Raw genomic sequence first — 115,343 nt, 5'->3', positions numbered from 1 at the left:
TTGATTACCATGTCGCCAATGGAACCTCGGCGATCGTTTCGGTAGGGACTACCGGTGAATCTGCAACGCTGAGCCACGAAGAGCATGGCGATGTGGTTATGCTGACCCTGGAGCTGGCTGACGGACGTATTCCGGTCATCGCGGGGACAGGCGCTAATGCAACCGCAGAAGCGATCAGCCTGACCAAACGTTTTAATGACAGCGGCATCGTAGGCTGTCTGACGGTGACCCCTTATTACAACCGTCCTACCCAGGAAGGTTTGTTCCAGCACTTCAAAGCCATCGCTGAACATACTGACTTGCCACAAATTCTGTATAATGTGCCGTCCCGTACTGGCTGCGATATGCTGCCGGAAACCGTTGGTCGTCTCTCGGAAGTAAAAAATATTATCGGTATTAAAGAGGCGACAGGGAACTTAAGCCGCGTTCATCAGATCAAAGAGCTGGTTTCAGACGACTTTATCCTGTTGAGTGGTGATGATGCGACCGCGCTGGACTTTATGCAGCTCGGTGGTCATGGCGTGATCTCCGTAACGTCAAACGTTGCGGCGCGCGATATGGCTGAAATGTGCAAACTGGCCGCAGCCGGTCACTTTGATGAGGCACGCGTCATTAACCAGCGCCTGATGCCGCTGCACAATAAATTATTTGTCGAACCCAATCCGATCCCCGTGAAATGGGCGTGTAAGGAGTTGGGACTTGTAGCATCCGATACGCTGCGTTTGCCAATGACACCGATTACCGACCACGGTCGCGACATCGTCAGGGCAGCGCTGAAGCATGCCGGTTTGCTGTAAAGTTTAGGGAGATTTGATGGCTTATTCAGTACAGAAGTCGCGCCTGGCGAAGGTTGCGAGTGTTTCGCTTGTTATGCTGCTCGCTGCCTGTAGTTCAGACTCGCGCTACAAGCGCCAGGTGAGCGGTGATGAATCCTATCTGGATGCGACCCCGCTTGCTGAACTTCATGCACCGGCTGGTATGATCCTGCCGATTCAGAACGGCGATTATAATATCCCCGTCACCAATGGCAGTGGCCTGGTGGGTAAAGCGCTTGATATTCGTCCACCAGCTCAGCCTCTGGCGCTGGTCAGCGGAGCGCGTACCCAGTTCACCGGTGATACGGCGTCTCTGCTGGTTGAAAGCGCGCGCGGAAGCAATCTGTGGCCACAGGTGGTGAGCGTTATTCAGGCGAAGAACTACACCATTGATAAACGCGATGACGCCAGCCAGACCTTAACCACCGACTGGATCGAGTGGAACCGGCTGGATGAAGATCAGCAGTACCGTGGACGTTATCAAGTCTCCGTTAAACCACAGGGTTATCAGCAGGCGGTTAACGTTAAGCTGTTAAACCTGGAGCAGGCGGGCAAACCGGTTGCGGATGCCGCCTCCCTGCAGCGTTACAGCACTGAAATGCTGAACGTGATTGCCGCGGGTCTGGATAAGACTGCGACTGATGCCGCAAATGCGGCGCAGAGCCGTAACGGCGTCACCTTCGACGTTCAGAGCGGTGCGGACGATACCGGCCTGCCAATGTTGGTGGTGCGTGCACCGTTTAACCAGACCTGGCAGCGTCTGCCAGCGACGCTGGAAAAAGTGGGCATGAAAGTGACCGACAGCACCCGTTCAACCGGTAGCATGACGGCAACCTATAAGCCACTGTCCGACAGTGCATGGCTGGAGCTGGGCGCCAAAGATCCTCAGCTTGCCTCCGGTGATTACAAGATTCAGGTAGGCGACCTTGATAACCGCAGTAGTCTGCAGTTTATCGATCCAAAAGGTCACACGCTGACCCAGTCGCAGAACGATGCGCTGGTCGCTGTCTTCCAGGCAGCATTCAGCAAATAAATACGAGGGCGGGTTAATCCCGCCCTTTTTATTTTCGTGCTACGCAAACGTGTGCGTGGCATAATATGCCCAGTTTTGAACACAAATCATCACACCAGGAGTAATGAAGATGCAGAAGCAAGCTGAGTTGTATCGTGGCAAAGCGAAGACCGTATACAGCACGGAAAACCCGGATCTGTTGGTGCTCGAGTTCCGCAATGATACGTCAGCAGGGGATGGCGCGCGCATTGAGCAGTTCGATCGTAAAGGCATGGTGAACAACAAGTTCAACCACTTCATTATGACCAAACTGGCCGAAGCGGGTATCCCGACTCAGATGGAAGCGTTGCTGTCCGATACGGAATGTCTGGTGAAAAAACTGGATATGGTTCCGGTTGAGTGCGTTATTCGTAACCGTGCAGCGGGCTCCCTGGTGAAGCGTCTGGGTATTGAAGAAGGTATCGAACTGAATCCACCGCTGTTCGACCTGTTCCTGAAAAACGATGCCATGCACGATCCGATGGTCAATGATTCCTACTGCGAAACCTTCGGCTGGGTCAATAAAGAGAACCTGGCGCGCATGAAAGAGCTGACCTACAAAGCCAACGACGTGCTGAAAAAGCTGTTTGACGATGCGGGCCTGATCCTCGTCGACTTCAAGCTGGAGTTCGGTCTGTTCAAAGGCGAAGTGGTGCTGGGTGATGAGTTCTCCCCGGACGGTAGCCGCCTGTGGGACAAAGAAACCCTGGATAAAATGGACAAAGACCGTTTCCGTCAGAGCCTGGGTGGCCTGATTGAAGCCTATGAAGCGGTTGCTCACCGTTTAGGCGTTAAGCTCGACTAACTCCCTCACTTGCCAAAGGATGTTTGCATCCTTTGGCGTCTTACCTTTGTTTCCTATGGTAATCTTGCCGTTAACCGCCTACGATCATAGCTATTATTAATGGAATAGTTCGAGGTGGTTATGCGCTGGCAAGGGCGTCGTGAAAGTGACAATGTAGAAGACAGGCGCAGTGATGGCGGCGGCGGTCCTTCAATGGGGGGACCCGGCTTTCGGCTACCCAGCGGCAAGGGCGGTATCATCCTGCTGATTGTGGTGCTGGTCGCTGGCTATTACGGGGTCGACCTCACCGGTTTGATGACCGGTCAGCCGCTGCAACAGCAACCACAGTCTCCGCGCTCCATCAGCCCGAACGAAGATGAAGCGGCCAAATTTACCTCCGTTATTCTCGCGACCACTGAAGATACATGGGGTCAGCAGTTCGAGAAGATGGGGCGCACCTATCAGCAGCCGAAACTGGTGATGTACCGGGGCGCAACCCGTACCGGATGTGGTACCGGTCAAACTGTGATGGGGCCGTTCTACTGCCCGGCAGATGGCACCGTCTATATCGATCTCTCTTTTTACGATGACATGAAACGCAAGCTTGGCGCTGACGGTGATTTTGCCCAGGGCTACGTGATCGCGCATGAAGTCGGGCACCATGTGCAGAAGCTGCTGGGCATTGAGCCAAAAGTGCGTCAGCTACAGCAAAATGCGTCTCAGGCTGAAGTGAATCGTCTTTCCGTCAAGATGGAACTGCAGGCGGACTGCTTCGCAGGCGTCTGGGGGCACAGCATGCAGCAGCAGGGCGTACTGGAATCCGGCGATCTTGAAGAGGCATTAAACGCGGCGCAGGCCATCGGCGATGACCGTCTTCAGCAGCAAAGCCAGGGACGCGTCGTGCCGGACAGCTTCACTCACGGTACGTCGCAACAGCGTTACAGCTGGTTTAAACGCGGTTTTGACAGCGGTGATCCTGCCCAGTGTAATACCTTCGGCAAAGCCATGTGATGGTGTCGTTTGCACATCTGATACGCGAGCTTGAGCGAACCGGGCACCGCCGTCTGGTGGTGCTCACGGGCGATGAGCCGTGGACTCTGAGCCAGGCCACCGCCCTGCGTGATGCTTTACCGGGAGACTGGCTGTGGCTGAATGAAAACCCGTCTAAAGCCATCAGCGGACTGTTGGGACGCGAATACCTGCATGCTGTGTTTGACGCGCATGCCGGGTTTGACGTCTCCGCCTTCGCCGCACTCAGCGGAACGTTGCGCGCCGGGAGCCTCCTCGTACTGCGAGTACCACCGTTCTCTGGCTGGGCCGACAGGCCAGACAGCGATTCTGTGCGCTGGTGTGACAGCGCAGAGCCGATCGCTACCCCGCACTTTGTTCACCATTTTTGCCGGAAGCTTGCCGCCGATACGGATGCGATCGTCTGGCAACAGCATCATCCCCTGACGCTTCCCGCTGCGCCAGATTTACCCGCCTGGCAGCCCGCCAGCGGTGAGCCGCAGCGTGAGCAGGCGGCGATCCTCGACGCGCTTTTGGTCATGCCTGCGGGCATCGCTGCCGTGACGGCACCTCGCGGACGCGGAAAGTCAGCGCTGGCGGGGATGCTGCTGGGCAGCATCCAGGGGAGTGCGGTGGTGACGGCCCCGGCGAAAGGCGCAGCAGATGTCATCGCGCGTTTCGCGGGCGAGCGTTTTCACTTTATGGCACCCGATGCACTGCTGGACTCCACACTGCAGGCCGACTGGCTGATTGTCGATGAAGCGGCAGCCATCCCAGGCCCGCTGCTGGAGAAGCTGGTGACACGCTTTCCCCGCGTATTACTGACCACTACGGTTCAGGGTTACGAAGGGACGGGCAGGGGATTTCTGCTGAAGTTCTGCGCCCGGTTCAGTGGGCTGCAGCGTTATACCTTATCCCCCCCCATTCGCTGGGCGGCCGGATGTCCGCTTGAACGGATCGTGGCGAATACGCTGCTGTTTGACGATGCGCTTATCGACCACAAACCGGAAGGTGAGGTGTCTGTAAGGTCTCTGGAGCCACAAGAGTGGGAGAGCGACCCGGCACGAGTGGCAAGCGTTTATGAACTGCTCTGTGCTGCCCACTACCGGACCTCACCGCTCGATTTACGCCGGATGATGGACGCCCCCGGCCAGCACTTTGCGGTTGCGGGGTCTGATATTGCGGGCGCGCTCTGGCTGGTGGACGAGGGCGGATTGTCCCCCGAACTCAGCCGGGCGGTGTGGGCTGGCTCTCGTCGTCCACGCGGGAACCTTGTGGCGCAGTCGCTGGCGGCGCACGGCGGAACGCCTCTTGCGGCGACGCTGAAAGGCCGACGGATTAGCCGCATTGCGGTTCATCCCCGTCGTCAGCGGGAAGGCATTGGTCAGCGGCTGATCCTGAACGCCAGCGGTGAAGATTATCTCTCCGTGAGTTTTGGTTATACCGACGAGCTGTGGCGTTTCTGGCAGCGGTGCGGGTTTGTGCTGGTGCGAATGGGCAGCCATCGGGAAGCCAGCAGCGGGTGTTACACGGCGATGGCGCTGCTGCCGCAGAGCGAAGCCGGGCATCAACTGTGTACGCAGGCACATCGGCGTTTATGCCGCGATATGCGCGTCCTGTCGGCCTGGAATGGCGAAAAGATCCCGGTGACTGATGCCTGGGAAGCTACCCTTAATAGTGACGACTGGCTGGAGCTGGCGGGGTTTGCTTTTGCGCACCGGGCGTTTTCAACCTCGGTAGCCGCGCTGACGCGGTTGCTGTTAGCCACAGATATGTCGCTTCCGGCGCTGCGCGGGAAAATCGAGGGGAGAAGCGAAGCGGTCGGGCGAAAAGCGTTACTGGCAAAGCTTCGCGAAGAAACCGCGCAAGCGCTTGAGAACCTTGATTATTCGCGCTGCCAGCAGTTGAAAGCAGACATTTTGCAATGGCAATTTTTTCAATGACTTCTTCAGTAAAGTGGCATGGTCATTACCCCGCAGAGGCGTAAAATCCTGCTCATCAATTAAGGAGACCGCCATGAAACACGACCATTTTGTTGTTCAAAGCCCTGACAAACCGGCTAAACAGTTACTGCTTCTGTTTCATGGTGTTGGCGATAATGCCGTCAATATGGGGCAGATTGGTAGCTGGTTTGCGCCTGTTTTCCCTGAAGCATTGATTGTCAGCATCGGCGGCGTAGAACCGTGTGGTCCGAACGGACGACAGTGGTTCCCGGTTCAGGGCGTGACGGAGGAGAACCGTCAGGCGCGCATTGATGCCATCATGCCCACGTTTATCGACATCGTACGCTACTGGCAGCAGCAGAGCGGCGTGGGTGCTGACGCGACCGCGCTGATTGGCTTCTCGCAGGGATCTATCATGTCCCTGGAAAGTGTGAAAGCGCAGCCGGGTCTGGTTTCACGGGTGATCGCGTTTAACGGCCGCTTTGCGACGCTGCCGACGAGTGCGACCACGCAGACCACGATCCATCTGATCCACGGTGGTGAAGACCGGGTCATTGAGCTTTCACATGCGGTTGCCGCTCAGGAAGCATTGATTCGTGAAGGTGGGGATGTGACGCTGGATATCGTTGACGATCTGGGCCATGCGATTGACGACCGCAGCATGCAATTCGCGCTCGATCATCTGCGTTATACCGTACCGAAGCACTACTTTGATGAAGCGCTCAGCGGCGGCAAGCCGAATGACGATAATATTGTTGAGTTTATGTAGGCACTTTCCCCCTCATCCCAGCCCCTCTCCCCACAGGGGCGAGGGCGAGGGTTAGGGGGAGGGGTGAGATTAACAATTACTTCTTCTGGTCTTTCTTCGGCCAGTCGTCGTCATCGTCCCACTTGTCGTTAAAATCGCGGTGTGGCGGGAGATCCGGCTTGTTCGCAAGAAACTTTTTGTGGTCAACGCGCTTAAGGTCTTTAATCACGTTGAGCAGTACGCCGACCAGAAACACCAGCACCAGAATCCACCAGTACTTTGAAAGCCAATCCATTCGCTATTCCTCTCAGAGCATTCGTCAGGCGACGAGTTGCTCCATAATACGTTGATACATACGAGCCAGCAGTTGCAAATCTGCCGCATTAACACACTCATTTATTTTATGAATGGTTGCGTTTACCGGCCCCAGTTCGACAACCTGAGCTCCCATACGGGCAATAAAGCGTCCGTCTGAAGTGCCACCCGTCGTCAGCAGTTGTGGCTTAATTTCATTATAGTGCTCGATGGCGTTCACTACCGCATCAACCAGTTTGCCGCGCTGCGTCAGGAACGGCTGGCCGGAAAGCCACCAGTCCACGGTGTAGCGCAGGTGATATTTTTCCAGCAGCGCGACAACGCGCGCTTTGATCATCTCATCGGTCAGTTCGGTACTGAAGCGGAAGTTGAACTGGACGAAGAAGTCCCCCGGGATTACGTTGTTGCTGCCGGTCCCGGCCTTGACGTTAGCAATCTGCATGCTGGTCGGGGGGAAGAACTCGTTACCTTTATCCCACTCAATCGCCACCAGTTCGCTCAGCATTGGCGCAGCGCGATGAACGGGGTTATCGGCCAGATGTGGATAAGCAACGTGTCCCTGAACGCCGTGAATGGTCAGGTTACAGGTCAGTGAGCCACGGCGACCGTTTTTCACGACATCGCCCACCACTTCGGTACTGGACGGCTCGCCGACCAGACAGTAGTCGAGACGCTCGTTGCGCGCCATCAGCGCTTCAACCACCTTCACGGTACCGTTATGGGCACTGGCTTCTTCGTCGGAGGTGACCAAAAACGCGAGACGGTTTTTGTGGTTCGGATGCTGAGCCACAAAGCGTTCAGCCGCGACCACCATCGCCGCCAGCGAGCCTTTCATGTCTGCCGCGCCGCGGCCAAAGAGCATGCCATCGCGGATGGTCGGTTCAAACGGCGGGTTAATCCAGCGATCTGCGTCACCTGCGGGAACGACGTCAGTATGCCCGGCAAACGCCAGCGTTTCACCCTGGCCGCGCCACGCCCAGAAGTTCTGAGTATCGCCAAAATCCATGCGTTCAACGGTAAAACCGATGGCACGCAGGCGCTCAATCATTAATGCCTGACAACCTGCGTCGTCCGGGCTAAGGGAAGGACGGCGAATAAGCTGTTGAGTCAGCTCAATGACCGGGCATGACATACACTACACCTCAACGAAAAAGTCAGAATAAAGGGTTTCACTGAAACCCAGCAGCATAGGCTGACCTGGCTTGCAGAGCAATGGGCGTTTGATAATTGCCGGCATTTCACGCATCAGTTTTGCCGCGCTGTCGGCATCAACGATGCTGGCGCGCAGGGATTCGTCCAGTTTACGCCAGGTGGTACCGCGAGTGTTAAGTAGTGCCTCCCAGCCTAGTTCATTGATGGCGTTATGCAGAAAATCTGCATCAAGCCCATCGGCACGGTAATCGTGGAAGCGGTACTCGATGTGGTTCGCTTCCAGCCAGCGGCGGGCTTTTTTGATGGTGTCGCAATTTTTAATGCCGTACATCACAACCATGGTGAATCCTTTTGTCCTTATGACCATTAAATGTTCAATAAATTCGAAGATATATCCTTAAGCAGAATATAACACATTCAGGAATACTCTGGATTTACACGTCTGCTTAATTCAACGCACATCTGTACGCTGAATATTCTTTCATCATTTAAGCATAGATGTCCACCGGGTATAAATTGCTAACAAACTCAGCGGGTAAAATAAAGCTCACCCGTTCGTAGGGTTATTTCAAAATATTGCTGGCCGTCACACAAAATTTAAGATTCTCCATTCATATTTATCATAAATCCCCAACGGTGGCGGGGTACAATCACAGCAATTGGTTAAATAGTCTTCACAATGATGATACGTTTTCGTAGAATGCGCATAATAATAAGAGAGGTTGTTATGATTGAACGTGAACTGGGGAACTGGAAAGATTTTATCGAAGGCATGCTTCGTAAATGACATTCAGTAAGAATTGCAAGAGCACTTAAATAAGTAAAATAATCATAGTGTGAATTAATCACACAATAAAAAGGCGGCTGATAAAGCCGCCTTTTTTATGGCTGAATGTTATTCCTGCCGCTCTCTGAGCGGGAAGCGACGACGCACCAGCACAAAGAACAGCGGCACGAAATAAATGGCCAGGATGGTGGCCGAAATCATGCCCCCCATTACCCCGGTACCGACCGCGTGCTGGCTGCTGGAACCTGCACCCGTGCTGGTTGCCATTGGCAATACGCCAAAAATAAAGGCCAGCGAGGTCATCAGGATCGGGCGCAGTCGCTGACGGCAGGCATGTAGCGTGGCGGCCATCAGCTCGTGGCCTTTGGCATTCATCTCGTTGGCAAACTCAACGATCAGAATGGCGTTTTTCGCCGACAAGCCGATCACCGTCAGCAGCCCGACCTGGAAGTAAACATCGTTTTCCAGGCCGCGCATCCAGGTTGCCAGCAGCGCACCGATAACTCCAAGCGGCACCACCAGCATGACCGAGAACGGAACCGACCAGCTCTCATACAGCGCGGCAAGGCAGAGGAACACCACCAGTAGAGAAAGGGCATAAAGCGCGGGGGCCTGCGCGCCGGAGAGACGTTCCTGGTAAGACATGGCCGTCCATTCCAGACCAAAACCGGCGGGCAGCTGTTGCACCAGTTTTTCCATGGTGTCCATGGCCGTGCCGGTACTTACGCCCGGCGCGGCTTCCCCGACGATTTCCACCGCAGAGTAACCGTTATAGCGCTCCAGACGCGGCGAACCGCTCTCCCAGCGCGAGGTGGCAAACGCCGAGAAGGGAACCATCCCGCCGCTGTTATTGCGTACAAACCAGCGGTTAATATCATCCGGCAGCATGCGGTACGGCGCGGCGGACTGAACATACACTTTTTTCACGCGACCGCGATCCATAAAGTCGTTCACATAGCTCGAGCCCCACGCCGTTTGCAGGGTGTCGTTGATATCGTCGATGGAGACGCCCAGCGCCTGCGCCTTACGCTGGTCGATATCCACCTGAAGCTGCGGGCTGTCGTCCAGGCCGTTGTGGCGCACGCGGGTCAGGCCAGAATCATTACCTGCCAGCGCTAACAATTTGTCGCGTGCGGCCATCAGCGCATCGTGGCCCGCGCCGGCGTGATCCTGCAGCTCCATATCAAACCCGGCAGAACTCCCCAGGCCGCTGATCGCTGGCGGACTGCTCGCAAAGACGCGCGCCTCTTTAATACGGGAAAAGGCTTTAGTGGCACGTTCAATGATGGCAAATGAGGTTCCCGTTTGGGTGTCCCGTTCATTCCAGTCTTTCAGACGGACAAACATACGGGCGACGTTCTGCCCGTTCCCGCCCGGGCCGGAGCCAACGGTCGAGAAGACCGACACAACGTTATCTTTCTCGTGGGTGAAGAAGTACTGCTCTACGTTCTGGACCACTTTCAGCGTCTGCTGCTGCGTTGAGCCGCTCGGGAGCTGCACCGAGGTGATGAACATCCCCCGGTCTTCCATCGGCAGGAACGAGGTGGGCAAATGCAGAAACAGCCACACCATGCCGCCCAGCAGTACAACGTAAATCATCATCCAGCGCAGGCTGCGGTGCAGCACTTTACCGACCGCAGATTCATACCGGGCGGCATTGCGGTTGAACATCCGGTTAAACCAGCCGAAGAACCCTTTCTGACCGTGATGTTCCCCTTTGTGCAGCGGCTTGAGGAGGGTGGCGCAAAGCGCAGGGGTGAGGATCAGGGCCACCAGAACGGAGAGTACCATTGCTGAGACGATGGTTATCGAGAACTGGCGGTAAATCGCGCCGGTCGTGCCGCCGAAGAAGGCCATCGGGATAAAGACCGCCGACAACACCATCGCAATGCCGACTAACGCCCCCTGAATTTGACCCATGGATTTTCGCGTGGCCTGGCGCGGGGAAAGACCTTCTTCGCTCATGATGCGCTCGACGTTTTCGACCACCACAATGGCATCATCCACCAGCAGGCCAATTGCCAGCACCATGGCAAACATCGTCAGGGTGTTAATGCTGTACCCGAACGCGTAAAGCACCGAAAAGGTACCCAGCAGCACCACGGGGACGGCAATAGTGGGGATCAGCGTGGCGCGGAAGTTTTGCAGGAACAGATACATGACCAGGAACACCAGGGCAATCGCTTCCAGCAGGGTCTTTACCACATCCTCAATCGAGGCTTTTACGAAGGAAGTGGTTTCATAGGCGACTTTATACTCCAGCCCGTGCGGGAAATACTGCGACAGCTCATCCAGACGGTCCAGCACCAGTTTCGCCGTCGCCATTTCATTTGCGCCGGAGGCCAGCTTAATCCCAAGGCCAGAGGCCGGGTTGCCGTTAAATCGGCTCAGGTAGTCGTATTTCTCAGCACCCATTTCCACCGTCGCCACATCGCTCAGACGCACTTCTGAGCCATCCTGATTCACGCGCAGGGTAATGTTGCGGAACTGGTCCGGTGTCTGAAGCAGGGATTGCGAATTAATGGTGGCGTTCAGGGCTTGTTTATCAACGGAAGGCGTTCCTCCCAGTTGCCCCACGGCAATTTGTGCGTTCTGGGCTTTGATGGCATCCGTCACGTCGGTGGCCGTCATCTGATAGCTGTTCAGCTTGTTGGGATCGAGCCAGATACGCATGGAGTATTGTGAGCCGTAGGCGTCGATATCCCCCACGCCGTTAATACGGCTGAGCGGGTCCTGAATATTACTGGCGACGTAGTCCGCAATGTCCTGTTTATCCATTGAGCCATCGGTGGAGACAAACGCGATGGTCAAAATGTTGGTATCACCGGTTTTACGTACGGTAACGCCCTGGTTCTGCACCGCCTGGGGCAGCTTACGCATGGCCGACTGAAGCTGGTTTTGTACCTGCTGCACCGCTTCGTCCGGGTCGGTGCCCGCCTTAAAGCTCAGGGTAACCGTTGCTTGTCCCGTGGCGCTGCTTTGCGAGGACATGTACATCAGGTTATCCAGACCCGTCATGTTCTGCTCGATAACCTGCGTCACGGTGTTTTCCAGCGTTTGTGCGGAAGCGCCGGGGTAGTTTGCGGTGACACGCACATTAGGCGGTGCCAGATCGGGATATTGCTCAACAGGAAGAGAAGTAATCGCCAGGACACCTGTCAGACACAACAGGATGGCAAGCACCCAGGCAAAAATGGGGCGATCGATGAAAAAATTCGCCATGTAAAAGTGACCTCGTTTTGCTGCACGTCATTATTGTTTATTGCCCGCCTAACTTTAGCGGTAAGGCCCAGGTCAAACGTGGAGAAATAAAGGAGATAGTGTAAATTATCATGCGCTTTTCCCTGCGCTTGCCTCTTTACCGTTATTTACCCGTTAACGGCGCAGGTACCGGGAACGTCACGCAGACCAGCGTGCCGCCGTTTTGCGGTTGCGAAAAGTGCAGCATGCCTCCGAGTCGTTGTGCGCGCTCACGCATAATGTTCAGTCCGTAGTGTCCGGGCGGTTCGCTTGCCTCGCCAATCCCGATGCCGTTGTCGCGAATGCTGACGCTGTGCGTGCCATCCACCGCCGTTAAGCAGCTAACGGTAATTTCGCTGGCCTGGGCGTGCTTAATCGCATTCAGAACGGCTTCCCGGACGATCTGCAACAAATGCACCTGTTTCTGGGCGTCAAGCGCCAGGGAGGAGAGACGACAGTCGAGGTGCAGCCTGGCCTGCGTCTGGCTCTGCAGGGCATCGAGAGACTCCTGCAGCGCCGCGGGTAAATTCGCATGATTTAACGTCAGGCGGAAGGTCGTCAGCAGCTCGCGCAACTGCTGCCAGGCGTTGTTCAGCTCGCGAGAGAAGTCGGTGATGATAGTTTGCGCGGGAGCATTATCCGCTGGCACCGCGCGTTTAAGCAGGGCAAGCTGGATCCGCAGATAAGACAGCACCTGCGCCAGCGAATCGTGCAGTTCCCGGGCGATGGTGGCGCGTTCTTCCATCAGCAGCAGCTGCTGGTAATGCTTTTGCGCCTGGTTAAAGTACAGCCCGCGCCCGAGCATGGTCGCCACGCTTCTCATCAGCGGGAGGGGAACGCTGTCCGTCTCGCTTTGCCAGCGCAGCTCACCGTAAAGGGTGTCCTGCATCAGTACCGGCAGATTTTGCATCGGGATGCTGCCCGACGCGGTCCCTTCACACAGTCGCCAGTCGTCACTGGTGCGGAGTTCCAGGTAATTCATCTGAGTGTATTCATGGACAATCTGCAATATGTGCCGAAAACAATGGCTGTCTATCTGCCCCGTATTCAACGCCTGGGAGCATTTAAACAGCATGTCGAGCTGCTGGTGGGCTTCGTGCAAATGTCGTGTCTTTTCCGCCACGGAAGCTTCAAGCGACCGATAAAGGGTGTGTAGCTCCCCCGACATATGGTTGAAAGCGCGGGAAAGTTGGCCCAGCTCGTTGGGTAGGGCGGTATCCGGCGCAGGCGTCGTAAATTCTCCTCGCTCAATCCGCTCGCTGGCCGCCACCAGATTATTCAGCGGTAATACGACCTGGCGGCGGATACGCCGCAGGGTAAACAGCGTCAGCATCAGGATCCCGAGGGCGCCAGCCAGAGAGAGGAGGGTCACTGTCTGGATTTTATGTTCACTGTAATGCTGGAGGGCGAGCACAAAGGCATCAATGCGGCCGACAAAATCCTCAATATGTGCGGCATACCATGCGCTGTCACCGCGGGCGATGTGCTTATCCATTTCCAGCCAGGCAAACTGCAGTTGCTGGTAGCGCGTTTTGACATTGCCCGGAACGTACCAGCGGTTCAGCTTTTGCAGGGAAGGTGCGCTTAATGTCTGCCGCCAGTTCTCACGATGCGCCATAAGGGAAGGGCTGTTACGCTGCATCTCGTAACCGAGACGATAGCTCTGCATGCGCAGTGAACCCGCAACGTTGATGGCTTCAGCGTCGCGCTGGCTGCTGGCAAGCGTCAGTAGCGCGACGCTGCTGGTCAGCACGGAGAGAACAATTATCGAAAAGAAAGCCCAGGCAAGGCTTCCGGAAACGGGTCGCTTAACGGTCACAGAACGGCTCTCTGGGAGAAATTATCAGACGTTTCGGGCAGGTGTACATTGCCTGATAACGCCGTGATGAGTAAACACTTTATTCATACGTACAGTAAGGTTATTGCGCCTGGCGCAGCTGGAAACATCATCCAGCGAGAAACGCGCCGTCTGAACCCACGGGCGACAAAGCGAGCGTCACGGCGTAGTATAAACAGACTCATTTTGCCGTGGAGCCCGTATGTCCCTGAACATTACCGTTATCAAAGACAAAATCCTTTCTGAAAATTACTTTGTCCTGCGTAACATCACTTACGATTTAACCCGTAAGAACGGGGACGTTATTCGCCATAAACGCGAAGTCTACGACCGGGGCAATGGCGCTACCATTCTGCTGTATAACCGCGAAAAGCAAAGCGTGGTATTGATTCGTCAGTTTCGGGTGGCGACATGGGTCAATGGCAACGCGGACGGGCGTCTGATTGAAACTTGCGCCGGTCTGCTTGATGACGATGAGCCGGAAGTCTGTATTCGCAAAGAAGCCATAGAAGAAACGGGTTTTGAGGTGGGTGCGGTACAAAAAGTCTTTGAGCTTTTCATGTCTCCAGGCGGGGTGACCGAGCTGGTCCACTTCTTCGTTGCGGAATACACCGACGCTCAGCGTACTCACCGCGGCGGCGGGGTCGAGGATGAAGATATTGAAGTGCTTGAAATGCCCTTCATTCAGGCGCTGGAAATGGTGAAAAGCGGCGAGATACGCGACGGTAAAGCGGTGATCCTGCTGCAGTATCTGCAAACCAGCGGCGTGATGAACGCCGCGCAGGTCCGGTGATAAGTTATATTTCAGATAAATCTATCCGATAAATCCGATTGAGCCCGCCCGTCCAGGGCACGAAGATACGCCCCAGATTGACCTTTTCGTTTCCGGGGCTGTGCCATTCATGCGCTACTGCGTTTTGCTTCTCTTCTTTTTTTGCGTGCTACCCGCACCTCTGGTGTGGGCTGCACCTGCGCAGCAGTCTTTCTCTGACTGGCAGGTCACCTGCAATAACCAGAATTTTTGCGTTGCCCGAAATACCGGTGAACACCGCGGGCTGGTGATGACGCTGAGCCGTAGCGCTGGGGCAAAAACGGACGCCAGCCTGCGTATCGATCTCGGCGGGCTTTCGGCTCCTCCGGTAAAAGAGCCTGACATCGCCTCCCGACTGCTGCTCGACGACGTTCCCTTAAAACTCAATGCCCAGCACTGGCAGTTAACGCCCTGGCATCTCAAGACTGACGATACGGGTACCCTCACCACGTTTCTGAAAACGATTCAGGAAGGACAGAGGCTGACCCTGCGCGGAGGGAAGCAGACGATCTCTCTGGTCGGACTGAAAGCGGCGCTGCTGTTTATCGACGCTCAGCAAAAGCGCGTGGGCAGCGAAACAGCATGGATTAAAAAAGGGGATAGCCCGCCGCTGAGCGTGCCTCCAGCTCCGGCATTAAAAAAGGTGGCCGTGGTGAACCCCACGCCAACGCCACTCTCCCACGCTGAACTGAACGATCTGCTGGATTACGGCACCTGGCGGATGAACAACAGCCAGTGCTCGCTGGATCCTAACCGCCGCGAAGTGCGCGTCACCGCATTAACGGATGATAAAGCGTTGCTGATCGTCAGCTGCGAGGCGGGGGCTTACAATACGGTCGATCTGGCGTGGCTGGTATCGCGTAAAAAACCGTTCACCGCGCGCAGCGTCAGGCTGCGTCTGCCGTTTACCCCGTCCAGTCAGAGTAGCGATATGGAACTGATGAACGCCAGCTTCGATGAAAAAACACGCGAGCTGACGACGCTCGCACTGGGGCGTGGGATCGGTGATTGTGGGATCCAGACGCGCTGGCGTTTTGACGGCCAGCGCTTCCGCCTGGTGCGGTATGCGGAAGAGCCAAGCTGCGATAACTGGAACGGGCCGGACGCCTGGCCTACGCTGTGGATCACGCGGTAGTCCGGCTTACGATTTGATGGTGTTGTAGGCCGGGTAAGGCGTAGTCGCCACCCGGCAACGAAGACCGCACTAAAGCACGCTCAACGCCTTCTCCACCACGTTCTCAACGGTAAAGCCGAAGTACGGGAACAGCTTGTCGGCAGGGGCGGACTCACCGTAGCCCCGCATACCGACAATCGCCCCTTTCAGCCCCACATACTTATACCAGTAGTCGGCAATTCCCGCTTCCACCGCCACGCGCGCCGCGACGCTGGAGGGGAGCACCGATTCACGGTATGCCTCGTCCTGGGCATCAAAGATATCCGTTGAAGGCAGGGAAACGACGCGCACCGCGTGACCTTCGGCAGTCAGTTTCTCCGCCGCTTTCACCGTGATTTCCACCTCAGAACCCGTGGCAATCAGGATCACGTCCGGTTTGCCGCCGCTGTCCTTCAGGATGTACCCGCCGCGGGCGATATTTTTCACCTGCTCCGGGGTGCGCTCAATCTGCGCCAGGTTTTGACGCGACAGGATTAGCGCCGTCGGGCCGTTATGGCGCTCAACCGCCAGCTTCCAGCCCACTGCCGCTTCGACCTGATCGCACGGACGCCATGTGCTGAAGTTTGGCGTTAAGCGCAGGCTCGCCAGCTGTTCCACCGCCTGGTGCGTCGGGCCATCTTCACCCAGCCCGATAGAGTCGTGGGTGTAGACCATGATCTGCCGGGCCTTCATCAGCGCCGCCATGCGCGCTGCGTTACGGGCGTACTCAACGAACATCAGGAAGGTGGCGGTGTAGGGCACGAAGCCGCCGTGATGGGCGATGCCGTTGGCAATGGCGGTCATCCCGAACTCGCGCACGCCGTAGTGGATATAGTTTCCGGCGATGTCCTCTTTCAGCGATTTCGAGCCCGACCAGATGGTCAGGTTACTCGGCGCCAGATCCGCCGAGCCGCCGAGCAGTTCGGGCAGGATAGGGCCGATGGCATTCAGGGTGTTTTGCGACGCCTTACGGGTGGCGATTTTCGCCGGGTTAGACTGCAGGTTTTCAATCAGTGCCTGGGTTTTATCGTCCCAGTCTTCCGGCAGTCCACCGCTCATGCGGCGGGAAAACTCAGCCGCCAGTTCCGGATATGCTTTTTTGTAGGCTGCAAATTTTTCGTTCCAGGCATGCTGGGCTTTTTCACCCGTTTCGCGCGCATCCCATGCCTTGTAGATCTCTTTCGGGATCTCAAACGGCGGGTATTTCCAGCCCAGTTTCTGTCGGGTCAGTGCCACCTCTTCTTCGCCGAGCGCCGCGCCGTGCGCTTCTTCTTTGCCTGCTTTGTTTGGTGAGCCAAAGCCGATGACCGTACGGCAGATAATCAGGGACGGTTTGTCCTTCACGCTCTGCGCTTCCTGAATCGCTTTTTTCACCGCTTCAGGATCGTGGCCGTCGATCTCATGCACGACGTGCCAGTGATAGGCTTCGAAGCGTTTCGCCGTGTCGTCGGTGAACCAGCCCTCGGTTTCGCCGTCAATGGAGATGCCGTTGTGGTCGTAAAAGCCGATCAGCTTGCCGAGCCCCAGCGTGCCCGCCAGCGAGCAGACTTCATGCGAAATCCCCTCCATCAGGCAACCGTCACCCATAAACACATACGTGTAGTGATCGACAATCTCGTGGTCCGGCTGGTTAAACTGTGCCGCCAGCGTGCGTTCGGCAATCGCGAGTCCGACGGCGTTGGCCAGCCCCTGACCCAGCGGTCCGGTGGTGGTTTCGACACCCGGCGTATAGCCGATTTCCGGGTGACCCGGGGTTTTCGAATGCAGCTGGCGGAAATTCTTCAGCTCCTCAAGCGGCAGATCATAGCCGGACAGGTGCAGCAGGCTGTAGAGCAGCATCGAGGCGTGGCCGTTAGACAGAATAAAGCGGTCACGATCGTACCAGGCAGGATCGTTGGGGTTGTGCTTCAGAAAGTCGTTCCACAACACTTCGGCAATATCAGCCATGCCCATGGGGGCGCCAGGGTGGCCGGAATTGGCTTTCTGCACGGCATCCATGCTGAGGGCGCGGATGGCATTGGCGAGCTCTTTACGGGACATAGTTCACTCCATGGCAAGGTTAAAGTTTGGCGGCGAGTAGGTCTTCAAGTTTGCGCTGGTCGACGGCGAACAGGCGGATGCCTTCCGCCAGTTTATCCACGGCCATCGCGTCCTGATTGTGCTCCCAGCGGAACTCGGCTTCGGTCATGGCCTTCGGTTTCGGCAGGACGGTGGAGGTTGGCACCAGTTTGCGGATCACCGTCTCTTCTTTGTCCTGTAATTCTTTAAGCAGGTTAGGGGAGATGGTCAGGCGGTCGCAGCCTGCCAGGGCGAGGATCTGCTCGGTACGGCGGAAGCTGGCCCCCATCACGATGGTTTCATAGCGGTGCTGTTTGTAGTAGTCGTAGATATTTCGCACTGACTTCACGCCCGGATCTTCCTCGACTACGTACGGGTCCATGGGCTGTTTCGCCTGATACCAGTCGTAGATGCGCCCGACAAACGGCGAGACGAGGAACACGCCCGCTTCAGCACAGGCGCGTGCCTGTGCAAACGAGAACAGCAGCGTCAGGTTGCAGTGGATCCCCTCTTTTTCGAGCACCTCTGCCGCGCGGATACCTTCCCACGTCGACGGGAGCTTGATCAGAATGCGTGACGTATCAATTCCCTGCTCCTGGTAGAGTTCAACCAGACGACGCGCTTTCGTAATACTCTTTTCTTTATCGAACGAGAGGCGGGCGTCCACTTCGGTCGAGACGCGTCCTGGAATGCTTTTCAGAATTTCTGCACCAAAATTAACCGCCAGTTTGTCGCTGGCTTCGGCAACCTGTTGCTCCTGCGTTTTGCCGCGCTTCTTGCCGTAAGCAATCGCGTCATCAATCAGATGGCTAAAATGGGCAAGCCCTGCCGCTTTCAGAAGCAGGGAAGGGTTGGTGGTCGCGTCCTCCGGCTGATAGTGGCGAATCGACTCGATATCGCCGCTGTCCGCAACCACGGTGGTGAATTGTTTGATGCCGTCTAGCTGGTTCATAAATCATTACTCCTTGGAAATAAAAGAGTTAGATGAGTGCGTTAGTTCACACTTCTGAGAAAATCATGATGGACTTAACAAAAAAGCATAGCAGACGAGGGAGGCATTGCTTTTGAGACGGGTAACATGGCTGTTATAAATTGATAACAATTTTTAATGTGTGATGGTGAGAGTTTGGCAGCCTTCAAAGTTTATGCGCTGTCCTGAGGCGATACTAGGCGGCACACCAGGGTGTGCATCAGGATCGCAAACGTCACCCTTTTGACCGATACGTGAAAGGAAAAATAAGATGGATGAGCAGTTGAAACAGAGTGCCCTCGATTTTCACGAGTTCCCCGTTCCGGGCAAAATCCAGGTTTCCCCAACCAAGCCGCTGGCGACTCAGCGCGATCTGGCTCTTGCCTACTCACCGGGCGTGGCGGCACCGTGTCTGGAAATCGAAAAAGATCCGCTGGCGGCCTATAAGTACACCGCGCGCGGTAACCTGGTCGCGGTGATCTCTAACGGTACGGCGGTACTCGGCCTTGGCAACATTGGTGCGCTGGCGGGTAAGCCGGTGATGGAAGGGAAGGGCGTTCTGTTCAAGAAATTCGCCGGTATCGACGTGTTCGATATCGAAGTGGACGAGCTGGACCCGGATAAATTCATTAACGTCGTCGCCGCGCTGGAGCCAACCTTCGGCGGTATCAACCTGGAAGACATCAAAGCGCCGGAATGTTTCTATATCGAGCAGAAGCTGCGCGAGCGTATGAACATCCCCGTGTTCCATGACGACCAGCACGGTACGGCCATTATCAGCACCGCCGCCATTCTGAACGGCCTGCGCGTGGTCGAGAAAAATCTTTCCGACGTGCGTATGGTGGTCTCCGGCGCGGGCGCGGCGGCCATCGCCTGTATGAACCTGCTGGTGGCGCTGGGGATGCAGAAACACAACATCGTGGTTTGCGATTCCAAAGGCGTGATCTACAAAGGCCGTGAGCCAAACATGGCGGAAACCAAAGCGGCGTATGCGGTGGACGATGACGGCAAACGCACGCTTGAGGACGTGATTGACGGTGCGGACATCTTCCTTGGCTGCTCGGGCCCGAAAGTGCTGACCCAGGAGATGGTGAAGAAGATGGCGCGTGCGCCAATGATCCTGGCCCTGGCGAACCCTGAACCGGAAATTCTACCGCCGCTGGCGAAAGCGGTGCGTGAAGACGCCATTATCTGTACCGGCCGTTCGGACTACCCGAACCAGGTGAACAACGTGCTCTGCTTCCCGTTCATCTTCCGTGGCGCGCTGGACGTTGGCGCAACGGCGATCAACGAAGAGATGAAGCTGGCAGCGGTTCATGCCATCGCGGAACTGGCGCATGCCGAGCAGAGCGAAGTGGTGGCTTCTGCCTATGGCGATCAGGATCTGAGCTTCGGGCCTGACTACATCATCCCTAAACCGTTTGACCCGCGACTGATCGTGAAGATCGCGCCAGCGGTGGCCAAAGCGGCAATGGACTCCGGCGTGGCAACGCGCCCGATCCAGGACTTCGACGCTTACGTCGATAAACTCACCGAGTTCGTCTACAAAACCAACCTGTTTATGAAGCCAATTTTCTCTCAGGCCCGCGCGGACGCAAAACGCGTGGTGCTGGCGGAAGGGGAAGAGGCGCGCGTGCTGCATGCCACCCAGGAGCTGGTGAGCCTCGGGCTGGCGAAGCCGATCCTGATCGGTCGTCCGAGCGTCATCGAGATGCGCATTCAGAAACTGGGGCTGCAGATTAAGCCGGGTGTGGACTTTGAGATCGTCAATAACGAATCCGATCCACGCTTTAAAGAGTACTGGAACGAATACTACGCGATCATGAAGCGTCGTGGGATCACCCAGGAGCAGGCGCAGCGGGCGGTGATCAGCAATACCACGGTGATCGGCGCGATTATGGTCCATCGCGGCGAAGCGGATGCGCTGATCTGCGGTACCATCGGCGATTACCACGAGCATTTCAGCGTGGTGCAGGAGATCTTCGGCTACCGCGAAGGGGTTCACGCCGCCGGAGCGATGAACGCGCTGCTGCTGCCAAGCGGGAACACGTTTATCGCCGATACCTACGTTAACGACGATCCAACCCCGGACGAGCTGGCGGAGATCACCGTGATGGCGGCAGAAACCGTGCGTCGCTTTGGTATTGAGCCGAAAGTGGCGCTGCTATCGCACTCTAACTTTGGTTCGTCTAAATCAGCGGCGGCGTGCAAAATGCGTCAGACGCTGGAGCTGGTGCGCGAGCGTGCGCCGGAGCTGATGATTGACGGAGAAATGCACGGCGATGCCGCGCTGGTGGAAAGCATCCGCAACGAGCGTATGCCGGACAGCCCGCTGAAAGGCTCGGCAAACATCCTGATTATGCCGAACGTGGAAGCGGCGCGTATTAGCTACAACCTGCTGCGCGTATCCAGCTCTGAAGGGGTGACCGTAGGGCCGGTACTGATGGGCGTGGCGAAACCGGTGCATGTATTAACGCCGATTGCTTCTGTGCGACGCATCGTGAACATGGTGGCGCTGGCGGTGGTTGAGGCGCAGACGCAGCCTCTGTAGCGGCGGTGCGTCGGGTGGCGCGTTCGCTTACCCGACCTACGGGTTAACCAGGCCGGATAAGCGCAGCGCCATCCGGCAATTACACCCAGTCGCGTACTTTCAGAAACTCACTCAAGGCAGCCTCCGGGCTGCCTTCTTTTGGCTCGTAACAGTATTCCCAGCGTACCAGCGGTGGCATCGACATTAAAATCGACTCCGTGCGCCCGCCGGTCTGCAGGCCGAAGAGCGTCCCGCGATCCCACACCAGGTTAAACTCCACGTAGCGCCCGCGGCGATAAAGCTGGAATTCGCGCTCGCGCACGCCATAGTCGATATCTTTACGTCGTTCGACAATGGGCAAATAGGCCTCAGTAAAGCCTTCGCCCACCGCGCGCATAAAGCTGAACGCGGTATCAAAATCGGGCGTGTTGAGATCGTCAAAGAACAGTCCACCGATGCCGCGCTGCTCGTCGCGGTGCTTCAGGTAAAAGTAGTCATCGCACCACTTTTTAAATTTCGGGTAGACGTCTTCGCCAAACGGCAGACAAAGGTCGCGCGCGGTGGTGTGCCAATGCACGGCGTCCTCTTCGAAACCGTAGTAGGGCGTTAAGTCGAAACCGCCGCCGAACCACCAGACCGGATCGGCCCCCGGTTTTTCAGCAATGAAAAAGCGTACGTTAGCGTGACTGGTCGGCACAAACGGATTATGCGGATGCACCACCAGCGAAACGCCCATCGCTTCAAAACTTCGGCCCGCCAGCTCAGGACGATGCGCTGTCGCAGAGGCGGGCATAGCGTCACCATGAACGTGGGAAAAATTCACCCCCGCCTGTTCAAAGATGCCGCCATTTCGCAATACGCGGCTGCGGCCACCGCCGCCTGCCTCACGCTGCCAGTTATCCTCCTGAAATTCACCGCCGTCTGCGGCGGCCAGTTTCTGGCAAATCTCATCCTGCAGTTGCAGCAGGAACGTTTTGACCAGTTGAGCATTGGGTTTCATTAACGTTTCCTGGCGTGCGCTTTTTGGTTATCGAACCAGTTGAAGTAACTGATAATGCCGGAGGCGATGGCGTTAGCAATCTTCTGGCGAAACGCCGTGGTGCCGAGCAGCCGCTCTTCTTCCGGGTTGGTAATAAAAGATGTTTCCACAAGTACGGACGGAATTGAAGGTGACTTCAGCACCACAAACGCCGCCTGCTCGGTGCTTTTACTGTGCAAGCGGTGCACCGGCTTAATCCGTTTGAGGATATGCGAGCCGAGCGTCAGGCTATTTTTGATGGTGTCCGTCTGCACGAGGTCGAACAGCACCTGCTGTAACAGATGATCTTTGTCCGTGGCCTTCTTCCCGGCCACTTCATCCGCCCGGTTCTCACGGTCGGAGAGGTATTTTGCCATGGCGCTACTGGCCCCACGGTTGGACAGGGCAAACACCGACGCGCCCGCGGCTGACGGGTTGGTAAAGCCGTCAGCGTGAATCGACATAAACAGATCCGCGCCGTGTTGATGGGCGATCTCCACGCGGTCATACAGCGGGATAAAGGTGTCGCCAGAGCGCGTCAGACGGGCGTCAATGCCGTTGCTGCGTAAAATTGCGCGCACGTTTTTTGCAATCGCCAGCACGACGTGTTTTTCTTTTGACCCGTTTTTGCCGATGGCGCCGGTATCAATCCCGCCGTGGCCCGGGTCCAGCATCACCAGACGCTTTGCGCCTGGCTTTTTGGTTTTGGGTTTACTGTGTCCGTTACTGGTTTTGAGCGTGCTCTCGTCTTTCGCCTGAGCCTGCTTTGCAATACCGGTTAACGTTAAGGCCGCCAGCCCCGCTTTGAGAACCTGACGACGCGATGTGAGTGCTTTTAATGGTTTGAATGTGCTCATGCGGCCTGAATACTAAAAAAAGGGGTCCTGGTGTTATATCGTATCGTGTTTCCCGTTACGACAGTCCTTATTGAGAATTGTTTTACTTTTCATTTCAATACGTGACAAAGTGACATTATGCCAAATTTTGGCGAGATTTTCCCCGGTTATTGGCTAAACGTCCCGTACGCGCCATAATCACTGTTTTTGAACCCGAAAAGGCGGTTAATACCATGGAGATACGCGTTTTTCGCCAGGAAGATTTCGAAGAGGTGATCACCCTTTGGGAGCGCTGCGATTTGCTGCGTCCGTGGAACGATCCGGAGATGGACATCGAACGGAAGGTGAATCACGACGTCAGTCTGTTTCTGGTCGCGGAAGTGAATGGCGAGGTTGTCGGCACCGTCATGGGCGGCTATGACGGCCATCGCGGCTCGGCTTATTATCTTGGGGTCCATCCGGAATACCGTGGGCGTGGCATCGCGAATGCGTTACTGAACCGGCTAGAGAAGAAGCTGATTGCTCGCGGCTGCCCGAAAATTCAGATCATGGTGCGGGAAGATAACGATGTGGTGCTGGGCATGTATGAACGTCTGGGCTATGAGCACTCTGACGTGCTGAATTTAGGTAAGCGCCTGATCGAAGATGAAGAGTACTGAGATCCACCCGGGAGACTATGACGCGCAGGGCCGCCTCAGGCTGCCTTTTTTATTCTGGTGCGTTCTGCTGCTGCAGGCGCGAACCTGGGTGCTGTTTGTGATGGCTGGCGCGTCGCGCGGGCAGGGCGACACGCTGCTGAATCTCTTCTATCCCGATCACGATGCCTTCTGGCTTGGCTTACTGCCGGGCGTACCGGCGGTGGTGGCATTTTTATGCAGCGGCCGACGGCATGCGATCCCGCGTGTGTGGCGCGCGCTTCGCTGGCTGCTGATCCTTGCCCAGATAGCGCTACTGTTCTGGCAACCCGTGCTCTGGTGGTTCGGTGAACCCCTTTCGGGTATCGGCATTGCGCTGGTGATCGCGGATATTGTGGCGTTGCTGTGGCTGCTCACAAATCCCCGGTTACGCGCCTGTTTTACGCAAGAGTCAGATTAGAACGGCACTTTTTACCGAAGTCGTACTCCAACAAGCGTTGATTTAACACGTAAGGACGTTTCAATGAAATCGCTGCGTTTACTTTTATGCGCTCTCCCGCTGGCATTAACCGGCTGTTCAACGCTCTCCTCCATTAACTGGTCCGCAGCCTATCCGTGGAACTGGTTTGGCGCGTCCACGGAAGTGACCGAGCAGGGCGTAGGAAAAATTACCGCATCAACCGCGCTCGATCAGGATGCCATTCAGGACGCCCTGAGCAGTGACTACCGCCTGCGTAGCGGCATGAAAACCGAGAATGGCAACATTGTGCGGTACTTTGAAGCGCTAAAAGGGGACAAACTGGCGCTGGTGATTAATGGCGATAAAGGCACGGTGAACCGCATTGCGGTGCTCGACGACGAAATCCCGACCGCCAGCGGTGTGAAAGTGGGTACGCCGTTTAGCGATCTGTATAAACAAGCCTTTGGCAACTGCACCAGCGCGCCTTCCGACGAGGGCGTCGCGGTGGAATGTAAGGCGGAAGGCAGCCAGCACATCAGCTATGTCTTCACCGGTACCTGGAGCGGTCCGGAGGGATTAATGCCGTCTGACGACACGCTGAAAAGCTGGAAAGTGAGCAAAATAGTCTGGAAGCAGTAATTTGCGCCTGAACAAACCGCCTCGCTGAAATCCGGGTATAATACCTGCCATCAATGCCACGCTGACGTGGCATCTTTATTTCAGGAGGAGCGATGTCTCAGGTTCAGAGTGGCATTTTGCCAGAACATTGCCGCGCGGCGATTTGGATCGAAGCCAATGTCAAAGGGGACGTGGATGCCCTGCGTGCGGCCAGTAAAGCGTTTGTTGATAAACTGGCGACTTTCCAGGCCAAATTCCCGGATGCCCATCTCGGCGCCGTTGTTGCTTTTGGCAATAACGTCTGGCGTCAGCTGAGCGGCGGCGAAGGGGCGGAAGAGCTGAAAGACTTTATTCCTTACGGTAAAGGTCTGGCTCCGGCCACCCAGTACGATCTGCTCATTCATATTCTCTCTCTGCGTCACGATGTTAACTTCTCCGTTGCCCAGGCCGCGGTGGCAGCGTTCGGCGACAGCATTGAGGTGCAGGAAGAAGTTCACGGTTTCCGTTGGGTAGAAGAGCGCGATCTGAGCGGCTTCGTCGACGGCACGGAAAACCCGGCGGGTGAAGAGACGCGTCGTGACGTGGCGGTCATCAAAGATGGCGTGGATGCGGGCGGCAGTTACGTGTTCGTGCAGCGCTGGGAGCATAATCTCAAGCAGCTTAACCGCATGAGCGTGCATGACCAGGAGATGATGATTGGTCGCACCAAAGAGGCGAACGAAGAGATCGACGGCGATGACCGTCCGGTGACCTCTCACCTGACCCGCGTTGACCTCAAAGAAGAGGGCAAAGGGCTGAAGATTGTCCGCCAGAGCCTGCCGTATGGCACCGCAAGCGGCACCCACGGTCTTTACTTCTGCGCGTACTGCGCACGCCTGTATAACATCGAGCAGCAGTTGATGAGCATGTTCGGCGACACTGACGGCAAGCGCGACGCGATGCTGCGCTTCACCAAACCGGTAACCGGCGGCTACTACTTCGCGCCGTCCGTTGAGCGTCTGCTGGCGCTTTAACGCCCCTCACCCGAACCCTTTCCCCGCAGGGGAGAGGGGGATTGCAGCCTTATTCCCTTTTCTGCTTCTAAATCACCAAACGGTATATAAAACCGTTACTCCTTTCGACCTCGTTATAAATATTATGACTATAAGATAGTCATCACATTTATAAGGGTGCGCAATGGCCGTTACTGTACTGAAAAAAGGAACTCTGGCGCTGGCAGGTTTATTGCTGGTGGCCCAGGCGCAGGCGACTGAGCTGCTGAACAGTTCGTATGACGTCTCCCGCGAGCTGTTTGCCGCCCTTAACCCACCGTTTGAACAGCAGTGGGCGAAAGACAATAACGGCGATAAGCTGACCATCAAACAGTCCCATGCCGGTTCTTCCAAACAGGCGCTGGCGATATTGCAGGGACTGAAGGCGGATGTCGTGACCTACAACCAGGTCACTGACGTGCAGATCCTGCACGACAAGGGCAAACTTATCCCTGCTGACTGGCAGAACCGTCTGCCGAATAACAGCTCGCCGTTCTATTCCACCATGGGCTTCCTGGTGCGTAAAGGTAACCCGAAAAATATCCACGACTGGAGCGACCTGGTGCGTTCTGACGTGAAGCTGATTTTCCCGAACCCAAAAACCTCCGGTAACGCGCGTTACACCTATTTGGCGGCGTGGGGTGCGGCGGACAAGGCCGACGGTAACGATAAAGCCAAAACCGAGCAGTTCATGACCCAGTTCCTGAAAAACGTTGAAGTGTTTGATACCGGCGGCCGCGGGGCAACCACCACCTTCGCAGAACGTGGGCTGGGCGATGTGCTGATCAGCTTTGAGTCGGAAGTGAACAACATCCGCAAACAGTATGAAGCGCAGGGCTTTGAGGTGGTTATCCCGAAAACCAACATTCTGGCCGAATTCCCGGTGGCGTGGGTGGATAAAAACGTGAAGGCAAACGGTACTGAGAAAGCGGCAAAAGCCTATCTCAACTATCTGTACAGCCCGCAGGCGCAGACCATCATTACCGATTACTACTACCGCGTGAATAACCCGGACGTGATGAACAAACTGAAGGATAAATTCCCGCAGACCGCACTGTTCCGCGTGGAAGATCATTTCGGCTCTTGGCCTGAGGTGATGAAAACGCACTTTGCCGGCGGCGGTGAGTTAGACAAGTTGCTGGCGGCGGGGCGTAAGTAATGTTTGCAGTCTCGACCAAACGCGTGCTGCCGGGCTTTACCTTAAGTCTGGGGACCAGCCTGCTGTTCGTCTGCCTGATCCTGTTGTTGCCGCTCAGCGCACTGGTGATGCAACTTGCGCAGATGAGCTGGGCGCAGTACTGGGACGTGGTCACCAACCCGCAGGTGGTGGCCGCCTATAAAGTGACGCTGCTGTCGGCGTTTGTCGCCTCCATTTTTAACGGTGTGTTCGGCCTGCTGATGGCGTGGATCTTAACCCGCTATCGTTTCCCTGGCCGCACGCTGCTTGACGCACTGATGGATCTGCCGTTTGCGCTGCCGACGGCTGTTGCGGGCTTAACCCTTGCGTCGCTCTTCTCCGTGAACGGACTGTACGGTGAGTGGCTGGCAAAGCTTGATATCAAAGTCACCTATACCTGGCTTGGTATCGCGGTGGCGATGGCCTTTACCAGCATCCCGTTTGTGGTGCGTACCGTGCAGCCGGTGCTGGAAGAGTTGGGTCCGGAATATGAAGAAGCGGCGGAAACGCTGGGGGCCTCGCGCTGGCAGAGTTTCCGCAAGGTCGTGTTGCCGGAACTCTCCCCGGCGCTGATGGCGGGCGTTGCGCTGTCGTTTACCCGCAGCCTCGGTGAGTTCGGCGCGGTGATTTTTATCGCCGGGAACATTGCCTGGAAGACGGAGGTCACCTCGCTGATGATTTTCATTCGTCTTCAGGAGTTTGATTATCCGGCGGCGAGCGCCATTGCTTCGGTGATCCTCGCAGCCTCACTGCTGCTGCTGTACTCAATTAACACTCTGCAAAGTCGCTTTGGTCGACGTGTGGTAGGTCACTGATGGCGGAAGTTACGCAATTGAAGCGATACGATGCTCCCCGTATCAACTGGGGTAAATGGTTTCTGATTGGCGTGGGCGTGCTGGTGTCCGCCCTCATTCTCGTCGTGCCGACGGTGTATATCTTCGTTCAGGCGTTCAGCAAGGGGCTGATGCCCGCGCTGGAGAACCTGGCGAATCCGGACATGCTCCATGCCATCTGGCTGACCGTACTGATTGCCCTGATCACCGTGCCGGTGAACCTGGTGTTCGGGACGCTGCTGGCGTGGCTGGTGACGCGTTTTAACTTCCCGGGACGTCAGCTGCTGCTGACCCTGCTGGATATTCCGTTTGCCGTGTCGCCGGTGGTGGCGGGTCTGGTGTACCTGCTCTTTTACGGCTCTAACGGCCCGCTGGGCGGCTGGCTGGATGAGCATAACCTGCAGGTCATGTTCGCCTGGCCGGGTATGGTGCTGGTGACCATCTTCGTGACGTGTCCGTTTGTGGTGCGCGAACTGGTGCCGGTGATGTTAAGCCAGGGGAGCAACGAAGACGAAGCGGCGGTGCTGCTGGGCGCGTCAGGCTGGCAGATGTTCCGTCGCGTGACGCTGCCAAATATCCGCTGGGCGCTGCTTTATGGCGTGGTGCTGACCAACGCCCGTGCGATTGGTGAGTTTGGTGCCGTTTCCGTCGTCTCCGGCTCCATCCGCGGTGAAACCCTGTCGCTGCCGTTACAGATTGAATTACTGGAACAGGACTACAACACCGTCGGTTCCTTTACTGCCGCAGCGTTACTGACGCTGATGGCTATTTTGACCCTGTTTTTGAAGAGTGTGGTGCAGTGGCGTTTAGAGAATCAGGAAAAACGTCAGCATCAGGAGGGAAATCATGAGCATTGAGATTGCCAATATTAAGAAGTCTTTTGGTCGCACCCAGGTGCTGAATGATATCTCGCTGGATATCCCTTCCGGACAAATGGTGGCGCTGCTGGGACCGTCTGGCTCAGGTAAAACCACGCTGCTGCGAATTATCGCCGGGCTTGAGCATCAGACCAGCGGGCACATTCGCTTTCACGGCACCGATGTGAGCCGCCTGCATGCCCGCGATCGTAAAGTGGGTTTTGTGTTCCAGCACTATGCGCTGTTCCGCCACATGACCGTGTTTGACAACATTGCGTTTGGCCTGACCGTGCTGCCGCGTCGCGAACGCCCGGATGCCGCCACCATCAAAGCGAAAGTGACTAAGCTGCTGGAGATGGTGCAGCTGGCACATCTGGCGGATCGTTTCCCGGCGCAGCTGTCTGGCGGACAGAAACAGCGTGTCGCGCTGGCACGTGCGCTGGCCGTTGAGCCGCAAATTCTGCTGCTGGACGAACCGTTCGGCGCGCTGGATGCGCAGGTGCGTAAAGAACTTCGCCGCTGGCTGCGTCAGCTGCATGAAGAGCTGAAGTTTACCAGCGTCTTTGTGACCCACGATCAGGAAGAGGCGATGGAAGTGGCGGACCGCGTGGTGGTCATGAGCCAGGGCAACATCGAGCAGGTTGACGAGCCGGAGCAGCTCTGGCGTGAACCGGCGACCCGTTTCGTGCTGGAATTTATGGGTGAAGTGAACCGTCTGCAGGGCACCATTCGCGGTGGACAGTTCCACGTCGGTGCGCACCGCTGGCCGCTGGGCTATACCTCCGCGCATCAGGGGCCGGTCGATCTGTTCCTGCGTCCGTGGGAAGTGGACGTGAGCCGCCGCACCAGCCTGGATTCACCGCTGCCGGTGCAGGTACTGGAAGCTAGCCCTAAAGGGCACTACACCCAATTGGTGGTACAGCCGCTAGGCTGGTATACCGAGCCGCTGACCGTCGTCATGCGTGATGATGTGCCGCCGCACCGGGGCGAGCGTCTGTTTGTCGGCCTGCAGCATGCCCGTATTTATCACGGGAAGGAGCGCATCGAGACGCGCGAGAATATTGCTCTGGCGGAGTCAGCCTGATAGGTTATTAGGATGTTTATCGCCCGGTGGCGCTGCGCTTACCGGGCCTACAGTTATCACTGAGTCTTGTAGGCCGGGATCGCTGCGCGCCCCCGGCTTTTTTATTGAGTAAAAATCGTGACTACACTCGAACACACCATCGGCAACACTCCTCTGGTCAAGCTTCAGCGCATGGGGCCAGACAACGGCAGTGAAATCTGGGTCAAACTTGAGGGCAATAATCCGGCAGGCTCGGTGAAAGACCGTGCGGCGCTGTCGATGATTGTTCAGGCTGAAAAACGCGGTGAGATAAAGCCCGGCGACGTGTTGATTGAGGCCACCAGCGGCAATACCGGGATTGCACTGGCAATGATTGCGGCATTGAAAGGCTACCGCATGAAGCTGCTGATGCCGGACAACATGAGCCAGGAGCGCCGCGCCGCAATGCGCGCCTACGGGGCCGAGCTAATTTTGGTCACTAAAGAGCAGGGGATGGAAGGCGCACGCGATTTAGCCTTAGAAATGGCGGAGCGTGGCGAAGGTAAGTTGCTCGATCAGTTCAACAACCCGGATAATCCCTACGCGCATTACACCACCACCGGCCCGGAAATCTGGCAGCAAACCGACGGACGTATTACCCATTTTGTCTCAAGCATGGGCACCACCGGCACCATCACCGGCGTGTCGCGTTTTCTGCGCGAGCAGGAAAAAGCCGTCACTATCGTTGGCCTGCAGCCGGAAGAGGGGAGCAGCATTCCGGGGATTCGCCGCTGGCCAGCAGAATACATGCCGGGCATTTTTAATGCGCAGCTGGTGGATCAGGTGCTGGATATTCACCAGCGCGAGGCGGAGAATACCATGCGTGAGCTGGCCGTGCGTGAAGGCATCTTCTGCGGGGTCAGCTCGGGTGGCGCGGTAGCTGGGGCGATGCGCGTTGCGCAGGCGAATCCAGGCGCCGTTGTGGTCGCGATTATCTGCGACCGCGGCGATCGCTATCTGTCTACCGGCGTCTTTGGTGAAGAGAGTTATTCGCAGGGGGCGGGAATTTAAGCGTCATGGAGATGATTTTATTCCGGGATAACACCCGGGCGCAGCAAACCGATATTGTCGCAGTGCAGTCGCAGGTGGTTTATGGCAGCGTGGGGAACAGCATTGCGGTTCCGAATATTCGTACCCACAGGCTGAACGTCACCGCCGTGCCGACGGTATTGTTCAGCAATACGCCGCACTATGACACTTTCTACGGCGGCGTGATCCCCGATGAGTGGTTCAGCGGCTACCTGAAGGCGCTGGAAGAACGCGAGATCCTGCGCGAGCTTAAAGCGGTTACCACCGGTTATATGGGCAGCGCCAGCCAGATCGCTCTGTTGGCTCAGTGGCTGAAGGCGGTCAAAGCGCACCATCCTGACCTGCTGGTACTGGTCGACCCGGTTATTGGCGACATTGACAGTGGAATGTACGTGAAGCCGGATATTCCGCAAGCGTATCGGGAGCACCTGTTGCCGCTGGCGCAGGGCATTACGCCAAACGTCTATGAACTGGAAGTATTAAGCGGAAAACCGTGCCGCACGCCGGAAAGCGCCGTCGCGGCAGCGCAGGGGCTGCTTTCCGATTCCCTGAAATGGGTGGCGATTACCAGCGCGCCGGTCGCTGACGACCCGCACAACATCCACGTGGTGCTGGTGACGAAAGAGGGCGTTACCGTTAGCGCGCATCCGCGCGTAGAAACCGATCTGAAAGGGACGGGCGATCTGTTCTGTTCCGAGCTGGTCAGTGGTATCGTTGAGGGGAAAACCGTTGCCGATGCTATCCGCATGGCGGGGGATCGGGTGACTGACGTGATGTTGTACACCCAGTCGAAAGGGTACGACGAGCTTATCCTTCCCGCATAAACAAAAATGGCGCCCGAAGGCGCCATTTTTCTGTACGGCAAGAATTACTTCTTGATGCGGATAACCGGGGTTTCACCCACGGTGACGCTGCCAGACAGTTTGATCAGTTCTTTGATTTCGTCCATGTTGGAGATAACAACCGGCGTCAGGGTAGACTTGGCTTTTTCTTCCAGCAGTGGCAGATCGAATTCAATTACCGGGTCGCCAACTTTCACACGCTGGCCTTCTTCCGCGATACGTTTGAAGCCTTCGCCTTTCAGTTCAACGGTGTCGATACCGAAGTGAACGAACAGTTCGATACCGCTATCAGATTCGATAGAGAACGCATGGTTGGTTTCAAAAATTTTACCGATGGTGCCGTCAACTGGAGCAACCATTTTGTTGCCAGTTGGTTTGATAGCAATGCCATCACCAACGATTTTCTCAGCAAACACTACATCCGGCACGTCTTCGATGTTGACGATCTCGCCGGAGAGCGGAGCAACAATCTCAATAGTTCCGGAGTCTTTCTTATCATCAGAAACCAGAGATTTCAGTTTATCGAACAAACCCATGATCTTCTCCTAAGCAGTAATTTGGGCCGCATCTCGTGGATTAGCAGATTGTTTTTTCTTCAATGAACTTGTTAACCAGCGTCATTAACTCGTCCGTTGTCGGTTGAGCAAGAGCCTGCTCTGCTAACACCTTCGCATCTTCGAAGTTCGTGTTACGGATAATCTTCTTAATGCGCGGGATGGAAATGGCGCTCATAGAGAATTCGTCCAGACCCATACCCAGCAACAGAAGTGTAGCACGTTCGTCGCCTGCAAGCTCACCACACATGCCAGTCCATTTACCTTCTGCATGAGAAGCATCAATAACTTGCTTGATCAAGTTCAGTACGGACGGTGACATTGGCTGGTAGAGATGTGAAATCATATCATTACCACGGTCAACTGCCAGGGTGTACTGCGTTAAATCATTGGTGCCGATACTAAAGAAATCAACTTCTTTGGCTAAATGACGCGCAATGGTCGCGGCTGCTGGGGTTTCCACCATCACGCCGATCTCGATTGACTCGTCAAACGCTTTACCTTCGTCGCGCAGTTCCTGTTTGTAGATTTCGATCTCTTTCTTCAGTGCACGCACTTCTTCAACAGAGATGATCATCGGGAACATGATGCGCAGTTTACCGAAAGCAGAGGCACGCAGAATTGCGCGCACCTGGTCACGCAGGATCTCTTTGCGATCCATGGCGATACGCACTGCACGCCAGCCCAGGAACGGGTTCTCTTCTTTCGGGAAGTTCATGTATGGCAGCTCTTTGTCGCCACCGATGTCCATAGTACGGACGATAACCGCCTGAGAGCCACACGCTTCCGCTACGGCTTTATACGCAGCAAACTGCTCTTCTTCAGTAGGCAGCGCGTCACGATCCATGAACAGGAATTCTGTACGATAGAGACCCACACCTTCCGCACCGTTGCGCTCAGCACCTTCAACGTCACGTACGGTTCCGATGTTTGCGCACACTTCAACCTGATGGCCGTCCAGGGTGATGGCTGGCAGGTCTTTCAGCTTAGCGAGTTCCGCTTTTTCAGTCGCAACTTGCTCCTGAACCGCGCGCAGTTTTTCGATCTCTTCGTTTGTTGGGTTGACGTAAACCAGATTGTTTACGGCATCCAGAATCAGATAGTCGCCGTTTTTCACCTGAGAGGTGACGCTACCGGTACCCACGATGGCAGGCAGTTCCAGAGAACGGGCCATAATAGAGGTGTGGGAAGTACGGCCACCCGCGTCGGTAATGAAACCGAGGACCTTTTTCAGGTTCAGCTGTGCGGTTTCGGACGGAGTGAGGTCAGCGGCAACCAGGATCACTTCATCCTGAATCGCGCTCAGGTCGATGATGGCCAGACCCAGGATGTTGCGCAGCAGGCGCTTACCGATGTCACGTACGTCAGCCGCACGTTCTTTCAGGTATTCATCATCCAGTTCTTCCAGGGCAGTTGCCTGACCTTCGATAACTTCATGCGCAGCTGCGTCGGCCGTCATGCCTTTATCTTTAATCAGGGCTATGATTTCCTGCTCCAGCTCCTCATCTTCGAGCAGCATGATATGCCCTTCGAAGATGGCTTCTTTTTCTTCACCGAAAGTTTCGCCAGCTTTAGTTTTGATTGCTTCCAGTTGCGCAGATGCCTTGGCACGACCGCTCAGAAAACGTTCAACTTCCTGATCAACCTTGTCGGCAGAAATTTTTTTCCGGTCGATGACGATCTCGTCTTCTTTCAGCAGCAGTGCTTTGCCGAAAGCGATACCCGGGGATGCTAAAATGCCTGAAATCATAACCCTACCTTACTTGTGACTGATATTTAAAAGAACCCGGAAACTTACTCGAGCTCAGCCATCAGTTTTACCAGATGCTCAACTGCTTTCTGCTCGTCTTCACCTTCCGCAGAAATGGTGACTACGGTGCCCTGAGTCAGGCCCAGAGTCTGCAGTTTGAACAGGCTTTTTGCGCTGGCGCTTTTGCCGTTGGAAGTCACAGTGATTTCAGAAGTGAAGCCTTTCGCTTCTTTAACAAACTGAGCAGCAGGGCGGGTGTGCAGACCGTTCGGAGCGGTAATGGTAACTTCTTGCTGGAACATTGTATTTCCCCAACTTATAGGTTTAGTGTTGTGGAACTAAAGTCTAGCCTGGCGACTGAACTTTAGCCTGTATTGTTAGCGCTGACGTTTCGATCGTCATTAAACATTATGCAGCGAAAGCAAGACTTGAACCAAATCATAAAATCGATTCAGCAAGGCTATTTCGTTCACTGATTAATTTCACGCATCAAAATAATTGCTGGTTTAAATACCAGACCCAACGGGGTGAAGCAATGCCAGGAGGGGCAAAAGTTTGAAGCAGGCCACAAAAAAGCACCTGAAAAGGTGCTTTTTTACGCGTTATTAACATGCTGGCATTACTGTTGCAGCTCTTTTTCAGTGAACAGATCGGCAAACAGTGCGGTGCTCAAGTAACGCTCACCCGAGGAAGGAAGGATAACCACAATATTCTTATTGGTAAAGGCTTCATCTTCCTGAAGTTTGAGCGCTGCCGCAACAGCCGCACCGGAAGAGATACCGGCGAGAATGCCTTCTTCATCCATCAGACGACGCGCGGTAGAGATGGCTTCTTCGTTAGTGATGGTGACCACTTTATCGATCAGCTTCAGATCCAGGTTGCCCGGAATGAATCCCGCGCCAATACCCTGGATTTTATGCGGACCCGGCTTGAGCTCTTCGCCTGCCAGTGCCTGGGTGATAACCGGTGAGTCGGTGGGTTCAACCGCAACGGTGATCAGATCTTTTTTACCTTTTGTGCCTTTTATATAGCGTGACACGCCGGTCAGGGTGCCGCCGGTACCGACGCCGGAGATAAACACGTCAACCTGACCGTCAGTATCTTCCCAGATTTCCGGTCCAGTGGTCTTCTCGTGAATTTCCGGGTTAGCCGGGTTGCTGAACTGCTGCAGCAGCAGATATTTTGCCGGATCGCTGGCGACAATCTCTTCCGCTTTCTGAATGGCACCTTTCATGCCCTTCGCACCTTCGGTCAGTACGAGGTTCGCGCCGAGTGCTTTGAGCAGTTTGCGGCGTTCGATACTCATGGTTTCCGGCATGGTCAGCGTCAGTTTATAGCCACGCGCGGCAGCGACATAGGCCAGAGCGATACCGGTGTTACCGCTGGTCGGTTCAACCAGTTCAACGCCAGGCTTCAGCACGCCACGTTTTTCAGCATCCCAAATCATGTTTGCACCGATACGGCATTTTACGCTGAAGCTCGGGTTACGAGATTCGACCTTCGCCAGAATGCGTCCATTACCGATACGGTTCAGTCGAACCAGGGGCGTATGACCGATAGTCAGCGAGTTGTCTTCATAAATCTTACTCATGGCCTGTCCTTAACTGTATGAAATTGGGATACCGCCCCAGCATACCTGCTAAGCAGGGTGGGGGAAGTAAGGAATTCGCATATCTATATACTGCAAGGAAATAATGGGGATCAGTATGGAATAAGGGGCGGCATAAGCCACCCCTGCTTTACACATTTTTGCATTATTTCCATAACGCGTGCTTAGCACGGTAGCAGTCCACCCACATTGCCGTCGCGCCGCACACAGCAACCGGCATGATGAACAGGTTCAGGAAGGGAATCATCGTGAACAGGCTGGTTAGCGCGCCGAACTGCATATTGGCGACCTTCTGGGTACGCAGGGCGTTGCGCATCGCTTTAAACGGTACCTTGTGGTTATCGAACGGATAATCACAATACTGGATGGCGAGCATCCAGGCGCTGAACAGGAACCACAGCACCGGCGCCACGGTCTGGCCAATGCCGGGCACAAAATAGAGGATAAGCAGCACTACCGCGCGGGGAAGGTACCAGGCAAATTTCTGCCACTCGCGCTTCATGATACGCGGGATATCTTTCATGATCCCGAGCACGCCCGTGTCCGGCGGCGTCGCGCCGGTAAGCCGCGCCTCCAGCTGTTCTGCCAGCAGGCCGTTAAACGGTGCGGCTATCCAGTTAGCGATGGTTGAGAAGAAATAGCCGAACACCAGCAGCACGGAGATCACCGCCACCGGCCAGAGCAGATAGTTCAGCCACTGTAGCCAGTCGGGCACATAGCTCATTAACGCAGGGATCCAGCTCTCGAGCTTTGTAAAAAGCCACCAGAACGCGCCGCCCATCAGAAGAATGTTGATCAACAGCGGAAGGATGACGAAGCGTCGGATACCCGGCAGTGAAACCAGTTTCCAGCCCTGAGAAAAATACCAGACGCCGCTGCGTGGGGGAGAAGACGATGTTGAAACCATAACCAGGCTGTACTCCTATTTTCACAACCAGTGGAATTGCCGCCTATATTATCCACTTGTGGACTAATGACCAGTTCGGAAATGTTCGAAAAACCAGCAAAAAGCACGATTTCCTTCATCTTTATGCTGTGAATGCTCTGCACACACTTGCACTTGACGTAAACGGCAAATACTCTTAGTGAGTAAATGTTTGCCGTGGTGGCAAGGTGTTAGAACAACAGAGAATATAATGATGCAGGATTTGCGTCTGATATTAATCATTGTTGGCGCGATCGCCATAATCGCTTTACTGGTACATGGTTTCTGGACAAGCCGTAAAGAGCGTTCTTCGATGTTCCGCGATCGCCCACTGAAGCGCATGAAGTCCAGTCGTGATGACGATGACATTGAAGATGACATCGACGATCGCGACGATGACGGCGTGGGTGAAGTTCGTGTTCATCGGGTCAATACTGCGCCCGGCGCGGCTCATGGGGAGCATGAAGCCCCCCGTCCTGCGCAGCACCAGTATCAACCGCCGTACGCCTCTGCTCAGCCGCGCCAGCAGGCGCCGCAGCCGGTAGAAGAGCCTGTGCGCCAGCCGCCGCAACAGCCTGTCCATCAGCAGCCTGCTGCGCCACAGCCGGTTCAACCGCAGCCCGTGCAGCAGCCTGTGCAACAACAGCCCGTGCAGCCGGTACAACAGCCGCAGCAGCCTGGTCATGTGCAGCCAGCGCCGCAGCCTGCTCCAGCACAGCATGTTGAGCCAGAACCCGTAGCAGAGCCAGAACCGGTTGTTGAAAAACCGCAGCGTAAAGAAGCGGTGATCATCATGAACGTGGCCGCGCATCACGGTAGCCATCTCAACGGTGACGTGCTGCTTAACAGTATTCAACAGGCAGGATTCAAGTTTGGCGACATGAATATTTTCCATCGCCACCTGAGCCCTGACGGTAGCGGCCCGGCGCTGTTCAGCCTGGCCAATATGGTTAACCCTGGCACCTTTGATCCGGAAATGACCGGTGATTTCGTGACCCCAGGTGTCACCATCTTTATGCAGGTGCCGTCCTACGGCGATGAACTGCAAAACTTCAAGCTGATGCTGCAATCCGCTCAGCACATTGCTGACGAAGTGGGCGGTGTGGTGCTCGACGATCAGCGTCGAATGATGACTCCGCAAAAACTGCGTGAGTATCAGGACCGCATCCGCGAAGTTAAGGAAGCCAACGTGTAATCATCGCGTTTACGTCAACTCCTCCTCAACCCCCGCATGTCGGGGGTTTTTTCTCATTGATGGTGCGATATGGACTCAATCGAACAACAACTCACTGACCTGCGAACCACGCTTCGCCATCATGAATATCTCTATCATGTTATGGACGCGCCGGAAGTGCCGGATGCGGAGTATGACCGCCTGATGCGCGAACTTCGCGAACTGGAGGCGCAGCACCCGGAACTCATTACGCCGGATTCTCCCACCCAGCGCGTCGGTGCCGAGCCGCTGGGAGCGTTTAGCCAGGTACGCCATGAAGTACCGATGCTGTCGCTGGATAACGTCTTTGATGAAGAGAGCTTCCTCGCGTTTAACAAGCGCGTGCAGGACCGTCTGAAAAGCAGCGACGCTCTCACCTGGTGCTGCGAGCTGAAGCTTGATGGCCTGGCGGTCAGTCTTCTCTACGAAAACGGCGTGCTGGTGCGTGCCGCGACGCGTGGCGACGGCACGACGGGTGAAGACATCACCACCAACGTGCGTACCATCCGCGCAATTCCGCTGAAGCTGCAGGGGGACAATATTCCTGCGCGTCTGGAAGTGCGCGGCGAAGTGTTCCTGCCGCAGGCGGGCTTCGAGAAAATCAACGAAGAAGCGCGTCGCACCGGCGGGAAAGTATTTGCTAACCCGCGTAATGCGGCGGCAGGCTCTTTGCGCCAGCTTGACCCGCGTATCACCGCGAAGCGACCGCTCACTTTCTTCTGCTACGGCGTGGGGATCCTGGAGGGAGGTGAGCTGCCGGATACGCACCTCGGGCGCCTGATGCAGTTTAAGGCGTGGGGCCTGCCGGTGAGTAACCGCGTGCAGCTCTGTGACTCGCCAGAGGCGGTACTCGCGTTCTACCACAAGGTGGAAGCGGACCGTCCGACGCTCGGTTTTGATATTGATGGCGTAGTCATTAAGGTGAACTCACTGGCGCTTCAGGAGCAACTCGGCTTTGTGGCGCGTGCGCCGCGCTGGGCGGTGGCGTTTAAGTTTCCTGCTCAGGAACAGATGACCTTCGTTCGCGACGTGGAGTTCCAGGTCGGCCGTACGGGCGCCATTACCCCGGTCGCCCGTCTTGAGCCTGTGCAGGTCGCGGGCGTGCTGGTGAGTAACGCCACGCTGCATAACGCCGATGAGATTGAACGTCTGGGCCTGCGGATTGGTGACAAAGTGGTGATTCGTCGCGCGGGCGATGTTATTCCGCAGGTGGTGAACGTCGTTGAGTCTGAACGCCCTGATGATACGCGTGAAGTGGTCTTCCCGACCCATTGCCCGGTGTGTGGCTCTGACGTGGAGCGTGTTGAAGGTGAGGCGGTAGCGCGCTGTACGGGCGGCCTGATCTGTGGCGCGCAGCGTAAAGAGTCACTCAAGCACTTCGTCTCCCGACGCGCGATGGACGTCGACGGCATGGGCGATAAGATTATCGATCAGCTGGTTGAAAAAGAGTATGTGCATACGCCAGCGGATCTCTTCAAACTGACGGCGGGCAAGCTGACCGGTCTGGATCGCATGGGGCCGAAGTCGGCGCAGAACGTGGTTAACGCTCTGGAAGCCGCAAAAGAGACCACCTTCGCCCGTTTCCTTTACGCGCTGGGCATCCGTGAAGTGGGGGAAGCAACGGCAGCAGGGCTGGCGGCGTACTTTGGCACGCTGGAGGCGCTGGAAAAGGCAAGCATCGACGAGCTGCAGAAAGTGCCGGATGTCGGCATTGTAGTCGCCACGCACGTCTTTAACTTCTTTGCGGAAGAGAGCAACCGCGAAGTCATTGGCAAACTGCTGGCAGAGGGCATCAAATGGCCCGCGCCGGTGGTGGTTAATGCCGAAGAGATCGACAGTCCGTTCGCCGGTAAAACGGTGGTGCTGACCGGCAGCCTGAGCCAGCTTTCACGCGACGATGCGAAAGCGCGTCTGGTGGCACTGGGCGCAAAAGTGGCGGGCAGCGTGTCGAAGAAAACCGACCTGGTAATTGCCGGGGAAGCTGCGGGTTCGAAGCTGGCGAAAGCCCAGGAGCTCGGCATTGAGGTTATCGACGAAGCGGAAATGATGCGTCTGTTAGGAGAGTAACGTGGAAAAAGAGCAGCTCGTTGCGATCGCCAATACGGAGATGCCGTTCGGTAAATATAAGGGCCGCAGGCTGATCGATTTGCCGGAGGAGTATCTGCTGTGGTTTGCCCGTAAGGATGAGTTCCCGGCCGGGCGACTGGGCGAGCTGATGGCTATCACGCTGCTGATCAAAACCGAGGGGCTGACCCAGCTGGTTCAGCCCCTGAAACGTCCTTAAGCCTTCGCGGCGCGGGTCTCTTCCTGCGCCAGTTTTTCCGTCTGACGTTTATAGCGACGCGCCAGCACGGCGCAGACCATCAGCTGGATCTGATGAAAAATCATCAGCGGCAATACCATCATCCCAATTACCGAGGTCGGGAACAGAATGTTGGCCATCGGGATACCGTTCGCCAGGCTCTTCTTCGAACCGCAGAAAACAATCGTAATTTCATCTGCTTTGTTGAAGCCGCATTTACGTGCCACAAAGACGTTTACGGCAATGACAATCGCCAGCAGGACAATGCTGACGACCACGATAAACAGCAGTGAGCCTGCGCCCACCTTGTGCCAGATCCCGTTCACGACCGCTTCGCTGAAGGCGGAGTAAACCACCAGCAGAATTGAGGTCTGGTCGGTTTTGGAGATCCACTTTTTATGCTTCGTCACAAACGCACCTGTCCACGGGCGCGAGAGATGGCCCAGGACAAAGGGCAGCAGCAGTTGCAGACAGATCCTGCCCACCTGCTCAAGGTTACCTTCCGCGCCATGCATGTTCATCAGCAGCCCCACCAGCAGCGGGGAGACGAAAATCCCTAACAGGCTGGATGCCGATGCGGAGCAGACCGCGGCCGCAACGTTGCCACCCGCGAGGGAGGTAAACGCAATGGCCGACTGCACGGTGGCTGGCAGAATACAGAGATACAAAAAACCGGTGTAGAGTGCCGGGTCGACGTTAACTGGCGCCCACCACGCAAACAGCACCCCGAGGATGGGGAACAGAATAAAGGTGCTGCACATCACCCAGAGGTGCAGTCGCCAGTGGCCACCACCCGCGATAATCGCTTCGCGGGAGAGTTTTGCGCCGTGCATAAAGAACAGCAGCGCGATAGCGGCCGTCGTCAGCCCCTCAAAAAACGGGACGAAACCACCGCGGGCCGGGAAAAATGAGGCCAGTAAAACGGTGACCACCAGAGTAAGCGTAAACGGATCAACAATACGAAATAGTTTCATAATGACTCCTGAAAACAGATGTCGCTATTGTGCTTTTTTCCATTTGAGAAATAAAATTGATTTATTGCATTCATTCATGAATTAAACAGATGAATTACTCCTTACGCCAGCTTCGTATTTTTGTCACCGTTGCCCATGCCCGTAGCTTCAGCCGGGCAGGAGAGATGATTGGCCTCAGCCAGTCAGCCGTCAGCCACAGCGTGAAAGAGCTGGAAAATCAGACCGGCGTGCGGTTGCTTGACCGTACCACACGCGAAGTGGTGCTGACCGAAGCAGGGCAGCAGCTGGCCCAGCGCCTCGAACGTCTGCTGGATGAACTGAACAGCACGCTCAGAGACGTGGGAAGGCTGGGGCAGCAGCTTTCGGGTACCGTGCGGGTCGCAGCCAGCCAGACAATATCGGCACACCTTATCCCGCAGTGTATCGCGGAGGGAAACCACCGCTATCCGGACATTGATTTTGTGTTGCATGATCGGCCGCAGCAGTGGGTGCTGGAAAGCATCCGTCAGGGAGATGTGGATTTTGGTATTGTGATCGACCCCGGCCAGGTGAGCGACCTGGCGTGCGAAAGCGTGCTTTCTGAGCCTTTTTTACTGCTCTGCCGGGATGACGATCCGCTGGCAACGTTGCCGGCGGTCAACTGGCAGTCCCTGCAGGGCGCGAACCTGGTTTTGCAGGATTATGCCTCCGGCAGCCGTCCGCTGATCGATTCCGCGCTGGTTAATCAGGGCGTAAAGGCCACCATCGTGCAGGAAATTGGGCATCCGGCCACGCTGTTTCCCATGGTGGAAGCCGGAATTGGGATCAGCGTGTTGCCCGCTCTGGCGCTCCCCCTGCCGCAGGGGAGCCGACTGGCCGTGAAGCGTTTAACGCCTGTTGTCGAGCGAAAACTGATGTTAGTCCGGCGCAAAAATCGTTCCCTCTCGGGGGCGGCGCAGGCTATATGGGAAGTGGTGCGTATCCAGGCACAGCGATTAACCGAGGCCCGCATACGCGACCCACTGTTTAACGCATCCGACGATTAAATATAGATATCGATCTGATGATCGTCTGTCGGGCTATTCACCCCTTCCACTTTACCCGGCGCTTGCTCCTGTTTCTTTTGCTCCTCTTCAGCCTGCTGGTGCTGCAGCGCGGCGAGCTGCGCCTGTAGCACGGTGATTTGGGTCTGAATGAGCTCCTGCTGCTTTTTCTTTTCATCTGCACTGCCGGAACTGTCCGCCAGCTCTTTTAACTGCTGAGTCAGCTGCTGGATTTTGTCGAGAATACGGCTGATTTGCGCAGCAATATCGTTCCCGCCGGAAGCCCCACTCCCGCCGCCGCTGGTTTGAATGGGTGGGGCTGAAGCCTGAATGGTCGTCATACTTTTTCCTCGCGTTATAAAACAGAGGTATCGGCACTGACGGGATTAGCTTGAGCAAAACAGCCATATCTGGCAGGGCGTTACATTGATACAAAAACAGTATTGATGGTGTCGGGAAAGTGTATTGGAGGTCACCCGCAGGCTCCGGATATAAGACTAGGGTCATGCGATCCATGCTATCGCGATCTTCATTCTCAAGGAGCCTCTATGACCCTCTCAAATAACCCGTGGTACTGCGCCGATATTATCCGTGCGGCTAAGCCTGACTTCACGCCTCGCGTGGCGTTTATTCTCGGCTCTGGCCTTGGCGCGCTCGCCGACCAGATTGATGATGCCGTTTCCCTGAGCTATGAAAAACTGCCGGGCTTCCCGGTGAGCACCGTCCACGGCCACGCAGGCGAGCTGGTGCTGGGGCATCTTGCCGGGGTGCCTGTTGCCTGTATGAAAGGGCGAGGGCACTTCTATGAGGGGCGCGGGATGACCATCATGACCGATGCGATCCGCACGTTCAAACTGCTGGGATGTGAGTTGCTGTTTAGCACCAATGCGGCAGGCTCATTGCGCCCGGAAGTTCTGCCGGGGAGCCTGGTTGCCCTGAGCGACCATATCAATACCATGCCTGGCACGCCGATGGTGGGGCTGAACGATGAGCGCTTTGGCGACCGTTTCTTCTCCCTGGCCAATGCTTACGACGCGGATTACCGTGCGATGCTGCAAACCGTGGCGGCGAAAGAGGGTTTCCCGCTGCATGAAGGGGTATTTGTCTCTTATCCGGGCCCGAACTTCGAGACGGCGGCAGAGATCCGCATGATGCAAATTATCGGCGGCGATGTGGTCGGCATGTCCGTGGTGCCGGAAGTGATTTCCGCACGCCACTGTGGCCTGAAGGTTGTAGCCGTTTCTGCAATTACCAACCTCGCCGAAGGTTTGGGCGAGGTAAAGCTGTCGCATGAGCAGACGCTCGCGGCGGCTGAGCTCTCACGCCAGAACTTCATCAATCTTATCTGCGGTTTTCTCCGCCATATTGCCTGAGTAAAACAATAAAGTGGCCCGTCAGGGCCACACTGCTATAAGGAATGGGCTATGAACATCACGACTCGCTTAAAGATGATGTCCTTTATGCAATATTTTATCTGGGGGAGTTGGCTGGTTACCCTCGGTGCTTACATGATCAACACCCTACACTTTACCGGCTCCGACGTGGGCATGGTCTACAGCTCCAAAGGCCTTGCCGCGATCGTTATGCCTTCGCTGGTGGGAATCATTGCCGACAAATGGCTACGGGCAGACCGCGCCTACGTCATTTGCCACCTCGTCTGTGCCGCCGCACTCTGTTACGCCGCGCAGGTGAATGAGCCCGGCCTGATGTTCTGGGTCATGCTGGTCAATGCGATGGCCTTTATGCCCACCATTGCGCTGTCGAATACGATCTCCTATTCCTGTCTTGAGCAGGCGGGTCTGGAGACGGTAAGCCATTTTCCGCGCGTGCGGGTGTATGGCACCGTGGGCTTTATTGTGGCAATGTGGGCCATAAGCCTGATGGGGGCGGAGCTAAGCAACGTGCAGCTTTATATTGCAGCTGGCGCGTCTCTGCTGCTGGCGCTCTATTCTTTGACGTTGCCGGCCATTCCCGTGGCGAAGCAGAAAACGTCCCAGTCTCTGGCCAGCAAGCTGGGCCTTAATGCCTTTGTTCTTTTTAAACAGCCTCGCATGGCGGTGTTCTTTTTGTTCGCGATGCTGCTGGGTGCTGTGCTGCAGATCACCAATACCTTCGGTAGCCCCTTCCTGCATGATTTTGCCCGTAATCCGGCGTATGCAGATAGCTTTATCGTCAGGTACCCGTCCATTTTGCTCTCCGTTTCGCAAATGTCAGAGGTGTTCTTCATTCTGACCATTCCGTACTTCCTCGGACGGTTTGGTATTAAAGCCGTGATGCTGATGAGCATGGTGGCCTGGATGCTCCGGTTTGGTCTGTTTGCCTTTGGCGACCCCTCCGCAACGGGCTTTGTGCTGCTCATGCTTTCCATGATTGTCTATGGCTGTGCATTCGACTTCTTCAATATTTCCGGCTCAGTGTTTGTCGAACAGGAGGTCAGCACCGATATTCGCGCCAGCGCACAGGGGCTGTTTATGACGACGGTTAACGGTATTGGGGCTTATTTCGGATCGGTATTGAGCGGTATGGCAGTTGATTATTTCTCGGTGGATGGGGTGAAAGACTGGCAGACGATCTGGCTGGTGTTTGCAGCCTATGCCCTGGTACTGGCCGTGGTGTTTTATTTTAGCTTTAACTACCACCACGCCAGTAAAAACAGCGAGATGCGCACAGTTGCGCACTAAATTTCCCCTCTCTGCGGTGAAAGGCTTTAAGGTAGGCGCTTAAGTGTTATCGCCAGGATATGTTTTGATGGAACGCGTCTATCGAACCGACCTCAAGCTGCTGCGCTATTTTCTGGCCGTGGCGGAGGAACTGCATTTTGGACGGGCTGCGGCCCGTCTCAATATGTCCCAGCCGCCATTAAGCCTGCACATTAAAGAGCTGGAAAGCCAGCTGGGCACGTTACTGTTTATTCGCCACTCGCGAAGCGTCGCGTTGACGCATGCGGGTAAAGTGCTGATGGAAGAGTCTCGTCGGCTGCTTGCCAGCGCAAATCAGGCTCTGGCGCGCGTCGAACAAATTGGCCGGGGTGAGGCAGGGCGCATTGAGCTGGGTATTGTCGGTACCGCCATGTGGAGCGAGGTGCGCACGGTTATGCGCACTTTTTTGAAAGAACGCCCGAATGTTGATGTCGTTTTTCGCGAAAAGTCGCCGGTCATGCAGATGGCGCTGCTTGAGCGCCAGGAGCTGGATATTGGGATCTGGCGAATGGCAACGGAGCCCACCGCGGGGTTTACCAGCGTGCGGTTGCGCGAGGCGGCGTTTCTTGTGGCGATGCCGGAAGATCACCGGCTGGTCAGGGAACCCTCCGTTGCGCTTGCTGATTTACAGGACGAGTATTTCGTCACGATGCCGTCAGCACATTCTGACTGGGCATTTTTACATCGCGTCTGCCAGCAGGCCGGTTTTTCACCGATGATTGTACGCGAAGCCGTAGAGCCACAAACGGTACTGGCGATGATAAGCATGGGGATGGGGATTACGCTCGCTGCCGACAGTTACGCGCAAATGCAGTGGCCGGGCGTGGTGTTTCGCCCGCTGAAAGAGCGTATTCCGGCAGATTTGTATGTCGTGTATAACGAGAAACAGGTGACGCCGGCGGTGAAGACGTTGATTGAGACGTTGACGGCAGGAAAGTAGACAAACTGCAGATGCGCAGATAGCAAAAAAGCGCCTTTAGGGCGCTTTTTTACATTGGTGGGTCGTGCAGGATGACTCGCTTCGCTCGCCCTTCGGGCCGTCGCCGTAAACGACTCCGGTGCCTCACTGCGTTCGGCTCGAACCTGCTGCAGGTTCGAATCATCCATATCGCAGATAGCAAAAAAGCGCCTTTAGGGCGCTTTTTTACATTGGTGGGTCGTGCAGGATTCGAACCTGCGACCAATTGATTAAAAGTCAACTGCTCTACCAACTGAGCTAACGACCCGAAATGGTGGGCGATGACGGGCTCGAACCGCCGACCCCCTCCGTGTAAAGGAGATGCTCTACCAACTGAGCTAATCGCCCATTTCGGAACTGCTGCGATAAGATGAGAATGGTGGGCGATGACGGGCTCGAACCGCCGACCCCCTCCGTGTAAAGGAGATGCTCTACCAACTGAGCTAATCGCCCAATCTCAACACTTATCTACACTGCGAGTCTACCGAAGTAGATGGTGGGTGATGACGGGCTCGAACCGCCGACCCCCTCCGTGTAAAGGAGATGCTCTACCAACTGAGCTAATCACCCCCGCTGTGTGGAGTCGCATTATAGGGAGAGTTGAAAATGAGTCAACGCATTTTCTAAAGTTTTTATTCGTTCGTCGTAAAATTAAACAAAACGATCGCAAAACGGGCGGTGGCGCATGATTTCTAAACAAAAACAGCAAACTCGCTCATGATAAAGGGATGAACATTGAGGAATCCCCCCACAGTGATAGAATATTGCCCATTGTTTTTTCCCCGGGATTTGCCGATTGCCGGCATCTTTATAACGTAAGGCCATTTCATGAAAATCAAAACTCGCTTCGCGCCGAGCCCGACAGGCTATCTGCACGTCGGTGGTGCTCGTACTGCTCTCTATTCCTGGCTTTTTGCACGCCACAACAAAGGTGAGTTCGTGCTGCGTATTGAAGACACCGATCTTGAGCGCTCCACGCCGGAAGCAATTGAAGCCATTATGGATGGGATGAACTGGCTGAACCTGGAGTGGGATGAAGGCCCGTATTTCCAGACCAAACGTTTTGACCGCTATAATGCAGTTATTGATGAGATGCTGGTCGCGGGCACGGCGTATAAATGCTACTGCTCCAAAGAGCGTCTGGATGCGCTGCGTGAAGAGCAGATGGCAAACGGTGAAAAGCCGCGTTATGACGGCCGCTGCCGCCATGACCATAGCGAGCATGCTGCTGATGAACCGTGCGTGGTGCGTTTTGCTAACCCGCAGGATGGCTCGGTGATCTTTGACGACCAGATCCGTGGCCCGATCGAATTCAGCAACCAGGAGCTGGACGATCTGATCATCCGCCGCACCGATGGTTCCCCAACCTATAACTTCTGCGTTGTGGTTGACGACTGGGATATGGAAATTACCCACGTTGTCCGTGGTGAAGACCATATCAACAACACGCCGCGCCAGATCAACATTCTGAAAGCGCTGAACGCCCCTGTGCCTGTCTATGCACACGTTTCCATGATCAACGGCGATGACGGGAAAAAACTGTCTAAACGTCACGGCGCGGTCAGCGTTATGCAGTATCGCGATGACGGTTATCTGCCGGAAGCGCTGCTGAACTATCTGGTGCGTCTGGGCTGGGCCCACGGCGACCAGGAGATCTTCAGCCGCGAAGAGATGATCGAACTATTTTCGCTGAGCTCAGTGAGCAAATCAGCGAGCGCATTTAATACCGATAAGCTGCAGTGGCTGAACCATCATTACATCAATACCATGCCGCCGGAATACGTGGCGACTTACCTGCAGTGGCACATTGAGCAGGCAAATATTGATACCCGTACAGGCCCTGAACTGGCGGACCTGGTGAAACTGCTCGGCGAGCGCTGCAAAACGCTGAAAGAAATGGCTGAAAGCTGCCGCTACTTCTATGAAGAGTTTGATGAGTTTGACGCGGATGCGGCGAAGAAACACCTCCGCCCGGTTGCGCGTCAGCCGCTGGAAGTGGTGCGAGACAAGCTGACTGCGATCGCTGACTGGACCGCAGAGAACGTGCATCACGCTATTCAGAAGACGGCGGACGAGCTGGAAGTTGGTATGGGTAAAGTCGGTATGCCGCTGCGTGTTGCGGTGACCGGTGCGGGCCAGTCCCCGGCACTGGATGTGACCGTGCATGCAATTGGTAAATCACGCAGTGTGGCGCGTATTAACAAAGCGCTGGACTTTATTGCGGCACGTGAAAACCAGCAGTAATCACATTTTAGTCTGGCAGAACGGCAGGGTGACCTGCCGTTTTTTTATGCCGTATATTCAGCCAGATTCAGACGGGTAAGAAAGCCGCGTAACCCTTCGCGCTTCAGGAATGCATCCAGACGTTCCTGTTCAGACGGCGTCAGGTTTTCCAGCGTCGCAATGATATCCGGTCGCAGAGTAGAGGAGGGGACAATGTATGGCGCTGTTGTCTCTGCCAGGTGGTAAACTGCCTGACGGTTTCGGATAGCCGGGAGGCGCATGATATGTTCCTTCACGCGCGCATCGACGTGTATGAGCCTCGCCCGACCGCCTTTCACACCATTGAGACCTTCGGTCTCCCATCCCTGCTGGCGTATCCAGCGATTCACCGTTTGCCTGGCAACGCCTAAACTCTCCGCCAGCTCTTCCGTGGTCATTTTGCTACGTAATCTTTTCATATTAATTCTGGTCGCGAATTCCCAGGCGTTGTAACAAACCGGTAATCCCTTCCCGCAGTAACAGTGATGTCATCTGCTTCTGCTCTTCTGGCGTCATTTCATTTGCCAGCGTCAGGAGGAGGGTATGAAGCGAACGCTCATTGCTGATGCCGTCAGGCATTGCGGATGTCTCCGTTGCCCGTCGCGCGCTGCGGATAAAGTCACGCACCTTTTCATTCACATGTACCAGGCGTGCTTTGCCCCCCTGGACGCCTGGTTTTGGTGACGTTATCCAACCCTCTTTGCGTACCCATTTATTGATGGTCTGTCGGCTATAGCCGGTGAGCAGGGCTAACTCTTCCGGCGTCATTCGTTCCTTGATCATACAATTTCCTGAATATTCGTGGGGTTAATTAACGGCTCATTTTATAGCACCGTTTAACGTGAAAACGTGACAGGCTTAACTCATGACTGCGAGCAGGCTCGCAAAGTAATTCATTTGCATGAATTTTCGGCGATTGAATCACGGTCAATGAATTTGCCGTTGACACTCCGCGGCGGAATTCATATTATGCCGCCCGTCAACATGACAGCTTTACGATGGGGCTATAGCTCAGCTGGGAGAGCGCTTGCATGGCATGCAAGAGGTCAGCGGTTCGATCCCGCTTAGCTCCACCAAACTCTGAACCCAACAGAGTGCGGTCAGTAAAGTCACATGTGGGGCTATAGCTCAGCTGGGAGAGCGCTTGCATGGCATGCAAGAGGTCAGCGGTTCGATCCCGCTTAGCTCCACCAAAATTTTAAACCCTCGTCAAAAGACGAGGGTTTTTTTTATCTGTTTGTAACGTTCACCACCGCATTTTGTTATCAAAAAGAAGGTATTCCTGTACCTGACCTCAATCGAAATCAATAAACCTGTCCATAAATAGACTTCAACTTGATTCGCACAATTAATAAACCTATTATCCATCCGGTCAATGATATGAACGGATAATAATCGCATCAGCTTAATGAATAGAAAAACGTACAATAATGTAAAGATATTTATAATTGCCCTGGCGATATGCCTGATCGCGGTTCCTTTCTCCCGTTATCTCTCCCCGCGCGCGATTGTGAATGGTCACGACGTTTATTTAGCGTGGTTACCCCTGAGCGTTATGCTGGCGGTAATTCTGTTATTTGGTCGTCGGGCAATTCTTCCCATTCTGTTAGGTTTTACTGTCACTAATTTATTCTATATTAATTTAGCACCGCTACAATATTCAGTATTGCTGTTTTGTCAGACCTTTGCGTTGTTCGCGGCGTGCGGCCTGTTGCGCATCATGCTGGGCAGGCGCTGGCGCTACTGCATTCCTAACAAGCACATTGGATTACGGATATTCTGGCTCGGTTTTATTGTGCCACTCGGCATTAAAATGTCGATGTATTTAGCGGGCTATTTGTTTGATTTCCCGGTAACTATCTCCACCTTCTTCGGTGAAGGGACGGTAATTTATAACGTCGTGGATATTCAAAGTCTGATAGGCGCGGCGCTGATTTTTACCATGATGTTCTATTACCCGTTAAGAATGATAATTAATCCTCGTTATGCCATTACCTTCTGGCGACGAAGCGTGAAGCCCATTTTTTTCCATAAGAATTCATTGTTTATATTTGTCTGGCTCATGCTTCTAGGCTTCATTCTCGCTGTTTTATGTGGCCCTTTTGAATCCCCTGTTATAGCGGGCTATTTAATGCCGCTGATTTTTATTCTCTTTACCTTAGCGATAAGCCGCCTGACCTATGCACTTATCTCTCTGCTTTGGGCTGCTTCAGCGCTTCTGCTGTTGACCTACAACTATAACTTCCTGAATGGTGTGGAGTCGGGCCATTCACTTTCCTTTATCCTGTCCGTGCTGATCTCGTTTGCCATCTGCTTGCTTTACATGTCGCGGATTTACCAGCGTAGCGAGTGGCTGAAGCGGGGATGGCAGGGCAGAGCGCTGACCGATCCGCTGACCGGTTTGCCCAATATCCGTGCGCTGGAGGAGTATCTTGAGATTCACCAGGATGCCAAAGTGTGCATTCTGCGCATGGATAACCTGGAATTTTTAAGCCGCCATTACGGGATCCTGATGCGGGTCCACTGCAAACGCACGATCGCCTCGTCGCTGCAGCCCCTTCTGCAAAAGGACGAGATGCTCTTCCAGTTGCCCGGAAGCGAGCTGGTGGTGGTCTTGCTGGGGCCGGAAATTGCTGAGCGTCTCCAGCATATGGTTGATCGGTTGAACAGCCGGAAAATTTTCTGGAACAACACCGGGCTGGATATTGAGTTTGGTGCCTCCTGGGGGATGGTCGAAAACGGTGAAAAATTGCATCACACGCTGGGGCAACTAAGCTGGCTGGCTGAGCAATCTTGTGCAGGACAGAACGTACTTGCGCTGACGAATAGCCTGGAGGCTGCATCAGGACAAACAACAGAGCGCGTCCTGATGTTAGCGCGGATTAAGCATGCCCTGGAGGCGGGTCAGTTCCATTTATACGCGCAACCGATCCAGAAGGCAGACGGTAGCGGTTACTACGAAATTCTGACGCGTATGGAGAGCGAGGGCGAAATCATCACCCCTGATCGCTTTATTCCGCTGATTGCCCAGTTCAACCTTAGCCACCGGTTTGATATGTGCGTTATGGAAAAATTACTGCTGTGGCTGCGAGATCATCCTGCGACGCAGCCTGGGGCCCGTTTCTCCGTCAATCTGATGCCGCTCACGCTGATGCAAAAAGAGGTGGCGACCGAGATTTGTGCGCTGTTTGAACGATACGGCGTTGCCCCTCAAACCGTGGTCATTGAGATCACCGAAGAGCAGGCTTTCTCCAATTCAGGTTGCAGCATCAATAATATTCAGCAACTGCGGGATTGTGGATTCCGGATTGCTATTGATGATTTTGGTACGGGGTACGCCAACTACGAGCGTCTCAGACGTCTGCAGGCGGATATCATCAAAATTGACGGCTGCTTTGTTAAAGACATTTGTACTGATGACATGGATGCGATGATCGTCCAGTCGATGTGTAATCTGGCGAAGACGAAATCGCTATGTGTGGTGGCGGAGTATGTCGAAACACCCGCACAGCGGGAGATGTTGCTTCGCTTCGGCGTGGATTACCTGCAGGGCTACCTGATAGGTAAACCCAAACCGCTGGAAGAAATACGGGCATAAAAAAACCGGGAGCAAGCTCCCGGTTTTTTGTTTTGCAGTAAACGTTACAGGACCAGCGCTGCGATGGACGCGGACAGAACGCTCACCAGAGTGGAGCCGTACACCAGTTTCAGGCCAAAGCGTGAAACCACGTTACCCTGTTCTTCGTTCAGGCCTTTAATCGCCCCGGCGATAATACCGATGGACGAGAAGTTCGCGAAGGAGACCAGGAACACGGACAGGATGCCTTCCGCGCGCGGAGAAAGCGTGCTGGCAATTTTCTGCAGATCCATCATCGCAACGAATTCGTTAGAAACCAGTTTGGTTGCCATGATACTGCCCACCTGCAGCGCTTCGTGAGCCGGAACACCCATCACCCAGGCAACAGGATAGAAGATGTAGCCCAGAATACCCTGGAAGGAGATACCCAGCACCGCGGCGAACAGGGCGTTCAGCGCAGAGATCAGCGCAATGAAGCCGATCAGCATGGCGGCAACGATAACCGCCACTTTGAAACCGGCCAGAATATACTCGCCCAGCATTTCGAAGAAGCTCTGGCCTTCGTGCAGGTTGGACATCTGGATATTCTCTTCGCTGGCGTCAACGCGGTATGGGTTGATCAGCGACAGCACGATAAAGGTGCTGAACATGTTCAGAACCAGCGCAGCGACAACATATTTTGGCTCCAGCATGGTCATATACGCGCCCACGATAGACATGGAAACGGTAGACATTGCGGTTGCCGCCATGGTGTACATGCGGTTACGCGACATTTTGCCGAGAATATCTTTATACGCGATGAAGTTCTCAGACTGACCGAGGATCAGGGAACTGACGGCGTTGAAAGACTCCAGCTTGCCCATGCCGTTGACTTTGGATAAAAGGAAACCAATTCCACGAATCACGAACGGCAGAACACGGATGTGCTGCAGAATACCGATGAGCGCGGAGATAAAGACGATTGGGCACAGCACCTTCAGGAAGAAGAATGCCAGACCTTCGTCGTTCATTTTACCGAAGACAAAGTTGGTCCCTTCGTTGGCGAATCCGAGCAGTTTTTCGAACATTTCGGAGAAGCCTTTTACGAAGCCGAGACCTACGTTGGAGTTCAGGAAGAACCACGCAAGTAAAACTTCAATGACCAGCAGCTGGACAACATAACGAATACGAATTTTTTTGCGGTCTGTGCTGACCAGCAATGCGAGTGCAGTAACGACAACAAGTGCCAGGACAAAATGAAGGACGCGGTCCATATTTGCTCCAAATATGAGGCAGGTTTAATTTTCGTGCACATTCTATGCAACAAGCGAAAAGAAAACGAGATCAAGGACACACTATAGTTACATCCTGTGACGAGTCTCAAAAATAGTGATCCACAATACATTTTCGTTATGTTAGGTAAATGAGTGAAAAGTTAAGTTTGTGTGCTACGCTTCACAAATGACTGCGCATTTTCACATTCTGTGATGTCGCACCACCTGCCCATCTATCGTTCTTAGCTATCAGAGAAATCATGTTTAACCACTTAAATGATCTTGATAATCATTCTCATTTTGATAGCATTAAACATAGCGAAGGCTATATTTCCAGAGGCAGATAATGACTAACAGTCGCGTAGAGGGTAGCAGTGGCAGAGCGGCGCGCAAGCTGCGGTTCGCATTAATGGGACCTGCGTTCATTGCTGCCATTGGCTATATCGATCCGGGTAATTTTGCGACCAATATTCAGGCCGGGGCCAGCTTCGGCTATAAGTTGCTGTGGGTGGTCGTCTGGGCGAACCTGATGGCGATGCTGATTCAAATGCTCTCAGCAAAACTGGGGATTGCTACGGGCAAAAACCTGGCAGAACAAATCCGCGACCACTACCCACGTCCGGCCGTCTGGCTCTACTGGGTGCAGGCTGAAATCATCGCCATGGCAACCGATCTCGCTGAATTTATCGGTGCGGCGATCGGCTTTAAGCTGATTCTGGGCGTATCGCTATTGCAAGGGGCGGTCCTGACCGGGATTGCCACTTTCCTGATCCTGATGTTACAGCGTCGGGGGCAAAAGCCGCTTGAAAAGGTGATTGGTGGGCTGCTGCTGTTTGTCGCGGCGGCCTATATTGTCGAGCTGATATTCTCCCAGCCAAACCTGGTACAGCTTGGTAAAGGCATGGTGATCCCCAGCCTGCCAACGTCGGAAGCCGTCTTCCTGGCTGCCGGGGTGCTTGGGGCGACCATTATGCCACACGTCATTTATCTGCACTCTTCGCTGACCCAGCATCTTCACGGTGGGACGCGTAAAGAACGTTATTCGGCAACCAAATGGGATGTGGCGATTGCCATGACCATCGCGGGTTTTGTGAACCTGGCGATGATGGCCACCGCAGCCGCCGCTTTTCACTTTAACGGTCATACCGGTATTGCCGATCTCGACCAGGCGTATCTCACGCTGGAGCCGTTACTGAGCCATGCTGCTGCCACGATTTTTGGTTTGAGCCTGGTGGCTGCCGGTCTCTCTTCCACGGTGGTGGGCACGCTGGCGGGGCAAGTGGTGATGCAGGGATTTGTGCGTTTCCATATTCCCCTGTGGGTTCGTCGTTCCGTCACCATGCTGCCATCGTTTGTTGTGATTCTGATGGGGCTTGATCCCACGCGAATTCTGGTGATGAGTCAGGTGCTGCTGAGTTTTGGTATCGCACTGGCGCTGGTTCCTCTGCTGATTTTTACCAGCAATCCAGCCCTGATGGGCGATCTGGTTAACTCGACGCTGGTGAAACGGACAGGATGGGCAATTGTAGTAGTGGTTGTGGCGCTAAATTTATGGCTGTTGATTGGCACAGCGCTGGGGTTATAAAAGAGAAAGGAGCCGAAAGGCTCCTTTTTACATTAATGACGACCGTGGCCGTGACCACCGTGTCCTTTTGGGCCGTGACCCCAGCCACCGCGGCGGTCGTCACGATCGTTCCAGCCTTCGCGATAGCCGCGTTCATAGGCATTATCTTTATACCAGCCGCGGTGTCTGCCGTTATCGTGTTTCCACCAGCGGTCTCCGCGCCACTCATAGTGACGATGCCAGTAATCACGGTCGCGCCAGTAGCCACCGTCCCAGTATCTGCCGTAGTCGTCACGATCGCCAATTTGTAATTTTACTGATGGCAACAGGGTGATTTCGCCAGCAGTGGCGATGAGCGGGGCGGAAGCCAGTAATACCGCTGCAAGAATCAGTGACCTGAACATACTCTTTCTCCTTCACGATCGGGGCCTTTGTGGGGCCTGTTAACGCAATATTACGAGTTGGTAAAGCCTCGTTTCATCGCCTCAACTCCGAATTCCAGGTTCAGAGCACTTTTTGCTAAAATTGGTTTTATTTTGAGCTACTCAGTATTTCTTCAATAAGGTTCAGCTCTTCCGCGGAGAAATGGCGGTTTTCCAGCATGCCAACGGCGTCATCAATTTGAGCAGCTTGACTTGCCCCAATCAGCACCGACGTCACGTCGTCATGGCGCAACACCCAGGCCAGCGCCATCTGCGATAGCTTCTGGCCGCGGTCTTCCGCCAGGGCATTGAGCTTACGCACTTTTTCCAGCTTCTCTTCGGTGATCTGATCCGGGTTGAGGAACTGACTGCCACTTGCCGCACGGGAGTCTGCGGGAATACCGTTCAGATATCGGTTGGTGAGCTGTCCTCCCGCCAGCGGCGAGAAGGGAATACAGCCGACGCCTTTTTCCTGTAGCACGGCCAGTAAACCCCCTTCCGGCCCTCGTTCAAACATGGAGTATTTCGGCTGGTGGATCAGGCAGGGCGTGCCAAGGTCATTCAGGATATCAATCGCTTTTCGCGCCAGCTCTGCAGGATAGTTGGATAACCCGACATACAGCGCTTTTCCCTGGCGCACCAGATGGTCAAGCGCTTTCATGGTTTCAGTCAGCGGGGTCTCCGGGTCAGGACGGTGATGATAGAAGATATCGACATACTCCAGCCCCATGCGTTTCAGGCTTTGATCCAGGCTTGCCAGCAGATATTTGCGCGATCCCCAGTCGCCGTAGGGGCCCTCCCACATGGTATATCCCGCTTTCGTCGAGATAATCAGCTCGTCGCGCCAGGGCAGAAAATCCTCCTGCAAAATACGCCCAAAATTACGCTCGGCCGACCCCGGTGGAGGACCATAGTTATTGGCAAGGTCGAAATGCGTAATACCCAGGTCGAAGGCGTGCTGGAAAAGTTGACGGCTGTTTTCGAGACGCGTGGCGTCCCCAAAGTTATGCCACAGACCCAGCGATATGACGGGCAACCTGAGCCCGCTTTGACCGCAGCGACGATACTGCATTGTCTGGTAACGATTTTTATCCGGCTGATAACCCATTTTATGACCTCGTGCGCAGATGAGAAAAATCAGTGTATGCGTTTACATTAACGTGAAAAAAAGCAGCATAGCGCAGCCTTTTTTGTAAAGCATTCTTTCCATACCCTTCTTACCGCTGATTCTGGACAGCCATCACGCTTCTCTAATACTCAAAGTGAGGTCAACATTAGAAGGATACCTGTTCATGCGTACCCCATACTGCGTCGCCGATTACCTGCTGGACCGTCTTACTGATTGTGGAGCCGATCATCTGTTTGGCGTGCCGGGCGACTATAACCTGCAGTTTCTCGACCATGTAATAGACAGCCCCGACATCTGTTGGGTGGGCTGTGCCAACGAATTAAACGCGTCGTATGCCGCTGATGGATATGCCCGCTGCAAGGGCTTCGCCGCGCTGCTCACAACATTCGGTGTCGGCGAGTTAAGTGCCATGAATGGCATCGCGGGAAGCTATGCCGAGCACGTTCCGGTATTGCATATTGTCGGGGCGCCGGGGACGGCGTCACAGCAACGAGGGGAACTGCTGCACCATACGCTGGGTGATGGGGAGTTCCGCCATTTTTATCATATGAGCGAGCCGATTACCGTCGCTCAGGCGATCCTGACCGAACAAAACGCCTGCTATGAAATCGACCGGGTTCTGACCACCATGCTCCGGGAGCGTCGCCCCGGCTATTTGATGTTACCTGCCGACGTGGCAAAAAAAGCCGCCACGCCTCCTGTAAACGCTCTCACACTTCACCATGCCCATGCCGACAGTGCCTGCCTGAAAGCGTTTCGGGATGCTGCGGAAAATAAACTGGCAACCAGCAAGCGCACCGCGCTGTTAGCTGATTTCCTTGTTCTGCGCCATGGACACAAGCATGCGCTACAGAAGTGGGTGAAGGACGTGCCGATGGCGCACGCCACGATGCTAATGGGTAAAGGGATATTCGACGAACGTCATGCCGGTTTTTACGGCACATACAGCGGCTCGGCAAGCGCCGGCCCGGTAAAAGAGGCGATTGAAGGGGCGGATACGGTACTGTGCATCGGCACCCGTTTTACCGATACCCTCACCGCCGGTTTCACCCATCAGCTAACCCCGGCCCAAACGATAGAAGTTCAGCCTCACGCTGCCCGCGTCGGTGACGTCTGGTTTACCGGCATCCCGATGCTTCAGGCAATCGAAACGCTGGTGGAACTGTGTAAACAGCATGTGCATGATAAACCTGCGCCAGCTTCCCATCGCGCAATGAGCTTCCCTCAGCCGGAGGGCGCGCTGACCCAGGAGAATTTCTGGAAAACGTTGCAAACGTTTATTCGCCCAGGAGACATCATCCTTGCCGATCAGGGAACGTCGGCCTTCGGCGCCATTGACCTGCGCCTTCCGGCTGACGTGAATTTTATCGTCCAGCCGCTGTGGGGGTCGATCGGCTACACGCTGGCCGCAGCGTTTGGCGCACAAACGGCTTGCCCGAACCGGCGTGTGATAGTGCTGACGGGGGATGGCGCGGCGCAGCTGACTATTCAGGAGCTCGGGTCGATGTTGCGTGATAAACAACGTCCGATCATTCTGGTGCTAAACAACGAAGGGTACACGGTCGAAAGGGCCATCCATGGACCAGAGCAACGGTATAATGATATTGCGCTCTGGAACTGGACGCACCTTCCACAGGCGCTGAGTCTCGCGCCTCAGGCCGAGTGCTGGCAGGTGAGTGAGGCGGGCGAGCTGGTGGATGTGCTGGAAAAAGTGGCGCACCACGAGCGGCTTTCGCTGATCGAGGTCATGCTGCCGAAATCCGACATACCGCCGCTGCTGAGCGCGCTCACCAAAGCGCTGGAAGCGCGCAACAGCGCCTGATTACTTATCGTTTCGCCAGGCCATCATCATCGGTTTGCCCGCCAGCAGGAGCCAGGCGGGCAACATCACGATGCAGAGCAGCGGGAACAGCGTCGAATCCGGCACCACAACCGCCGCCATAAACAGGCTCAGCCATGCGTCACGCGTCACCACCAGAACCAGACCCAGAATCGAGCAGGAGACGGTAATTGCCGCCGGAACCGCATCCACATGTTCGTGCAACATCAGCCCCAGCGCCACGCCGACAAACACCGCCGGGAAAATGCGTCCACCGCGGAAACCGCACGCAGCCGCGACGACCAGCGCCGCCAGTTTGATGACGGCAAACAGCAGATAGTCGGAAACGCTAAATACCTGACTGAATGCCAGCTGCTGCATCTCGTCCAGGCCTTTAAACAGCGTCACCGTCCCGCCGATGGTGCCTAAAATACCGAGGATCAATCCCCCTGTGCCCAGAATCAACACCGGATGCTTGAGTTTATGCACCAGCCGGTGCAGGCGCGGCAGACACCATACCGCGACCATCCCCAGCGCGATGGCAATTGCAACGACGATGGCACCGCTGAAAATATCCGCTATTCGCATCTCTCCGTAGTGGGGCAGAGAGAGGGAGAAGTGGGGATGGAAAAACAGACTGGTTGTTAGCGCGCCCGCCGCCGCGGCCATCAGGGGAGCAAATAGTTTGTCCCAGAGCGGGACATCATTGTTGCTGGTAAGCGTCTGTGAAAAAATCAGCGCGGCAGCGACGGGCGTGCCGAAAAGCGCCCCGATGGTGCCTGCGGAGGCGAGGATCGTCCAGTCCAGCGCACCCACGCGCGGTAAAATGCGTGAGCCCAGGAACACCGCCAGACCAATATTCACCGCCATAATGGGATGCTCTGGTCCGAGGCTGACGCCGCCCGCCAGGCCCACAATTAACGCGATGATCAACCCCGGCAGCGCAGAGGGCGGAACCGGGGCGCCAATCAGCGGCTCCAGCGCCGGGTCCGGTCCGGCGTGGCCGGGACTGAATCGGATCACCAGGCCTACCGCAATACCGGTTAACGTCAGCATCAAAATGATCCACGCTGAAGAATCAGCGGTGATCCCCAGTTTCGCCGGAAGCGCCGTCCATAGCAGGGCTTGCAGTACCGACGCGACTTTCATCACGACAATGAGTACCAGGCTTGACGCCACGCCAATGATGAGCGCCGGAATTGCCAGCAACAGCATGGTTCTGGCTCGCGGGTGGAGCATGATGATTTCCTTGTACAAAACGGTATAACGTTACTCTGCACAATCAGCTTTATGGCAATAGTGCAAAAGGTGCTGAAACGGTAAAGTTATTCTGTGACGAAGATCGATAATCCATGGGCATTCACCTTCCAGTCGTTGTTGTTATCACGCCTTGAATTTACAGTGTCCCAAAGATTTATTCTGACTTTAGCGGAGCAGTAGAAGAATGACAAAGTATGCTTTGGTAGGTGATGTGGGCGGCACGAACGCGCGCCTCGCATTATGCGATGTAAGTAGCGGTGAAATTTCCCGGGCGAAAACCTACTCGGGGCTGGATTATCCCAGCCTTGAGGCCGTTGTCCGCGTCTATCTGGATGAACATCAGGTGAGCGTCGAGGATGGCTGCATTGCCATTGCCTGCCCGATAACTGGCGACTGGGTCGCCATGACCAACCATACCTGGGCATTCTCTATTGCAGAGATGAAAAAGAACCTCGGTTTTGCGCATCTGGAAATCATCAATGACTTCACCGCCGTGTCTATGGCGATCCCGATGCTCAAGCCAGAGCATCTGATCCAGTTCGGCGGTGCTGAACCGGTCGAGGGAAAGCCGATTGCGGTTTACGGTGCCGGTACGGGTCTGGGCGTTTCGCATCTGGTGCATGTTGATCGGCGCTGGGTAAGCCTGCCGGGTGAGGGCGGTCATGTAGACTTTGCGCCAAACAGCGAAGAAGAGGGCATTATTCTCGAAGAGTTACGCGCTGAGATCGGCCACGTCTCTGCCGAGCGCGTCCTGTCTGGACCGGGGCTGGTGAACCTGTACCGTGCAATTGTGAAATCGGACGGACGTCTGCCGGAAAACCTGCAGCCGAAAGACGTCACCGAACGCGCGCTGGCGGACAGCTGCATTGACTGCCGTCGTGCTCTGTCGCTGTTCTGCGTCATCATGGGGCGTTTCGGCGGCAACCTGGCGCTAACGCTGGGCACCTTTGGTGGGGTCTATATTGCGGGCGGGATTGTGCCACGCTTCCTCGACTTCTTTAAAGCTTCAGGTTTCCGCGGTGGGTTTGAAGATAAAGGACGCTTCAGAAGCTACGTGCAGGATATTCCTGTTTATCTCATCGTGCATGATAACCCTGGCCTGCTGGGTTCGGGTGCCCATCTGCGTCAGGTTCTCGGGCAAATCCTCTGACACAGAGCCCTCTCCGCCGGGAGAGGGCGTTTTACAGGTGCATCAGCTGACGGAACTCTTTCACCTTGCTGCGGCTCACCGGCACCTGAAAATCCAGATCCTTGAGACGCAAAATATAGGTATTGTTAAACCACGGCTCGATCTCGCGGATCTTATTTAAATTCACGCAGAACGAACGGTGGCAGCGGAAAAAGTGGGCCGACGGCAGCTTGCCGCAGAATTCGGTAATGTTCATCGCCATGACAAACGATTCCCGCCGCGTATAGACAAACGTCATCTTCTCATGCGCTTCGGCGTAGTAGATATCATTCACTGGCGTCACGATGATGCGTTCATCCTTGACCAGATTAATGGTGTCGTTTTCCCGTACCGTCGGGCTGGCGGTGACCGGAGCGCTCTGTTGCTGCCATGCGGCCTCCAGCTTTTGCAGCATGCTGACAATCCGCGACTCCTGGTAAGGTTTCAGAATATAGTCAAACGCCTCCAGTTCGAAGGCCTCAACGGCATGCTCTTTCCAGGCGGTAACGAACACAATAAACGGCTTGTGGGCAAACTGATTGATGTTTTGCGCCAGCAAGACGCCGTCCAGCGAAGGAATATTAATATCCAGAAAAATGGCGTCGACCCGGTTATGCTGCAGAAATTTCAGCACGTCCAGCCCATCGTCAAAGATACCCACAATCTCCATCTGACTGTGGGTTTTGATGAGCCAGGTGAGTTCCTGTTGAGCCAGAATTTCATCTTCAACGATAATGACTTTCATATTACTCACCCAGAGGTAACAGTGATGCCGTCGCATGAACAGGGGAGCGTTCATTCGGGACGTAAAAAGCGATTTCAGTGCCGGGTTCAAGACGGTGAATATGCAGCCCATCGCCGTAGAGCAGCTTGACCCTGTGATGCACATTCAGCAGCCCGATTTTATTCCCCGGCATCTCATTAGACTCCACGCGCTCGATGACTTTTGGGTCAATCCCGTGGCCGGTATCGCGCACGGCGATACGCACCCGGTTGCCGCTTTCGGTGATGCTAATGGTGACCACACCTTTGCCTTTACAGGGCTGAATACCGTGAACAATGGCGTTTTCGACCAGCGGCTGGATCAGCAGGCTCGGGATCACGCAGTTGACCTCTTCATCAATATCGTAAATGACCGTCAGTTTGTCGCCAAAGCGCGCCTGCTCGATCGCGATGTAGTCTTTAATCTGATACAGCTCTTTTTTGATGTCGATCTGCTCGTCATCCTTCAACTCAATGTTGTAGCGCAGATAACGCGACAGGTTGAAAATCAGCTGGCGCGCGGTGTCCGGATTCAAACGAATTGAAGAGGAGATGGCGTTTAACGCGTTAAACAGGAAATGGGGATTGATTTTGCTCTGCAGCGCGCGCAGCTCTGCCTTATTTGCCATCTCGCGTAACTGTTCCGCCCGGGAGACCTCAAGCTGCGTGGAGATGATCTGCGACAGACCTATCGCCATCTCCTGCAGCGTTGAGGTGATCTGATGCGCGTGACAGTAATAAATTTTCAGCGTGCCCGTCACCACGCCTTTCTCCCAAAGCGGGATCACCAGCATGGAGTGGATCTCCGGCGTTCGGTGGGCTTCATCATTGTTTTTAATAATGATTTTACCGTAGTTAATCGCTTGTCTGGTGGTCGGGCTTATCGTGTCATCATTGTCGCGGTAGTTGTGCTCGCCAACGCCGACGTAAGCCAGCACGTGGTCAATATTGGTGATAGCGACGGCATCCGCGTGAATGTCGTGGCGAATAATCTCGCAGACCTGACGCAACGACTCCGCGTTAACGTGGCGGAAAAGCGGCAGCGTTTTGTTGGCGATATCCAGCGCCAGCTTGGCCTGGCGAGCGGCACTGGCCTCTTTTTCCCCTTCCACACTCTGCACCAGCAGCACGATAAAACCGATGCACACGCTACCCAGAATCATAGGGATACCGATTTTCGAGACGATATCCAGCCCCAGCGCGGTCGTGGGAGCCCAGACGACAACCAGGATCATGGTCAGCGTTTCGCACACCATACCCGCGAGGATCCCGGCGCGCCAGCGCTGCTTTTTCGGGATTTTACGGCTGATCCAGCCGGATAGTACCCCGGCGATAATGCTGGTGATAAAGCACGGCACCGCCGTGACGCCGCCGATATCAATCAGGTAGCGATGGGTTCCGGCAATCACGCCGGTGATGACACCTACCCACGGACCAAACAAAATTCCGCCAGACATGACGGCGATAATCCGCACGTTAACCAGCGAGCCCTCTACCGGCACGCCGGACCAGGTGCTGAACAGCGCAAAGAGCGAAAAGATAGCGGTGACGGCCAGCAGCTCTTTCGGCGAGTGAGCAGATTTATGCAACAGCTCGCGAAACAGGCGAATGCGAATAAGGAAGAACAGGCAAATCAGCATTAATGCTGCGCGATCAAAAACCGCCAGCAGCATAGTGAATATTTCGTGCACGAGCAGACCTGGGAAAACGGGAAAGAACCATGATAAAAAACCTGGGGCATATTGACCAGCTATCCGTCAGGTTTATCAAATGAGGAAAAACCCTGTTTTAGAAAGGGGATTATCGAATGAGGATTGATACCTCCCGATTCTTTCCTGCTGTCGCATCGTCCGGTAACTGTTTTGATATCATTGTGTTAAACAATAGATAACGGAAAGCCGATATGAGTCCCCCTCCTTCCGCTTTAAGGCGTACCCGTGTTCCGGTTTTCATGGGGTTCTCTTTTTTTTCATTTCCCTCTCGACAGCGTGATTTTTTTCAGGTTATTTTCTAAGCACGTCACATCAGTGGCAGCGTCGCTCGGACGGTCCGGGCGCTAACGTTAATCTGAGGAATCTATGGCTGAATTCAGTCCTGAACGCCGTTTTACGCGTATCGATCGTCTCCCCCCTTATGTTTTCAATATCACCGCTGAACTGAAAATGGCTGCGCGTCGGCGCGGCGAAGACATCATTGATTTCAGCATGGGCAACCCTGACGGCCCAACGCCACCGCATATCGTTGAGAAGCTCTGCACGGTTGCCCAGCGTCCGGATACGCACGGCTACTCAACCTCGCGCGGTATTCCCAGATTACGCCGCGCGATCTCGCGCTGGTATCAGGATCGTTATCAGGTTGATATCGATCCTGAAAGTGAAGCCATTGTGACCATCGGCTCGAAAGAGGGGCTGGCGCACCTGATGCTGGCCACGCTGGATCACGGTGATACGGTACTGGTTCCCAATCCAAGTTACCCAATCCATATTTACGGCGCGGTGATAGCCGGGGCGCAGGTACGTTCTGTACCGCTGGTGGAAGGCGTCGATTTCTTCAACGAGCTGGAGCGCGCAATTCGCGAAAGCTATCCGAAACCCAAGATGATGATCCTTGGTTTCCCGTCCAACCCGACGGCGCAGTGCGTGGAGCTCGATTTCTTTGAGAAGGTTGTGGCCCTGGCTAAGCGTTATGACGTGCTGGTGGTACATGATTTGGCGTATGCGGATATCGTCTATGACGGCTGGAAAGCGCCTTCAATCATGCAGGTGCCGGGGGCGCGTGACGTGGCGGTAGAATTCTTTACTCTGTCGAAAAGCTACAACATGGCGGGCTGGCGTATTGGCTTTATGGTAGGTAACAAAACGCTGGTGAGTGCGCTGGCGCGAATCAAGAGCTATCACGATTACGGCACCTTTACGCCGCTACAGGTTGCCGCTATTGCGGCGCTTGAAGGCGATCAGCAATGCGTTCACGACATTGCAGCCCAGTATAAACGCCGCCGCGACGTGCTGGTAAAAGGGTTACATGAAGCGGGCTGGATGGTGGAAATGCCGAAAGCGTCCATGTACGTCTGGGCGAAAATTCCGGAGCCGTATGCGGCAATGGGATCGCTTGAGTTTGCTAAAAAACTGCTGCAGGACGCGAAGGTGTGTGTTTCACCGGGCATTGGCTTTGGTGATTACGGTGACACCCACGTGCGCTTTGCTTTAATCGAAAATAGCGACCGTATTCGTCAGGCGGTGAGGGGCATCAAAAGTATGTTCCGGGCCGATGGCCTGCTCTCAACAAAGAGCGTCTCCGAACACCCCGCATCATCATGACATAAAAAGACAGGAGCCTATGGCTCCTGTCTTTTTGACTGCATGTTCTTCACTAGATCATCAGGGCAAAGGTTCCGGCCCAGACTAAAACGATCACCGAAATGCCCATAAAGAAATATTTCACGTTTCATCGCTCCGCGTATCTTGTGGTACGCATTTAAAAACAGAGTCCAACTGAGTATAGAGAACTGAAATCCGGCCAAAACGGAAATGAGAATTTTCCCGCTATGCCGCCGACTCCAGCTCAGAATTCTGTGCTTTCCTGTAGCCAGACGGCGCTAATGTACGCCTAAAAATGAGGGGTGACAAGAGGGATTTTTTTAAATAATTTCCGACACTTACGGGTGTCGTGGAACGGCGACAGTTTGATTTCACAAGGCAATAAATTCACTTTGAGCGACGCGACGAAAAACCGTTACACGGGGTTATTACAGGTGATTGAAAAGGTTAGTTTCTTATCGAAACTAACCGTCACGCGGGACTTAAATATAGAGCGAGGCTTCGCCAAGTGGGCGCGTTTTGAAACGGCGATGCATCCAGAGATATTGCTCTGGCGCGCGCATGATTTCAGTTTCGATGACCTTGTTGATAAACGCTGCGGCTTCGCATTCGTTTTCAGGATAGTTAGCCATTTCAGGAGAGATGTGCAGACGATAGCCTGATTTATCCGCTTTTCTCACCATCGTCACGGTCAGCATGGCGGCGCCTGACAACCGCGAAATCACAAAGGTACCGTTGGTTGTCGCCACGTCTTTAACGGCAAAGAAGGGGGCAAAGCTGCTGCCTTTACGTCCATAATCCTGGTCGGGGGCAAACCAGACGGCTTCACCTTTCTTCAGGGCACCGACCATTCCACGCAGATTATTACGGCTGATCATCGCTTTATTGGAACGCATGCGGCCGCGCGTCTGTACCCACTCCATTACTGGACTATTGTGCGGTCTGTAGGTCGCCATCATTGGCTGGCAAAGACCCATCACCCGGCCACCCAACTCCAGCGACATAAAGTGAACGCCCACAACCATCACACCGCGCTTTTGCAACTGCGCGCGTTTAAGGTTGTCCAGCCCTTCGACATCAAACCACTTGCGGACGCGTTCATCCGACCAGAACCAGGCCATACCGGTTTCGAGCAGCGCCATACCGATAGATTTAAAGTTTTCAGAGATCAATTTTTCGCGCTCTTCAGCATTGTACTGAGGAAAGCAAAGCTCGATGTTTTTGCGCGCGATGGCTTCGCGACGTTTCAGGAAATAGCGAGAGGCGCTGCCCAGTTTCGACCCCAGCAAACGCAGCACAGGGTAGGGAAGTTGCACCAGCAGCCAGAGTACGCCAAGACCAAACCATGTAAACCAGTAACGCGGGTGTAAAAACGCACGTTCAAATTTGGATTGAGACAAGATAGTAAAACCTATGTGAAGCCTGTAAAGGTAGCGCAGCGTGTGCGATACGACGTGCCATTAAGACCGTTCTTCAAGGTGATGGTTTCAGGCTTTACCGAACTTTACGGCGTTGCCTGACCACTGCTGATTTGGGTGGGCGGCGTAATGTAGCACCGTTATACGTTATGTGCTATTACTCGTTTTTGATTAAAAAAGCGGCAGTCAAGGAGGTGGTTGATTTTACAGTTTTTATAGGCAGTCAGTCATGAGAACACCTTCCACCTGAGTCGGGCAGGAAGCCTCTTCAAGAGAGGAAGGATTAAAAGCGCTATTTTTTTGTGGCAGATTCCGTATTCAAATTTTTTTTGTACCTCTTCGTTTAACAAATAAGAATTTTCTTTGTGAAAGTTCTTATTTATTATTCATCCAATGAATGAAGTGCCTGAGTCCATAATTTATTCACCTTTCTTTTTATCGAGTCTAAAGTAGTTCTCTCCTGTGTTTTTGATATAGTGCTGTGATGCAAATCAAAACAATATTGTTTTTTTAGCATCTGACTGGCTGCAATCCCTTTTACGATACAAATATTTGTTTTACAGAAAAAGAGTAGCTTCTTTTTCTGGGTTGGTCTGATAAGTTGCAATAATATCTTAGAGGAAAATTCTTAAGAATTTTCTAATTGCGGATAAATGATCTGTGTATTTGATTTGAGGTCGATCATTGTTCTAATATTGCGCATCAAGAACGATACCGTGAAGTTTGCATCGCAAAACAAAGAGGGATGATCAAATGTCTGACAGTTTTCAGAATGAAGTGCCTAAGGCACGTATTAACCTGAAGCTTGACCTGCATACTGGCGGAGCAAGCAAGAAAATGGAATTACCCTTAAAACTGCTTGTTGCCGGTTATTTCAGTAATGGTCAGGATGCTGCGCCAATATCTGAGCGTGAAAAAGTTAATATCACCAAAAATAATTTCGACAGTGTTCTTTCCGAATATTCCCCAAAAGTTAATCTGAGCGTCAAAAACACACTGTCAGATGATGGTGGTGAGGACAATATTGAGCTGACTTTCCAGAGCATGAAAGATTTCACGCCAGAGCAGGTGGCTGCCCAGATACCACAGCTGAAGGCGATGCTGGCGATGCGCAACTTACTCCGCGATCTTAAGGCCAACCTGTTGGATAACCAGACTTTCCGAAAAGAGCTGGAAAAAATCGTTCTTGACCAGTCGCTTAGCGCTGAATTGCGCAATGAATTATCCGCACTGGCACCCAAAAAAGCTTAACCATCACGATGTTTTAACGGATTAATCAAGGAATGCTCATGTCTGTACAAAATAATATTGCTGGCGGTGAAAGCATGGTGCTGGAACGTCCTGCTGCGGGTGGGGTTTACGCCTCCCTGTTTGAGAAAATCAACTTAAGTCCCGTCTCTGAATTGAGCGCCCTGGATATCTGGCAGGACGCGCAGGCGATGTCGGATGCGACCGCTGATGAACGTCTGACGGCAGGTATGCAGGTCTTCCTGGAATGTCTGACCAAAGCCGGTGCGAAAGTCGAAAAACTGGATAAAAGCCTGATTGATCACCACATTGCTGAACTCGATTACCAGATCAGCCGTCAGCTGGACGCGGTAATGCACCATGAGGAGTTTCAGGCAGTTGAAGGTCTGTGGCGCGGAGTGAAGTCGCTGATTGATAAAACAGATTTTCGCCAGAACGTGAAAATTGAGTTGCTGAGTATGTCTAAAGAAGACCTGCGTCAGGACTTCGAAGACAGCCCGGAAATCATCCAGAGTGGCCTGTATAAACACACCTATATTGATGAATATGATACCCCAGGCGGCGAGCCAATTGCGGCACTGATTTCCGCATACGAGTTCGATGCTTCAGCGCAGGATGTCGCGCTGCTGCGCAACATCTCTAAAGTCTCCGCTGCTGCGCACATGCCGTTTATCGGCTCAGCAGGTCCAAAATTCTTCCTTAAAGAGTCCATGGAAGACGTCGCTGCGATAAAAGATATTGGTAACTATTTTGACCGCGCAGAGTACATCAAGTGGAAATCGTTCCGCGATACCGACGACGCTCGCTATATCGGCCTGGTCATGCCGCGCGTACTGGGACGTTTACCGTACGGGCCAGATACCGTTCCCGTTCGCAGCTTCAATTATGTCGAAGAGGTCAAAGGTCCGGATCACGACAAATACCTGTGGACGAATGCCTCCTTTGCCTTTGCTTCCAACATGGTGCGTAGCTTTATCAATAATGGCTGGTGCGTACAGATTCGTGGTCCGCAGGCCGGTGGTGCGGTTCAGGACCTGCCTATCCATCTTTACGATCTCGGTACCGGCAATCAGGTAAAAATCCCGAGTGAGGTCATGATCCCCGAAACCCGCGAATTTGAGTTTGCGAATCTGGGCTTCATTCCTTTGTCCTACTACAAAAACCGCGACTATGCCTGCTTCTTCTCGGCTAACTCAAGCCAGAAACCGGCGCTGTATGACACCGCAGATGCAACGGCTAACAGCCGCATCAACGCGCGTCTGCCGTATATCTTCCTGCTGTCGCGTATCGCCCATTACCTGAAGCTGATTCAGCGCGAAAACATCGGTACCACGAAGGATCGCCGTCTGCTTGAACTGGAGCTGAATACCTGGGTTCGCAGTCTGGTCACTGAAATGACCGATCCGGGCGATGAACTGCAGGCGTCTCACCCGCTGCGTGATGCGAAAGTGGTTGTCGAAGATATTGAAGACAACCCGGGCTTCTTCCGCGTGAAGCTGTACGCGATCCCTCACTTCCAGGTCGAAGGCATGGACGTCAACCTGTCACTGGTTTCCCAGATGCCGAAGGCGAAATCGTAAAACAGGCAGGAAGCTGATGAAAACGGAACAACCGTTATGGGGCAGGGGCATTCTGGTCTCTCCCCAGCATTTTCAGCAACAGGTCGCGTATGCGGCCTGGTCTGCGGAATGTATTGCCCGACTGGGTCTTTCGTGCCCGTGGGGGGTCATTGATGCCACCTTTGAACCGGAATCTCTCAAACTAGGGCGTATTCAGGCCCGGCATCTGCACGTCCGTTTCCAGGACGGCACGCTGATTGATACCGACAATGCTGATCCTCTGCCGCCGGTGCTGTCGCTTGAGAGTGAATCGCAGGAGGTGACGGTGGTGCTGGCGCTTCCGCTGCTGCGCGCGAACGGCGGCAACTGTTTAAAGCCTGATGAAGTCGCTGAGCGTCCGGTGCGATATCGCCAGAGCTGGCGGGATGTTCGCAATGCCTTTGGTGAGGATACCCGTCAGATTGCGGTGATGCAGCCGGAGCTGACGCTGCGTTTTGATCATCAGAATAACAGCGATTATCTGACTTGCCCTGTCGCCCGACTGCAGCAAGATTCACAGGGTTCATGGCAATTAGATGAGACGTTTCTCCCTCCTCTGTTGACTATCCAGGGCAGCCGCTGGCTGGTGACTCAACTGGAACAGCTGTTGACCCAGCTGCGAGTTCGCCTCTGCCGTCTGATGGCAATGCGTCGTGAAAGCAATGAGCGCATGGCTGATTTCGCCGTGGCGGATGTATCTCTGTTCTGGCTGCTCAACGCGCTGAACAGTGCCGAGCCCGTGCTTGGTCAGTTCCAGCGTAACCTGCAAAGCCCGCCGGAACGTCTGTATCCGGAACTTTCTCGCCTGGCCGGGAGTCTGCTGACCTTCTCTCTGGAGCATCAGGTGAGCGCCATACCTGTCTGGCAGCACGAGCAACTCAATGCGGTATTTCCACCGCTGTTTGATTTGCTTGGCGACCTGCTTGAAGCCAGCCTGCCGTCCCGCGTGGTGGCCCTGTCACTCGACTATGACCCACGGCTGCACTTCTGGCAGGCGCGTCTGCATGACCCACGTCTGCGTGAAGGGGCCGATTACTACCTTTCCGTGCGTTCACCGATACCGGTTGCCCAACTGCAGGAACAGTTTCCGCGCCAGTGTAAGGTGGGCAGTCCTGACCATGTGCGGGGGATCGTCAACTCTTCACGTGTGGGCGTACCGTTAACCCCACTGCGCCATGTGCCAGCCGCCATTCCATTGCGCCTGGAAAACCAGTATTTCAGTCTCGATCTTTCCCATCCTCTGGCGACAGAAATGCTCCAGAGCGGAACATGCATGTTTTACGTCCCGGGCATGCTTGGCGAGCCTGAACTTGAACTCTTTGCGGTACTGCGAACATGAATGAACGTAAACATGGCACTGCTGTGTCAGTGGATATTGATGTTTTGCTGCAGGATACCTGGCTTCAGGTTATCAGCCTTCGCCATGGTCCGCAGTTTCTGGAAGGAGAAGGGCGGGCTCTGTGGGAGCGCTGTATCGCGGATGTGGAGCGCGTTCAGCGTGAACTGAAAGCCAGTGAGCTGGATGAGACCAGTTGTCAGCATATCCTCTCCGCTCAATGTGCATTGCTTGATGAGGCGGTCAAAGGTCGTGGTGTGGAGGACGATGCCTGTGTGCAGTGGTATGACATACCGCTGCAGGGGCATTTTCTTGGCACGATGGATGCGGGTGACACCCTGTGCGACAAGATGCGCGATGTGCTGCGTGAGCCAGCACCAGACTGCGCCGTGCTGACCTGCTTCCAGCGAGTCATGATGCTGGGTTTTCTGGGGAACTTCCGCTCGCTAAACGATCCGGAACGTCAGAAGCTCGTCACAGCCCTGAATGAACGGGTGGCGCCGTTTAGCTATCCGCAGACGCATCCTGTGCTGGCAGAGAGCCGTGTTGGTCGGGGAATGGGAGGTTGGCTTGAATCATGGTCCATGCGTATTGGCCTTAGCGTGGTGGTTCTTGCTGCGCTCTGGTGGGGGCTGGATCATTGGCTCGATCAACTGCTGCAGTCCTTGTTGCCGGGAGTCGTAAAATGAGTCCTGCACAACAGCGCGGGATTGCGCTGTGGGCTGCCCTGCTGAGTGCTGTGGTCTGCCTGGGTTTTCTGCCGGTATCCCGACTGGTTTCGGTGCTCGTTATGCTGGCGATGATCGGCCTTATCATCGCGTACTGGTATATCGCCAGCCGTCGTGCTGAACCTGACGTCACCTTACATCTGGATGACCTTCCTGAAGCCACTTACCGTCAACCCGTGGTGTTGGTTTGTGGCGATCTGCCTCTGACCTGGCCGCAGTCATCTCCGGTGCTCACCGTCACACAAGGGTGCTGGATCCGCGTTGAAGATCATCAGGATCTTGAGCAGGTTGCCCGGCAGGTGCTGTGGCTGCGACCTGACTGGGGGCGTCAGCTGTCGGTGATGGTCAGTGTCTGTCCACAGAAACACGCCGACAGCGAGCGCCTTACCAGCCGCCTGCTGGCCCTGCGCTGGCAAATCAGCCAGCTGCGTAAGGAAACGGGTCATTCTGTGCCGCTGGTTCTGAATGGCCAGGTTGGCAGCGCAATGACGAATGACGTGCTCTGGCAGGCGGCTATCGCCGGAGAGGGGATGAGGGTCTGGCGTGAGTCTTCAGCGCCGAGCTCAATCGCTGCGTGGGTCACCACGGGTGGTTCGCCTGCTATGCAACAGCAAGTACTCATGAACAGCCTGATGGGCTGGTTCCATAAGCACGTCAAAGCTGTCTTTATGGATGAAAACCCCGATGTTCCTGTCATTGCACCTGTTGCGGTGCTGTGGGGTATGGGACCGATCCTGGCCGGCAGTCTGGCCACATCGGTCTGGACGGCATGGCTTTCTCGTCACACTGCGATGCAGCGGGTGACGGGCTGGCAGCCAGTGGGAACGGACAGTACGATTATTTCCCCGTTCCCGGATTTTATCCTGCCGCTGCTACCGGAAGGGAGCGGGCTCACATCGCAAGCCCGCACCTGGCGCTGCGTCCTGAGTCTTTTCACCCTGGCGGCGATCGCCGCGCTGCTGAGTAGCGGCTGGAACAATCGCCAGCTACTGCATCGCGTGAGCTTCGATATTGCCCGTTACGACAGCATCTCTATGGATAACTATGACCAGAAAGCCAGCGCGGTTGCGATCCTGCGTGCGGATGCTGTGCTGCTGGATGATCTGGCGCGTAACGGCGTACCGGCCCGGCTGGGCCTGGGGCTTTATCAGGGCGAACGTCTCTGGATGCCGGTGCTGGAAGCGATCCGCTCGTATGTGCCATCGCCTCCTAAACCACAGCCGAAACCCAAACCGGTACCGAAAATTGTGCGTCTCGACAGCATGTCGTTGTTCGACTCCGGAAAATTCGTGCTCAAAGCGGGTTCCACCAAAATGCTGGTGAATTCTCTGGTGGGCATCAAAGCGAAGCCGGGCTGGCTGATTGTCGTATCTGGCCACACTGATAACACCGGAAATCCGCAACTGAACCAGATGCTCTCGCTGAAACGTGCCGAGGCAGTGCGCAACTGGATGCGAGACACCGGCGACGTACCTGAAAGCTGTTTTGCTGTGCAGGGCTATGGCGAGAGCCGTCCTGTTGCAACCAACGACACCCCGGAAGGGCGTGCGCTCAACCGTCGTGTCGAAATCAGTCTGGTGCCGCAGGCGAACGCCTGTCAGCTACCCGGCAAACACCCGGCGCCATCGCAGGATGATGGCGCATCACAATTAAATGGAGAGTAATTCCATGGCAATTCCTGTTTATCTTTGGCTGAAAGACGATGGCGGCGCGGACATTAAAGGGTCTGTAGACGTACAGGATCGTGAAGGCAGCATCGAAGTGGTGGCTCAGGAACACAACCTGTACATCCCGACCGATAACAATACCGGCAAGCTGACCGGGACGCGTATCCACACGCCATTCCTGTTCACCAAAGAAATCGATTCCTCCAGCCCATATCTTTATAAGGCTGTGACCACGGGTCAGACCCTGAAGTCTGCGGAATTCAAGTGGTACAAAATCAACGACGCGGGCCAGGAAGTGGAGTATTTCAACACCAAACTGGAAAACGTGAAGGTGGTGAAGGTGAATCCTGAAATGTATGACGTTAAGGATCCTTCTAAAGAGAAGCACAACCACCTTGAGCGCGTTGAACTGCGTTACGAAAAAATCACCTGGACCTACAAAGACGGCAACATCATTCATTCCGACTCCTGGAACGAACGCGCTACTGCGTAAGTCGCAAGCGGGCAGGTTTTCCTGTCCGCTTTTCTCTTTGCTGAACGTCTGCCGCTGCGGGCGCTGAGCAAAGAAAACATCACATCCCGGAAACAGACCTTATGGGCCTCGGTAACGGCCAGGGGCGGTAGCGTGTCCGAAAGGTCCACAACAGTGAGTAAAACCAACATGGAAAACCCGGCAATCCTCCTTCGACGTCTTAATCCATACTGCGCGCGGGCAATGGAAGGTGCAGCTTCGCTCTGCCAGACTCGCGCGCATGCAGAAATTCTGCCGGAGCACTGGCTGCTGAAGCTGCTGGAGCAGGGGGAAGGTGACCTGACGGTGCTGGCTCGCCGCTACGAATGGGATATGGACGGCATCTGGCAGGATTTACTGGGCTGGCTGGATAAACAGCCGCGCTCGGTACGCCACCGGCCGCAGCTTTCAGAAAACATCCAGTCTCTGATGCAGCAAGCCTGGCTGATAGCCTCACTGGCGAGTGAAGAACATATCCGCAGCGTGCATTTACTGATGGCACTGGTTGAGAAACAAAACCTGGTGCGCTGCAACGGTCTGTGGCCTTTGCTGACCCTGGGCCAGAGTCAGCTTGAGCGTCTTCGACCGTTGCTTGATGCGCAGTCAGATGAACGTCCGGAAGTGCAGCAGGAAGCGGAACTGGCGCAAAGCCATGGTGGAGAAGTCGAGTTCGTCGGGCGCCCTGTGGGTGCAGAAGTAAAAGAGGGAGAACTCAACCCTGCGTTGCAGAATGCGCTGGATAAATTCACCCTTGATGTTACTGCGAAGGCGAAAGAAGGCAAAATCGATCCGGTGTTTGGTCGTGACACCGAAATTCGTCAGATGGTGGACATTCTCTCCCGTCGACGCAAAAACAACCCGATCCTGGTTGGCGAGCCGGGCGTGGGCAAAACCGCATTGGTTGAAGGCCTGGCGCTCAGAATCGCCGAAGGCAATGTGCCGGAATCGCTTAAAACTGTGGTGCTACGTACGCTTGACCTCGGCCTGCTGCAGGCGGGCGCGGGTGTGAAGGGGGAGTTTGAACAGCGTCTGAAAAACGTCATTGATGCAGTACAGCAGTCCCCGGTACCCGTTCTGCTGTTTATCGACGAAGCGCATACCATCATCGGTGCTGGCAACCAGGCCGGTGGCGCGGATGCAGCCAACCTGCTGAAGCCCGCGCTGGCGCGTGGTGAACTGCGGACAATTGCGGCCACCACCTGGTCTGAATACAAACAATACTTTGAGCGCGATGCAGCCCTGGAACGCCGCTTCCAGATGGTAAAAGTCGATGAGCCGGATGACGACACTGCCTGCCTGATGCTGCGGGGCCTGAAATCCCGCTACGCCGAACATCACCATGTGCACATTACCGACGATGCGGTTCGTGCCGCAGTTACCCTGTCGCGCCGTTATCTGACGGGACGTCAACTTCCTGATAAAGCGGTGGATCTGTTGGATACCGCTGCCGCCCGCGTACGCATGAGCATCGACACGGTTCCGGAGCAGCTTATTCGTTATCGCGCATCTATCACCGCACTCGACATGGAGAAGCAGGCGCTGCTGGAAGATATCGCGATTGGCAATCAGAGTCATGCTGGACGTCTGAGCGCGATAGAGCAGGAAGAGGTAAACCTGATTGTGGCGCTCGATGAACTCGAAAGCCAGTACGGTCAGGAACTGAAGCTGACCGCTCAATTGCTCGAAAGCCGTCAGGATATCTCGCGCCAGAGCGAGACTCACCAGCTGCATCAGGAACTTAACGAGATGCAGCACGGTAACCCGCTGCTCTCCCTGGATGTGGATGTACGCACCGTAGCCAACGTGATAGCCGACTGGACAGGTGTGCCGTTGTCATCGTTGATGAAAGACGAGCAAACCGAACTGCTGACGCTGGAAAATGAAATAGGGAAGCGCGTGGTCGGGCAGGATACGGCGCTTAAGGCCGTCGCTCAGCGTCTGCGCGCGGCAAAAACGGGCCTCACGTCCGAGAACGGCCCGCAGGGCGTATTCCTGCTGGTGGGGCCGAGTGGCGTCGGGAAAACTGAAACCGCGCTTGCGCTAGCCGATGTCATGTATGGCGGCGAGAAGTCACTCATCACGATTAACCTCTCAGAATACCAGGAGCCACATACGGTTTCGCAGCTGAAAGGCTCGCCTCCGGGCTATGTCGGGTACGGCCAGGGCGGTATTCTGACTGAAGCCGTGCGAAAACGACCATATAGCGTGGTGCTACTGGATGAAGTGGAAAAAGCCCACCGCGATGTCATGAATGTGTTCTATCAGGTCTTCGATCGCGGCTTTATGCGTGATGGGGAAGGTCGTGAAATCGACTTCCGCAATACCGTTATTCTGATGACCTCCAACCTCGGCAGTGACCACCTGATGCAGTTGCTGGAAGAACAGCCTGACGCCACCGGAGGCGACCTGCACGAATTGCTGCGCCCGATATTACGCGACCACTTCCAGCCGGCACTCCTGGCCCGCTTCCAGACCGTGATTTACCGACCGCTCAACGAGATAGCTATGCGCACCATTGTTGAAATGAAGCTGTCGCAGGTGAGCAGGCCTTTAGACCGTCACTATGGTCTGACCACACATATCGATGAGAGCCTTTACGACGCGCTGACGGCAGCCTGCCTGCTGCCGGATACGGGCGCGCGCAACGTCGACAGTCTGCTGAATCAACAGATTTTGCCGGTGCTGAGTCAGCAGTTGCTCTCTCACATGGCCGCCAAACAAAAGCCAAAGTCGCTTTGCCTCAGCTGGAGCGAAGAGGAGGGGATCGGCCTGGCGTTTGACTGGCTACAGGGAGACTGCGTATGAGCAACACTCCACCGATCAGATACAGCCACAACCATCACCTTCTGGCGGTGAAAGGCTGTGAGGCCGAACCCGACGTGCTGGCGTTTGACGGCGACGAAGCCCTGAGCAGGCCGTTCCGCTACCGCATTGAATTCACCAGCCGCGACCACGGCATCAGTAAAGAGATGATGCTGATGAAGCCCGGCTCGCTGACGCTGCAGGCCCCGGTTGACCAGGGTTACGGCATCAAAATACAGCAGCCGCTGCGGGTGATTCAGGGCGTGGTGACCGGTTTTGAGCGGCTCGGCACGTCCAGGGATGAAACGCATTACGCCCTGACGCTGCGGCCACGCCTGGCGCTGCTGGACCGTTCGCACCAGAACGCGATTTACCAGGACATGTCGGTACCGCAAATTGTGGAAAAAATCCTGCGCGAGCGTCACGGCATGCGCGGCCAGGATTTTCTGTTCTCGCTGACCAGGGAGTATCCGCGCCGCGAGCAGGTGATGCAGTACGGCGAGAACGACCTGCACTTCATCACCCGCCTGCTGGGTGAGGTGGGTATCTGGTTCCGCTTCACCACCGACACGCGCCTTAACATTGACGTGGTGGAGTTTTACGACGGTCAGCAGGGGTATGATAAAGGCCTGACCCTGCCATCGGTCCCGCCTTCAGGGCAGCACTCGCAGGGCGTGGATGCAGTGTGGGGGATGGAGAGCCATCACAGCGTGGTGCAGAAGCAGGTCAGCACCCGGGATTACAACTACCGGCAGGCCACGCAGGACATGAACGCGCAGGTGGATGTGACCCGCGGGGATACGACCACTTACGGGGAAGCGTACCACTATGCCGACAATTATCTGACGCCGGGCATCGCGTATGAGCGTCATCCGGCACCCGAGTCCGGGGCGTTTTATGCCCGAATCCGGCATGAGCGCTACCTGAATGGTCAGACGCAGGCCCGGGGCATCACCAGCAGCCCGGCACTCTCTCCCGGCCAGGTGCTGAAGGTCACCGGCGGGTATGAAGTGGAAGAGGTGTTTGCCCGCGGTGTGGTTATCACGGCGATGCGCAGCCATGCGCGGCGGGATGAAGATTTTTGCATTCATTTTGACGGTATTCCGGACAGTGCAGATTTCAGCTTCCGCCCGGAGCCGGGCACGCGTCCGGTGATGGCGGGCACCCTGCCGGCCCGCGTCAGCAGCACCACCGAAAATGACACCTACGGCCATATTGATAAGGACGGCCGCTATCGCGTGAACATGCTGTTTGACCGTGACAGCTGGGAGACCGGGTTCGAGAGCCTGTGGGTGCGCCAGTCCCGCCCGTATGCCGGGGACACCTACGGCCTGCATCTGCCGCTGCTGGCGGGTACCGAAGTGGCGATTGGTTTTGAGGATGGTAACCCGGACCGCCCGTACATTACCGGCGTGCTGCACGACTCGGCGCACGGGGACCACGTCACCATCCGCAACTATAAGCGTAACGTGCTGCGCACCCCGGCGAACAACAAAATCCGCCTCGATGACGAGCGCGGGAAAGAGCACATCAAGGTCAGCACGGAGTACGGCGGCAAGAGCCAGCTGAATCTCGGGCATTTAGTGGATGCTGAAAAACAACCGCGCGGGGAGGGTTTTGAGCTCCGGACGGACAGCTGGGGCGCCATCCGGGCGCAGAAAGGGATTTTTATCTCGGCGGACGGTCAGGCGAAAGCGCAGGGGCAGGTGCTGGAGATGCAGCCTGCGGTCAGCCTGCTAAAAGGGGCGCTGAATCAGGTCACGGAGTGGGGAAGCATCACGCAGACGCATCACAACTTCTCGCCTGATGCAGATTCCCTGAGAGCGTTCGTCTGTGGAGCAGACAATCTGAAAGAGGCTGCCATATTGATGTCTGCGCCTGACGGCATCGCAGCAGTTACGCCTGAAACCACGCTGTTACACAGTGGAAAAGGGCTTTACCTGCAGAGCCTGGGCGAGGTCAATATTGCTTCAGCGCAGCGTCATTCCGTCAATGCCGAAAAAGCAATTTCAGTGCTGGCCCGGCAGGAGGGGATTCGGCTGGTTTCTGCGAAGGGCCCGATGACGCTGGAGTCTCACGCTGACACCTTGTCACTGACGTCGCTGAAAGACATTACCGTGCAGTCCACGCAGGGGCACCTGCAGCTGACGGCGAAAAACGGTATCACCATTGGATGTGGCGGAGCGTATATACGGCTGACGCCGCAGGGAGAGATTCATATTCACGGGCCAGGGCAGTTGAGCCTGAAAGGTCAACACAAGATGCTGGGGCCGCAGAGCGAAGATTTTCCGTTGCCGGAACTTCCCTCCTCGGTCTGCAAGGACTGTCTGAAAAGGGCTCAGGAGATGGCTAAAGGATTTGTGCCAAGGGAGGGTTAATCAGTGCCGAATGTAAATGATGAAGACGTGCTGCAAAGTACCCGACGGCTTTGCCAACAGATTGGACACAACTACATTGATGTCATTGTTGATCAATGTGGTCTGGATTATTCCGTCATACCCGCGCTCTCGGGGTTTTCTCCTGAGATTAAATGGCTGTCGCTCTATAAGGGCTTGCCGGAGGATATTTATCCCGAAGATGCTCCTCTGCTGGTGCGGGTTATGTTTGACGATCTCCAGCAATGGAACTGGCTTCAGGCGCTTGCAAAAGAAATGTCCTCCACGGCGCCTTTACTGGTTTTATGTTCTTCATGGTCATTCTCCCAATTGGGTAAGTGGCTTACAGAAATCGCCAATGCCCGGCAAGAAGGCAGGGAAGGAATTTTTCGGTTCTGGGATACTCGCATTTTTTCTTATCTTTTTACGGATATTCTGAGCGCTGAGCAGCAGGAGCAACTTAAAAGACCCGTAATATGCTGGGGATGGCAGGATCGTGATGGGCACTCAGTATGGATAACAGGGCGAGGAAATATCCCGAAGCGTGAGGAGGTTGTTAAGCAACTGGATTTCAGCGATAGCCAGTACGAAAAATTTATGTGCTTATGTGATGCAAAACGTTTTGTCGCCCAAAAATTGCTCGCGGAAAATACCTTCACCACAAAAGAGGCTGAACTCAGGGCATGCTTTGAGGGGATGGTTAACGCTACCCTGGCGGGCGTATTATTTGATGATGAACGTGATGCCTGGGTACTCAACTATGTGACCCAGTTGGGTAGTCAAACCTGATACTAAATTGCATTTACTTTTTTTCCTGGTTTTTGTGTGTCAAAACCTGGAACAAGAATGAATAAAATAGCTGTGCTGATTTTTTATATTTTTTTAAAGTGGTTGCGGTTCTATATCCGAACATGCTTCAGGGTGTTATCAGGGGACTGAGAAAATGGTGGATATGGCTATTTGAGCATTGCCTTTCTGGCTTGATGTTCCTTTCTCTGCCGTGCTGGATACTGTGACATTACCTGTTGATGCAATGTGTATGGTGAGTCATTAATTCGAAAATATGGCGCATCAGCAATGATTTCCGAATGCGTCTTAAATTATGAAGGGATATCAGGGTGAAGATAATCATCTGTGGGGTATTACTGGGTGTTTTATTCCTGGCCGGACGCAGTCAGCCGAAGGCTGAGGCACAAACGCAAAGCGGTGGTACAGGAACAATAGAAGCGATTAATCATACCAAGTGGGCCATCAATCATTTCAGCGTAAACGGTCAGTCGGGCATAGATGCTATCGGGCCTTTTGATGGTAGTGGAGGTGGTTGCTGCTACGGGACACCTACGGTCTGGAAGCCCGGAATGACGGTCAGAATTGACTGGGAAACAGGAGTCGGCAGTTCAGATGATTTTCCCGGGTATGAGGATGAAAAGAAATTTTTGGAATGGGCAAAAAAAATAAAGGATCAGCATCGCCAACACAGCAAAACAGTCCCACTGCCAGATTATACAGGACAGGAGACCTGCGGCATTACGGTGCATTTTTTACCCTGCAATGACGTAAAGGTAACAACCAGTTGTTTTACCTACGGTAGCCCGTCGTATCCAATCAAACTACCGCTGGAAATTAAGGAGCCGAAAGTATGTCCGAAGTAACCACGGATTTAGTCTGGTACCCGCCTGAATTTCATGCTCGTGGCAGCAGGTTTAAAGCCTGTCGACCATAACCTGAACAGAAAGTTATCCCGGACCGGAAATGATTTAATTATGTCAGCCGGCGGCACAACTAAATGATTTTACCTGTAAGAGTGGACGACGCAATACAAGGAAAATAAGGATGAAGATAACAATATCAGGCGTATTACTGGGTGTTTTATTCCTGGCCGGATGCAGTCAGCCAAAGGCTGAGGCACAAACGCAAAGCGGTGGCGCAGGAACAATAGAAGCGATCAATCATACCAAATGGGCGATTAATCATTTCAGCGTAAACGGTCAGTCGGGCATCGATGCCATCGGGCCTTTTGACGGCGGTGGCGGTGGGTGTTGCTACGGCGTTCCTGCAGTCTGGAAACCCGGAATGACGGTACGTATAGAGTGGGAAACCGGCAAGGGTTCTTCTGCTGGTTTTCCTGGATTTGCAGATGAAAAAAAGTACCTCGCATGGAAAGCTAAAATCGATGCACAAAAGAAACAGCATAGTCTGACAGTTTCTGTTCCCGATTATACAGGACAGGAGACCTGCGGTATTACGGTGCATTTTTTACCCTGTGATGATGTGAAAGTTACAACCAGTTGTTTTACCTACGGTAGCCCGTCGTATCCAATCAAACTTCCGCTGGAAATGAAGGAGCCGAAAGTATGTCCGAAGTAACCACGGATTTGGTCTGGTATCCACCTGAATTTCCAGCCCAGGTGCGGCAGGCGTGCAGCCTGTCGACCATACCCTGAGCAGAAATTTATCCCGAACCGGAAATGATTTAATTATGTCAGTCAGCGGCACAACTAAATGATTTTACCTGTAAGAGTGGACAATCCAATACAAGGAAAATAAGGATGAAGATAACCATCTGTGGCGTATTACTGGGTGTTTTTTTACTGGCCGGATGCAGTCAGCCAATGGCTGAGGCGCAAACACAAAGCGGTGGTACGGGAACAATAAAAGCGATCAACCATACAAAATGGGCCATCAATCATTTCAGCGTAAACGGTCAGTCCGGAATAGATATTATAGGACCATTTCAGGGAGGCGGTGGAGGATGCTGCTACGGTGTACCTTCTACATGGAAACCAGGAATGACAGTCAGAATTGACTGGGAAACCGGTGTTGGAGGAACAGAAGGTTTTCCTGGCTATGACCATTGGGATGAATACTTAAAATGGCAGAAAAAAATGGATTCATTTAAACGCCAACACAGTAAAAAGGTAGCAGTACCCGATTATACAGGTCAGGAAACCTGCGGTATTACGGTGCATTTTTTACCCTGTGATGATGTGAAGGTCACAACCAGTTGCTGGTCTCCCGCTAATGCAAATTACCCGATCAAACTCCCCCTGGAAATGAAGGAGCCAAAAGTATGTCCGAAATAACCACAGATTGAGTCTGGTATCCACCTGAATTTCCAGCCCAGGTGCGGCAGGCGTGCAGCCTGTCGACCATACCCTGAGCAGAAATTTATCCCGAACCGGAAATGATTTAATTATGTCAACCAGCGGCACAACTAAATAATTTTACCTGTAAGAGTGGACAATCCAATACAAGGAAAATAAGGATGAAAATAACCATCTGTGGCGTATTACTGGGTGTTTTTTTACTGGCCGGATGCAGTCAGCCAAAGGCTGAGGCGCAAACGCAAAGCGGTGGTACGGGAACAATAAAAGCCATCAACCATACCAAATGGGCCATTAATCATTTCAGCGTAAACGGTCAGTCCGGAATAGATATTATCGGCCCTTTTGATGGTGGCGGAGGTGGGTGCTGCTATGGCGTACCAGCAGTGTGGAAACCGGGAATGACGGTTCGCATAGATTGGCAGACTGGCGCTGGAACTTCGGAAGGATTTCCTGGGTTTGCTGATCGAGAAAAGTATAAAGCCTGGGAAAAAAAAATGACTTCACAGAATCGTGAGCATAGCAAAACGGTAGTTGTACCAGACTATACAGGCCAGGAAACCTGCGGTATTACGGTGCATTTTTTACCCTGTGATGACGTGAAGGTTACCACCAGTTGCTGGTCACCCGCTAATGCCAACTATCCGATCAAACTCCCCCTGGAAATGAAGGAGCCAAAAGTATGTCCGAAGTAACCACGGATTTAGTCTGGTATCCACCTGAATTTCATGCTCGTGGCAGCAGGTTTAAAGCCTGTCGACCATAACCTGAACAGAAAGTTATCCCGGACCGTAAATGATTTAATTATGTCAGCCGGCGGCACAACTAAATGATTTTACCTGTAAGAGTGGACGACGCAATACAAGGAAAATAAGGATGAAGATAACAATATCAGGCGTATTACTGGGTGTTTTCTTACTGGCCGGATGCAGTCAGCCAAAGGCTGAGGCACAAACGCAAAGCGGTGGCGCAGGAACAATAGAAGCTATCAACCATACCAAATGGGCGATTAATCATTTCAGCGTAAACGGTCAGTCGGGCATCGATGCTATCGGGCCTTTTGACGGTGGCGGAGGTGGTTGCTGCTACGGCGTTCCTGCAGTCTGGAAACCCGGAATGACGGTACGTATAGACTGGGAAAGAGGAGAGGCTTCAACAGAGGGTTTCCCAGGTTTTGCTGATAGAGAGAAGTACAAAGCGTGGTTAAAAATAAAGAAGGCCAATAACAAGGAACTTAGCAAAACAGTACCACTGCCAGATTATACAGGACAGGAGACCTGCGGTATTACGGTGCATTTTTTACCCTGCGATGACGTAAAGGTAACGACCAGTTGTTTCACCTACGGTAGTCCGTCCTACCCGATCAAACTACCGCTGGAAATGAAGGAGCCGAAAGTATGTCCGAAGTAACCACGGATCTGGTCTGGTACCCGCCTGAATTTCCTGTGCAAGGACGCCTGCCTTCACAGGCGGCACTGGTGGGGAAAAACTGCAGGCAGCAGGAAAGTTTGGAGCGTGCTTATCGCAATGAACTCTGTCAGGCTAAAAACAAGCTGGTAGATATGCCGTGCTGCAAAACTTTGCATATTAGTCTGTTCTTTGATGGCACCGGCAATAATCTGAACAACGATCTCTACTTTTCTGATCCTAAACATCCAACCAATATCGCTCGTCTTTTTCGTGCCACGATCGGCAATGGGACTGTTGGTGGGGTGTCTTCCACTGCCGGGTTACTCGATTCCGATTCTGGTCTCAAGGGGAGCTATTATAAATATTATATCCCTGGCGTCGGGACACCTTTCCCAGAAATAAACGATCTTGATTATTCGTCCTCGGGGCTGGCCTTTGCCAAAATGGGCGAGGACAGAATTAACTGGGCGTTGCTGAGAATAATTGACGCATTAAAGCGTTCGTTGGCTGCTAAGAATGACGATAGCAGTAAACTTTCGGATAGTGCAACTCGTGATGCCCTTGAAGCAATGGCAACGTCGTGGGCCTCCTTTGGTTTAACCGGGAGCCATAATCGTTACGAAACGTTTACCGATGAGCTAAAAAAGCTGAAGCCTTTGCTGGGTCCTGCGTTGCAGCAGCCTAGCCCCACGCAGCCGAAATTGTTGGCTATCAAGCTGTATGTATACGGATTCTCGCGCGGGGCGGCCGCAGCGCGCGCCTTTGTCAACTGGCTGAGCGAGTTGTTGCCCGTACCAACAGGCAAAGACGAAAAGCCCGAGCAATGCCTGATGGTTGATGAGTTGAAAATTCCCGTCAGCGTGGAATTTCTTGGGCTGCTGGATACCGTGGCGTCCGTGGGGGTTGCGCATGTCGCCCCGGTGGCGGAAGGGCATATGTCCTGGGCCGACAACACCCAGGAGTTGCCAAATGAAAAAACTTACGGCGGATTGATTAAGAACTGCGTGCATCTGGTGTCCTCGCACGAACAGCGTCTTTGTTTCCCGCTGGACTCTATTCGTCGCGCTGACGGTCAATATCCGGCAAACAGTAAGGAAATAGTTTATCCGGGTATGCATTCAGATATTGGCGGTGGCTATCCTCCGGGGGATCAGGGAAAAGCGAATGGGGAAGATGATAGTTTGTTGTTATCTCAGATTGCGCTTAATGATTTGTATTGCCGGGCATTTCATGCAGGAGCGCCTTTGAAAGTTCCAGGTGAAAGTCTTCCTACTGATCTTCAAAAGGATAAATGGAGGGCGTTAGTTTTAGATGTCTTGACCGAGTTTGATGTTGATACATCCCTTATCAACCGCTTCAACGCCTGGCGAGAACTCACTCTTCACCTCCCCCCATCAGGCAAAAAAATAACTGACGAACAGGCTGCTCAATATGATCCCCCTCAAGCGTCTGTCAGTCTCGAAAAAGCCCTTGAAAATCAGATAGCCTGGATCACCGCGTGGCGAATCGACCGCTATGCCAAAGGCACCATGCTTAATACGCCGTTTTACCTGCGGGCATCGGATAAAGATGGCAACCCGGGGGCGCTGGAAACGTCCAAAGCTAAACGGGACCTGAAGCAGGGGGCGGTTGAGGCCCGACGGAAAGAAAAAATCGCCAGCCAGCCTGCAGATAAAATGGATGAGTTGGTGCTGGAAGCCGGGATAAAGGACTTTGACCCGGATATCGCTCAAACCCAGCTGAAGCAGGCATCGGTGGAGTTTGGCGAGGACTATCGACAACAGCTCCGCAGCCCGACCAGCATTGGGCAACTGGTGCTGGCGGCCATCCCGCACAACAGCATATTCCTGCTTAATATCGATGACAGGCCGCGAGAATATGCCCTGATCAAAGCCTCAGCCGACACGAAGGTTGCGACATTGTTCCCGCCGCTCGGGGAGGCCTCAAATGCAGACACCCCGGCCGGGCTGGTCAGAGCGCTTTTTGACGATCAGATACATGATTCCCGCGCGTGGTTTATGCATTACACGCTGGGAACGCGTGAGCCCTGGGGGAGCTACTTCCTCTACCGGATGATCTACTTCGGTGATAACTGCAATAAATCGCTCTCTCCGTTGACCATTGCCGGTGACATCGTTGGGGCCGCCACGGTGGTGGGTGGGGTGATCTTCAGCTTCAGGCAGAAAGGCACGTCCGCAAAATTGGCTGGCCTTGCCGCAACGGCCGGACTATTCACGCTGGAATCGCAGGCAGTGGATTACCTGACCGGACTGGCTATCCCAATGGTCGACAATGCTGATGCGTTAAAAGCCTTTACCACCGAACCCGGTGCGGTAGTTGCGCAGCAGAGCGAAACGATCGCAGAAAAGCGCCTTGAGATGGCGAAATCACTCATTCAGTCCGGATGGCTGGAAAAAGCACAATCGCTGGTGACAACCTGAGCAGGAGCCATGGAATGAAACAGGTTATTCGTGAAGGAGATACTCTGAAGGAGTACGGCGGTAAGGTTCTGGGGGGGCATTATCTCTGCTTTGGTAAGGGGATAGCGACCAAAGGAGATGCAGTTAAATGCAACAAGCACGGTATGACGACTATCGCCGAGGGCAGCTCTCTCTCTGAGGCCGATGGTCAGCCCATTGCCCTGCATGGGCATCGCTGCGCGTGTGGCTGCACGCTGGTGAGTTCCTTCCCTGATTTTGGTATCGAACAGTGAGGAAGGCGCCGGAATATCCTGTCTGGGAAACAGCCAGCGCACCCAACAACCGTCGCTGGCTGCAGGCAGGGGCATTGATTAGTTTACTTGCCGGCGGTGCCGGAGCGCTGACCGGAGAGGCAAACCGCAGCGCTGCGGCTTTTGCAGTAATGTGGCTTGCTCTGGTCTTCATCGGTTTTCTCTGGCTTTGCCGACTGCTTTATTTCCGCTTCTCTTCGCACCATGCCATAGCCTGGCAGCGCAACGTCAGGTATGAGCAGAACCTGTGGTGGGAAGAACATCAGAGCCTGATTGGGCTGAAAGACATCCTGCTCCTTGGCCCGGCAGGTGCGGAAACGATGGACTGGCAGCGGGTGCTTCGTCGTATTCAGCGGCCCCCCGTTGAACGTCATGAGACGGGGGGGAAAACATTGCGTATTGCCCGTACCTTCTCTGCTGATAGTCAGGAACGGGAACAGCAGCTTGTTCGCGCGCTGGTAATGCAGTGGAAAACGACCTCTCGCGATATGCCGCAGGCGATCTCGCGGTGTTTTTTTCTGGGAGACGCCGCCGTCTGGTCTGCTTTTCGCGCACAAATGCATGACGCTTTTCCTGGAGTCAACTTACCTGACCAGCCCGAACCCTGGGAGGGAGAGGCAACGCTTGCGAGGCTAACAGCCCTGCTTCGTGAGGACGCGAAAAGCCAGCACCTTGTGGTGGGATGCGTTTCTTGTCCCGCATCACCTGATAGCCTGCTTCCCGCGGGGGAATCTGCAGCATTGTGGCTGGTCGGTGCGGATGCACCAGTGGTAATGCCTCGGGGAGAATTTTATGACGCCTCTGCTTCAGACCCATTAAGAAACATCTGCGAACGGGCCGTGACTCAATGCGAACTTGATGAGGATCCGGCTACCTGTATTTTGTTTTCGCATCCTCAAATTCCCCAGGTGAACGAATGTGGCTGGAATACCACCCATAACCTGCAGGATAACTATTGGGGGATACCGGGAAGTATGGAACCTCTTATTGTTATTTCTCTTGCCGCTCTTTATGCCCAAAACGAAGCACAGCCTTGCGGCTGGATTAGTACCGATCCTCAACACACTCTCGCTCTTGGAATAGTAAAGCCACATGGAAAAGGATAATGCCCTTAAACCAGACACGAGTATCTCGACTGCCGCAACGGTGACTATTGCGCTTGCGGTTGTCACTTTGGCGATACTTTTTGGAGGTCTCTTCTACTGGTATTTCGCTGTTGATCTCTCGCTGGACTGGGAATCGGTTCGGCCCGTACTGATTGCCTGCAGTATTTTCTGGATTGCGTTAGTTTGTCTCCTTGCGCTGGGTTTTCTTGGGGCTCAGCTGTGGCAGATATGTCGAATCAAGAAATTCGCGACGCAAGGAGAGAGAGACAGCCGTGGCGAGCAAAAGCGCAAAGAGCAGGGATTGAAAGCCGAAATCGCGCGTTTTTTGCGTAAACGCTACACCCTTTTCTGGCGCCACAAGGTCCGCCTGTTGCTGGTCACCGGCGACGAAGCCGCCATTGAACAACTGGTTCCAGGCCTTCGGCAGCAGCAGTGGCTTGAAGGCAACCGTACCGTTCTGATTTACGGTGGGAGCCTGGCATCTGAGCCCGATCGTGAAAAATACACCGCGCTACGTAAACTGCGTCGGAGTCGTCCTCTGGACGGTATTATCCGCGTTATACCGCAATCGCTTAGCCTGACCCCACAAATCAGTGACAGCGATTTACGCGGCCTGGAACAAATCAGTGAGCTGCTGCGCTATTCAGCACCGGTCTGGCTGTGGCAACTGTGCGACAGCAAGTGGTCACAGGCAAAACGCCCTGAGCAAACGGTGGGGGCTACTTTTCCCCTGCGCGCTAAAGAAGAAGATATTTTCCGTCAGCTTGAACTGATGCTGCCGACTCTGCGGGCACAGGGGATGAGTCAAATCGCCGAAAACAACAGTCACGATGCCCTGTTGCGCCTGGGCCAAAACCTTAAAGACGACGGTATCGCCCGTTGGGCTCAGCAACTGTTGCCGTGGCTCTCAGTTTCTCAGCAGCGTATTCCACTGCGTGGCCTGATGTTTAGCCTGCCGGAGAATAAACCAGCCGATACGTCAGAGAAAACGACCGACCCTGAGAAATATATCCCGGAATCACAGCAGCATGCCCTGACTCTGCCGGTGACCTGGCAGGGTATCGTTGACGACTGTACCCGTGTGCGTGGCCGCCGTGTCGGTATGGCGTGGGAACAAACCCTTGCCTGGACGCTGATGGTAATTCTCGGAATCTGGGGTGCGGGTACGCTGCTGTCGTTTTCACTGAACTACGGACAAATCTCCTCTGTCGCAGGAAAAGCCCGCAACCTGGTTGAACATCCTTCCGTATCCGACTATCAGCTGACGGGACTCCATGACCTGCGAAATGACGCAGGCCGCCTGCTGCACAATGTTCAGGAGGGGAGTCCGTGGTATCAGCGCTTTGGCCTTGACCATAACCAGCAGTTGCTCGATGCGTTGCTGCCCTGGTACGGCGTGGCGAACAACCGCCTGATTCGCGACCCGGCAAATGCCGCCCTGGCACAGAAGCTCACTGCGCTGGTAGGCTCAGCGCCCGGCAGCGATCAGCGGGCGCAATTGGCGAAGCCGGGGTATGACCAGCTGAAAGCCTGGCTGATGATGGCTCGCCCGGATAAAGCCGACGGCGCGTATTACGCCCAGACGATGAAAAGCGTGCAGCCTACGCGCATGGGCATTTCAACCGGCCTGTGGCAAAGCCTGTCGCCGGACTTGTGGGCCTTTTACATCACCGAACTGCCTGAGCAGCCACAGTGGAAAATCACGCCGGATGCGCAGCTGGTCAGCCAGAGTCGTCAGGTGCTGCTCCAGCAGATTGGCCGCCGCAATGCAGAAAGTACGCTGTATGAGAACATGCTCAAATCCGTGCGTCGTAACTTTGCAGATATCTCTCTGGAAGACATGACCAGCGGTACCGATGCGCGACGACTGTTCACCACCGAGGAGGTGGTGCCGGGCATGTTCTCTCGTCAGGCATGGGAAGGTGGCGTTCAGCAGGCCATAGAGAAAGCAGCCCGTTCACGTCGGGATGAAATCGACTGGGTACTCAGTGATTCACACAAGGCTGTATCGGCCGACCTGTCGCCGGAAGCGCTCAAAGCCCGTCTGACAGAACGTTACTTTACCGACTTTGCTGGCAGCTGGTTGAGCTTCCTCAACAGCCTGCAACTCAATCCGACAAACAATATTGCCGATGTGACCGACCAGTTGACCCTGATGAGTGATGTCCGCCAGTCTCCGATGATTGCCCTGATGAATACCCTCGCCTGGCAGGGACAGACCGGCCAGCAAAGCGAAGGTCTTTCGGATTCGATCCTCAAATCGGCTAAGGATCTGGTAGGTGGAAAAGACAAGCCTGCGATTGACCAGTCTGCGTCAGGGCCGCAGGGGCCGCTGGATGAAACCTTCGGACCGCTGCTTCAGCTCTTGGGTAAAAATAAAGGCAGCAACGTCATGTCGGCTGACAACTCGCTGAGCCTGCAGACGTACCTGACCCGCATCACCCGGGTACGCCTGCGCCTGCAGCAGGTTGCAAACGCCTCAGATCCGCAGGAGATGATGCAAACCCTGGCGCAGACCGTGTTCCAGGGCAAAAGCGTGGATCTGACTGACACTCAGCAGTATGGCAGCCTGATTTCGGCAAGCCTTGGCGAAGAGTGGAGCGGGTTTGGCAGCACGATGTTTGTGCAGCCGCTGACTCAGGCCTGGGAGACCGTGCTTCAGCCGTCTGCGGCCAGCCTGAATGATAAGTGGAGCCGTTCAGTCGTGGCGAACTGGCACACGGCATTTGACGGACGCTTCCCGTTTGCGGCGAGTAAGAGTGATGTTTCCTTGCCGATGCTTGCCGAGTTTATACGTAAGGACAGCGGGCGTATTGAACGCTTTCTGAATACGGAACTTAGCGGTGTGCTGCACAAAGAAGGCAGCCAGTGGGTGCCGGATAAGGTCAACAGTCAGGGGTTAAACTTTAACCCGGCGTTTCTGCGCGCCATTAATCAGCTGACCCAGCTGTCGGACATTCTGTTTACCGATGGCAGTCAGGGCATCAGCTTTGAACTGCAGGCACGTCCGGTACCACAGGTTGTGGAAACGCAACTGACGATTGATGGGCAAAAGCTGCATTACTTTAACCAGATGGCTGACTGGCAGTCCTTCCGCTGGCCGGGAGAGACTTATAAGCCGGGAACCATGGTGACCTGGACCACGGTTAACGCAGGGGCGCGTCTCTTCGGCGACTACAGCGGAACCTGGGGCTTTATTCGCTGGCTGGATCAGAGCAAGCGCCAGCAGCTCGACCGCAGTCAGTGGATGATGAATTTCACCGCCCCGGATGGTCGCACCCTGCAATGGGTATTGCGTTCACAGCTTGGCAGTGGGCCGCTGGCGCTACTGGCTTTGCGCGGCTTCACGCTGCCGGATGAGATCTTTAGCGTCGACAGCGCGGCCACGGCTCAGGCGCTGATGGCGAACACCGAAGACAATGACATGGACGAAAGCGAATAATGGACACTCTGCAGAATCTGATTGCCGCCTGTCAGGCGGACGAAACCCAGCTGCGAAAGCAGGCTCAGGCACGCGCGGAAAGCTGGCAACCCTGGCTTGCCCCGGTAAATGAGGCCTGTGTAACAGGAGAAGATCCCGGGTATGACGATGATTTCCAGCGTATAAGAGAGGAGGTGAATAAACTCTCCGGTATCGATACGGGACTGATTTGTACGCTTGCCGAAAAACTGCTGACGACTACCGCCAAAGATATCCGCATTGCGACCTATTACTGCTGGGCGCGATTGCACCAGGATGGTGAAACAGGCTTTGCCGAAGGGCTTGAGTTAGTGGCGGGATTGCTGCAGCGCTACGGAACGCAACTTCATCCGCAGCGGGAGCGAAGCCGTAAGCCCGCGCTTGAGTGGCTTGCAGGTTCTCGTCTGCTTGACAGCCTGTCACTCTGGCCAGAAGTGGTCCGCGATGATGCCCTTCGCACGGCAGGCGCGCTGTTGCTCATCCATGACGCTCTGCAAACAGAGCCGGAAACGTCACGACCCGAGCTGAATGCCCTGTACAGCGCGCTGGAATCCCGCCTGATGAAGGCGGGGGGCGTGGATGCCGTGGTACCTCAGAATGCCGGTAATCAGTCCCAACTCCCGGCTTCGTACTCGACGGAGTCTGACGCACCCGTTATGAGCCGCATCACGTCCGGTCAGGATCTGCTGGCGCAGGCACGCACGTTGACCGGGTATCTGCGTGAACAACCCGATGGCTGGCTTGCCGCTCACCGGCTGATGAAGAGCCTGAGGCATGACACCCTGAGCGCTATTCCTGCACCGGATGCCGAAGGGAAAACACGCATTGAACCACCCCGGGCAGACCAGCGGGCGATGCTGAAACGCCTGTACCTGCAGCAGAGCTGGCTGGAGATACTGGAGCAGGCGGACAGCACCTTCTCGCGTGGCGCTAATCACCTCTGGCTGGATCTGCAGTGGTATATCCATCAGGCGCTGGTGAAGTTGGGGCAGGATGTGCTGGCCGACATCATCAACGCCGACCTGAAAGGGCTGTTGCGCCGCCTTACCGGACTGGAAACCCTGGCTTTTAATGACGGGACGCCATTTGCCGATGAGGTCACGCTGAACTGGATTAATCAGAGCGTACTGGACGATATGTCCGGCTGGCGGGATGAGCCGGTCAGTGCCGGCAGTGGAGAGGATAACGATATCCTGACCCTCGAGCCGGAAGCGCTGGAGAAAGCGGACACGGACGGTCTGGACGCGGCACTCCATTGGCTGCAGACCCGCCCGGGCACCGACGCCATAAAAGACAAATGGCTGCTGCGCCTGCTGATGGCGCGTATAGCCGAGCAGAAGGGCAAAAATGAACTTGCCCTCCATCTGCTGGGCGAGCTGGACAGTACAGCACAATCCATCACCCTCACGCAGTGGACACCGGCGCTGTTGTTTGAAGTCAAATCCCGCCGACTCAGACTGCTGCGCATGAAAGCCTCGCGCAGCGAAACCGATAAATCACGGCTTCAGCCTGAGATGGATTTGCTTCTGTCCGGTCTGATTGCGCTCGATCCGGCAAGCAGTGCGGTGCTTTGCGGGTAAAACGCTGGCTTACATTTAAAACATAATTATTCAGGTTCTTATGGACGATTTAACCCTGCGTTATTACGACGCCGAAATGCGCTATCTGCTGGAAGCCGGAGAAGAGTTTGCCCGTGCTCATCCCGAGCAGGCGGCAATGCTCAACCTCGATAAAGCGGGCGCGCGGGACCCGTACGTGGAGCGCCTGTTTGAAGGCTTTGCCTTCATGATGGGTCGGCTGCGTGAGAAACTCGACGATGATCTGCCCGAACTGACCGAAGGGCTGGTCAGCCTGTTATGGCCGCACTACCTGCGTACGATTCCGTCGATGTCGGTGGTGGAATTCACCCCTGACTGGCGTGAAATGAAAGAGCAGATGCGAATTGTCAAAGGCTTCGAGGTTAATTCACGGCCAATCGGCGAGAAGGGCACGCGCTGCCGGTACACCACCACCAAAGAGATTACCCTTCAGCCGTTGTCGCTGGAGCACGCCCGCCTGTCGACCGATCCTGATGGGCGTTCAGTTATCAGCCTGCGCTTCAACTGCAGCCCTCTTGCCGACTGGAGCCGTGTCGATCTCAGCCAGATCCCGCTTTACTTTAACGCTGATGCACCACTCGCCTGCGCCATGCATGAAGCTTTTACCATGAATGTTGCTCGCCTGTGGCTACGGATGCCAGGCGGCATGGACAGAAAACCGCTCGACGGGTATTTCACCGCGCTGGGATTTGGCGATGACGACGACCTGTGGCCGAAGGGCAGCAGCAGCTTTAGCGGATATCAGCTGTTGCTGGAGTACTTCACCTTCCGCGAGAAATTCATGTTCACCGGCCTGCGTGGTCTGGAAAGCGTGGTCTTTCCGGCTGAACTTCCCTGGTTTGAAATCGACGTGGTGCTGGCGGAACGTTGGGAGTATGACTTCAGCTTTACCGAAAAGCATCTGCGCCTGAACTGCGTGCCGGTGATAAACCTGTTCCCGCTGGAATCTGACCCGCTTACGCTCAACTCATTGCAAACTGAATACCTGCTGCGGCCGATGCGCGTGCAGGACGGTCATACAGAGATTTACGCGGTCGATTCAGTGATGTCATCGAGTCAGCATACCTACGTGCCGTTTTCCAGCTTCCGCCACAAAGGCGGAATGATGCGCCATGAAGCGCCGGAATATTATTACCACACCCGCGTGCGTCGCGGCCCGTCGGGTTTGCACAATACCTGGCTTATTCTTGGCGGTGAAGCGTTTGATAACCACACGGTACCGGCAGACGAGAGCCTGTCCCTGACGCTCACCGGCACCAACGGCCAGCTTCCGCGACGGGCGCTGCAAAGCACCGTGCTCGATACGGTGATGAAAACCACGTCAGCCAGCATCGCCGTACGTAACCTCTGTGCGCCAACGCTTCCCTGTTATCCCCCGGCCCAGGACCGTTTCCACTGGCGCGTGCTGAGCCACCTTGGCAGCGGTTTCCTGTCGATGATGGACAACGCCGACGTGCTGCGCGGCACCCTGGCGCTCTATGAGTGGACCGACAGCGAGATGAATCGCCGTCGCCTGGAAGCGATCATTGATGTGAAGCACAGCGAAACCGAGCGCTTCGAGCAGGGTTACCTTGTTCGCGGCGTGCAGATTGAAGTCACGCTCGATAGCCACGGTTTTGCCGGGCGCGGCGACATCTGTCTGTTCGGCGAGATGCTGAGCCGCTTCTTTGCGCTCTATACCGATATCTATCTGTTTAACCGCCTGATTATTATTCTGCAACCGACCGGAGAACGCCTGGAATGGGAAGAGAAGCACAACCGGCGCATTCCCGGCTGACCCCGCGGCTGGAAGCCGAACTTCACCGCATCAACTTTTACCGTTTATGCCAGCTGCTGGAGAAACGTTATCCTGGCAGACCGCTGATGGGATCGACCAGCCATCCGGCGGATGACCCGGTACGCTTTGCGCCGCATCCGGGGATGGGGTTCCCGGCCAGCGAGCTGAAAGCGGTTGAATACGATGAGGATGATAGCGGCAAGCCGCCGGTTATTCGCACCACGTTTATGGGGATGTACGGCGTCGACTCACCGCTACCGACGGCCTATCTCGATGACATTACGCAGCGACGGGAAGGGCATGACGCGCTGCAGGGCTTTCTGGATATCTTCAGTCACCGCATCCTGACGCAGTTTTACCGCATCTGGCGTAAATACTCCTATCCTGCCACGTTTGAACCGGGCGGTAGCGACAGCATTTCACAGTCGCTGCTGGGCCTGGTGGGGCTGGGTATACCGGGTACGGCAAACCATATTGCCACGCCAGTGTCGCGCTTTCTGGCGCTGCTGGGTGTTCTGCAGCAGCCAGGCAAAACCCAGGAAGGGATGCAGGCACTGGTGAGCCTGCTTGCTCCGGATACCCGCGTAAAGGTCAGCCCGTACTGCCTTCGACCGGTGGAGATCGGTAAGCCTCTGGGTTTTTACGGTAATGACGATTTCCTGCTTGATGGCAATACGCCTTTAGGGGACGAAGCAATGGATGCGGGCAGCCAGCTGCTGGTCGCACTCAAGACCGATAACGAACAGGAAGCGCAGGGCTGGAAACCGGATGGTCTGCTGTATCAGGATTTTCTGGTGATGCTGCGGGTGTACCTGGGATGGCGGTTTAAGGCCAGGATCACCCTGACCACGCCTGTCCGACTGCTGGCCGCCCCTCCTTTAGGCGAAAATCCTTTCTGGCTGGGAATGAACGGCGTGCTGGGAGCTGAAGCTGACAGCCTTCCTGATGACATCCCTGAGACCTTTACGACAGAGCTGGGTTATTACCGCGGGCTGGAGCCTGCGAAACCACAACAAGGAAACCGACGTGTTACGTACAAGTTTAACTAAGACCACGCGCTGGCTGTTGCCCCTGATGGCACTCTCTCTGACGGGGTGCGGAGTGACGCAGAGCGTCACTGACGGTACCAGGTCAGCGTTTAATGCCGTGTTCTATAAAAAAATTAAAGTACTGCATCTGGACTTCACCGCACGTGAGGCGCTGAACACCGACTCCCGGGAAAATCATTCGTTGTCTGAACCTGTAGTGGTCCGGATTTACCAGCTCAAAGACCGCAAAACCTTTGATAAGACGGTCTATCAGCAACTGCTTCAGGATGATGCCACCCTTCTGAAAGAGGACCTGCTGGCGAGTCGTGATGTCGTGGTGAAACCGGGCGGTGATGCAAACCTCGATATGCCCATGGAAGAAGCGGCACAGTTTGTTGCTGTGGTGGGGCTGTTTCGCCATCCGGATATGACCAACAATACCTGGAAGCAGGTAATCAACCGCAGCGAACTGGATCCGGACAAACCCCGCATTCTGGAGGCTTGCGATAACTCTCTGACACTGCAACCACTTAAGGACGACTAATGCCCCAGGGACATAACACGCCGTCGCTGTATGAAATGCTAACCGGGAATTTCACCGGTGGCCTGAACCTCTGCCAGGTCAGCGAGGAAAATCAGGTCATTCTGTCGGTACTGGATAACATGCAGCGCGTTCTCAACTGCCGCGCCGGCACGCTGGCGCATCTGCCCGATTATGGCCTGCCGGATATGACCAAAATCCTCCAGGGTATGCCAGGTACCGCCCATGAACTGATGGGCACCCTGTCGGCTGTCCTGCTCAAATATGAACCCCGCCTGAAAAGGATAGATGTAGTACTGCTGGAGCAAAACGTACCTGGCGAGCTGCGTTATGCCATTGATGCTGAGCTCAAAGGTATCGGCCTGGTGCGCTACGGCACCGAGTTTATGCCGGAAGGGCGGGTTCTCCTGCGGCATCTTAAGCAACAGCAATATCTCGATACGAAAACTCGTCTGTAAGGCCAGAAAACACCATGTCAGTAAAATCACAGTTCCTCAAAAAACTACAGGCCAGACAGCCAGTTCCGGTTTCATTTACCAGTAAAACTCAGGCCGATATTGCAGCGTTCCGCCAGCGAATGGCACAGCTTCAGGAGCAAATGGACGCGTGGCTGACAGGTACCGGACTGAATATGGAGCCGTTCACTGTATCGGTCACGGACCTGCTGGTGGAGGGCGGGGCTTTTGACATTCCCGGTATCGTCCTGCATTACGACGACCGGTCTGTAACGTTTACGCCGGTATTTTTGTACGGTCAGGGCGTGACCGGATGTGTGGAAGCGGCCTTTCACACTAAAGGAAGCATATCGTCACTGGGGCGTTTATTTATGCGTTCAGGTACGGTGAGCGACTGGACCTATACTCCGGCGGGTGCATTATCACGTTCTGGACAGCGTTTTGATGAGAGCACATTTTTTGGTCTGATTTTGGCGCTTCTGCCATAGCTGCGGGTACTGCAGCCCCCTCTGAATATGCAGCACGCGAAGCCGCATAAACGACGACCTTCACTCACTCCTGATACGCCAAATGGACGACTGGCCATGAATGACATTATCCCACGTAAAATCAAAACCGGCGGCGACCCGCGCACGCTACCGGACTATACCGCCCTGCGTGATGAGCTGAGGAAGCTCACCCATCCTGCGCGTCCAGACGTTAACTGGCAGCATGTCGAGAAACTTTGTCTTTCACTGTTTGAGCAGAACGGCGTGGAGCTTCAGACGCTGGCCTGGTACACGCTGGCTCGGACGCAGCTGGCCGGATTATTCGGGCTCAATGAAGCTCTGGCGATACTGGAGGCGCTGATTAGTCGTCAGTGGGGGGCGATGTGGCCGCAGCCGGTTCATGCCCGCATGGAAATCCTCAGCAGTCTGAGTCAGCGTCTGCAGCAACGGATGCGCTCGCTCCCGCTCAATTACAGCGACCTCAGCCAGCTGTACCAGGCTGAGCAACGGCTCACCGCGCTGGGGGAGGTGCTGCAGCGCCTGGAGCTTAAGCATCATAGCCAGCTGGATACGTTGCGTACCCTGATGCACAACAGTGCTGTCCGGCTGGAAAACAGCGAGGGAGTAACCGTCTCTGCCAGTAGTCCTGTTGAAGAAGATAACGCCCGGAACGAAGCAGTAAAATGGGTGTATGTCGCACAGTCGGAGTACCCGGCGAATGTTGACGTTCAGACGGCAATACCCGGTCCGATGAAAAAGTGGAAATCTTTCGTCGCCGGGATGGGGACCATGCTGGTGATAAGCGCACTTTCACTATGGGGTTGGCAGTATATTCACCGTACTGACCCGCTACAGGCTCAGCTTGCAGCCTCATTGTCACCTTTGCCTGTACCTCTGTCACCAGAACAGCTTAAAACGTTGCGCCAGCAATCTTCGTTACCGAAAACGGCGATCGCGCAAACGCAGCAGCAACTTGCCCTGCTGGATAAATTGCCTCCTGACTGGAGTATGACTTACAGCCGAAAACTCACGGAACAGGCTGAGATGTTGTGGCCGGAGCAGGCTAAGCCTCTGGTTCAGCAGTGGCAGCAGCAACGGAATGCCGCGGTGTTACCAACAGAACAACTGAACGGCTGGCATCAGGGAATGGCGACGCTGGAGAAGCTGGGTCACCGCCTGAACGGTCTGGATGAGCAGAAGGGGAAATACATGACCGTCAGTGAGCTGAAGTCAGTGGTTTTTTCCGCTATGCAGTCATTTAATCAATCGATACCGGCTGAAGAACAGCTCCGACGACTGTCGCAGTATCCTGCTGGAAATGTACTTCCTGAAGGGGAGAAGACTCAACTTGAGCTGCATTTAAAACAACTGGCAACGCGTTATGCTCAAATAAAACAGGACGCCTCTGCTCAATGAGTTGATGGGGCGAAATTGGCTGAAAAAAGAGAGAAAGGTCAAAGTGTCCCCTGCAGGAATCGAACCTGCAACTAGCCCTTAGGAGGGGCTCGTTATATCCATTTAACTAAGGGGACGAGGCGGCACGAGTATAGCGTTATTTACACTTTGCGTTAAGCGCATCGCCGCCTGACTGCTCAAAGAGTCACCATTCAGCCCGTTTTTTTTGTCGAATTGCCCTCATTCTCCTGCGCCTTTAGCTCAGCTTTGCGTCTGTTAGACATGTCGTTACGGATTTGGGCATGGCTTAACAGCGCGAAGATAAACGTTCCGCCGCAGATATTCCCGGCCAGCGTCGGAAGGGCGAACGGCCAGAAAAAATCAGTCCAGTGAAGCGTACCATTAAAGACCAGATAGAGTATTTCAACGGTACCGACCACAATATGCGTGGTGTCCGCCAGGGCAATCAGCCAGGTCATCAGTATGATCACCACAATTTTGGCGCTGCCTGCGGAAGGAAACATCCACACCATCGTGGCGATAATCCAGCCGGAGATGATGGCGTTTGCGAACATTTCGGCCGGCGTGTTTTTCATCACGTCCATGCCAATTTTCACAAACGCATCCCGGGTAGGTTCATCAAAGATCGGCATATATTCAAACGCCCAGGCGGCGATACCCGTGCCGATAATGTTACCCAGCAGGACCACGCCCCACAAACGCAACAATAAACCGAAATTGCCGAGGGTTGGATTTTGCATCACTGGCAGAACGGCAGTCACCGTGTTTTCAGTAAACAGCTGCTGGCGGGCCATGATGACAATAATAAAGCCGAAGGTATAGCCGAGGTTCTCCAGTAAAAAACCGCCGGGGACACCCTCAAGTTGAACATGAAATATCCCTTTTGCGAGCAGTGACGCGCCCATTGACAGTCCCGCAGCGATGGCTGACCAGAAGAGGGCCATGGCATCGCGCTCCATCTCCTTTTCGCCATCCTGGCGTATATGTTCGTGAATTGCCATCGCGCGGGAGGGGAGGCGATCTTCATCAACTTCTATCTTCTCGCCGCGCGCTTTCTCCTCGCTCTCAATTTCAATATCCTCTTTGCTCTCTGCAATTTTGTCTTCACCCACTTCTTTCATAACGGCTCCCGGAGGTTGATCTTTCTTTTAAGCGTAGCGGCTTTTATCAGGATGCCTGTGGGGATGCTCTTAAATTGGCGGTAATGACAACAAAGGTGAGACATCTCTTTCAAAGGCATTATAAAATTGCCAGCGAAACGAATTCCAAAAGCCAGGCTATGCTGAGATCAGAGCCACGGTGTTTATTGCCCGTGCTTGTGCTCATAGACATCGGTAAACGTGCTGTTACAATCACTTGCACGTTTACAGACGGAGCGCCAGATGCTTCGTTACGGATGGCAATCAACGATAGCCATACTGAACAGGGAGATATTTATGAAACTTCGGCTGTCGGCGCTTGCGCTGGGCATGACGATGCTTGTGGGCTGCGCCAGCTCCGGGGAGCAAACGGGACGCTCCGATCCTCTCGAAGGATTTAACCGCTCCATGTATAGCTTCAACTACAACGTGCTGGATCCGTATGTGGTTCGGCCGGTGGCAGTGGCATGGCGCGATTATGTTCCACAGCCTGCGCGTAACGGGCTAAGCAATTTTACCAGCAACCTCGAAGAGCCCGCGGTTATGGTGAACTACTTCCTGCAGGGCGATCCGTATCAGGGGATGGTGCACTTTACTCGCTTCTTCCTGAACTCCCTGCTGGGGATGGGCGGCTTTATTGATGTCGCCGGCATGGCAAACCCGAAACTGCAGCGTGAACAACCGCACCGCTTCGGCAGCACCCTGGGGCATTATGGCGTAGGTTATGGTCCGTATGTCCACCTGCCGTTCTATGGCAGCTTCACCGTGCGTGATGATGGTGGCGATATGGTCGATACGCTGTATCCAGTCCTGTCGTGGCTGACCTGGCCGCTGTCGATTGGTAAATGGACGGTGGAAGGGATTGAAACCCGTGCGCAATTGCTCGACTCAGACGGTCTGCTGCGCCAGTCTTCCGATCCTTACATTATGGTGCGCGAAGCATACTTCCAGAATCACGATTTTATTGCCAACGGTGGCAAGCTGAAGCCGGAGGAGAATCCAAACGCGAAGGCTATCGAAAACGAACTCAAAGATATCGATTCGGAATAAATAAAAAAGGTGAGCGATGCTCACCTTTTTCGATTTCAGTGCGCTTAGAACGCGTAGTTAAAGTTCGTACCGAACAGCCAGGCTTTACCTTCAGAGGTAAACTCGTACGGACCTTCCTGGAACGTCACTTTCTGACCGTGCATATAAGATACGCCCGCATCGATGGACGCATTCTCGTTGAACGCATATGTCGCACCAGCACTTAACCAGAAGCGGTCCTGATCCGGAATGGAAATGGAACGTTTGTCTGCCGGAACCGGGCTGTCGTCAAATGCGATACCGGAGCGGAAAGTCCAGTTTTTATCGTAGTAGTAGGTGGTACCCAACGCAATACGATAGGCGTCGTGGAAGCTTTCATCCTTATAGAACAGCGTTTGACCATTGTTGCCGGTTGCTTTCAGCTCCTGGAACTGGCTCCAGCTGGTGTAGGCCAGGCTATAGTGAATAGCCCATTGTGGTGCCACGCGGTTGTAACCGGAGACTTCCCACATTTCTGGTAAATGCAGCGACAGTGAACCTGGAACTGTCTGGTTTGAGGTGCCCCATGGAATGGTGGTACCCGCGCCTGGAACCAGGTTGTTGACTGGCGCCAGGATGCCGCTCTTGTAATCGCCGTCGAAGTCAATTTTCACTTCGGAACGATAGGTCAGGCCCCAACGGTTGTTTTTGTCCAGCTCATACAGGATACCGGCGTTCCAGCCATAGCCCCACTCATCACCTTTCAGGCTGGCAATTTTATTGCTGTTTTTCGGCAGGCTGGCAGTCTGCTCGCCGGAGTAACGCTCAATTTTTGCATCAGCGTAGACGGCATCAAAGCCCAGACCAAAGCTCCAGCTGTCGTTCAGACGATAAGCACCGCTCAGGTTCAGGTTCAGCGTCGTAAGATCGGTTTTACCGCCGTATTCACCTGCCGGATAGTTGTTATTGAATTCAGTTGCAAGGCCGTAGTTGGACGTGACGGACGCCCCCCAGCCAAATTGCTCATTAATAGGTGCAACGAAGTGCAGGTTGGGTACCCATGCGGTCGGGGCAATATTGTCCGCTTTCAGGCTCGCACCTGTGTAAGGCGACTTGCCAGAAATGTTGACATCAGGATCGATATATACCGCACCCGCAGAGAAGGTCGGGCGATCGAACATCATGATCAGTGCAGGGTTACGGCTGGCGTTACCTGCATCATCAGCAATTGCACCTTCCCCAGAATACGCGCGGCCAAGGCCAGAGGAAGAAAATTCGTTTAACTGAAAGCCCGCTGACCAGGCGGAAGTGGAGACGATTGCCACTGCGACTGCCAGCGCAGTCTTGTTGAACAGGGTTTTCTGGCTCATGACCATAACCTCATTGAGTTATTTTTATTCAATAATTGTTACATACCGTAACAGGAGCGCGAAGTGTAGGGTCTGAGGTTTGACAGACAAATCAGACCAGTGGCCAGAGTATAGGTCTGACCAGCTGGGATGTTGCAAGTTTGTTTATTAATATTTTCAAACATGTTTCATGAAACGAGATCTGGTTGGCAAAAATGTGACCATCGCGACTCAGTCAAAAGGGTGGTTTTTGTTTTAGATCATTTTTTAGTGTGATATTGGTCACTTATCCGATTTTGCGCCATTAACGGCTGGAGAGAGCCTGCGCCGGGGCGTAAAATAGCAGCATCGTGTTTATCTCGCGCGCTGCGCGAATACAGAGGAAATTGAGCTATGAGTAAATGCAGTGCTGATGAAACCCCGGTTTGCTGCTGTATGGATGTTGGCACCATCATGGACAACTCCGATTGCACAGCGTCTTACAGCCGTGTGTTCACCAACCGCGCTGAAGCGGAAGAAACCCTGTCCGCGCTGAGCAAGCGTGCGCGTGATGTTGAATCCGATCCGTGCGAAATCAAATCTACCTTCACCGAGGTGGACGGCGGCGTGAAGCTGGATATTGACTTCGTGTTTGCTTGCGAAGCAGAAACGCTGATTTTCCAGCTGGGCCTGCGTTAATCTTTTTTGCCCGACGGCGCTTCGCTTGCATGGGCCTACGATCGTGTAGGCCGGGTAAGGCAACGCCGCCACCCGGCAACAAACCGCACAAATGCCTCTGCCCTGCAGGGGCATTTTCTTTTTCTTCTCTGTGTCTTACCTCGCACTTTTTCGTTTCCCCAATTGGCTGAATGTAAAAAAATGGTTAAGACTATTATCAGGTCAGACCACTTAACGTTTGCGTCAATTTTTTACAGGGGAGTGTTATGAGTCAGGCATTACCGCTTATTACCCGTCAGGGCGATCGCATTGCCATTGTCAGTGGTTTGCGTACGCCGTTTGCGCGTCAGGCAACGGCGTTTCATGGCATACCGGCTGTCGATCTGGGGAAAATGGTGGTGGGGGAGATGCTGGCTCGCAGCGAAATTCCGCCTGAGGTCATTGAACAGCTGGTTTTCGGCCAGGTGGTTCAGATGCCTGAAGCTCCCAATATTGCGCGAGAAATTGTCCTCGGCACCGGGATGAGCGTTCATACGGATGCCTATAGTGTCAGTCGCGCCTGTGCGACCAGTTTCCAGGCGGTGGCTAACGTGGCGGAAAGCCTCATGGCGGGCACCATTCGCGCCGGGATCGCCGGAGGCGCCGATTCCTCTTCGGTACTGCCTATTGGCGTCAGTAAAAAGCTGGCCCGTATTCTGGTGGATGCAAACAAAGCCCGCACGACCGGTCAGAAGCTCAAACTCTTCTCGCGTTTACGTCTGCGCGACCTGATGCCTGTACCCCCTGCTGTCGCAGAATATTCTACCGGCCTGCGCATGGGCGATACCGCGGAACAGATGGCGAAAACCTACGGCATTACCCGTGAGCAGCAGGACGCGCTGGCGCATCGTTCACATCAGCTGGCGGCGAAAGCCTGGTCAGAGGGCAAGCTCACCGACGAGGTGATGACCGCCTATACGCCTCCTTATCGGGAACCATTGGTTGAAGACAACAATATCCGCGGTACCTCGACGCTGGCGGATTACGCCAAACTGCGTCCGGCGTTCGACCGTAAACATGGCACCGTGACTGCGGCCAACAGTACACCGTTGACGGATGGGGCAGCCGCCGTGATCCTGATGACCGAATCCCGCGCGAAAGAGCTGGGCATCACCCCTCTGGGCTATTTGCGCAGCTATGCCTTCACCGCCATTGATGTCTGGCAGGACATGTTGTTAGGTCCGGCCTGGTCCACGCCGCTGGCGCTGGATCGCGCAGGGCTGTCGCTGGCTGATTTAACCCTGATTGATATGCACGAAGCCTTCGCCGCACAAACCCTGGCAAACGTACAGCTGCTGGCAAGCGAGCGTTTTGCACGTGATGTGCTGGGGCGCGCCCATGCCACGGGTGAAGTGGATCAAAGCAAATTCAACGTGCTGGGTGGTTCGATTGCCTATGGTCATCCGTTTGCGGCGACAGGGGCGAGGATGATTACTCAGACATTACACGAGCTACGTCGCCGCGGTGGCGGGTTTGGCCTGGTGACCGCCTGTGCGGCGGGTGGCCTGGGTGCTGCAATGGTTCTGGAGGCTGAATAATGGAAATGACATCTGCATTTAACCTGACGGTTCGCCTCGACAACGTCGCCGTGATCGCCATTGATGTGCCTGACGAAAAAATGAATACCCTGAAGGCGGAGTTTGGCACTCAGGTTCGCGCGATGCTCAGGCAGATCCGCGAAAACAAGGCCATTCGCGGTCTGGTGTTTATCTCGGCCAAGCCGGACAACTTTATTGCCGGGGCCGACATTAACATGATCGCCCGGGCGCAAAGTGCGCAGGAAGCGGAAGATCTTGCGCGTCAGGGGCAGCAGGTGATGGCCGAGATCAACGCGCTGCCGATCCCGGTGATTGCCGCGATCCACGGTGCTTGTTTGGGTGGTGGACTGGAGCTGGCGCTGGCCTGCCACAGCCGCATTTGTACTGACGATGCGAAAACCGTTCTGGGCCTGCCGGAAGTGCAATTAGGTCTCCTGCCTGGTTCCGGTGGCACGCAGCGTCTGCCGCACCTGGTAGGGGTTAGCACCGCGCTGGAAATGATTCTCACCGGCAAGCAGCTGCGCGCCCGTCAGGCGCTGAAAGCCGGTCTGGTTGACGATGTCGTTCCCCACGCGATTTTACTGGAAGCTGCTGTAGAACTGGCGCTGAAAGGTCGCCAGCCAAAACGTCCTCTTCCGGTGCGAGAGCGTGTGCTGGCGGGTCCTCTGGGAAGGACGATCCTGTTCAACATGGTGGGCAAAAAGACCGAACAAAAAACCAAAGGCAACTACCCGGCGGCGAAACGGATCCTGGAGGTGATTGAAACCGGGTTGTCACAGGGAAGCAGTAGCGGCTATGCCGCTGAAGCCAAAGCCTTTGGCGAGCTGGCGATGACGCCGCAGTCACGGGCGCTGCGCAGCATCTTCTTCGCCAGCACAGAGGTGAAAAAAGATCCGGGCAGTGAGGCTGAGCCTGCTCCGCTGCGTGCAATTGGCGTGCTCGGGGGTGGGCTGATGGGCGGCGGCATTTCTTTCGTTACCGCAAGTAAAGGGAAACTGCCGGTACGCATCAAAGACATTAACCCTAAGGGAATCAACCACGCGCTGCAGTACAGCTGGCAGAACCTTGATCAAAAGGTCAAGCGCCGCCATATCAAGGCAAGCGAGCGTGATAAAACCCTGGCGATGATCTCCGGCACGACGGACTACAGCGGTTTTGCGCACCGCGATCTGGTGATTGAAGCCGTATTTGAAGATCTGGCGCTCAAGCAGCAGATGGTGGCGGACGTTGAACAGCATTGCGCGCCGCATACCATTTTTGCCTCGAATACGTCGTCATTACCCATCGGCGATATCGCAGCGAAAGCCGCACGTCCTGAGCAGGTGATAGGTCTGCACTTTTTCAGCCCGGTAGAAAAAATGCCGCTGGTGGAGGTGATCCCTCACGCCACAACCAGCCCGCAAACCATCGCTACCGTGGTGAAGCTGGCGAAAAAACAGGGCAAAACCCCCATCGTGGTTGCGGACAAAGCCGGCTTCTACGTCAACCGTATTCTGGCGCCGTACATCAACGAAGCGATGCGGCTGCTGACGGAAGGGGAGAAGATTGAGCACGTCGATGAGGCACTGGTAAAGTTTGGCTTCCCCGTTGGTCCTATCCAACTTTTGGATGAGGTGGGAATAGACACCGGCACTAAAATTATACCTGTACTGGAAGCCGCTTATGGCGATCGTTTTGCGCCGCCTGCAAATATTGTTTCTGCAATTTTGAAGGACGATCGCAAAGGCAGAAAAAATGAACGCGGTTTCTATCTTTACGGCGCGAAAGGGCGTAAAAGCAAGAAACAGGTCGACCCTTCTGTTTATGGGCTTATCCCGACCTCAGGTCAGGGGAGACTCTCCGCCGTTCAGTGTGCTGAACGTTGTGTGATGATGATGCTCAATGAAGCGGCACGCTGCTTTGGTGAGCAGGTGATCAAGAGCGCACGGGATGGCGACATCGGCGCCGTATTTGGTATTGGTTTCCCGCCGTTCCTTGGCGGCCCGTTCCGTTACATGGATACACTCGGCGCGGGTGAAGTGGTGGCTATTCTGCAACGTCTGGCATCGCAATATGGCCCGCGGTTTACACCGTGTGACGAATTATTGCAGATGGCGGAACGGGGCCAGACATTTTGGCCTGCAAGGGAAACTGTCCTCGTAAGCTGAGGTCAAAGAAGGGTAAATCCCGACGTGAATGAACCTGTTCTGGCGATTTTGTAAACAGAGATTGACTATACTTACGCCATTGAGGTAAAAAACAGCGTTTCATTCACCGAATGGATCAGGCACAATGCCCGGCCATCGGGTTTTCTACCTCAGAGCATTTATCGCGGGTAGTCAACGCCGGTGATTCTGGTTAACAAAAGCGGTGCAATATGCAAGTTTTTATCATGCGTCACGGCGACGCGGCACTCGATGCCGCCAGTGACTCAGTACGTCCTTTAACAGTCTGTGGTTGCGACGAATCTCGTCTGATGGCAACCTGGCTTAAAGGCCAAAAAGTGGATATCGAACGCGTTCTGGTGAGTCCGTTCCTGCGTGCTGAACAGACGCTGGACGTGGTAGGGGAGTGTATGAACCTGCCATCCAGTGTCGATGTTCTTCCTGAACTGACGCCATGCGGTGATGTCGGCCTTGTCAGCGCCTACCTTCAGGCACTGTGCAATGAAGGTGTCGCTTCCGCACTGGTCATTTCCCACCTGCCACTGGTTGGCTATCTGGTTTCTGAGTTGTGCCCGGGCGAAACGCCGCCAATGTTCACCACATCCGCCATTGCCAACGTCACCCTCGACGAAACCGGCAAAGGGGTCTTTAACTGGCAAATGAGTCCGTGCAACCTGAAGATGGCAAAAGCTATCTGACGTGACGTGCGACAGGGCGGGGTGCAAATGTGCTTCCCGCCATGCTGTCAGGGCAACTCAGGCGGTTGCCACTCCTCAACTTCTATCAACACCAGCAATGCGGCATCTCCGCCGTACTCTTTGGGTGCCTGATGAAACGCCATAACATGTGGATGCTGAGCCAGCCACAGCGGCGTTTGTTGCTTAAGAATATGTTTCCCATGGCCGTGCATCACGCAGGTGCAAAACACGTGTTCGCGGCGACAGGCGGCGATCAGTGCCCCCAGCTCCTGTTTCGCCTGCATCTGCGTTAATCCGTGCAGATCGAGAAACAGCTCCGGTGAATAATCTCCCCGACGTAATTTTTTCAGCTCAAAGTGGCTGACGTCCTCGCGCACGTATTTCACCGCGCCCTGCGTATTTAGCAGCGGTTGAAACTCATCTGAAAAATAGTGGCTGTTATCAGCCTGCTCCTGCAGCAGTCGTTTGACCGGAACGTCGCTGATTTTTTTACGCTGCGGGCGATGGACAATGGTGTCCTGCGTGATTTTACGCGTCCCGGTCATCAGCTGGCGGAAGAGAGCCTGATCCTCCTCGCTGAGCGATGTTTTCTTTTTCATTCGTCATTCTCATCTCGTATTTCCGATAGTGTACCCGACTAAACGCATTTTTTAACCTCAAGCGCGACGCGTCATTGCTGATTTATCGCCGTCTTCATGGCAAACTAGCCGCCGAAAATTATGCGAGCATGCCCTGGAGGAAAGAGTGGATAAAATATTTGTCGATGAAGCAGTAAACGAGCTGCATACCATACAGGACATGTTGCGCTGGTCGGTTAGCCGCTTCAGCGCCGCCAACATCTGGTACGGTCATGGTACCGATAACCCGTGGGATGAGGCCGTTCAGCTGGTGCTGCCGTCTCTTTATCTGCCGCTGGATATTCCGGAAGACATGCGCACCGCGCGCCTGACCTCCAGTGAAAAACACCGCATTGTTGAGCGGGTGATCCGCCGCGTCAACGAACGCATTCCGGTCGCCTACCTGACCAACAAAGCCTGGTTTTGCGGCCACGAATTCTATGTTGATGAGCGCGTGCTGGTGCCGCGTTCACCGATTGGTGAGCTGATCAACAACCACTTTGAAGGCCTGATTCACCATCAGCCGCAGCACATTCTGGATATGTGCACCGGCAGCGGCTGCATCGCGATTGCCTGCGCCTATGCCTTCCCGGAAGCGGAAGTGGACGCCGTCGATATCTCTACCGACGCGCTGGCCGTCACCGAGCACAACATTGAAGAGCACGGCCTGATCCATCACGTTACGCCAATCCGCTCGGATCTGTTCCGCGACCTGCCGACGCTGCAGTACGACCTGATCGTCACTAACCCGCCGTACGTCGACGCGGAAGACATGTCCGATCTGCCAAATGAATACCGTCATGAGCCGGAGCTGGGTCTGGCGTCAGGCACTGACGGCCTGAAGCTGACTCGTCGCATTCTGGCCTGCGCGCCGGATTACCTGACCGACGACGGTGTTCTGATTTGTGAAGTGGGCAACAGCATGGTACATCTGATAGAGCAGTACCCGGATGTGCCGTTCACCTGGCTTGAGTTCGATAACGGCGGTGACGGCGTCTTTATGCTGACCAAAGCGCAGCTGCTCGACGCGCGCGAATACTTCAGTATCTATAAAGATTAATCCAGCGGGCTTCGGCCCGTTTCACAACGCTCAAACACAAACAACAACATCGGAGCCGTGATGGCAGGAAACAGTATTGGACAGATATTCCGCGTGACCACCTTTGGTGAGTCGCACGGGCTGGCTTTAGGTTGTATCGTTGACGGCGTACCGCCCGGCATCGAACTGACTGAAGCTGATTTGCAGCACGACCTTGACCGCCGTCGTCCGGGCACCTCTCGCTACACCACGCAGCGTCGCGAGCCGGATCAGGTCAAAATTCTCTCTGGCGTCTTTGAAGGCCGCACCACCGGGACCAGCATTGGTCTGCTGATCGAAAACACCGACCAGCGTTCTCAGGACTACGGCGCTATTAAAGACGTATTCCGTCCGGGCCACGCTGACTATACCTACGAGCAAAAGTACGGTTTCCGCGACTATCGCGGCGGCGGACGCTCTTCCGCGCGTGAAACCGCAATGCGCGTGGCGGCGGGTGCCATTGCCAAAAAATACCTGCAGCAGAAATTTGGCATCGTCATTCGCGGCTGTCTGACCCAGATGGGCGATATTCCGCTGGCCATTAAAGACTGGGACCAGGTTGAGCAAAACCCGTTCTTCTGCGCCGATGCCGACAAGCTGGATGCGCTGGACGAGCTGATGCGTGGCCTGAAAAAAGAGGGTGACTCCATTGGGGCGAAGGTCACCGTGGTGGCCGACGGCGTGCCGCCAGGCTGGGGCGAGCCGGTGTTTGACCGTCTCGACGCTGACATTGCGCACGCGCTGATGAGCATCAACGCGGTGAAGGGCGTAGAGATTGGCGACGGGTTTGACGTGGTTCAGCTTCGCGGCAGCCAGAACCGCGACGAAATCACGAAAGCGGGCTTCCAGAGCAACCATGCGGGTGGCATCCTCGGCGGGATCAGCAGCGGGCAGCAGATTGTTGCGAATATTGCCCTGAAGCCAACCTCCAGCATTACCGTGCCGGGCCACACGATTAACCGCTCTGGCGAAGAAGTTGAGATGATCACCAAAGGACGTCACGATCCTTGCGTGGGGATCCGTGCGGTGCCGATCGCAGAAGCGATGCTGGCGATCGTGCTGATGGATCACTTCCTGCGTCAGCGCGCGCAGAATGCGGATGTGACGACCACCATTCCACGCTGGTAACCATGAAAAAAACCGCAATTGCTCTGCTGGCGCTGCTCGCCAGTGGAGCCAGTCTGGCCGCCACGCCGTGGCAAAAGATCACCCATCCGGTGGCGGGCAGCGCGCAGTCTATCGGCGCCTTTTCGAACGGCTGTATCGTCGGCGCGCAGGCGCTTCCGCTGCAATCGGATACTTATCAGGTGATGCGTACCGACCAGCGCCGTTACTTCGGTCACCCTGACCTGGTGCTGTTTATTCAGCGACTGGGAAACCAGGTACATAACCTGGGGCTGGGGACGATGCTGATTGGCGATATGGGCATGCCTGCGGGCGGGCGCTTTAACGGCGGGCACGCCAGCCACCAGACCGGACTGGATGTCGATATCTTCCTGCAGCTACCGAAAACACGCTGGACGTCCGCGCAACTTCTGAAACCGCAGGCGCTGGATCTGGTGGCGAGTGACGGTAAGCGCGTGGTGCCCTCCCTGTGGACGCGGGATGTGTCCAGCATGATCAAGCTGGCAGCAGAAGATAATGACGTCACGCGGATCTTTGTGAATCCGGCCATCAAACAACAGCTCTGCCTGGATGCCGGAACTGACCGCGACTGGCTGCGCAAAGTGCGCCCGTGGTTCCAGCATCGTGCGCACATGCACGTTCGTTTGCGTTGCCCGGCAAACAGCCTGGAATGTGAAGATCAGCCGTTACCTCCGCCAGGCGATGGCTGCGGTGCGGAGCTGCAGAGCTGGTTTGAACCGGCAAAACCTGGAACCTCTAAGCCTGAGAAGAAGACACCGCCTCCGTTGCCGCCTTCCTGCCAGGCGCTACTGGATGAGCATGTACTTTAATGGATAATTTCGTCGATCTGTTTATGGTGTCCCCGCTGCTGCTGGTGGTGCTGTTTTTTGTTGCCATGTTAGCCGGGTTTATTGATGCGCTTGCTGGCGGCGGCGGGTTGTTAACGGTACCCGCACTGCTGGCGGCGGGCATGAGCCCCGCTCAGGCACTGGCCACCAACAAACTTCAGGCCTGCGGCGGCTCGCTTTCGGCATCGCTCTATTTTATCCGCCGCAAGGTGGTGAGCCTCGCCGATCAGAAGCTCAATATTCTGATGACCTTTATCGGCTCGACGTCGGGCGCGCTGCTGGTGCAGCACGTACAGTCCGATATTTTGCGCCAGATCCTGCCGATTCTGGTTATCTGCATCGGTCTCTACTTCCTGCTGATGCCAAAGCTCGGTGAAGAAGACCGTCAGCGTCGCTTGCATGGCTTGCCGTTTGCCCTGATAGCCGGGGGCTGCGTCGGTTTTTACGACGGCTTCTTTGGTCCGGGCGCAGGCTCGTTTTACGCGCTGGCGTTTGTGACGCTGGCCGGGTTTAACCTCGCTAAATCTACCGCCTATGCCAAAGTGCTTAATGCGACCTCTAACCTTGGTGGCCTGTTGCTGTTTATCATTGGCGGCAAGGTCATCTGGGCAACCGGTTTTGTCATGATGGCAGGGCAGTTCCTGGGCGCGCGCGTGGGCTCGCGCCTGGTATTAAGCAAAGGACAGAAGCTGATTCGCCCGATGATCGTCATCGTTTCGGCGGTCATGAGCGCAAAGCTTCTTTATGACAGCCATGGACAGGAGATCCTCCACTGGTTGGGGATGAACTAATGAACAGTACGCATAACTACGAACAGCTGATTGAGATTTTTAACGGCTGCTTTGCTGATGATTTTAATACCCGTCTGATTAAAGGCGACGACGAACCGATCTATCTTCCTGCTGATGCCGAAGTGCCGTACAACCGGATCGTCTTTGCGCACGGCTTTTACGCCAGTGCGCTGCATGAAATTTCGCACTGGTGCATTGCGGGGAAAGCGCGTCGCGAGCTGGTGGACTTCGGCTACTGGTACTGTCCGGACGGACGCGACGCCGCAACCCAGGGCCAGTTTGAAGATGTGGAAGTGAAACCGCAGGCGCTGGAATGGCTATTCTGTGTCGCGGCGGGTTTCCCGTTCAACGTCAGCTGTGACAACCTCGAAGGCGACTTCGAGCCAGACCGTATCGTCTTCCAGCGCCGCGTGCATGCACAGGTGATGGAATATCTTGAGAAAGGCATCCCGGAACGTCCGGCCCGCCTGATCGAGGCTTTACAGAATTATTACCACACGCCGGTGATCACGGCGGAATGCTTCCCCTGGCCGGAAGATCTTTAACTGAGGAAAAAAGATGATCGCAGAATTTGAATCACGCATTCTGGCGTTAATTGATGACATGGTGGAACACGCCAGTGATGATGAGCTGTTCGCCAGCGGTTATCTGCGTGGTCACCTGACGCTGGCTGTTGCCGAGCTGGAGGCAGGAGACGATCATTCTGCCGAAGCAGTGCATGATGAAGTCTCCCGCAGCCTGGAAAAGGCGATTCAGGCGGGTGAACTGTCCCCGCGCGACCAGTCTCTGGTGCTGGGCATGTGGGACACTTTGTTCCAGCAGGCTAAACGCTAAGTCATCGTATTTCGCCCGGTGGCGCTGCGCTTACCGGGCCTACGAATATCCCCTCCCCAGAGGGAGAGGGCTAGGGGATCAGACTGCACCCTACTTAACCTTCTTCCCCTTCAGCAGTTTCCGCACCCACAACCGATTCGGGTTCAGCCCTGCAAGCGTTGTTCTGTCCAGCGGTAGCGGCTCGTTGCTCATTTGTGCGGCTAAGGCTTCAGCCAGTAGAGGTGCAGAACACAATCCACGCGAACCCAGCCCACCCAGCATAAACAGTTCGGGATAAACCGGTGCAGCTACCGCCGTTTCCTGGTGGTTTGCAAGGTCGTGATAGGCTTCAAGCGTTGCCTCATAGTTCGGCACATTCCCCATCATCGGCAGATGATCGCGCGTTGCGCAGCGCACGCCACAGCGGGCAGCGCCTTCGCTGACGTCAACCTCTTTCGCCCACGCTGCATCCGGGAAGCAGTCAATCAGGCGCTGGCGGTTTTGCTGCTGATCCGCCTCGCTGTAGCGCATATCCGCTTCGCCACGATGATAGCTCGCCCCGATGCAGTGATGACCATTAGACGGATTTTGTGGCGTCAGATAGCCGTCATAGCACAGTACCTGACGCAGTTTGCCCAGTTCGGACGTAGTAGGGATATGACTCACCTGGCCGCCGACCGGATAAACCGGCACGGATTCTGTCTGGAGAAACTGGTTGATGCTATGTCCGTTCGCCAGCACAACGCTGGCATGGCTTGCCTCTTTGCCATCAGCAAAACGCAAATTCCAGCGTTCTGTTCGGGACAGCGATTCAACCTTGCGGGCATAGTAGACCGTCAGCCCGCGTGACTGCGCAAGGTCAATCGCTGCAGCGGTCAGTTCAGCCGGGCACAGCCAGCCGCCGAGCGGATACTGAATGCCCTCGCAGCCGGTTTCAACGCCGGTGGTGTCGGCGGCCTCTTGCGCGCTTACCGCCCGCGCAATGTCTTCCGGCAGTCCCAGGGACAGCATCTGCGCGATTTTTTGCTGACTTCTCTCATCCCAGCCGAGCTGCGTCACGCCGCACCATTCATGATCGAACGTCACCGGCAGGGCATCATACAGGCGACGGGCGAAGGTAAAGGCCGCCGGGAAAAACTGGAACAGTGCCGGATCGTGCGCGCTTAAAAGGGGATAGAGCGCCCCCTGGCGGTTGCCGGAGGCCCCACCTGCTGGCGCATCGTCAGCACAATAAAGCGTCACCTGCCAGCCACGGTGGATAAGCGCAAGAGACAGCAGGGCGCTGGCGATCCCTCCGCCTGCTATCGCCACTTCCCGTGACGCGCTGGCGCTGCGCGCAAACCAGGGGGCACTGGCGGGGATGTCCAGCGTCTGCTCCATCCTGCCGACCAGCATGTCGCGCTTGCGGCCAAAACCTTTGGTTTTCTGCATAGTAAAGCCCGCTTCCTGCAAGCCGCGGCGAACAAAGCCTGCTGAGGTGAAGGTGGCGAGCGTTGCGCCCGGACGCGCCAGTCGCGCCATCGCGGTAAACAGATGCTGGCTCCACATATCCGGGTTTTTGGCAGGCGCAAAACCGTCCAGGAACCACGCGTCCACCGTCTGATTCATCGCATCATCAAGCTTATCGGTAAGGTCGTTGATGTCGCCCAGCCACAAATCCAGCGTCACGCGTCCGCCGTCCAGAATCAGACGGTGGCATCCCCCAATGTGAGGCGGCCATTGTGCCTGAAGCTGTTCAGCCCAGGTTGCCAGCTCCGGCCAGCGTTGATGGGCCAGGCGCAGATCGGGCGCGGTAAGCGGGAATTTTTCGAAACTGATGAAATGTAATCTTTGTAGCGTAGCCTCAGGGTGGGCAGCGTGAAACTGGTCAAACGCCTGCCAGAGGGTCAGAAAATTGAGCCCGGTGCCGAATCCGCTTTCCGCGACCACAAACAGGCTCCGCGGATGCTCCGGGAAGCGGGTGCTGAGCTGGTTTCCGTCGAGGAAAACATAGCGAGTTTCTTCGAGTCCGTTATCATTAGAAAAATAGACGTCATCAAAATCTCGGGAAACAGGTGTACCCTCAGCGTTGAATTCGAGGTTGGCGGGTTGTATAGCGTTTTGTTTCACGTAAGTTACTCGTCTGACAGGCAGTGGCACGATCTTAACGATGTGAGTCCATCGGTGCAAATTTCCGCAGAAAATGTCTGATCGGACTTGTTCGGCGTACAAGTGTACGCTATTGTGCGACTCGAAACTTACTATAGTGCGACTTACAGAGGTATTGAATGAAACGTGCAGTGATTACTGGCCTGGGCATTGTTTCCAGCATCGGTAATAACCAGCAGGAAGTCCTGGCATCTCTGCGTGAAGGACGCTCCGGGATCACTTTCTCTGAAGAGTTTAAAGATTCAGGTATGCGTAGCCACGTATGGGGTAACGTCAAACTGGACACCACCGGTTTGATTGACCGCAAAGTGGTTCGTTTCATGAACGATGCCTCTATTTATGCTTATCTCTCCATGCAGGAAGCGATTGCAGATGCAGGTCTGAGCGCGGAAGTTTACCAGAACAATCCCCGCGTAGGTCTTATCGCTGGTTCCGGCGGCTCATCTAAAGCGCAGGTATTCGGTGCTGACGCAATGCGTAGCCCGCGTGGTCTGAAAGCGGTAGGTCCGTACGTGGTCACCAAAGCCATGGGCTCTGCGGTTTCCGCATGCCTGGCCACTCCGTTCAAAATCCACGGTGTGAACTACTCCATCAGTTCCGCGTGTGCGACGTCCGCACACTGCATCGGTAACGCGGTTGAGCAGATCCAGCTGGGTAAACAGGACATCGTCTTTGCTGGCGGCGGCGAAGAGCTGGGCTGGGAAATGGCCTGTGAGTTCGACGCGATGGGCGCTCTGTCCACCAAGTACAACGAAACCCCGGAAAAAGCGTCCCGTACTTACGACGCGCACCGTGATGGCTTCATCATCGCAGGCGGCGGCGGTATGGTTGTGGTTGAAGAGCTGGAGCACGCGCTGGCACGTGGTGCGCATATCTACGCTGAGATCGTGGGCTACGGCGCAACGTCTGATGGCGCTGACATGGTTGCGCCATCCGGTGAAGGTGCGGTGCGCTGCATGAAGATGGCGATGCACGGCGTTGATACGCCAATCGACTACCTGAACTCTCACGGCACCTCTACTCCGGTAGGCGACGTGAAAGAGCTGGGTGCAATCCGTGAAGTCTTCGGCGACAACAGCCCGGCAATTTCCGCCACCAAAGCTATGACCGGTCACTCTCTGGGTGCTGCGGGCGTGCAGGAAGCGATCTACTCTCTGCTGATGCTGGAAAACGGCTTTATCGCCCCAAGCATCAACATTGATGAGATGGACGAGCAGGCTGCTGGCCTGAACATCGTGACGAAACCAACGGAAGCGACACTGACCACCGTCATGTCTAACAGCTTCGGTTTCGGCGGCACGAACGCGACGCTGGTAATGCGTAAGTACAAAGCATAAGCGTTTGAATGTATAGTAGAAGGGAACCGGAAGGTTCCCTTTTTTTATGCCTCAACACGGAGTTATGCATGAAGGCTGTTATCCCAGAGAAGAGCGCCCCTTCCGGTAACCTTTCCCTTTTCCGAATCGCCTTTGCGGTATTTCTGACCTACATGACCGTTGGCCTGCCGCTGCCGGTGATCCCACTGTTCGTTCATCAGGAACTCGGCTATGGCAACACCATGGTCGGCATTGCCGTGGGCATTCAGTTTTTAGCCACGGTGTTAACCCGCGGGTACGCCGGACGGCTGGCAGATCAGCATGGTGCAAAACGCTCGGCGTTACAGGGGATGTTTGCCTGTGGTCTGGCGGGCGGGGCATGGCTGTTAGCCGCGCTTTTGCCGGTAGACGCAGGGTATAAATTTGCGCTGCTGGTGCTGGGACGTTTAATCCTTGGCTTTGGTGAAAGCCAGCTGCTGACCGGTACCCTGACCTGGGGAATGGGTCTGGTGGGGCCTGCTCGTTCGGGCAAAGTGATGTCCTGGAACGGCATGGCTATTTATGGCGCGCTGGCCGCTGGCGCACCGCTGGGACTGCTGATCAACAGCCAGTTTGGTTTTGCGGCGCTGGCAGCCACCACCATGGTGTTGCCGCTGCTGGCGTGGGCGTTTAACGGCTCGGTACGTAAGGTACCCGCTCACAAAGGGGAGCGTCCTTCCCTGTGGAGCGTGATCGGCCAAATCTGGCAGCCGGGTCTGGGCCTGGCGCTGCAGGGCGTAGGTTTTGCGGTGATTGGCACGTTCGTCTCGCTCTACTTTATGAGCCGCGGCTGGGCGATGGCCGGATTTACGCTCACCGCGTTTGGCGGGGCGTTTGTGCTGATGCGCGTGTTCTTCGGCTGGATGCCGGATCGCTTTGGTGGCGTGAAGGTGGCGGTGGCATCGCTGATGATAGAGACCGTTGGCCTGCTGCTGCTGTGGCACGCACCGGTCGCCTCTGTCGCGCTGATTGGCGCAGCACTCACCGGCTGCGGTTGCTCGTTGATTTTCCCGGCGCTTG

102 protein-coding genes, 7 tRNA genes and 1 other RNA gene (2 of these 110 only partly in view) are annotated in these 115,343 nt (G+C 54.9%); 74 read left to right on the top strand and 36 right to left on the bottom strand.

Annotated elements, in window-relative coordinates:
* The 6 genes from dapA to ypfH form a co-directional block, all read left to right on the top strand.
* Positions 1–797: the 3' portion of a 4-hydroxy-tetrahydrodipicolinate synthase gene (gene dapA, locus L3068_RS16470; RefSeq protein ID WP_014884766.1), read on the top strand. 82 nt of this gene lie to the left of the window's left edge; 797 of the gene's 879 nt are visible here — the last part of the coding sequence; its start codon lies beyond the left edge, outside the window; the stop codon is at positions 795–797.
* Between the two features lie 16 nt (positions 798–813).
* Positions 814–1,848, top strand: coding sequence for an outer membrane protein assembly factor BamC (gene bamC / locus L3068_RS16465; RefSeq protein ID WP_014884765.1), 1,035 nt, complete (start codon positions 814–816; stop codon positions 1,846–1,848).
* A 109-nt stretch (positions 1,849–1,957) separates the two neighbouring features.
* The gene (gene purC, locus L3068_RS16460) at positions 1,958–2,671 is read left to right on the top strand and encodes a phosphoribosylaminoimidazolesuccinocarboxamide synthase (RefSeq protein WP_008501631.1); all 714 of its coding nucleotides are present in this window, start codon (positions 1,958–1,960) and stop codon (positions 2,669–2,671) included.
* A gap of 120 nt (positions 2,672–2,791) precedes the next feature.
* A complete protein-coding gene (gene ypfJ / locus L3068_RS16455; RefSeq protein ID WP_117580741.1) occupies positions 2,792–3,661 on the top strand; it encodes a KPN_02809 family neutral zinc metallopeptidase in 870 nt (289 codons plus the stop codon).
* A complete protein-coding gene (locus tag L3068_RS16450; protein ID WP_117580743.1) occupies positions 3,661–5,601 on the top strand; it encodes a tRNA(Met) cytidine acetyltransferase TmcA in 1,941 nt (646 codons plus the stop codon). Before ypfJ ends, L3068_RS16450 begins: the two co-directional genes overlap by 1 nt.
* 73 nt (positions 5,602–5,674) lie before the next feature.
* Entirely contained in the window at positions 5,675–6,370 is a 696-nt protein-coding gene (ypfH, locus tag L3068_RS16445) for an esterase (RefSeq protein WP_014884762.1), read from the top strand.
* 76 nt (positions 6,371–6,446) lie between these two features.
* On the opposite strand, the gene L3068_RS16440 is transcribed toward ypfH, so the two are convergent.
* Genes L3068_RS16440 through L3068_RS16430 form a run of 3 tightly spaced genes read right to left on the bottom strand, consistent with a single transcriptional unit; the run spans position 6,447 to position 8,156 of the window.
* A complete protein-coding gene (locus L3068_RS16440) occupies positions 6,447–6,644 on the bottom strand; it encodes a YpfN family protein (RefSeq protein ID WP_014171111.1) in 198 nt (65 codons plus the stop codon).
* Positions 6,645–6,668: 24 nt separating this feature from the next.
* Positions 6,669–7,796 (bottom strand): succinyl-diaminopimelate desuccinylase, encoded by a 1,128-nt coding sequence (dapE, locus tag L3068_RS16435; RefSeq protein WP_014884761.1) that lies wholly within the window; start codon positions 7,794–7,796, stop codon positions 6,669–6,671.
* 3 nt (positions 7,797–7,799) lie between these two features.
* Positions 7,800–8,156 (bottom strand): ArsC family reductase, encoded by a 357-nt coding sequence (locus L3068_RS16430; protein ID WP_014884760.1) that lies wholly within the window; start codon positions 8,154–8,156, stop codon positions 7,800–7,802.
* A 387-nt stretch (positions 8,157–8,543) separates the two neighbouring features.
* Between L3068_RS16430 and ypfM the strand changes: the two genes are divergently transcribed.
* Entirely contained in the window at positions 8,544–8,603 is a 60-nt protein-coding gene (gene ypfM, locus L3068_RS16425) for a protein YpfM (protein ID WP_015572204.1), read from the top strand.
* Positions 8,604–8,711: 108 nt separating this feature from the next.
* Here the strand turns inward: ypfM and acrD are convergent, their stop codons facing one another.
* Together acrD and narQ are read right to left on the bottom strand one after the other, a co-directional pair.
* The gene (gene acrD / locus L3068_RS16420; protein ID WP_014884759.1) at positions 8,712–11,825 is read right to left on the bottom strand and encodes a multidrug efflux RND transporter permease AcrD; all 3,114 of its coding nucleotides are present in this window, start codon (positions 11,823–11,825) and stop codon (positions 8,712–8,714) included.
* Positions 11,826–11,967: 142 nt separating this feature from the next.
* Positions 11,968–13,662 carry a nitrate/nitrite two-component system sensor histidine kinase NarQ gene (gene narQ, locus L3068_RS16415; protein WP_117580745.1) on the bottom strand — a complete coding sequence of 565 codons (1,695 nt, stop codon included), beginning with the start codon at positions 13,660–13,662 and terminating at the stop codon, positions 11,968–11,970.
* A 220-nt stretch (positions 13,663–13,882) separates the two neighbouring features.
* Here narQ and nudK point away from each other — a divergent pair, with 220 nt between their 5' ends.
* Together nudK and L3068_RS16405 are read left to right on the top strand one after the other, a co-directional pair.
* A complete protein-coding gene (gene nudK, locus L3068_RS16410) occupies positions 13,883–14,473 on the top strand; it encodes a GDP-mannose pyrophosphatase NudK (RefSeq protein ID WP_023337583.1) in 591 nt (196 codons plus the stop codon).
* Between the two features lie 109 nt (positions 14,474–14,582).
* Positions 14,583–15,626, top strand: a complete 1,044-nt coding sequence (locus L3068_RS16405; RefSeq protein WP_087529929.1) for a DUF1176 domain-containing protein — start codon at positions 14,583–14,585, stop codon at positions 15,624–15,626.
* A 69-nt stretch (positions 15,627–15,695) separates the two neighbouring features.
* On the opposite strand, the gene tkt is transcribed toward L3068_RS16405, so the two are convergent.
* Positions 15,696–17,684, bottom strand: a complete 1,989-nt coding sequence (gene tkt, locus L3068_RS16400; RefSeq protein WP_014884755.1) for a transketolase — start codon at positions 17,682–17,684, stop codon at positions 15,696–15,698.
* A 19-nt stretch (positions 17,685–17,703) separates the two neighbouring features.
* On the bottom strand, positions 17,704–18,654 hold the full coding sequence (tal, locus tag L3068_RS16395; RefSeq protein ID WP_117580747.1) for a transaldolase: 951 nt from the start codon (positions 18,652–18,654) through the stop codon (positions 17,704–17,706).
* 289 nt (positions 18,655–18,943) lie between these two features.
* Here tal and maeB point away from each other — a divergent pair, with 289 nt between their 5' ends.
* Positions 18,944–21,223, top strand: coding sequence for an NADP-dependent oxaloacetate-decarboxylating malate dehydrogenase (maeB, locus tag L3068_RS16390; RefSeq protein ID WP_014884753.1), 2,280 nt, complete (start codon positions 18,944–18,946; stop codon positions 21,221–21,223).
* Positions 21,224–21,302: 79 nt separating this feature from the next.
* Here the strand turns inward: maeB and hemF are convergent, their stop codons facing one another.
* Positions 21,303–22,202, bottom strand: a complete 900-nt coding sequence (gene hemF / locus L3068_RS16385) for an oxygen-dependent coproporphyrinogen oxidase (protein ID WP_014884752.1) — start codon at positions 22,200–22,202, stop codon at positions 21,303–21,305.
* The gene (gene amiA, locus L3068_RS16380) at positions 22,202–23,077 is read right to left on the bottom strand and encodes an N-acetylmuramoyl-L-alanine amidase AmiA (RefSeq protein WP_014884751.1); all 876 of its coding nucleotides are present in this window, start codon (positions 23,075–23,077) and stop codon (positions 22,202–22,204) included. Before amiA ends, hemF begins: the two co-directional genes overlap by 1 nt.
* 212 nt (positions 23,078–23,289) lie before the next feature.
* Between amiA and L3068_RS16375 the strand changes: the two genes are divergently transcribed.
* The 10 genes from L3068_RS16375 to pdxK all read left to right on the top strand — a co-directional run bounded on the left by L3068_RS16375 (position 23,290) and on the right by pdxK (position 31,622).
* Entirely contained in the window at positions 23,290–23,715 is a 426-nt protein-coding gene (locus L3068_RS16375; protein ID WP_014884750.1) for a GNAT family acetyltransferase, read from the top strand.
* On the top strand, positions 23,702–24,151 hold the full coding sequence (locus L3068_RS16370; protein ID WP_032635908.1) for a DUF2919 domain-containing protein: 450 nt from the start codon (positions 23,702–23,704) through the stop codon (positions 24,149–24,151). Before L3068_RS16375 ends, L3068_RS16370 begins: the two co-directional genes overlap by 14 nt.
* Before the next feature lie 63 nt (positions 24,152–24,214).
* Positions 24,215–24,790: an RpoE-regulated lipoprotein gene (locus L3068_RS16365; protein ID WP_014884748.1), complete on the top strand. Its 576-nt coding sequence runs from the start codon at positions 24,215–24,217 to the stop codon at positions 24,788–24,790.
* Positions 24,791–24,882: 92 nt separating this feature from the next.
* On the top strand, positions 24,883–25,782 hold the full coding sequence (locus L3068_RS16360; RefSeq protein ID WP_023331044.1) for a Dyp-type peroxidase: 900 nt from the start codon (positions 24,883–24,885) through the stop codon (positions 25,780–25,782).
* A 163-nt stretch (positions 25,783–25,945) separates the two neighbouring features.
* Positions 25,946–26,959, top strand: a complete 1,014-nt coding sequence (locus L3068_RS16355) for a sulfate ABC transporter substrate-binding protein (RefSeq protein ID WP_117580750.1) — start codon at positions 25,946–25,948, stop codon at positions 26,957–26,959.
* Positions 26,959–27,792 (top strand): sulfate/thiosulfate ABC transporter permease CysT, encoded by an 834-nt coding sequence (gene cysT, locus L3068_RS16350; RefSeq protein WP_023331042.1) that lies wholly within the window; start codon positions 26,959–26,961, stop codon positions 27,790–27,792. Before L3068_RS16355 ends, cysT begins: the two co-directional genes overlap by 1 nt.
* Entirely contained in the window at positions 27,792–28,667 is an 876-nt protein-coding gene (cysW, locus tag L3068_RS16345; protein ID WP_023331041.1) for a sulfate/thiosulfate ABC transporter permease CysW, read from the top strand. The genes cysT and cysW overlap by 1 nt, the downstream gene beginning before the upstream one ends.
* Positions 28,657–29,751, top strand: coding sequence for a sulfate/thiosulfate ABC transporter ATP-binding protein CysA (gene cysA / locus L3068_RS16340; protein ID WP_014884743.1), 1,095 nt, complete (start codon positions 28,657–28,659; stop codon positions 29,749–29,751). Before cysW ends, cysA begins: the two co-directional genes overlap by 11 nt.
* 117 nt (positions 29,752–29,868) lie before the next feature.
* On the top strand, positions 29,869–30,780 hold the full coding sequence (gene cysM, locus L3068_RS16335; RefSeq protein WP_047625561.1) for a cysteine synthase CysM: 912 nt from the start codon (positions 29,869–29,871) through the stop codon (positions 30,778–30,780).
* A 5-nt stretch (positions 30,781–30,785) separates the two neighbouring features.
* The gene (pdxK, locus tag L3068_RS16330) at positions 30,786–31,622 is read left to right on the top strand and encodes a pyridoxine/pyridoxal/pyridoxamine kinase (RefSeq protein WP_023338619.1); all 837 of its coding nucleotides are present in this window, start codon (positions 30,786–30,788) and stop codon (positions 31,620–31,622) included.
* Positions 31,623–31,666: 44 nt separating this feature from the next.
* Here the strand turns inward: pdxK and crr are convergent, their stop codons facing one another.
* The 5 genes from crr to cysZ all read right to left on the bottom strand — a co-directional run bounded on the left by crr (position 31,667) and on the right by cysZ (position 36,460).
* Entirely contained in the window at positions 31,667–32,176 is a 510-nt protein-coding gene (gene crr, locus L3068_RS16325; RefSeq protein WP_003861316.1) for a PTS glucose transporter subunit IIA, read from the bottom strand.
* A gap of 40 nt (positions 32,177–32,216) precedes the next feature.
* Positions 32,217–33,944: a phosphoenolpyruvate-protein phosphotransferase PtsI gene (ptsI, locus tag L3068_RS16320; RefSeq protein WP_014884740.1), complete on the bottom strand. Its 1,728-nt coding sequence runs from the start codon at positions 33,942–33,944 to the stop codon at positions 32,217–32,219.
* Positions 33,945–33,988: 44 nt separating this feature from the next.
* Positions 33,989–34,246, bottom strand: coding sequence for a phosphocarrier protein Hpr (gene ptsH / locus L3068_RS16315; RefSeq protein WP_000487600.1), 258 nt, complete (start codon positions 34,244–34,246; stop codon positions 33,989–33,991).
* 317 nt (positions 34,247–34,563) lie between these two features.
* On the bottom strand, positions 34,564–35,535 hold the full coding sequence (gene cysK, locus L3068_RS16310) for a cysteine synthase A (protein ID WP_014884739.1): 972 nt from the start codon (positions 35,533–35,535) through the stop codon (positions 34,564–34,566).
* Positions 35,536–35,698: 163 nt separating this feature from the next.
* The gene (gene cysZ / locus L3068_RS16305) at positions 35,699–36,460 is read right to left on the bottom strand and encodes a sulfate transporter CysZ (protein WP_023338618.1); all 762 of its coding nucleotides are present in this window, start codon (positions 36,458–36,460) and stop codon (positions 35,699–35,701) included.
* A 229-nt stretch (positions 36,461–36,689) separates the two neighbouring features.
* Here cysZ and zipA point away from each other — a divergent pair, with 229 nt between their 5' ends.
* The 3 genes from zipA to L3068_RS16290 all read left to right on the top strand — a co-directional run bounded on the left by zipA (position 36,690) and on the right by L3068_RS16290 (position 39,975).
* Positions 36,690–37,673, top strand: coding sequence for a cell division protein ZipA (gene zipA / locus L3068_RS16300; RefSeq protein ID WP_117580754.1), 984 nt, complete (start codon positions 36,690–36,692; stop codon positions 37,671–37,673).
* Positions 37,674–37,742: 69 nt separating this feature from the next.
* Positions 37,743–39,758: an NAD-dependent DNA ligase LigA gene (gene ligA / locus L3068_RS16295; protein WP_087529908.1), complete on the top strand. Its 2,016-nt coding sequence runs from the start codon at positions 37,743–37,745 to the stop codon at positions 39,756–39,758.
* Position 39,759: 1 nt separating this feature from the next.
* A complete protein-coding gene (locus L3068_RS16290; RefSeq protein WP_014884735.1) occupies positions 39,760–39,975 on the top strand; it encodes a DUF3820 family protein in 216 nt (71 codons plus the stop codon).
* On the opposite strand, the gene L3068_RS16285 is transcribed toward L3068_RS16290, so the two are convergent.
* The gene (locus L3068_RS16285) at positions 39,972–40,967 is read right to left on the bottom strand and encodes a bile acid:sodium symporter family protein (RefSeq protein WP_014884734.1); all 996 of its coding nucleotides are present in this window, start codon (positions 40,965–40,967) and stop codon (positions 39,972–39,974) included. The genes L3068_RS16290 and L3068_RS16285 overlap by 4 nt on opposite strands.
* Positions 40,968–41,056: 89 nt before the next feature.
* Between L3068_RS16285 and L3068_RS16280 the strand changes: the two genes are divergently transcribed.
* Complete coding sequence (locus tag L3068_RS16280) at positions 41,057–41,992, top strand: LysR family transcriptional regulator (RefSeq protein ID WP_014884733.1); 936 nt, start codon at positions 41,057–41,059, stop codon at positions 41,990–41,992.
* Here L3068_RS16280 and L3068_RS16275 read toward each other — a convergent pair.
* The gene (locus tag L3068_RS16275) at positions 41,989–42,330 is read right to left on the bottom strand and encodes a FlxA-like family protein (RefSeq protein ID WP_014884732.1); all 342 of its coding nucleotides are present in this window, start codon (positions 42,328–42,330) and stop codon (positions 41,989–41,991) included. The two genes, L3068_RS16280 and L3068_RS16275, sit on opposite strands and share 4 nt — an antisense overlap.
* 207 nt (positions 42,331–42,537) lie before the next feature.
* Between L3068_RS16275 and xapA the strand changes: the two genes are divergently transcribed.
* From xapA to L3068_RS16260, 3 genes are all read left to right on the top strand, one after another.
* Positions 42,538–43,362 carry a xanthosine phosphorylase gene (gene xapA, locus L3068_RS16270; protein WP_014884731.1) on the top strand — a complete coding sequence of 275 codons (825 nt, stop codon included), beginning with the start codon at positions 42,538–42,540 and terminating at the stop codon, positions 43,360–43,362.
* A gap of 51 nt (positions 43,363–43,413) precedes the next feature.
* Entirely contained in the window at positions 43,414–44,670 is a 1,257-nt protein-coding gene (locus L3068_RS16265; RefSeq protein ID WP_087529906.1) for a nucleoside permease, read from the top strand.
* 67 nt (positions 44,671–44,737) lie between these two features.
* A complete protein-coding gene (locus L3068_RS16260) occupies positions 44,738–45,628 on the top strand; it encodes a LysR family transcriptional regulator (protein ID WP_063433767.1) in 891 nt (296 codons plus the stop codon).
* Between the two features lie 55 nt (positions 45,629–45,683).
* On the opposite strand, the gene L3068_RS16255 is transcribed toward L3068_RS16260, so the two are convergent.
* The 5 genes from L3068_RS16255 to L3068_RS16235 form a co-directional block, all read right to left on the bottom strand.
* A non-coding RNA gene (locus tag L3068_RS16255) (RtT sRNA) lies at positions 45,684–45,809 on the bottom strand.
* 29 nt (positions 45,810–45,838) lie between these two features.
* A tRNA-Lys gene (locus L3068_RS16250) sits at positions 45,839–45,914 on the bottom strand.
* Between the two features lie 4 nt (positions 45,915–45,918).
* Positions 45,919–45,994, bottom strand: a tRNA-Val gene (locus tag L3068_RS16245).
* 29 nt (positions 45,995–46,023) lie between these two features.
* Positions 46,024–46,099, bottom strand: a tRNA-Val gene (locus tag L3068_RS16240).
* Between the two features lie 41 nt (positions 46,100–46,140).
* A tRNA-Val gene (locus tag L3068_RS16235) sits at positions 46,141–46,216 on the bottom strand.
* A gap of 258 nt (positions 46,217–46,474) precedes the next feature.
* Between L3068_RS16235 and gltX the strand changes: the two genes are divergently transcribed.
* Entirely contained in the window at positions 46,475–47,890 is a 1,416-nt protein-coding gene (gene gltX, locus L3068_RS16230; RefSeq protein ID WP_117580756.1) for a glutamate--tRNA ligase, read from the top strand.
* 44 nt (positions 47,891–47,934) lie between these two features.
* On the opposite strand, the gene L3068_RS16225 is transcribed toward gltX, so the two are convergent.
* Positions 47,935–48,327, bottom strand: a complete 393-nt coding sequence (locus L3068_RS16225; RefSeq protein ID WP_032629138.1) for a YfeC-like transcriptional regulator — start codon at positions 48,325–48,327, stop codon at positions 47,935–47,937.
* Between the two features lies 1 nt (position 48,328).
* Positions 48,329–48,691, bottom strand: coding sequence for a YfeC-like transcriptional regulator (locus L3068_RS16220; protein WP_014884727.1), 363 nt, complete (start codon positions 48,689–48,691; stop codon positions 48,329–48,331).
* A gap of 217 nt (positions 48,692–48,908) precedes the next feature.
* Here L3068_RS16220 and L3068_RS16215 point away from each other — a divergent pair.
* The 3 genes from L3068_RS16215 (at position 48,909) to L3068_RS16205 (ending at position 51,506) form a co-directional block, all read left to right on the top strand.
* Positions 48,909–48,984 (top strand) — tRNA-Ala (locus tag L3068_RS16215).
* A gap of 41 nt (positions 48,985–49,025) precedes the next feature.
* Positions 49,026–49,101, top strand: a tRNA-Ala gene (locus tag L3068_RS16210).
* A 215-nt stretch (positions 49,102–49,316) separates the two neighbouring features.
* Positions 49,317–51,506: a sensor domain-containing phosphodiesterase gene (locus L3068_RS16205; RefSeq protein ID WP_014884726.1), complete on the top strand. Its 2,190-nt coding sequence runs from the start codon at positions 49,317–49,319 to the stop codon at positions 51,504–51,506.
* 44 nt (positions 51,507–51,550) lie between these two features.
* Here L3068_RS16205 and L3068_RS16200 read toward each other — a convergent pair whose 3' ends face one another.
* Positions 51,551–52,738 carry a NupC/NupG family nucleoside CNT transporter gene (locus L3068_RS16200; protein ID WP_014884725.1) on the bottom strand — a complete coding sequence of 396 codons (1,188 nt, stop codon included), beginning with the start codon at positions 52,736–52,738 and terminating at the stop codon, positions 51,551–51,553.
* Between the two features lie 346 nt (positions 52,739–53,084).
* Between L3068_RS16200 and L3068_RS16195 the strand changes: the two genes are divergently transcribed.
* Positions 53,085–54,323 carry an Nramp family divalent metal transporter gene (locus L3068_RS16195; protein ID WP_014884724.1) on the top strand — a complete coding sequence of 413 codons (1,239 nt, stop codon included), beginning with the start codon at positions 53,085–53,087 and terminating at the stop codon, positions 54,321–54,323.
* Between the two features lie 32 nt (positions 54,324–54,355).
* Here L3068_RS16195 and L3068_RS16190 read toward each other — a convergent pair whose 3' ends face one another.
* Positions 54,356–54,706: a DUF2502 domain-containing protein gene (locus tag L3068_RS16190; protein WP_023331027.1), complete on the bottom strand. Its 351-nt coding sequence runs from the start codon at positions 54,704–54,706 to the stop codon at positions 54,356–54,358.
* Between the two features lie 127 nt (positions 54,707–54,833).
* Positions 54,834–55,832 carry an L-glyceraldehyde 3-phosphate reductase gene (mgrA, locus tag L3068_RS16185; RefSeq protein WP_117580758.1) on the bottom strand — a complete coding sequence of 333 codons (999 nt, stop codon included), beginning with the start codon at positions 55,830–55,832 and terminating at the stop codon, positions 54,834–54,836.
* A 184-nt stretch (positions 55,833–56,016) separates the two neighbouring features.
* On the opposite strand from mgrA, the gene ipdC reads away from it, so the two are divergent.
* A complete protein-coding gene (gene ipdC, locus L3068_RS16180) occupies positions 56,017–57,675 on the top strand; it encodes an indolepyruvate decarboxylase (protein WP_014884721.1) in 1,659 nt (552 codons plus the stop codon).
* Here the strand turns inward: ipdC and L3068_RS16175 are convergent, their stop codons facing one another.
* A complete protein-coding gene (locus L3068_RS16175; protein WP_014884720.1) occupies positions 57,676–58,911 on the bottom strand; it encodes an ion channel protein in 1,236 nt (411 codons plus the stop codon).
* A 205-nt stretch (positions 58,912–59,116) separates the two neighbouring features.
* Between L3068_RS16175 and glk the strand changes: the two genes are divergently transcribed.
* Positions 59,117–60,082 carry a glucokinase gene (glk, locus tag L3068_RS16170; RefSeq protein ID WP_014884719.1) on the top strand — a complete coding sequence of 322 codons (966 nt, stop codon included), beginning with the start codon at positions 59,117–59,119 and terminating at the stop codon, positions 60,080–60,082.
* 31 nt (positions 60,083–60,113) lie between these two features.
* Here the strand turns inward: glk and L3068_RS16165 are convergent, their stop codons facing one another.
* Both L3068_RS16165 and L3068_RS16160 read right to left on the bottom strand, forming a co-directional pair.
* Positions 60,114–60,845, bottom strand: coding sequence for a LytR/AlgR family response regulator transcription factor (locus L3068_RS16165; RefSeq protein WP_045269731.1), 732 nt, complete (start codon positions 60,843–60,845; stop codon positions 60,114–60,116).
* A gap of 1 nt (position 60,846) precedes the next feature.
* Positions 60,847–62,553, bottom strand: coding sequence for a sensor histidine kinase (locus L3068_RS16160; RefSeq protein WP_048996823.1), 1,707 nt, complete (start codon positions 62,551–62,553; stop codon positions 60,847–60,849).
* A 387-nt stretch (positions 62,554–62,940) separates the two neighbouring features.
* Between L3068_RS16160 and alaC the strand changes: the two genes are divergently transcribed.
* Positions 62,941–64,179 (top strand): alanine transaminase, encoded by a 1,239-nt coding sequence (alaC, locus tag L3068_RS16155; protein WP_014884716.1) that lies wholly within the window; start codon positions 62,941–62,943, stop codon positions 64,177–64,179.
* 52 nt (positions 64,180–64,231) lie between these two features.
* Here alaC and ypdK read toward each other — a convergent pair whose 3' ends face one another.
* Entirely contained in the window at positions 64,232–64,303 is a 72-nt protein-coding gene (gene ypdK, locus L3068_RS16150; RefSeq protein WP_099458937.1) for a membrane protein YpdK, read from the bottom strand.
* A 358-nt stretch (positions 64,304–64,661) separates the two neighbouring features.
* A complete protein-coding gene (gene lpxP, locus L3068_RS16145; protein ID WP_086527720.1) occupies positions 64,662–65,582 on the bottom strand; it encodes a kdo(2)-lipid IV(A) palmitoleoyltransferase in 921 nt (306 codons plus the stop codon).
* A 768-nt stretch (positions 65,583–66,350) separates the two neighbouring features.
* Here lpxP and tssB point away from each other — a divergent pair.
* From tssB to L3068_RS16020, 26 genes are all read left to right on the top strand, one after another.
* Positions 66,351–66,848 carry a type VI secretion system contractile sheath small subunit gene (tssB, locus tag L3068_RS16140; RefSeq protein WP_117580760.1) on the top strand — a complete coding sequence of 166 codons (498 nt, stop codon included), beginning with the start codon at positions 66,351–66,353 and terminating at the stop codon, positions 66,846–66,848.
* Positions 66,849–66,880: 32 nt separating this feature from the next.
* Positions 66,881–68,425: a type VI secretion system contractile sheath large subunit gene (gene tssC / locus L3068_RS16135; protein ID WP_014884713.1), complete on the top strand. Its 1,545-nt coding sequence runs from the start codon at positions 66,881–66,883 to the stop codon at positions 68,423–68,425.
* Between the two features lie 13 nt (positions 68,426–68,438).
* Positions 68,439–69,782: a type VI secretion system baseplate subunit TssK gene (tssK, locus tag L3068_RS16130; RefSeq protein WP_176260833.1), complete on the top strand. Its 1,344-nt coding sequence runs from the start codon at positions 68,439–68,441 to the stop codon at positions 69,780–69,782.
* Positions 69,779–70,468 carry a type VI secretion system protein TssL, short form gene (gene tssL, locus L3068_RS16125; protein WP_117580764.1) on the top strand — a complete coding sequence of 230 codons (690 nt, stop codon included), beginning with the start codon at positions 69,779–69,781 and terminating at the stop codon, positions 70,466–70,468. Before tssK ends, tssL begins: the two co-directional genes overlap by 4 nt.
* Positions 70,465–72,171 (top strand): OmpA family protein, encoded by a 1,707-nt coding sequence (locus L3068_RS16120; protein ID WP_117580766.1) that lies wholly within the window; start codon positions 70,465–70,467, stop codon positions 72,169–72,171. The genes tssL and L3068_RS16120 overlap by 4 nt, the downstream gene beginning before the upstream one ends.
* A gap of 4 nt (positions 72,172–72,175) precedes the next feature.
* Positions 72,176–72,667, top strand: coding sequence for a type VI secretion system effector Hcp (hcp, locus tag L3068_RS16115; RefSeq protein WP_014884709.1), 492 nt, complete (start codon positions 72,176–72,178; stop codon positions 72,665–72,667).
* A gap of 168 nt (positions 72,668–72,835) precedes the next feature.
* Complete coding sequence (gene tssH / locus L3068_RS16110) at positions 72,836–75,490, top strand: type VI secretion system ATPase TssH (RefSeq protein ID WP_236904877.1); 2,655 nt, start codon at positions 72,836–72,838, stop codon at positions 75,488–75,490.
* Positions 75,487–77,865, top strand: a complete 2,379-nt coding sequence (locus L3068_RS16105; RefSeq protein WP_117580768.1) for a type VI secretion system Vgr family protein — start codon at positions 75,487–75,489, stop codon at positions 77,863–77,865. Before tssH ends, L3068_RS16105 begins: the two co-directional genes overlap by 4 nt.
* 3 nt (positions 77,866–77,868) lie before the next feature.
* Positions 77,869–78,651, top strand: coding sequence for a toxin Tle1 chaperone Tla1 (gene tla1 / locus L3068_RS16100; protein WP_014884706.1), 783 nt, complete (start codon positions 77,869–77,871; stop codon positions 78,649–78,651).
* Between the two features lie 178 nt (positions 78,652–78,829).
* Positions 78,830–78,916 (top strand): YceK/YidQ family lipoprotein, encoded by an 87-nt coding sequence (locus L3068_RS25345; RefSeq protein WP_117580769.1) that lies wholly within the window; start codon positions 78,830–78,832, stop codon positions 78,914–78,916.
* Positions 78,917–78,980: 64 nt separating this feature from the next.
* Positions 78,981–79,514: a Tli1a family immunity protein gene (gene tli1a / locus L3068_RS16095; RefSeq protein WP_014884705.1), complete on the top strand. Its 534-nt coding sequence runs from the start codon at positions 78,981–78,983 to the stop codon at positions 79,512–79,514.
* A 181-nt stretch (positions 79,515–79,695) separates the two neighbouring features.
* A complete protein-coding gene (gene tli1a / locus L3068_RS16090; RefSeq protein ID WP_014884704.1) occupies positions 79,696–80,229 on the top strand; it encodes a Tli1a family immunity protein in 534 nt (177 codons plus the stop codon).
* A 182-nt stretch (positions 80,230–80,411) separates the two neighbouring features.
* On the top strand, positions 80,412–80,945 hold the full coding sequence (gene tli1a, locus L3068_RS16085) for a Tli1a family immunity protein (protein WP_014884703.1): 534 nt from the start codon (positions 80,412–80,414) through the stop codon (positions 80,943–80,945).
* A gap of 182 nt (positions 80,946–81,127) precedes the next feature.
* Positions 81,128–81,661 (top strand): Tli1a family immunity protein, encoded by a 534-nt coding sequence (tli1a, locus tag L3068_RS16080; RefSeq protein WP_014884702.1) that lies wholly within the window; start codon positions 81,128–81,130, stop codon positions 81,659–81,661.
* 181 nt (positions 81,662–81,842) lie between these two features.
* On the top strand, positions 81,843–82,376 hold the full coding sequence (gene tli1a, locus L3068_RS16075) for a Tli1a family immunity protein (RefSeq protein ID WP_014884701.1): 534 nt from the start codon (positions 81,843–81,845) through the stop codon (positions 82,374–82,376).
* Positions 82,364–84,817 carry a T6SS phospholipase effector Tle1-like catalytic domain-containing protein gene (locus L3068_RS16070; protein ID WP_014884700.1) on the top strand — a complete coding sequence of 818 codons (2,454 nt, stop codon included), beginning with the start codon at positions 82,364–82,366 and terminating at the stop codon, positions 84,815–84,817. Before tli1a (L3068_RS16075) ends, L3068_RS16070 begins: the two co-directional genes overlap by 13 nt.
* A 14-nt stretch (positions 84,818–84,831) precedes the next feature.
* Entirely contained in the window at positions 84,832–85,089 is a 258-nt protein-coding gene (locus L3068_RS16065) for a PAAR domain-containing protein (RefSeq protein ID WP_014884699.1), read from the top strand.
* Entirely contained in the window at positions 85,086–86,213 is a 1,128-nt protein-coding gene (locus L3068_RS16060; RefSeq protein WP_495369337.1) for a KPHS_23130 family T6SS system protein, read from the top strand. The genes L3068_RS16065 and L3068_RS16060 overlap by 4 nt, the downstream gene beginning before the upstream one ends.
* Complete coding sequence (locus tag L3068_RS16055) at positions 86,200–89,655, top strand: ImcF-related family protein (RefSeq protein WP_014884697.1); 3,456 nt, start codon at positions 86,200–86,202, stop codon at positions 89,653–89,655. Before L3068_RS16060 ends, L3068_RS16055 begins: the two co-directional genes overlap by 14 nt.
* Positions 89,655–91,253 (top strand): type VI secretion system protein TssA, encoded by a 1,599-nt coding sequence (gene tssA, locus L3068_RS16050; protein WP_117580771.1) that lies wholly within the window; start codon positions 89,655–89,657, stop codon positions 91,251–91,253. The genes L3068_RS16055 and tssA overlap by 1 nt, the downstream gene beginning before the upstream one ends.
* Positions 91,254–91,293: 40 nt before the next feature.
* Entirely contained in the window at positions 91,294–93,048 is a 1,755-nt protein-coding gene (gene tssF, locus L3068_RS16045) for a type VI secretion system baseplate subunit TssF (RefSeq protein WP_117580773.1), read from the top strand.
* A complete protein-coding gene (tssG, locus tag L3068_RS16040) occupies positions 93,012–94,097 on the top strand; it encodes a type VI secretion system baseplate subunit TssG (protein ID WP_063861988.1) in 1,086 nt (361 codons plus the stop codon). The genes tssF and tssG overlap by 37 nt, the downstream gene beginning before the upstream one ends.
* A complete protein-coding gene (tssJ, locus tag L3068_RS16035; protein ID WP_117580775.1) occupies positions 94,075–94,620 on the top strand; it encodes a type VI secretion system lipoprotein TssJ in 546 nt (181 codons plus the stop codon). The genes tssG and tssJ overlap by 23 nt, the downstream gene beginning before the upstream one ends.
* Positions 94,620–95,075, top strand: coding sequence for a type VI secretion system baseplate subunit TssE (gene tssE / locus L3068_RS16030; protein WP_045269247.1), 456 nt, complete (start codon positions 94,620–94,622; stop codon positions 95,073–95,075). The genes tssJ and tssE overlap by 1 nt, the downstream gene beginning before the upstream one ends.
* 14 nt (positions 95,076–95,089) lie before the next feature.
* A complete protein-coding gene (locus tag L3068_RS16025; protein WP_117580777.1) occupies positions 95,090–95,560 on the top strand; it encodes a hypothetical protein in 471 nt (156 codons plus the stop codon).
* A gap of 96 nt (positions 95,561–95,656) precedes the next feature.
* Positions 95,657–96,976, top strand: coding sequence for a VasL domain-containing protein (locus L3068_RS16020; RefSeq protein ID WP_117580778.1), 1,320 nt, complete (start codon positions 95,657–95,659; stop codon positions 96,974–96,976).
* A 44-nt stretch (positions 96,977–97,020) separates the two neighbouring features.
* Here L3068_RS16020 and L3068_RS16015 read toward each other — a convergent pair.
* A tRNA-Arg gene (locus L3068_RS16015) sits at positions 97,021–97,092 on the bottom strand.
* Positions 97,093–97,167: 75 nt separating this feature from the next.
* The gene (locus L3068_RS16010) at positions 97,168–98,097 is read right to left on the bottom strand and encodes a formate/nitrite transporter family protein (protein WP_117580780.1); all 930 of its coding nucleotides are present in this window, start codon (positions 98,095–98,097) and stop codon (positions 97,168–97,170) included.
* A gap of 315 nt (positions 98,098–98,412) precedes the next feature.
* Between L3068_RS16010 and mlaA the strand changes: the two genes are divergently transcribed.
* Positions 98,413–99,165: a phospholipid-binding lipoprotein MlaA gene (mlaA, locus tag L3068_RS16005; RefSeq protein ID WP_023338584.1), complete on the top strand. Its 753-nt coding sequence runs from the start codon at positions 98,413–98,415 to the stop codon at positions 99,163–99,165.
* 44 nt (positions 99,166–99,209) lie between these two features.
* On the opposite strand, the gene fadL is transcribed toward mlaA, so the two are convergent.
* The gene (gene fadL / locus L3068_RS16000) at positions 99,210–100,493 is read right to left on the bottom strand and encodes a long-chain fatty acid transporter FadL (protein ID WP_014884687.1); all 1,284 of its coding nucleotides are present in this window, start codon (positions 100,491–100,493) and stop codon (positions 99,210–99,212) included.
* A gap of 372 nt (positions 100,494–100,865) precedes the next feature.
* On the opposite strand from fadL, the gene L3068_RS15995 reads away from it, so the two are divergent.
* The 4 genes from L3068_RS15995 (at position 100,866) to sixA (ending at position 105,548) form a co-directional block, all read left to right on the top strand.
* Positions 100,866–101,150 (top strand): YfcZ/YiiS family protein, encoded by a 285-nt coding sequence (locus L3068_RS15995; protein WP_014884686.1) that lies wholly within the window; start codon positions 100,866–100,868, stop codon positions 101,148–101,150.
* Between the two features lie 245 nt (positions 101,151–101,395).
* Entirely contained in the window at positions 101,396–102,706 is a 1,311-nt protein-coding gene (gene fadI / locus L3068_RS15990) for an acetyl-CoA C-acyltransferase FadI (RefSeq protein ID WP_023330992.1), read from the top strand.
* On the top strand, positions 102,706–104,853 hold the full coding sequence (gene fadJ / locus L3068_RS15985; RefSeq protein ID WP_117580782.1) for a fatty acid oxidation complex subunit alpha FadJ: 2,148 nt from the start codon (positions 102,706–102,708) through the stop codon (positions 104,851–104,853). The genes fadI and fadJ overlap by 1 nt, the downstream gene beginning before the upstream one ends.
* A 209-nt stretch (positions 104,854–105,062) precedes the next feature.
* Entirely contained in the window at positions 105,063–105,548 is a 486-nt protein-coding gene (sixA, locus tag L3068_RS15980) for a phosphohistidine phosphatase SixA (RefSeq protein WP_014884683.1), read from the top strand.
* A gap of 47 nt (positions 105,549–105,595) precedes the next feature.
* Here the strand turns inward: sixA and smrB are convergent, their stop codons facing one another.
* The gene (smrB, locus tag L3068_RS15975; RefSeq protein ID WP_045281766.1) at positions 105,596–106,147 is read right to left on the bottom strand and encodes an endonuclease SmrB; all 552 of its coding nucleotides are present in this window, start codon (positions 106,145–106,147) and stop codon (positions 105,596–105,598) included.
* A 145-nt stretch (positions 106,148–106,292) separates the two neighbouring features.
* Between smrB and prmB the strand changes: the two genes are divergently transcribed.
* The 6 genes from prmB to L3068_RS15945 are packed head-to-tail and all read left to right on the top strand — an operon-like array spanning position 106,293 to position 110,841.
* The gene (gene prmB, locus L3068_RS15970) at positions 106,293–107,225 is read left to right on the top strand and encodes a 50S ribosomal protein L3 N(5)-glutamine methyltransferase (RefSeq protein WP_014884681.1); all 933 of its coding nucleotides are present in this window, start codon (positions 106,293–106,295) and stop codon (positions 107,223–107,225) included.
* Between the two features lie 60 nt (positions 107,226–107,285).
* Positions 107,286–108,371, top strand: coding sequence for a chorismate synthase (aroC, locus tag L3068_RS15965; RefSeq protein WP_014884680.1), 1,086 nt, complete (start codon positions 107,286–107,288; stop codon positions 108,369–108,371).
* A 2-nt stretch (positions 108,372–108,373) separates the two neighbouring features.
* Positions 108,374–109,198, top strand: coding sequence for a penicillin-insensitive murein endopeptidase (mepA, locus tag L3068_RS15960; protein ID WP_014884679.1), 825 nt, complete (start codon positions 108,374–108,376; stop codon positions 109,196–109,198).
* On the top strand, positions 109,198–110,007 hold the full coding sequence (locus L3068_RS15955; protein ID WP_236904723.1) for a sulfite exporter TauE/SafE family protein: 810 nt from the start codon (positions 109,198–109,200) through the stop codon (positions 110,005–110,007). The genes mepA and L3068_RS15955 overlap by 1 nt, the downstream gene beginning before the upstream one ends.
* Entirely contained in the window at positions 110,007–110,552 is a 546-nt protein-coding gene (locus L3068_RS15950; protein WP_014884677.1) for an elongation factor P hydroxylase, read from the top strand. The genes L3068_RS15955 and L3068_RS15950 overlap by 1 nt, the downstream gene beginning before the upstream one ends.
* A 13-nt stretch (positions 110,553–110,565) precedes the next feature.
* Positions 110,566–110,841, top strand: a complete 276-nt coding sequence (locus tag L3068_RS15945) for a YfcL family protein (RefSeq protein ID WP_047625117.1) — start codon at positions 110,566–110,568, stop codon at positions 110,839–110,841.
* Positions 110,842–110,931: 90 nt separating this feature from the next.
* Here the strand turns inward: L3068_RS15945 and mnmC are convergent, their stop codons facing one another.
* Positions 110,932–112,929 (bottom strand): bifunctional tRNA (5-methylaminomethyl-2-thiouridine)(34)-methyltransferase MnmC2/FAD-dependent 5-carboxymethylaminomethyl-2-thiouridine(34) oxidoreductase MnmC1, encoded by a 1,998-nt coding sequence (gene mnmC / locus L3068_RS15940; RefSeq protein ID WP_117580784.1) that lies wholly within the window; start codon positions 112,927–112,929, stop codon positions 110,932–110,934.
* A 158-nt stretch (positions 112,930–113,087) separates the two neighbouring features.
* On the opposite strand from mnmC, the gene fabB reads away from it, so the two are divergent.
* Both fabB and L3068_RS15930 read left to right on the top strand, forming a co-directional pair.
* On the top strand, positions 113,088–114,305 hold the full coding sequence (gene fabB / locus L3068_RS15935) for a beta-ketoacyl-ACP synthase I (RefSeq protein WP_014884674.1): 1,218 nt from the start codon (positions 113,088–113,090) through the stop codon (positions 114,303–114,305).
* A 68-nt stretch (positions 114,306–114,373) separates the two neighbouring features.
* Positions 114,374–115,343 carry the 5' portion of an MFS transporter gene (locus L3068_RS15930; protein ID WP_014884673.1) on the top strand. The gene runs 209 nt beyond the window's last position, so 970 of the gene's 1,179 nt are visible here — the first part of the coding sequence; its start codon is at positions 114,374–114,376; its stop codon lies beyond the right edge, outside the window.

This window comes from Enterobacter cloacae complex sp. ECL414, assembly GCF_021869685.1.
Taxonomy (GTDB): Bacteria; Pseudomonadota; Gammaproteobacteria; order Enterobacterales; family Enterobacteriaceae; genus Enterobacter; species Enterobacter kobei.
Note: the sequence above shows the minus strand (reverse complement) of the source record. Positions and strands in the feature narration are given on the sequence as shown.

Excerpts from the sequence above, each read along its gene's own strand:
- bamC (WP_014884765.1), top strand. The coding sequence starts at position 814 with ATGGCTTATTCAGTACAGAAGTCGCGCCTGGCGAAGGTTGCGAGTGTT.
- purC (WP_008501631.1), top strand. The coding sequence starts at position 1,958 with ATGCAGAAGCAAGCTGAGTTGTATCGTGGCAAAGCGAAGACCGTATAC.
- ypfJ (WP_117580741.1), top strand. The coding sequence starts at position 2,792 with ATGCGCTGGCAAGGGCGTCGTGAAAGTGACAATGTAGAAGACAGGCGC.
- L3068_RS16450 (WP_117580743.1), top strand. The coding sequence starts at position 3,661 with ATGGTGTCGTTTGCACATCTGATACGCGAGCTTGAGCGAACCGGGCAC.
- ypfH (WP_014884762.1), top strand. The coding sequence starts at position 5,675 with ATGAAACACGACCATTTTGTTGTTCAAAGCCCTGACAAACCGGCTAAA.
- L3068_RS16440 (WP_014171111.1), bottom strand. The coding sequence starts at position 6,644 with ATGGATTGGCTTTCAAAGTACTGGTGGATTCTGGTGCTGGTGTTTCTG.
- dapE (WP_014884761.1), bottom strand. The coding sequence starts at position 7,796 with ATGTCATGCCCGGTCATTGAGCTGACTCAACAGCTTATTCGCCGTCCT.
- L3068_RS16430 (WP_014884760.1), bottom strand. The coding sequence starts at position 8,156 with ATGGTTGTGATGTACGGCATTAAAAATTGCGACACCATCAAAAAAGCC.
- acrD (WP_014884759.1), bottom strand. The coding sequence starts at position 11,825 with ATGGCGAATTTTTTCATCGATCGCCCCATTTTTGCCTGGGTGCTTGCC.
- nudK (WP_023337583.1), top strand. The coding sequence starts at position 13,883 with ATGTCCCTGAACATTACCGTTATCAAAGACAAAATCCTTTCTGAAAAT.
- L3068_RS16405 (WP_087529929.1), top strand. The coding sequence starts at position 14,583 with ATGCGCTACTGCGTTTTGCTTCTCTTCTTTTTTTGCGTGCTACCCGCA.
- tkt (WP_014884755.1), bottom strand. The coding sequence starts at position 17,684 with ATGTCCCGTAAAGAGCTCGCCAATGCCATCCGCGCCCTCAGCATGGAT.
- tal (WP_117580747.1), bottom strand. The coding sequence starts at position 18,654 with ATGAACCAGCTAGACGGCATCAAACAATTCACCACCGTGGTTGCGGAC.
- maeB (WP_014884753.1), top strand. The coding sequence starts at position 18,944 with ATGGATGAGCAGTTGAAACAGAGTGCCCTCGATTTTCACGAGTTCCCC.
- hemF (WP_014884752.1), bottom strand. The coding sequence starts at position 22,202 with ATGAAACCCAATGCTCAACTGGTCAAAACGTTCCTGCTGCAACTGCAG.
- amiA (WP_014884751.1), bottom strand. The coding sequence starts at position 23,077 with ATGAGCACATTCAAACCATTAAAAGCACTCACATCGCGTCGTCAGGTT.
- L3068_RS16375 (WP_014884750.1), top strand. The coding sequence starts at position 23,290 with ATGGAGATACGCGTTTTTCGCCAGGAAGATTTCGAAGAGGTGATCACC.
- L3068_RS16370 (WP_032635908.1), top strand. The coding sequence starts at position 23,702 with ATGAAGAGTACTGAGATCCACCCGGGAGACTATGACGCGCAGGGCCGC.
- L3068_RS16365 (WP_014884748.1), top strand. The coding sequence starts at position 24,215 with ATGAAATCGCTGCGTTTACTTTTATGCGCTCTCCCGCTGGCATTAACC.
- L3068_RS16360 (WP_023331044.1), top strand. The coding sequence starts at position 24,883 with ATGTCTCAGGTTCAGAGTGGCATTTTGCCAGAACATTGCCGCGCGGCG.
- L3068_RS16355 (WP_117580750.1), top strand. The coding sequence starts at position 25,946 with ATGGCCGTTACTGTACTGAAAAAAGGAACTCTGGCGCTGGCAGGTTTA.
- cysT (WP_023331042.1), top strand. The coding sequence starts at position 26,959 with ATGTTTGCAGTCTCGACCAAACGCGTGCTGCCGGGCTTTACCTTAAGT.
- cysW (WP_023331041.1), top strand. The coding sequence starts at position 27,792 with ATGGCGGAAGTTACGCAATTGAAGCGATACGATGCTCCCCGTATCAAC.
- cysA (WP_014884743.1), top strand. The coding sequence starts at position 28,657 with ATGAGCATTGAGATTGCCAATATTAAGAAGTCTTTTGGTCGCACCCAG.
- pdxK (WP_023338619.1), top strand. The coding sequence starts at position 30,786 with ATGGAGATGATTTTATTCCGGGATAACACCCGGGCGCAGCAAACCGAT.
- crr (WP_003861316.1), bottom strand. The coding sequence starts at position 32,176 with ATGGGTTTGTTCGATAAACTGAAATCTCTGGTTTCTGATGATAAGAAA.
- ptsI (WP_014884740.1), bottom strand. The coding sequence starts at position 33,944 with ATGATTTCAGGCATTTTAGCATCCCCGGGTATCGCTTTCGGCAAAGCA.
- ptsH (WP_000487600.1), bottom strand. The coding sequence starts at position 34,246 with ATGTTCCAGCAAGAAGTTACCATTACCGCTCCGAACGGTCTGCACACC.
- cysK (WP_014884739.1), bottom strand. The coding sequence starts at position 35,535 with ATGAGTAAGATTTATGAAGACAACTCGCTGACTATCGGTCATACGCCC.
- cysZ (WP_023338618.1), bottom strand. The coding sequence starts at position 36,460 with ATGGTTTCAACATCGTCTTCTCCCCCACGCAGCGGCGTCTGGTATTTT.
- zipA (WP_117580754.1), top strand. The coding sequence starts at position 36,690 with ATGATGCAGGATTTGCGTCTGATATTAATCATTGTTGGCGCGATCGCC.
- ligA (WP_087529908.1), top strand. The coding sequence starts at position 37,743 with ATGGACTCAATCGAACAACAACTCACTGACCTGCGAACCACGCTTCGC.
- L3068_RS16285 (WP_014884734.1), bottom strand. The coding sequence starts at position 40,967 with ATGAAACTATTTCGTATTGTTGATCCGTTTACGCTTACTCTGGTGGTC.
- L3068_RS16280 (WP_014884733.1), top strand. The coding sequence starts at position 41,057 with ATGAATTACTCCTTACGCCAGCTTCGTATTTTTGTCACCGTTGCCCAT.
- L3068_RS16275 (WP_014884732.1), bottom strand. The coding sequence starts at position 42,330 with ATGACGACCATTCAGGCTTCAGCCCCACCCATTCAAACCAGCGGCGGC.
- xapA (WP_014884731.1), top strand. The coding sequence starts at position 42,538 with ATGACCCTCTCAAATAACCCGTGGTACTGCGCCGATATTATCCGTGCG.
- L3068_RS16265 (WP_087529906.1), top strand. The coding sequence starts at position 43,414 with ATGAACATCACGACTCGCTTAAAGATGATGTCCTTTATGCAATATTTT.
- L3068_RS16260 (WP_063433767.1), top strand. The coding sequence starts at position 44,738 with ATGGAACGCGTCTATCGAACCGACCTCAAGCTGCTGCGCTATTTTCTG.
- gltX (WP_117580756.1), top strand. The coding sequence starts at position 46,475 with ATGAAAATCAAAACTCGCTTCGCGCCGAGCCCGACAGGCTATCTGCAC.
- L3068_RS16225 (WP_032629138.1), bottom strand. The coding sequence starts at position 48,327 with ATGAAAAGATTACGTAGCAAAATGACCACGGAAGAGCTGGCGGAGAGT.
- L3068_RS16220 (WP_014884727.1), bottom strand. The coding sequence starts at position 48,691 with ATGATCAAGGAACGAATGACGCCGGAAGAGTTAGCCCTGCTCACCGGC.
- L3068_RS16205 (WP_014884726.1), top strand. The coding sequence starts at position 49,317 with ATGAATAGAAAAACGTACAATAATGTAAAGATATTTATAATTGCCCTG.
- L3068_RS16200 (WP_014884725.1), bottom strand. The coding sequence starts at position 52,738 with ATGGACCGCGTCCTTCATTTTGTCCTGGCACTTGTTGTCGTTACTGCA.
- L3068_RS16195 (WP_014884724.1), top strand. The coding sequence starts at position 53,085 with ATGACTAACAGTCGCGTAGAGGGTAGCAGTGGCAGAGCGGCGCGCAAG.
- L3068_RS16190 (WP_023331027.1), bottom strand. The coding sequence starts at position 54,706 with ATGTTCAGGTCACTGATTCTTGCAGCGGTATTACTGGCTTCCGCCCCG.
- mgrA (WP_117580758.1), bottom strand. The coding sequence starts at position 55,832 with ATGGGTTATCAGCCGGATAAAAATCGTTACCAGACAATGCAGTATCGT.
- ipdC (WP_014884721.1), top strand. The coding sequence starts at position 56,017 with ATGCGTACCCCATACTGCGTCGCCGATTACCTGCTGGACCGTCTTACT.
- L3068_RS16175 (WP_014884720.1), bottom strand. The coding sequence starts at position 58,911 with ATGCTCCACCCGCGAGCCAGAACCATGCTGTTGCTGGCAATTCCGGCG.
- glk (WP_014884719.1), top strand. The coding sequence starts at position 59,117 with ATGACAAAGTATGCTTTGGTAGGTGATGTGGGCGGCACGAACGCGCGC.
- L3068_RS16165 (WP_045269731.1), bottom strand. The coding sequence starts at position 60,845 with ATGAAAGTCATTATCGTTGAAGATGAAATTCTGGCTCAACAGGAACTC.
- alaC (WP_014884716.1), top strand. The coding sequence starts at position 62,941 with ATGGCTGAATTCAGTCCTGAACGCCGTTTTACGCGTATCGATCGTCTC.
- tssB (WP_117580760.1), top strand. The coding sequence starts at position 66,351 with ATGTCTGACAGTTTTCAGAATGAAGTGCCTAAGGCACGTATTAACCTG.
- tssC (WP_014884713.1), top strand. The coding sequence starts at position 66,881 with ATGCTCATGTCTGTACAAAATAATATTGCTGGCGGTGAAAGCATGGTG.
- tssL (WP_117580764.1), top strand. The coding sequence starts at position 69,779 with ATGAATGAACGTAAACATGGCACTGCTGTGTCAGTGGATATTGATGTT.
- L3068_RS16120 (WP_117580766.1), top strand. The coding sequence starts at position 70,465 with ATGAGTCCTGCACAACAGCGCGGGATTGCGCTGTGGGCTGCCCTGCTG.
- hcp (WP_014884709.1), top strand. The coding sequence starts at position 72,176 with ATGGCAATTCCTGTTTATCTTTGGCTGAAAGACGATGGCGGCGCGGAC.
- tssH (WP_236904877.1), top strand. The coding sequence starts at position 72,836 with ATGGAAAACCCGGCAATCCTCCTTCGACGTCTTAATCCATACTGCGCG.
- L3068_RS16105 (WP_117580768.1), top strand. The coding sequence starts at position 75,487 with ATGAGCAACACTCCACCGATCAGATACAGCCACAACCATCACCTTCTG.
- tli1a (WP_014884704.1), top strand. The coding sequence starts at position 79,696 with ATGAAGATAACAATATCAGGCGTATTACTGGGTGTTTTATTCCTGGCC.
- tli1a (WP_014884703.1), top strand. The coding sequence starts at position 80,412 with ATGAAGATAACCATCTGTGGCGTATTACTGGGTGTTTTTTTACTGGCC.
- tli1a (WP_014884702.1), top strand. The coding sequence starts at position 81,128 with ATGAAAATAACCATCTGTGGCGTATTACTGGGTGTTTTTTTACTGGCC.
- tli1a (WP_014884701.1), top strand. The coding sequence starts at position 81,843 with ATGAAGATAACAATATCAGGCGTATTACTGGGTGTTTTCTTACTGGCC.
- L3068_RS16070 (WP_014884700.1), top strand. The coding sequence starts at position 82,364 with ATGTCCGAAGTAACCACGGATCTGGTCTGGTACCCGCCTGAATTTCCT.
- L3068_RS16065 (WP_014884699.1), top strand. The coding sequence starts at position 84,832 with ATGAAACAGGTTATTCGTGAAGGAGATACTCTGAAGGAGTACGGCGGT.
- L3068_RS16055 (WP_014884697.1), top strand. The coding sequence starts at position 86,200 with ATGGAAAAGGATAATGCCCTTAAACCAGACACGAGTATCTCGACTGCC.
- tssA (WP_117580771.1), top strand. The coding sequence starts at position 89,655 with ATGGACACTCTGCAGAATCTGATTGCCGCCTGTCAGGCGGACGAAACC.
- tssF (WP_117580773.1), top strand. The coding sequence starts at position 91,294 with ATGGACGATTTAACCCTGCGTTATTACGACGCCGAAATGCGCTATCTG.
- tssG (WP_063861988.1), top strand. The coding sequence starts at position 93,012 with ATGGGAAGAGAAGCACAACCGGCGCATTCCCGGCTGACCCCGCGGCTG.
- tssE (WP_045269247.1), top strand. The coding sequence starts at position 94,620 with ATGCCCCAGGGACATAACACGCCGTCGCTGTATGAAATGCTAACCGGG.
- L3068_RS16025 (WP_117580777.1), top strand. The coding sequence starts at position 95,090 with ATGTCAGTAAAATCACAGTTCCTCAAAAAACTACAGGCCAGACAGCCA.
- L3068_RS16020 (WP_117580778.1), top strand. The coding sequence starts at position 95,657 with ATGAATGACATTATCCCACGTAAAATCAAAACCGGCGGCGACCCGCGC.
- L3068_RS16010 (WP_117580780.1), bottom strand. The coding sequence starts at position 98,097 with ATGAAAGAAGTGGGTGAAGACAAAATTGCAGAGAGCAAAGAGGATATT.
- mlaA (WP_023338584.1), top strand. The coding sequence starts at position 98,413 with ATGAAACTTCGGCTGTCGGCGCTTGCGCTGGGCATGACGATGCTTGTG.
- fadL (WP_014884687.1), bottom strand. The coding sequence starts at position 100,493 with ATGAGCCAGAAAACCCTGTTCAACAAGACTGCGCTGGCAGTCGCAGTG.
- L3068_RS15995 (WP_014884686.1), top strand. The coding sequence starts at position 100,866 with ATGAGTAAATGCAGTGCTGATGAAACCCCGGTTTGCTGCTGTATGGAT.
- fadI (WP_023330992.1), top strand. The coding sequence starts at position 101,396 with ATGAGTCAGGCATTACCGCTTATTACCCGTCAGGGCGATCGCATTGCC.
- fadJ (WP_117580782.1), top strand. The coding sequence starts at position 102,706 with ATGGAAATGACATCTGCATTTAACCTGACGGTTCGCCTCGACAACGTC.
- sixA (WP_014884683.1), top strand. The coding sequence starts at position 105,063 with ATGCAAGTTTTTATCATGCGTCACGGCGACGCGGCACTCGATGCCGCC.
- smrB (WP_045281766.1), bottom strand. The coding sequence starts at position 106,147 with ATGAAAAAGAAAACATCGCTCAGCGAGGAGGATCAGGCTCTCTTCCGC.
- aroC (WP_014884680.1), top strand. The coding sequence starts at position 107,286 with ATGGCAGGAAACAGTATTGGACAGATATTCCGCGTGACCACCTTTGGT.
- mepA (WP_014884679.1), top strand. The coding sequence starts at position 108,374 with ATGAAAAAAACCGCAATTGCTCTGCTGGCGCTGCTCGCCAGTGGAGCC.
- L3068_RS15955 (WP_236904723.1), top strand. The coding sequence starts at position 109,198 with ATGGATAATTTCGTCGATCTGTTTATGGTGTCCCCGCTGCTGCTGGTG.
- L3068_RS15950 (WP_014884677.1), top strand. The coding sequence starts at position 110,007 with ATGAACAGTACGCATAACTACGAACAGCTGATTGAGATTTTTAACGGC.
- L3068_RS15945 (WP_047625117.1), top strand. The coding sequence starts at position 110,566 with ATGATCGCAGAATTTGAATCACGCATTCTGGCGTTAATTGATGACATG.
- fabB (WP_014884674.1), top strand. The coding sequence starts at position 113,088 with ATGAAACGTGCAGTGATTACTGGCCTGGGCATTGTTTCCAGCATCGGT.